Consider the following 115,343-nt stretch of genomic DNA (forward strand, 5'->3'; position numbering starts at 1 on the left):
GCTCAATATAGCCACGTCGATCACTCCGTTCCCCTGCCCGTTGCCGAGCAGGTCAGTGTTCTACGTGGGTCAATATTCGATGCAAATTACTGCCCTGGCCGGGTCAAGTTTCCGTGCAAATCAACAGACGAGGTCAGCTACCTCTTCGGCCCGCGCTCCAGGGCTCATGGTCTCGGTCGGTGAAATCCCCTCCACGGCGATCGCAAATAAATCGTCATTTGGGAAGACCAATTGCAACGCTCGCCTAGCGGCCCATCGCTCATGGAACGTGTGGCCGGCGCGCGATGCGCGAACGTTATCAATGTCTGCGTCAAAATCCGGCATTTTTTTACTTGTGCTCTCTATTTCGGCCGCGCTCATTTCTGGGATCCGCCAATTATATATAAGCACGAGTGCGCCCTAGCGCCATCGCGCCACCACCCAAGAGACACGGTGGCGTTACGAGTCTAGGCGAGGGAACGTGCCCGCTTCAATCCGGAGATGCGCTCCATCTCCCGGTGGGGGCGCCGTATCTTCCTCTGCCTGATCGATTTTGCCGTGAGTTTAGATACGAAAACTTTTTGCTTTCGGTCCGCTTCAGGGCTGGAAGGCTCACCCCCCGCTAACGAGGGCCGACTTTTGCCAGCAGCTGTTTGCAGATGCTGGACATCGGCAGATTGGCGACCGTCCGCGATGGCAGAGGAGCGGCGTCCGTGATTTACGATTGGACGGTCGGTTACGAGGCTGAGCCGACGCCCAACCGTCCGATCATCGCCGACGGTTATGCGATGCGTGTTGGCTCAATTCGGGCCCGCTTCTGCCGGTCGACCCACCTTCCCCTGGATGGGAGTTTCCGGCTTACAACGGCCGTTCGCGTGCCTGACCCGCAGAATCCCCGAGGAGTGTTCTTCAAAATTCGCTTACGTTTAGTACGCTCAGATTGCGCGTGTCGGTGGAGACGCGGTGAGTATGTCGTGCGTGTCATTGCATGTTTTGGATCTGATATGAGACCGCGGGCTCCACGTTTTGTACACCCTTGACATTCTTGAGCGCTGCCTCAGCTGCCTTCGAACCGAGGAGTCCATCCACGTCGACAGCGAACAGATTCTTGTCGATCTTATCGACCTTACCGATCGGGGAGGCGGTCGGCGATAGCAGGTCAACTTTCTTGGCGAGCGTGCGCATCACAGACGGATCTGCACGCACTAAAAACTGCGTCCAAGTGGGTGTCGCTGAATGATCGCCACCCGCGTCGACGCCCTTCAGAATGGGCGCGATGCTGGCGATTTTTTGGCTTGTCACCGGTGTAGCGAGCGCATCGCTGATCGTTAAACCGCCGCCACCCACGCTGGCGATCTTTATATTGTTCGCCGATTGCGCCGCCGTGGGCGCCAGCAAGCTCGCGGTCGATAGCTCGCCTTCCGAGGCGATGCGGTTCTTCAAGGCGTTCTTGTGAGTGGCCGTCGAGACGACGAGGCTGCTGACCTGATCCGGTTTCATATCCGGCCGCGTGGAGAGCAGGAGTGCGACCGCGCCGCTGACGAAAGGCGTGGCGATCGACGTGCCCACCTGCGCCTGATAACCACTCGATACTTTGCCATCGTTACCGACCAGCGGCGTCGCGCTCAATACGCCTTCACCGGGCGCGGCAATCATCACGGACTTCTTGCCCCAATTGGAAAAGCTCGCCAGCACGTCGGTCGTATCTAGCGCCGATACGCCGATGACGTTTGGTAAGCGATAGCTGGCAGGGTAGAACGGCGTCGCGTCGATATCGTAGCCTGCGGGCAGCTTGTCGAGCGACACACGCAAACCATTGCCCGCTGCGGCGCACACCACGATATTCATCGCATCGGCCTGATCGAGCTTCAGCTTGACTTCGTTCGAACCACCTGCATCGCCAAAACTTGCGTTAATAACACGCGCCCCGTGCTTGATCGCATAGTCGATTGCCTTGATCAGGTCCGGACTCGAAATGCGCTGATCGTTGGCAACCGACGACGTCGCGCGAATCGGAAGGATCTTGATGTTGGCGACTGGCGCATGATCGACTGTCCCGCCGCGGATCATCATCGCGACAATGCCCGACGTGGTAGTGCCGTGTGTCTCGATACTACCGTCGGTCAGTTTGACGGCCGCAGCCGAATTCTTGTTGGTAGTCACGTCGACACCGGGCAGCAGCAACCCTGCGAACACTTCATGACTTTCCATCAAGCCAGTATCGATGACGGCAACGACAATCGGATTGCCCGACGCGTGAAAGTTGAGCTCCTGTGACGCTGCCATATTGACGCGCGTCATCGTCTTCTGAATCTGCGCCTTGGTCACCGTAACGTCAGATACCGATTGCGTAAGCCGGTATTCGACGACCGGCTCGACCGCCGCGCCTACGCTCGCGAGGGCAAAAGTGTCCCGCTTCGTCACGGATATCAATTCCCGACCTTTCGGAAACGGCTTTTCGGGGCTGACGCGAATGCGCATCAAATCATCGGTGCCGAGATCCTCGACCAGCTTGACCGGCCGGCCCAATGTTTTCTCAGCACTTAAGAGGGTTTGATCGACAGAGGCGCCGGGATTACGCCTGATCAGGTAATCGCCGGGAACGATTATGGATCTTCCAATCGCGGTTTGCGAATAACCATAAGAAGAAAAAATAACCAGCCACGCAAAAATCAAACCAGCACCAAGAATGCGAGGCAGAAATTTTTTCATTTGCGCGACCCCTTTCGGTTATTTTTACACTAGCATTGTTTCAGCCGGACTTCAAGTTATGACGTGGTTTTAAGTATGAAATTCATACAAACAAAGGGGATTAATATGCATATCAGATCGCTCATCATTCTGGCGTTTTCATTCATATTTACAGCATGCACCGTCGTGCCACAGGCGCAATACAAGCAGATCACCAAACCGGAGGATATGGCCGGAATGAGTGATTCCTTCTATTTGCAGGCATCGTCAATTTCCGTGACGGCAAGCAGTGAGACTCAGAAAGCGGTGGGGCCTCAGGCTAATGAACCGGCAGATAAAGTGTCGATCGTTTCCAAACCCATCGAATACAAAGGGTTCAGAATGGGAATTCAGCCTGTCGATACGTGGAGAAGCACGACCACGATCAACATCACTAAAATGGACAATCTGGATTTATTCTCCAGCGCCGACATTCAAATCACAGACAATACAGTGAAAGTGATCACTGAGGCGGGCGGGGCGCTGGTTGCAATAAGCAAGCTAGCTGCGGGCTTAGCAAACGCCAGTCAGTGCACAACGCCGATCTCGTATGACCTAGATTACAGCGGCGCACCCAATCCTATGAGCGAGGTGTTAAGTGATCCAAATAATTGCGTCAAAGTCACCCTAGGCCCAGTGCCACCTGACGCCATTCCCGCCCCCAAACTTCCCAAGGACACCACACGCAATTTTTATTATTCAGCATGCCGGGATGCTACCGTCGAGGTGAATTTCGGAAAGAAAATCGGCACGGCAAAAGCCATTGTCAAAGTTTCGGATCCACGATATCTGCAGTTCGTCCGCATGCCATTAAAAGGCTCAATTAGCGCCCATGGATCATGCGGCATATCCGTGAAATCGGAAAATGCGGTTACAGACAGCGATGCGGCAATCGTCAATGCCCTCGCCACCGAGACCAAAGCGCTACTCGATGCGGTCACGCCAACCAAAAAATAGAGAGAAACGGCCGGCCAACGTAGCCTGGGCCGGTTTGCTCGCCTGTGCCATGTGCGCTGCAGTGGGTGCTGGACTTAGCGCATTTGCCACGCATTCGATCGTTGGAGCTGCTGTCGTGGCGGTGTTGGCGGGATTCGTATTGGGCAAGGTACGGTCCGCGTCACGCGCCCGCTCGCATTACAGGAACGTACTACTGCAGGCGCTTCAGGTCCGATCGAATGCACACATTCATGGCTTTCCTCTGCCAGTGGACATATTTTTCATGGCAATTGTGTAGCACAAGTGCATTACGCAGTCGCCCGATAAACCACAACAACAATTCCCATCTACAGTACTGGTTATTCAAGCTTGATTGGGCCGATAATCTGAACCGGATCGTGCGCCGACTGTGATAGTGAAGCGGAACCTCGACGCGCTATTGACGCTCGGAGGAAATACAAATTTCTCTTGGCCTAGCTGAGAAGGTTCTTTTTCAACTCGTCGATTTCACGCCGAAGATCTCGATTTTCCCTTTCCAACTCGAGCGCGCGGTCTGCTGCAGACTTTTTACTGCCTCTATACCGGCCAACCCGCCGGCTCACATAAGGTTCCAGCGAGACATAACTCTCCTGGCCCATCAACAATGAAACGGAAGACGCGATGGATTGAACACTTGTGTCTAGACCGAGCTCGACGCGAGCAATTACTTCGCTGTCTATGCGATCATTGGCAAACTTGTGTCGTAGGCAATGATAGGCCGCCCTGACGGCGGGGTTAACTACCCTAAATGCGTCTCCAAATACTTGCGAAGCCGATTGGTCTTGGAGAGGCCTCCCCGTACGCGCAGACAAAAATATGCGGTCCTGAGTAACATTCGCCTCAGCTCGCCGTTCAGAAAGCATCTGACTCCGTTCATTTTCAATGTAGGTGCGTACGCGCATTGCTAGGCGAATGGGAACACGGTACGACTTTTCGTAACCAAATTTTTGGACATCGGGAACGATTTCTAAAAAATCGTCGGCCAACTCAATTATTTCCGTCGCAAATTGTGCACATCGCAACGAGTTCACCGATCCGCGGCGCATGCCCGTTTCCTCGCCTATGTCCATCATCAAAATGTTGCGCCGAGCAATCAATGGTGATGACGATGTCGCCGAAAAATAGGCCCCCAAATTGTCCACGTCGGCGTCAGTTGCACAGTACGCCGATCTATGCCTAGATCCCTCACCAACTCTAGGGATGGTCTTCGGAAAATCTGCGCGTGCGGACGATCGGTGTCGCTCGGGTCGTTGCTGGGCTCGGTCAACAATTGAGAAATTTGACGTCACTCGAGCACCCGTAGCCGCGATCAATCCAGTTTGTGATTTATCGACATCTTGCAACCAACTCAAGAAGCGATAGATACGTCGCAACTTCGCGTTGACGGTGCGCTTGTGTGCGGCCATGCTCCTGGAGCAATTCGCGCTCGCGCCGACCCTCATCTCTTCGTCATCCCGAAATTCCTCAAGCAGCATATCAGTTAGTTCGTCAAGAACTTTACCCCTTGACCAGATATATTCAAGCAGACGCTTCACATACAGCAACTCGTTCTTCACGGTGCTCATGCCGAGCTGTTCGTCGTCCAGCAGATACATGCAGTAATCAATCAACGGAAATACAAGTTCGTTGGTGTCTCCCCTGTAGGCAACGACTGCGCCTCCCTTTATGGTGGCTACCCACGAGAGATAGATGCGTACCGCTACCTGCGAATCGCCGCGGCTCATTTCAACTCCTTCGTCCGGCCGGCATTGCATTGGCTCATCATTCCTGTGTTTTCCGCTCGAGTTCGACCCGAGCAAGCCGAAGCTCAAGTCTTTTGACTGCACGCCGTGCCTCTTGCTTGATGCTGTCCCGCTGTGTTTTCAGGCCATCATTCTCCCGTGCCAATTGCTTATTCTCGCGTTTGAGATGAATGAGCGCCTCTTCAAGCTGAGCTCGCATCAATACTTCGCGTGCCAGGCGCTCCTTCAGCACCGCATGTGTGTCGGGCTGCGCACGCCTGGGTGTCGATTCCTGTTGGTTACGAAGATTTTTGATTACCGCGACGACGCGTTCAAGTATGTCTGATCGCTTACGCAACGTCACGTTTGCATTGACCTTGAACGCTTCGAACGGGCGCAGGGCAGACCTGCTATTTTGGCTGCCGTCCCATCCGTTAAATTGGCGAACAGTGCGCGGGAAGTACTCTGCTCCCTGTCGCCTCTCACCATCAAGGACTGGGCCGACCTCGGCTTGCATAACTGGAATTCCGTTGACAGCCCATGATTCTAAGACGGCCAACTTATTATATAAGTTTTGCGTCGCCGCGAATTCGTTTGAATATGCTACCCGCGGCTTCGCTTTCCAGCACTTCCTCTGATCCTGCCCACGTTGCCGGCGCTTTATGTCCATTACGTCTCCTCGAGCATTCCCATGCGGTACATGTGGAACGAAATCACTTCTTTTACATCACGAATAGTTTTCTCTAGTACAAGTCGTTCGACACCAACAGCGCTTTCCAACATCGTCGTTTGAGATGCGACGTCCATCTTGAGCGCGTCCAGATATCCTTTGTTGAACGAGTGGTATACGCACCTTGAACACATTACAGCGTTGGCCAGTTCTCTTCTGAATCGGCGATCACGTGTTTTTCCACATGCCGCTAGATGTCCGCTCGGACTTCGTCCGGCATTGCACTGACCGTGAGGCATTGGTTGAGGTTTGTGACCACGCGTTCTTAGAATTTGCACAATCTTTTTCGACACTTCTCGCAGATTCTTGTCATCGTAGTGCGCATGCCTTAATAGCATCTGGTGAATGTGTCGTATATAGCGCGAGTATCCGCCGCTGACCGGTTCCCCTCCGAGAATCTCCAAAACAGTGTCGTACAAGAGTTCATCACTGACCTGGTCCAACTCCGTCTGAACGGCCTGGTTTTGAGACCACATACCTCCTTGGATTGTCAATGCGATAGCGTCTTTGATGCGCGCTCCCTCCTGTCGACTCGGTTCATCGCTTACATAGAGCAGTGTAGAAAGCAGGGTTCGGTGCCCCATCTGCTGAGACAGCGCCTGGAGAGTCGCATTTGAATATTGGTAATAATAGACCAACGCATAGAATCGCCGAAACATATGTGGATGCGGCACCAACGGTGCACCGGCCCCAAGGGCTAACTGAGTGAACCATCTACCTACGCCGCGTGTTACGTCAAACTCATACCAACAGAGATCGGCTCCTATTCCTGTGATGCGACTCATCCGACGATAGGAGAACAACGAGCGCTCTCGATGGGGGACATCGTCAGCATACCGACGACCCAGCGCCTGATCGACTCGAAGATAGGTCTCCTGCAGAGCCTCTAGCAACGAACAAGCGTCTACGGTAATCTGATTTACGTAAAATAGCTCGTAATCGAGAAGTGTTTTTTCCACATAAAATTCACCTTGATATAATCCCAGTTCGGCATCTAGTGTAGTAATGAAGCCTTGGTGGATTCCGTACTTTCGATGGATTACTTCGTCCCGTCGACGAGCGTTCATCGTTGCTACTACGATAAAGACAGCCGTTTGTAACAACAGGATCGCACTTCGAACTGTCATAGTTCGGGATTCCGTACGCTTGCTGTCTAACGCTATCACTGGCGCGGGCAAAAGCACATCCAACTCTGCCCGGAGTTCTGAGGTTCTCAGAAACTCATCAAGATTGTGGCCGAGCACCTCCCTGGATTCATTTGAGGACTGTGCCACACAGTCCCCCAGTAGCCGCACCAGATCCACGAGCTTCGGGCCTATCTGATAAATCCACCGAGTGCATTCGGCAAGGAGTTTTCCTGCTTCCGCGATACCAAGATTCCTCGTCCTCGATGGTGCTCGCCCATAGCGCTTGGCCGTAGTTTGAATGTTGGCGAAAGGGTAAACATCGGCGCCCAATCCTAATGGTAGGTCAAAGAGAAAGTTGAGCGCCTTCATGACCTCGCGCAGTGTACTTTGCGAGTACCGAGCGCTGTGCGACATTTCATCTTCTGTATTTGCTACTGCCTGAAATGCTGCCCACTTAGATTCAGCCGTGGCTTCTCTTGGAAGTGCATTGAGCAGCATCGCGTACAAGACAGCCTCTTGCCCGTTTACGTTTGTACCTAGTGCGGGTCCAAACCGTCCAGTCACTATGCTCTTGCCGTTCGCACTGACAAGCTCTCCGGGGTCACCACCTGCCTGCAGCCAATCCGAGAGTCTCTCGTGGATACGCAGAGCCTCCTGCCAACCTCCGCGACCGATGGCGCGGATCAATTCGCGCCAGCTAGCATCACGAAATTCTGATAAAACAAAGATGTCTTGTATCCATAAATACTCAAGAAACTTCGCGAGAATCGCAGCGAGAATCCTACATCTGCCAACAAAGTTTTTTTCCGAGATAGCACGACGAGCGAAAGCGTCCAGAGCTAACACAAGCATAGCCGCAAACGGCGGATAGGCGCTGAGCGGCCTAGCGCTCGGATACACACCGTTTGGTGGCAGCCAGAACGCACGCAGCGCTATCTCACTGACTGGATCTTCGTCATATCGCGTGTCAGCTCTACGGACTTTGATCACCCAACCATCTTCGAGTGAAAGTCGCGAGCCCAGTTGTGACTGTACGGCTGACAACAATCTGGAGGATTCATCTGGTAGAAGTGCTGTCGCCGCGACAACACCGGCCAATTCGAATTTTGGTGTTTTCATTTTACCGTCCTCTCGATGTGATTCAGTACGTGCCCATACGGCCCCTCCTTTACGAAAGCATACAGCGCCAAGTTGAACAGCATTGCAGGAGCATGGAACGTGTTAAACGCATCTGGATTTTCCCGCGCGAGGCGTTGCCACGATCCTTGGTAGTACCGGCGCTTACGTACGAGTTCCTCAAGCCGGAACTCGTCGAGCTCGATTCGCTGGTTCTCGCATCCCTGGCCAATGTGGCAACGGCGACCATCACATATTGCCCCGTAAAGATATTCGGGATCAGGGGGCGCTGCCGGGTCGGTACATGACGTTCCATCGCCAACGGGCGTCATAATATTCAGGTCAACAAGCACCGAGTCATGCCGGAGCTCATATCCGTGCGTTTTCGAAATTTTGAACTTCACGGTATTCTCAAGTCGCCGCTGAAACTCTAGATTGTTAGCCGCATTAAGTCGACGTGCAAATTCTTGATCGAGATACACCCCAGTCGTCGCAATTGTTTTGTGGCCCGCGATTCGGCGGCTTTCCTCCGGATTTTTGACAGAGATCGCCTCTGCAAGAATCACCTGCGCACGAATTTGCTCAAATGAAAAGCGTGGAAAACCATGCTGATCACAAAAATCATAAAGCGCTCGCTGAAATCCGATATATTGTTTTTTATATTCAAAAAATTCGGCACTAGAGTAACAAAACCATAACCCCGTCTCAGATGGGCCGACTCGACCCAATTTCATCAACCCAGCAAGATTCCAAAGAAGGAGATCCAGCACCTCAATACCAAAACGATGAGTTTTGTCTATAAAAATAGAAGGCGTATCGTCATCTGTTTTAGACTTAAATCCCTGTATTTCATACGCTTCACGTGATCGATGGATCCTATCGCTGGTCATCGCGACCAACGAATGCATATTCCAACCCGTGTAAATCATCAACAAAACAAACGCGGCCATTAGCTCCTCTGGGTGCATCCTCTCCGGGAGAAAGATGGCTTTGTATCCTTGATTTGTTTTAAATTTCCCAGGAGCCCCATATATACTCCGAAGCGCTGGAACTGCTCCGATAAAAGTGTAGGTCCCCGCGGCATCGATATGGGCCAAGCCGTATGATTTAGCTCTCTTTACATAACCACCAATCAGTTCGACTGGGCGGAGGCCACAAAGCGCTTTACGCACCCAGCCTGAAACGTGTTTTCCGTTAAGCACCGCCAAATCAAAAGCGCGATTTACGACCTCGAACTCTGAGATGACGCACTCGGATAGCGAATTTAGATCAGCACGAATTCCCGCCCAAAAAGTCAGATCAGCAATGCACGCATCGATTATCCTCTCGAGGTCCAAGAAAATTCTATCCCGGGCCTTGCGCTCCAAGTCCCTGACCGTACTGTGCGATATAGCGTCAATCGGAACCCTCCCTAAAGGACCGCCCACGAGGCCGATTAGGTCGCTAACGATTGGCCGTGGCCGACTCCGCGAGCTATGGGCGCGGAACACGACTGTCTCACGCGAAACGGGGCCGTCAAATTCGTTCTCTTTCCCGTACTCGAGAACCCTTTGGCGAAACGCTGCGCTGGCCCTCTCGCGGTGCTTCTTCGACCCGTGGAATGATGAGGGTTCGGCGCGCTGGACCAATTCAAACAACCTACTTATGTCGTGTCGCGTAACGCAGGCCGCATTGGCAAGAAGTATCGGTCGTGCCAGTTCAATAGACAGAGCATGATTGAGCCCCCTTTTGAACAGCATCATCTCCACATGTCCGTATGCACGAACGTGGGACCGCGCCGCAAGTCTTGCGATGAGGTTCAGAACCCAACTGCCGCACAACGGTTCGCGCTGTAAGTCGTCGAAGTTTACGGCGGAGTTGTATTGGCGCGAATAACGCCTGTAGACGGTTGAAATGCTCAAACTTTTGCCGGTTGGCACTGTGCTCGAGGTAGGCATACGAGCTCCCGCAACACATTGATGTGGCTAGAGGATCTTGCTTTACTCAAATCGTCATACTACATTGACCTCGACCGTCAACCTGGCTCCCGCCGACCTGCCCAAGGAATCGGGGCGCTTCGACTTGCCCGTCGCGCTCGGCATTCTGGCGGCGAGCGGCCAGATTCCTGGGGAATCGCTGGCCGGGCGCGAATTCGCCGGGGAACTCTCGCTTACCGGCGCGCTGAGGCCCATGCGCGGCGCGTTCGCGATGGCATGCGGCACCGCGCGCGGCAGCGCCAATGCCGAGGGCCGGACGCCCGAACTCTACCTGCCTGCGGCAAACGCGGCCGAAGCCGCCCTCGTACCGGGCGTCGCAGTATTCGGAGCCGCGGACCTGCCGTCGCTCTGCGCACACCTGGCTGGAGCGGCCGACGCCCACCTTTCCCCCGTCGATACGCCGATGCTGCCCGATACGCCTTGCCGCGCCGTACCCGACATGGCCGACGTGATCGGCCAGCGGGGCGCGCGACGCGCGCTCGAAGTGGCCGCTGCGGGCGGCCACCATATGTTGATGATCGGGCCGCCCGGGGCCGGCAAATCGATGCTGGCCGCACGCTTGCCGGGACTCCTGCCGCCCATGACGGACGAAGAAGCGCTCAGTTCGGCCGCCCTGATGTCGTCGAGCATGGTCGGCTTCTCACCGCAGCAATGGCGACAGCGCCCGTTTCGCGCACCACATCACTCGTCGAGCGCGGCAGCGCTCGTGGGAGGACGCAATCCACCGCAGCCCGGCGAAATTACGCTCGCGCACCTCGGCGTGCTCTTCCTGGATGAACTGCCCGAATTCGATCGTCACGTGCTGGAGACACTGCGCGAGCCGCTCGAAGCCGGCCGCATCACGATCTCGCGCGCCGCGCTGCAGGCAGATTTCCCCGCCGCCTGTCAGCTCGTGGCGGCCATGAATCCTTGCCCCTGCGGCTGGCGCGGCGATCCCGGCGGCCGGTGCCGCTGCACGCCGGACGGCGCCGCGCGCTACATGCGCAAGCTCTCGGGGCCGCTTCTGGACCGCATCGACATCCAGATCGAGATTCCCGCCCTCAGCGCGGCCGAACTTGCTGGCCGCGCCGCCGCGCCAGGCGAGCCGAGCGGCGCGATTGCCGCGCGCGTCGGCGCTGCACGCGAGCGCCAGTTGGCTCGACAGGGGAAGACCAATCGCGAACTGGCGGGGCGGGAGGTAGACGAGGTGTGCGAAACGGACGCGGACGGCGAAGCGCTGTTGCGGGAAGCGGGCGAGCGCTTTGGCTGGTCGGCGCGGGCGTACTACCGCGTGTTGAAGGTCGCGCGCACGATTGGCGATCTGGCCGGTGCCAATCGGCTTGCTGCCGCGCACGTCGCCGAAGCCATCCAGTATCGGCGCACCGCGCTATCCGTATGAAGGCAAAAAGCGCGTGTCAAGACTTGACTTATGCACAAATATGACTAGTGGCCGACGCGGAACAAGATTTCCGGCAATTCATCGAACGGCGCGACGAAACTCATTGATTCTATTGGATTTTCGTCCACGCCCCGATTTGCTTGCAAACTGACAGAAAGCCCACGGGACGGGCCTTTCAGCGAATTTCGGCCAAGTTCTCAACAGAGTTATCCACATCGAGTCCGGAACACGGAAAAATCCTCGTGAAATCCGTGCATTAGCGTACAAAGCTGCCAAGGAACCTTCATTTAACATATTGGTCTCCGGCATCTTCATACGGACTTCGGCGCCCCGTTTAGTGATCAGTACAGCTTGAACGACCCGAAAAACTGATCGATCTGTTCCGGCGCCGGCTCCTTGCTGGCGATCACCGCCGCCTGGTACACGTGCGTTCCCTTGGCCACCAGCCGTACATGAATCATTCGCGGCTCCTGTTTCGGCCCGGCTTTCCCGCTCAAGGTCATTTCGAAGCCCGGCACGGCGCCGCCTGCTGCAAGCGGAATCTGCACCGCCCGGCCGCTCGGCTGCGCGCCCACGTTGCGGGCCATCCCGTCGCGCAGGAAGTCGAGCACCTTCTGCTGTAGCTGCGGGTCGCCGCTCGGCAAAGTGAGTGTGCCGACCGCGAAGACGACGTGATCGGCCTCGGCGGTCTGCATGTGCATCTGCATGGGCGTACCGTCGATGTCTACGCGACGGTCATCGGTACCCGGTCGGGCCGGCAAGTCCACCGTGTAGCCGCTGTCGTTGTTCATCACCGTGCGCCAGTCGTAGGTGGGCGTGCACGCCAGCAGCGCGGTCGCAGCCAGCCCGCCACACGCCAGCCGCAGGAACTGCTCCAGTGTGGCGCGCGCTGCCAGGCGGAAGTTGCGGCCAGTCGACAACGCGCCGTGTTTCGCGCCGGTCGGACACAATTTCGTTTGCGACAGAGGGAAGCGGGATGAAAACAGCCGGAAAGCAAAGAGAAATACGGTACGGAACATGAGACGCATAAAAGGTACGGGAAGCCGGAATGGCATTATCCGTCGCCGCTCGGCATTCTGCCGCAGTCGCCGATTGCCGCTAGAATAAGCAGGTTAATCGCGTTGAGCGCCGGGTCGCGGCGAACCGAGGTTCCATCCATGAATCAATCATCTGTTTCCACTCGTCGCGCCAGCCCGGTGCGGTACATCGCGGCGGCGGTTGTCGCGGGCGCTATTGCCGTTGCAGGCTATTTCGCCTTCAACGGCCAGCAGCACGCACCCGACGCAACCTTTACGCTGCTGTCCGGCCAGAAGGTCTCCACGTCCGAACTGAAGGGCAAGGTCTATCTCGTGAATTTCTGGGCGACGAGCTGCACGACGTGCATGCACGAAATGCCGCAGATGGTCCAGACGTACAACCGCTTCAAGAGCCAGGGACTGGAATTCGTTGCCGTGGCGATGAACTACGACGCGCCGATGTACGTCGCCAACTACGCCGAAACGCGCAAGCTGCCGTTCAAGGTAGCGCTCGACGACGGCTCCGCCGCCAGGCAGTTCGGTAACGTGCAACTCACACCGACCACGTTCGTAATCGACCGCAACGGCAAGATCCTGAAGCGCTATGTCGGTGAACCGCAGTTCGCGGAACTCGACCAGCTGCTGCAACAAGCGCTGAGTACCTGAGACGCCGAGGCGTCTGCATGCGGCGGCTTGCGACAGAACGCTGCCACTCCATAATCAAAGACGAACAAAACGCTTTAACGAAAGCGCCGGCCCCGCAGGCCGGCGCTTTCGTTTTCCGTCACCCGCCGCGCTCGGTTTCCGCACGAGCCGCCAGCCCGTATCGCTTGATCTTCTCGTAGAGCGTCGCCTTGCCAAGCTGCAAGCGGTCCGCCGCAGCCGCTACCGCGCCGCCGCACTGCGCGAGCGCATCGGCAATCACCGCGCGCTCGAACTGCTCTACTCGCTCCTTGAGCGACAGCGCGTCGGCCTCGCCGCCCGACGCGGCGAATGAATCCTCGCTCACGCCCAGCACGTAGCGCTCCGCGGCGTTGCGCACTTCGCGCACGTTGCCCGGCCAGTCGCGCTGCATCAGCGCGAGACGCTGGCGCTCCGTCAGAATGGGCGCGGGCCGCTCGTAGCGCACGGCGGCTTCCAGCAGGAAGTGCTCGAAGAGCGGCACGATATCTTCGCGACGTTCCGCAAGGGGCGGCAGCGAAATCGTCACCACGTTGAGGCGGTACAGCAGGTCGCGGCGGAAGGTGCCGGCGGCCACCAGCTCCAGCATGTCGCCCTTGGCCGCCGCCACCACCCGCAGATTCACGCGAATCGACTGGTTCGAGCCGAGCCGCTCCAGCACGCCGTCCTGCAACACGCGCAAGAGTTTCACTTGAAGCGAAAGTGGCATGCTCTCGATCTCGTCGAGAAACAGCGTGCCGCCCGATGCGTGCTCGAGCTTGCCGATGCGCCGTTTGGCGGCGCCCGTGAAGGCGCCGGGCTCGTAGCCGAACATCTCCGATTCGAACATCGGCTCGGGCAGCGCGCCGCAATTCACGGCGATGAAGGGCTTGTCCTTGCGCGGCGACATCTCGTGCAGGCTGCGCGCGACGAGTTCCTTGCCCGCACCCGTGTCGCCGTTGATGAGCACGGATGCGTCCGTCGGCGCGACGTTGGCAATGAGCCGGCGCACTTGCTCCATGGCCGGACTGCGACCGATGATGCGCGGCGCCACGGCGTTCTGCCCCGCCAGTTCGCGGCGCAGCGCCAGGTTTTCGAGCATCAGGTTGCGCCGCTCCAGCGCGCGGCGCACCGTCTCGGTCAACCGTTCCGAAGGAAACGGCTTTTCGATGAAGTCGTACGCGCCATCGCGCATCGCCTGCACGGCCATTGAAATGTCGCCGTGACCGGTGACGAGAATCACGGGCACGTCGGGCGCGCGCTCGTGGCAATGGGCGAGCAGGTCGAGCCCGCTTGCTCCGGGTAGCCGGATGTCGCTCACGATCGCGCCGGAAAAATCCGCGCTGATCGCGCCCATCGCCTCTTCCGCGGACGCATAGCCGACCACGTCGAAGCCCGCCAGTTGCAGGCTTTGCATGCCGGCGCGGCGCACGAGCTCGTCGTCCTCGATATAGAGCACCTGCAAACCTTCTTTCACCATGATTCGTTCGCTATCCTGATTCATGAGCTCGCCGTGAGCGCGGGCTTCGGCACGGCGGCGCGCGGCAGCGTGAGCACGAAGAGCGCGCCGCCGGGGCCGTCTGTCGCGTTTTGTGCAGTGAGCGAGCCGCCGGAGTCGCGAGCAATCGACGAAGAAATCGCAAGGCCGAGTCCCAGCCCTTGCCCCATCTCCTTGGTCGTGAAGAACGGCTCGAAGAGGCGCGGCAGCACGTCCTCCGGAATGCCCGGGCCGTTGTCGCGCACGGAGAGCGCGACCGTCTCGGGCTGGCTTGCGTCGATGCATACCTCGATGCGCGGGTGCGGCATGCCCGCCACCGCGTCCAGCGCGTTGCCAATCAGATTGATCAGCACCTGCTCGAGACGCAGGTCGTCGCATTGAGCAACAAGCGAAACGCTTTCGTCGACGCCTTCGGCATTGAGGTCGAACGGGCGGCGAACCGGCGCGGCGGTGCCCGCGCCCGCGTCAGCCTCAGCGTCGGCCTCGGGGGCCTCGATCAGCCTCACGTCCAGCTCCACCTGTTCGAGCCGTTTCTGCAAAACGGACAACGCATTGCGCAGCGCCCTCGCCACCGGCGCCCGCGCGCTGCGCGGCCGCGCCCGCCCGACGAACAGCTTCAGCTGATTCGTGATCTTGCCCATGCGTTCGGTGAGCGACGCGATCGCGAACAGATTCTCGCGAGCCGAACCGTAATCACCGCGTTCGAGCAGCAGGCGCGTGTTGTCCGAGAAAGTGCGCAGCGCCGCGAGCGGCTGGTTGAGTTCGTGCGTGATGCCGGCGGCCATCTGGCCAAGCGCGGCGAGCTTGCTGGCCTGCACGAGTTCGTCGTGCGCGGCACGCAATTCCTGCTCGGCGCGCGTGCGCTCCGAGACTTCTTTCTTGAGCTGTTCGTTGGCCTGCGAGAGGTCGACGGTGCGCTCTGCCACGCGTTCGTTGAGCTCCGCATACGCCTTTTGCAGCAGCGCGCGGCTGCGCATCACCTCGCGCACGCGCGCGCGGCGCATGCGCCAGTAGAACGCGAGCAGGCACAGCGACACATAGCCGAAGCCAGTCACGACGGTGGCATTGCGGGCGTCGGCGTCGACGGCATCGACCGGCGACATCGTGACCAGATGCCAGTCCGGCTCGCCCACGGCCCGGCGCGTGGCGAGGTAGCGGACGGCGCCGCGTCCGCCACCTACGCGCACGATGCGCGCATCGCCTTCGAGCACCTGCTGCACGGTGACCGGCAGCGGCGTGATGTCCTGCTGTGCGTACTGGCGGGTCTGATAGATCGAATCGGCCACGGCGCCGGAGAGCGGCCGCACGGTATGGTATTTCCACGTCGGAACCGAGGACAGGAAGATCACGCCGTGGTCGTCGGTGACGAAGAGTGGCTCGGACACATCCGTGCCCGGAAACCATTCGAGATTCAGCTTGACGACCGCGACGCCCACGATACGGCCATCGCGCAGCACCGGCTGCGAAATGTAGTACCCCGGATCATGCGAGATCGTACCGATGCCGAAGAAACGGCCCACGCCGCCTTTGATTGCATCGATGAAATACGGCCGGAAGCGATATTCCACGCCGGCGAAGCTGTCCGGCTGCTGCCAGTTGCTGGCGGCCACGCAGAGACCATCCGCGCGAATGATGTAGGTGGTGGTGGCCCGCGCGTGGCGGTTCACATCTTCGAGGTAGCGGTTCGCGCGCGCGACGAGCGCGGGTCCGGGGTTCGGCGTGACGAGCGCCTCCTGCACGGCGGGATGGCCGGCCACCAGATACGGCAGCGATTCGTAGCGCTCCAGCGTGCTCTTGAGCGCGCTGGTAAGGCGATCGCCGCGCACGGCAGCGTTGCGCCGCAGGTTGTCGATGCCGTGCTGCCACGCAACCGTCCACGTGAGCGCGCACGCTGCGGCGAGCCCGGCGAGAAGCGCGAAGAGGATCAGCAGGCGGCGCGTCACGGCAGCGGATTCCAGAGGGTGATACCCGCCCATTGTGGCATATCCGGACACGCCGCCCGAGGCGTGCTGCGCGGGCGCCGCGGCCATCCGGCACGGCGCCGCGTCATGCATCGCATCAGGCTCCGGCGGTCTCGCTGACGGCCACTTCGCCCGAGAGGCCGGCACGCAGTTTCGAGCGGTCCAGCTCTTTTTCCCACGCCGACACCACCACCGTCGCCACGCCGTTGCCGATGATGTTCGTCAGCGCGCGGCATTCGCTCATGAAGCGGTCGATGCCGAGAATCAGCACCATGCCCGAAAGCGGAATGGTGGGCACCACGGCGAGCGTCGCGGCGAGCGTGATGAAGCCGGCGCCCGTCACACCGCTTGCGCCCTTGGACGTGAGCATCGTCACAGCGAGCAGCGTGAGCTGTTGCGTGAGCGTGAGATCCGTGTTGGTGGCCTGCGCGATGAAGAGCACGGCCATCGTCATGTAGATGTTGGTGCCATCCAGGTTGAACGAGTAGCCGGTCGGCACGACGAGACCCACCACGGAGCGCGAGCAGCCGAGCTTTTCGAGTTTCTGCATCAGCTGCGGCAGCGCGGCTTCCGACGAGCTCGTGCCCAGCACGATCAACAGTTCTTCCTTGATGTAGCTGACGAAGCGGAAGATGTTGAAGCCGACTGCGCGCGCGATGATGCCGAGCACCACGATCACGAAGACCGCCGCCGTCAGATAGAAGGTACCGATCAGCTTCAGGAGCGGCAGCAGCGAACCCAAGCCGTACTTGCCGATAGTGAAAGCCATCGCGCCGAACGCGCCGATGGGTGCGAGCTTCGTGACGATGCGCACCACGCCGAACAGGATGTTCGAAATGCCTTCGATGAAGTCCGTCACCACACGGCCGCGCTCGCCGAGCGTCGCCAGCACGCTGCCGAACAGCAGCGCGATCAGCAGGATCTGCAGGATTTCACCTTGGGCGAACGCCGAGAAGAACGTGTCGGGAATGATGTGCATCAGGAAGTCGACCGTGCTCTGGCCATGGGCCTTTGCCGCGAAGGAGGCGACTGCCTTGCCGTCCAGCGTCGCCGGATCCACGTTGAAGCCGACGCCCGGCTTGAGCACGTGCGTGGCGATGAGGCCGATGAGAAGCGCGAACGTCGAAACGATCTCGAAGTACAGCAGCGCCTTGCCGCCCACGCGGCCAACCTTCTTCATGTCCTGCATGCCGGCGATGCCGGTCACGACGGTACAGAAGATGATTGGCCCGATCACCATCTTGATGAGTTTGATGAACGCGTCGCCGAGCGGCTTCATGTCGATGGCGAGCGCCGGCGAGTAATGTCCAAGAACGATGCCGATGACGATCGCGGCGATCACCTGGACGTAGAGCACTTTATAAATGGGTTTCTTCACGATGGTTCCTGCTGGTGTTGCTGCACATGGGAGCCGGTGGCCGGCCGCCGCGTCGCGTACGGGCGCATGAGAACCTCGTCGGGATGCAGCGGGCAAGCCGCGACAAGACGACGGGTTCAGAAGTACCGGGAAGGGGTTTTGAGCATCGATTGTCTCCTTGCTTTAGTAATGAGGCCGTTGCGGCCGCGCGTCTTCATTGCAAGGGCGATGCCAGTTGCGTAACGTCCTTATCGCCTTGATTTATTTGAGATTTTTCCAATCCCCCGCCACCGTTCGTCCGGGTTTCCGGAAACCTGGACGCGAGCTGTCCGACTTTCCAGACGTCGCAGCATGTGAGCGCACGGCTGCACACACGCCGGGCGCACAACAGAGGAAACAAGGGGAAGAACAGCGACTTGGCCGCGCGGAAAAACAAGCGGCCAAAAAAATGCCTTCCCGGTGGCGGGAAGGCATGCGAAAGAGAAGTCGGAGACCCTTGCAGGCCTGTGGGCACCGAAAACGGTCAGTTGCGGCACCCACAGATCAATCTTAAGCGCGCAGACGGGCGCCCAAAGTCAACTATTGTCAAAACCCCGTGCAGGACCGGGTAGCGCCTCCGCGTACGCGCTCAAGCCAAGCTTCGGACCCCACAGAACAGACACCGCGGCGATGAATCAGACTACGCCCGCGCCGTGCGCCTGCAGATCTGCGTGATAGCTCGAGCGCACCATCGCGCCCACGGCGGCATGCGTGAAACCCATCTTGTAGGCCTCTTCTTCATACATCTTGAACGTGTCGGGATGCACGTATGCCCGCACCGGCAGGTGGTGCTCCGAAGGCTGCAGATACTGGCCGATCGTCAGCATGTCGACGTCGTGTGCGCGCAGGTCGCGCATCACCTGAAGGATTTCCTCTTCGGTCTCGCCCAGCCCAACCATCAAGCCCGACTTCGTCGCGACGTCCGGATGCAGCGCCTTGAAGTCCTTCAGCAGCTTGAGCGAATGCGCGTAGTCCGAGCCCGGACGCGCTTCCTTGTAGAGACGCGGCACCGTTTCGAGGTTGTGATTCATTACGTCGGGCGGCGCGGCATTGAGGATGGAGAGCGCCCGGTCGAGGCGGCCACGGAAGTCCGGCGTGAGAATCTCGATGCGCGTTTCGGGCGACTGCGCACGCACTTCACGGATGCACTCCACGAAATGGCCAGCGCCGCCGTCCCGCAGATCGTCGCGGTCCACGCTCGTAATCACCACGTACTTGAGCTTGAGCGCCGCGATCGTGCGCGCCAGGTTGGCCGGTTCCTCGGGATCGAGCGGATCGGGACGGCCGTGGCCCACGTCGCAAAACGGGCAGCGGCGCGTGCACTTGTCGCCCATGATCATGAACGTCGCCGTGCCCTTGCCGAAGCACTCGCCAATGTTCGGACAGCTCGCTTCCTCGCACACGGTGTGCAGGTTGTGCTCGCGCAGAATCTGCTTGATCTCGTAGAAGCGCGAACTGCCGGTGGCCGCTTTCACGCGGATCCACTCAGGCTTCTTCAGCTTCTCGATCGGCACGACCTTGATCGGAATGCGCGCGGTCTTCGCCTGCGCCTTCTGTTTCGCAGTGGCGTCGTAGGGCGCGGGAGCGGCAGCGTCGGGAGCCGGCGTGCCAGCGAGGTTCGCGGTAGCGTCAGTCATTCGTTCGATCCAGTCAGGCGGTGGCGGCACCGGCCTGCGGTTGGGCGACGGCCGCGCGCGTGCCGTCGAGGTTTGCAGTGAGACTTCGGGCGAGCGTGGCCGCCACGTCGTTCCAGCTCGCGGCGACGCCGAGCGTCGCCATGTCGACCGTCTCGAGCCCTGCATAGCCACAGGGATTGATGGCGAGAAACGGCCGCAGATCCATGTTCACATTGAGGCTCACGCCGTGATAGCTGCAGCCGTTGCGGATTTTCAGCCCGAGCGCCCCGATCTTGGCGCCGACATGAACGCCGGCTGCGGGGCCGGGCGCAACGTAGATGCCGGGCGCGCCGGCCTTGCGTTCGCCCGCGAGATTATACGACGCGAGTGTATCGATCACGGCCTGCTCGATACGCGTGACGAGGTCGCGCACCATGAGCTTGCGGCGGCGCAGGTCGAGCAGCAAATAGGCGACGACCTGGCCTGGGCCGTGGTAAGTGATCTGCCCGCCGCGGTCGATCTTCACAAGGGGAATGCCGCTGTCGGCAACGAGCAGATGGCTCGGGTTACCGGCCTGGCCCAGGGTAAAGACGGGCGGATGTTCGACGAGCCAGATTTCGTCGGGCGTGCCGGGCGTGCGCGCTTCGGTGAAAGCGCGCATCGCATCGAAGCTCGCCTGGTAGGCTTCCGTGCCACGCCAACGCAGCACGAGGGGAATCGCGTCCGAAGCGCAAGGCGCCGTGGCCGCTTCCGCAGCGGGCGCGCAATCGTCTGAGGGAAAAGGGGACAGGGAAACCGGCGTGGCACACATGATGTGCGCAGTTTACCGAAATCCCGCCCCCACCGCCGGACATCGCCCGGCGGCGCTCACACCGTGCGCCAGCCGTCGCCCACGCGCACGCCGAGCCGTTGCGCGGCACGGGCCGCCCAGTCGATGAGCCGCTCCGACGGCCGCGCCGGAATGGCAAACGCCACGCGTGCGGCCGGCGCCCCTTCCACGCTGAGCCACAGCCGTTCGCCGCGCCGCAACCGCAGCGTATGGCCAGGTTCGAGCCAGTAATCCTCCACGTCGTCGCTGCGCGTGACCCAGACCGGACCGCCATGCACGGTTAGCCGCGTGCTGTTGGCGACCTTCATGGGCACCGTCTCGCCCGCGTGGATTTCGAACGTGATGTTTGAGGAAATTTCTCGCATGATCCGCTCCGCCAAAAATCGTCTTGATGGCTAGAATCGTAGATGCCGCAAGGGATTGGGCAAAACGATCATTTTTCACCGGTATGTGAGAAAAATTGCGATGGACCTGCGCGAGTTACCCGTATTGAACGCGATCAAGGCATTCGAGGCCGCGGCGCGGCACGAGAGCTTCTCCCGCGCCGCCGACGAGTTGTTCGTCACGCACGGCGCCGTGAGCCACCAGATTCGCGCGCTGGAAGCCGACCTCGGCGTCACGCTGTTCGCCCGCGACGGCAAGCGCGTGCGGCTCACCGATACGGGCCGCCGCTACGCGACCCAGGTGCGGGCCGCGCTCGCCGCCCTGCTCGATGCCACGCGCGAGATTCGCGCAGGCGACCGCGAGCGCCGGCTGGTCGTCTCGATGCTGACCTCGTTTGCCGCGCGCTGGGTGACGCCGCGCATCGGCCGCTTCATCGAGGCGCACCCGAAATGGGATCTGGAACTGCTTTCCACGAACGCACTCACCGACTTTGCCCGCGACGACGTGGACGCCGCGATCCGCTTCGGCTACGGCCGCTACCCCGGCCTGCACGCCGAACTGCTGCTGGAGGAGATCTTCTTTCCGGCGTGCTCGCCGCAGTTCAACGGCGGCAAGCTACCCAGGAACCCGCGGGAGATGACGAAGCTCGCGCTGCTGCGCTCCGACGACGAACTCTGGCGCCCATGGTTCGACGCCGCAGGGCTCGACGACGTGCCCGAGCCCAAACGCGGCGTGCTGTACCAGGATTCGTCGAACCTGCTGCAAGCCGCCATGGACGGCCAGGGCATCGCGCTCGTGCGCCGCTCGCTCGCGATGCACGAGATCGCGGCGGGGCGACTGGTGCGACTGTTCGAGATCGATGGCCCCAGCCCCTGGAGCTACTACTTCATCTGCCCGCCGCACATGTTGCAGACCGAGCGTGTGCAGGCATTCCGGAACTGGATTTTCGAAGAGGTGGCGAGCTTCAAGCTGCTGTTCCAGCGCGCATGCGAGGAAAGCTCACAGCGCGCGCGTGAGGCCCTGCCCGCAGACGAGAGGTAGCGGAATCGAAGGAATTTGACTTACAGGACGACCTTCACCATCGGGTGCCCGGTGAGGGCAAGGTAGATGTCGTCCAGGTGCTCGCGGCTCACCGCGCGCACCGTCACGGTGAGGCCCGTGTAGTTGCCGCCGCTCGACGGACGCACTTCCACGCGCGACGCGTCGAACCCGCTGTCGAACTTGCGGATCACGGCAACAATGGTTTCGGCGAATTCCGGGTGTGACTTGCCCATCACCTTGATCGGAAAATCGCAGGGAAATTCGAATAGCGATTCGTTCATCGGACTCATGCGTTACTCCTCGAGCGCCGCGGCGAAGGGCTCATTGTGCGCCTTGTGCGTGTTGTGCGCCTTGCCTCGCGGACGGGCATGCGGCAGAGAGCGCCGCATACCCGCACAGACGGGGGCCACTTCGCAGACGCCGCCGCCGAAGGGGAACCCGCGCCATTGCGCTTACTTCTTGTTGAACATCAGCATCAGCGAATCCCATACGCGGCCGACGACGCCCGCCTGCGGCACCGCCTTCAGCGCGACCACCGGGAATTCGGTGAGCGTCTTGCCGTCCGCGACGAGCTTCGCGGTGCCAACCTTCTGGCCGTCCGCGATCGGCGCGATCAGCGGGCTTGCGATCTCGATCTGCGGCTTCGCCTTGTCGGCCGCGCCCTTCGGCACCGTGATGTACTGATCGGTCTTCACGCCCACCTGCACGGTGTCGGCCGCGCCCTTGTAGACGCGCGGCGTGGCGACGGCCTGATTCGCCTTGTACAGGCGCACCGTGTCATATGCGGTGTAGCCGTAGTTCAGCATCTTCAGGCTGTCCTGCACGCGGTCGTGCTCCTTCTGCTCGCCCATCATCACCGTGACGAGACGGCGCGACGCATCGCTGACGCCGGGCAGCGGACGCTTCGCCGTGGCGATCAGGCAGTAGCCCGCCGCCTGCGTGTGGCCGGTCTTGAGGCCGTCCACGGTCGGGTCGATCCACAGCAGCCGGTTGCGGTTCGGCTGCTTGATCTTGTTGTACGTGAATTCCTTCACCGAAAAGATGCTGTAGTAGTCGGGGAAGTCGCGGATCAGGCGCGTGGAGAGCACGGCGAGGTCGCCTGCCGTCGTGTAATGCTGCGGATCGGGCATGCCGTTCACGTCGGCGAAGTGCGTATGGGTCATACCGAGGCGCTGCGTCTCGGTGTTCATCATGTTGACGAACTGCGACTCGCTGCCGCCCACGAGTTCCGCGAGCGCGATGGCGGCGTCGTTGCCCGACTGCACGATCATGCCGTACACGAGGTCGTGCACCGTCACCGGCTTGTTCGCCTCGATGAACATGCGCGACTCGTCGTTGCGAACGCGGCGCACGGCCTCGCTCGGCATGACGGTCTGCTCCATCGTGATCTTCTTCGTCTGCAATGCTTCGAAGACGAGATAGGCCGTCATCAGCTTCGTGAGCGAAGCCGGCTCCACGCGCTCGTCGGGATTGCCCGACGCGAGCACCTGGTTCGCGGTGGCATCAATGAGCACCCACGAACGCGCGTTCACCGCGGGCGGCGGCACCTGTGCAAAGGCAGCCGATGCCGCAACGAGCGTTGCCGGCAGCAGCACGCCGAGCGCAACTGCGCGGGCAACGGAACGGTGAGCGAAAGACGGGGAAGCAACCAGAGGGGAAGTACCGGAAGTGACGAGACGCATAGGATCGTTTCAGCTTTGATTTGGGCTGTGCGTGCCGTATCGCACGGGCTTCGCGCGATACGGCACGCATTTGGGATGAGCCGGAGGGCGGACGCTGTGCGGCACGCTCTGCTGGCTTCACGTGATGCAAACGGATACGACCGGATGCACACGGAGCAGCGAGACAAGGCGGATGAGGTCGGCTTCGCGGCGCTCGTTGGACTCGCCGTGGCGCGAACGGTTCGCGCGGCGTGCAGCATGTCCGCAAGCGACGCCCGACCCGCAAAACGCACGGCGCAGCGCCCAAAAAAGAGCGCTCATTATACGCGCCGCTTCGTGCGGCACCGCGCCGAGCGGGTGAGGATTTTGCGTTTTACGCGTACCTGTATGAAGGTTTTCGCAAAATGCGTCGCGTGCACGATACCCGCGATGGAGGTTACGCGACGATTACACGCGAGACGCGTAACGCGCCTCGCGGTGCTGCCCTATCGCCACGCGTCCACGATGATGCGCTTGAGAACATGCAGCTTGCGATGCAGAAAATGCTCTGCGCCCGGAATGACGACGATGGGTAGCTCCTGCGGCCGCGCCCATTCGAAGACGGACAGAATCGGCACCGTGTCGTCGAGTTCGCCGTGAATGACGAGCGTGTTTTCCGGCACCGGCGCCACTTCCCAGCGGCTTGCCGCCGTGCCCACGAACACCATCCGCTCGATCGCGCCGCCCGCCTCCGTCACGCGCTTCGCAACATGCGAAAGCACGAACGTGCCGAACGAGAAGCCGGCCAGCACGAGCGGCAGAGCGGCATGGCCTGGCTGCGCGCGCATGTGGTCGAGTACCGCGAGCAGATCGTCCTGTTCGCCGATGCCGTTGTCGTGCTCACCCGCAGTCTGCCCCACGCCGCGAAAATTCGAGCGATACGTGACGTAGCCGAGTTGCACGAGCGTACGCGCAAGCGTCTGCGCGACCTTGTTGTCCATCGTGCCGCCGAAAAGCGGATGCGGATGCGCGACGAGCGCCATGCCACGCGGCGCGGCGCCGTTCTCGCGGGTTTGGTCGGGCAGATCGAGCGCGACTTCGATCTTGCCGACGGGACCGTCGATCAGATACTTCTGCGTGTGAACGTTCATATCTTGAGGCGCTCGACCACCTTGCCGTGCTGAAGATGCGATTCGACGATCTCGTCGATGTCGCTTTCGTCGACGTACGTGTACCAGGTGCCTTCCGGATAGATGACAACGGTGGGCCCTTCCTCGCAGCGATCAAGGCAGCCGGCCTTGTTGATGCGCACCTTGCCGGGTCCAGCGAGCCCCAGTTGCTTCACGCGCTTTTTCGCGTGCTCCTGCATGGCCTGCGCGTTGCAGTTGCCGCAGCTCGGTCGGTCCGCACCGGGCTCGCGCTGATTCAGGCAAAAGAAGACGTGGTACTGGTAGAAGGAATCCATGGCTTATCGTGGAAAGATGGCGGAAAAATTCGCGGAGAAGGCGGCTGGTGTTCGTCGTCGGCCGCACGGCGCGTGCCTTGCCCAGAGGCCCAGAGGCTTGGGCTTAGCGGCACGGCGCGAAGGCTGTTGCAAACGAAGGCGCTTGCCCGGCTGACGGCTGAACCACGACCGGCCGATTATAGCGACCGACCGGACGCCCCACCGGCCTCGGCCGCGCCGCGCGCGCTCACTGGTTTGCGAGCAATGCCTGCACGCCAAGCCACGCCCCGATCTGCGCGACGAGGTCGTCGCTTGCCGCCGCGAGTGCGCGGGCGCCGCCCGATGCGTCCGGTGAACTGGCCGGTGCGCGGGCGATGAAGGTGCGCTGACTCAACACCTTGCCCGCCTGAAAGAGCGTGGCCCGCGCGGTGACCACGCCTGAACTCTCGGTCTGGCTGTCGAAAACCTGCTCGAACTGCTCGAGCTCCACCTTGAGCACGGGCGCACGCACACCATCGCCGCCCGTCAGCACCGTGCCGTGCGACGAGAGCGTGTTGCGCAGCCGTTGCGTGAGAAGCCGCGCGGGCGACATGGTCCAGTGCGTGTCGGCGTAGGCGCCCGTGCGCTGCGCGTTCGCGTAGCTCAAGCGATAAAGCAGGCTGTCGTTGTCGATGGTCGAGGGCGCGCCCACGTCGAGCACCTTCACCGCCGGCAGCGTGCCCGATGCCGGCGCCGCGGGCGCGGGACCGAAGTCGTAGCGGATGTCCGAGAGCACGGCGGAATTGCCGGCGCACGCGGCAAGCAGCAGGCAAAGCATGGCTGCGGTGCCTGCTGCGAGGCCGCCCTTCAGGCTTGCCAGCCGCTTCAGGCCGCCTGGCTTCTGCCGCCCCGTGGCGACCCGTTCGATTGCATGTGACATGTTCTTTCCCTTCGATTGTTGTGCTTGGCTGTCGTGGTGCCAGCGCCGCGCCCTAGCGGTTCGCGTGCGCCGCCGGCCACGCGAAACCCGCTTCGCCGGGACCAGGCGCCGCATGCGGCGCGCCGCCGAACAGCACGCTGCGCGGGTTCGCGTTGAACGTCTCCGCGGCGCTATCCACCGAACGCACGGCCGAGCGCACGTCGTCGGCGAGCGAGTTCACGCGCGGCAGCGTGTCGTACCCCACGCGCGACGAGAGCTCCTGCAGCGAAGCATCCACGGACGTCAGCGCGTCACCCGCCTGCTGCGCCGCCGTGCCCACCTTGTTGAGATTCGTCTCGAACGGCCCGTCGGGACGGTTGATACTCGAAATCAGCTGGTTCGTGGAGGCCAGCGTCGTGTCGAGCGTCGTCAACGTGCCCGAGAGCTTGCCTGCGGCGGGCGCCATCTGCTGCGTGAGCGTCGTGACGCCGTCCGCCGCGTGCTGCAGGCTCGCGGCCGTGGCCATCAGTTGCCGGCGGGTCTCTTCGGAGAGCATGTTGTCCACGTCGGTTGCGACACGTTCGAGCTGACGCATGAGCACGTCGCCGCGTTGCTGCAACTGGTCGAACAGCCCCGGATGCATGGGAATCTGCGCGATCTGCTTCGCCGACGATGCGAGCGGCGCCGGGTTCGCGCCGGTATCGTCGAGTTGCACGAAGGCAATGCCCGTCACGCCCTGCAGGCCCAGGCTGCCGAAGGTGGACTGCGTAATGGGCGCGTTCTTGTCGACGAGAATGCGGATCACGATCTGCCCCGGATGCTGTCGGTCGAAGTGGATGGACTGCACCTTGCCCACGTCGAGGCCGCGATAGCGCACGGCCGCGTCGGTGTAGAGCCCCGTCACGTTGGTGCGCGCGATGAGGTCGTAAGGCACGCGCACGGTTCGATCGACGTTGAAGAAGAACGCCGCCGCGCCGATTGCGAGCAGCAGCGCCACCGTGAAGAGCCCGGCCCAGAAGGCGTGGGATTTGTTTTCCATCGTCAGGTTCCCTCGTTCACACCGGAAATGGCGGCATTCGGGCGCTGAGCCGCCTGCCGTCCTCCCGCGCTCATAGGTGAATTTCGGCCGGCGCCGGCTCGAGCGCCGCCGGCGGCAGCTTCGCGCGCCGGTCGGGCGGCAGCGCCTGTAGTGCGCGGCGTCCGCGCAGGCCCAGAAAATACTCGCGGATAAACGGATGATCGACGCCCGCCGCCTCTTCCACCGGCGCCGCCACCAGCACCTTGCGGTCCGCCAGCACGGCCACGCGCGTGGAAAGCGCGACCATGGTGTCCAGGTCGTGCGTCACCATCACGACGGTGAGGCCGAGCGCCCGATGCAGCGTGCTGATCAGTTCCACGAATTCGTCGGAGGCCTGAGGATCGAGGCCCGCAGTGGGTTCGTCGAGAAACAGCATTTCGGGTTCGAGCGCGATGGCGCGCGCGATCCCCACGCGCTTGACCATGCCGCCCGAAAGCGCCGCAGGCATCTTCGATGCGTGCTTGCACGGCAGCCCCACCATTTCGAGCTTGAGCATCACGATGTCGCGTAGCAGTTCGTCCGGGATCTTGCCGAGCTCGCGCAGCGGCTGCGCGACGTTGTCGAACACGTTGAGCGACGAAAACAGCGCGCCGTGCTGGAACAGCATGCCCATCCGGCTGCGCATCATGAGGGCGGTATTCTCGTCGAGCGTCGACGTATCTTCGCCGAATACCTTGATGGTGCCGGACGACTGCCGCTCGAGCCCGAGAATCTGCCGCACGAGCGTAGTCTTGCCCGACCCGGAGCCGCCCACCACCGCCACGATCTCGCCGCGGCGCACGTCGAAATTCAGATGCTGGTGAACGATGTTGCGCCCATACCGCTTGGTGAGGTCGCGCACCTCGATCACCGTTTCGGCGATGGCAGGCAGCGGTCGGCCGCGCACGGCTTCCTTGAGCGGCGTACTCATCCCAGCCCCACGTTCTGGAACATGATCGCGAACACAGCGTCAGCAAGAATCACGATCGTGATCGAACTCACGACGGACGTCGTCGTGCCTTCGCCCAGGCTCTGCGAGTTCGCCTTGATCCTGAAGCCGAAGTGGCAGCCCACGAGCGCGATCAGCATGCCGAACGCCACGCCTTTGCCAAGGCCGATCCAGAGGTTCGCAATGGGCACCACCCCGGGCAGCGAACGCGCGAAATACGAGAGGTCGATGCCGAGCACGAGCTTCGCGGCAAGCGCCCCACCGAAGAGCGCGATGATGTTCGTCCACATGACGAGCAGCGGCATCGCGATACCAAGCGCCACCACGCGCGGCAGGATCAGGCGCAGCCCGTGCGGAATGCCCATCACGCGCATGGCGTCCAGTTCTTCAGTCACGCGCATCACGCCGATCTGCGCCGTGATCGCGGAACCCGACCGGCCCGCCACGAGAATCGCGGAAAGCACAGGACCCAGCTCGCGAATCACCGAGAGCCCGAGAATGTTCACGATGTACTGGTTCGCACCGAAGATGCGCAGTTGCTGCGCCGAGAGGTACGAAAGCACGATGCCGATCAGGAACGCCACGAGCGCGGTGATGGGCAACGCCCTCGTGCCGGCGTTGTAAACGTTCGCTGATATCTCGGTCCACGGCGTGATCCTCGGATTGCGTGCAATCGAGAACAGATCAAGCACCACGCGGCCCAGCATCACGAGGCCGCCATAGAGATGCTCAAGGAACGTGAAGATGGCGAAGCCGAGGCGCGTGAACGGATCGAACCGCACCACCGGTTCCGGCGGCTCGCGGGCGGCGTCGAGCAGCACGATGCGGTCGAATATTTCGCGCTGCGTATCGGTAAGCGCCACCAGTTCGTGCGGAAAGCGGCGGCCCCAGATATGCCAGAGCGCCTGACCGCCCACGTGGTCCATGTGTTCGATGTGCGACAGATCCCAGTGATCCACCGGCTCGGCGGCCAGCTTGCGCAGCCGCATCGTCACCCCGCCGCGGGCCCGGTCGCGCGCGAGCGCGAGCGCCGTCCATTGCCCGGACAGCCGGACGATCTTGCCTTGGGTGCCGGCCGCGATCTCGAGGCCGGGTGGCGTGTCGTAATTCAAGGGTCGCTGGATCCGCCGGAATGAAGACAGCAGCATTGTAACGAACGCTCCCCGTTTGGCGGCTGCGACATGTACACCCCATGCCGTCGCTACAATACGGGCCATGAACGTTCCCCCTTCTCCCTCCGCAGCCGGTTCGGCCGACGACTGGCGCATCGACCGCGATCGCGCCGTCACGCTGTTCGGCCCCGCCGCGCTCGACTGGCCGCTCGAAATCGTCGAGGAAACCGGCTCCACCAACGCCGACCTCATGGCCCGCCTGAAGGCGCTGCCACGCGACGCGGGCGCGCTCGCGCGGCCCATCGTGCGCGTCGCTTATTTGCAGACAGCCGGCCGCGGCCGCCGTGGCCGGCCCTGGTACGCCGAGCCGGGCAACGCACTGCTGTTTTCCATTGCGTGCGTAATGCCGCGACCGCTCGAAGGGCTCGCGGGCTTGAGCCTCGCCATTGGCGTGGCGCTCGTAGACGGACTTCGCTCGCTGCCCGTTGCCGGTCCCGGGCAGATCGCGCTGAAGTGGCCCAACGACGTGCTGCTCGAAGGCGACAAACTCGCAGGCATCCTGATTGAAACCGCGTGGAGCACGGAGGACGCCAGCGCGGTCGTGATCGGCATCGGCACCAACGTAAAGGGCGCGGACGAACTCGCGGCAAAGGTGGGCGAACTGAACGCCGACGCACCGGCCCAGGTGCGCGGCGCCACGCCGACGGCGCTTGCGCGGGCGCTGCCGAACGCCAATCTCACGGATACGCTCGCCGCCGAACTCAACGCGCTCGAACCGGCGTTGCAGCGCTTTGCCGCAAGCGGATTCGCCCCGTTCCAGCCGCGCTGGAACGCGTGCCACGCCTATGCAGGCCGCGAAGTCATGCTGATCGAACAAGGCGTGGAAGTGGCACGCGGCGTGGCGACGGGCGTGGACGAACGCGGCCAACTGCTGCTCGATACGCCCACCGGACGACGCGCTATCGCGACCGGAGACGTCTCGCTGCGGCTCACGGAGGGCGGCGCATGAGCGGCGCGCCGTTCCTGCTCATCGACGCCGGCAACAGCCGGCTCAAGTGGGCAATGGCCGACGTCGGCGGTGCACACGCGTATGCGGGTTCGTCGTCCGACGAGCCTGACTGGGCAGGCCTACCGCCACCGGCGAGCGCCTGGATTTCAAACGTTGCGGGCGATGCGGTGGCCGAACGCATCGACACATGGCTCGACGCACGATGGCCGGGCTTGCCGCGCACGACGATTCGCGCGACCGCGCACCAGTGCGGCGTGACGAACCGCTACGCTGCGCCCGGCGCGCTGGGCAGCGACCGCTGGGCCGGGCTGATCGGCGCACACGCCGCCTTTCCCGGCGAGCATCTGCTGATCGCGACGTTCGGCACGGCCACCACGCTCGAAGCGCTCCGTGCAGACGGCACGTTTGTGGGCGGATTGATTGCGCCGGGGTGGTCGCTGATGATGCGCTCGCTCGGCGAGCGGACCGCGCACCTGCCCACCATCGAAGCCGGCGAAGCGCGCGACCTGCTGACATCGACGGCCCGGCCCGAACCGTTCTTCGCCACGGACACTCACCGTTCCATCAGCGCAGGCTGCGCGCTCGCGCAGGCCGCGCTGATCGAGCGGATGTGGACCGAACTGCGCGACGAATGGCAGGTGCCGGTGCGGCTCGTGCTGGGCGGCGGAGCGGCCGACGAAGTGACAGCGGCGCTCAAGGTGCCGCATACTCGCCACGACACGCTGGTGCTGGCCGGGCTCGCGTTAATTGCCGCTGAGTGCGGCTGATGGGACAAGGGTGACAGGCGGTGTGCCAGGCCTGGGTGCTTCAAAGTTGCCCCGGATTTGGCTGAGGTCCTGCTTGTGCTCGGTGGGACGTTGCCGGGAAATTGCCAGAAAATCGGCGAATAAGGAACGAAGCCGTCTTTAAGGAGAAACGACGATGCTGCGATGGCTCATCGCCATTCTTTTGCTCGCGAACCTGCTCGCGTTTGCGGCGATCAGCGGGGCATTCGGGCCGACGCCGGCCTCCGGTCCACGCGAGCCCGGTCATCTGAACCGTGAGGTCCATCCCGACTGGCTGAAGGTGCGGCCCATATCGCCGGCGGAATCGGCGGACGCGACGATTGTCGGCGGCCCGGTGCCAATGCCCGCGGTAAAGAGTTCGGAGTTGACGCAGTAGTCGCGCGCGGTTCGTTGGCGCGCACCGGCAACCGAGCGACGCAAGACTCAAGCCGCCGTTTCTACGGCGGCTTCGTCGTCTCATCAGCCGAGGCTGCGCACCTTCTTCAGGAGCTTCGTGGTCGAGCGATCGTGCTCGAAAGGAATGGCAAGCGCCCGCCCGCCCCAGCCACGAACGAGCGCCGATTCGGGCAACACGTCCATGTCGTAATCGCCGCCCTTCACGAGCACATCGGGACGCAACGCTTCGATGAGTGAAACCGGTGTGCGCTCGTCGAAGCGAACCACCCAGTCCACGCTTTCGAGCGCCGCAAGCAGCGCCATGCGGTCGTCTTCGGCGTTGATGGGGCGGTCGTCGCCCTTGCCCAGCATGCGCACCGAGGCGTCGCTGTTCACGCCGACAATCAGGCACGCACCCAACGCCTTCGCGTCGGCGAGATAGGTGACGTGACCGCGATGGAGGATATCGAAGACCCCGTTCGTGAACACGACGGGGCCGGGCAGCGACGCACGGCGCTCAGCGAGCGCCTCACGCGTGACGATCTTGCGTTCGAAGGCAGCGGTCATGGGGCAGCCAGCGTTGCGTAATCGCGTCAGGCCGGCGCGTCAGGCCGGCTGCTGGTGCGCGGACGGATCCTGGCCCGAAGCCTGCAGCCGCACCGTCACTTCCTTGCGATAGCGGTTCAGTTCCTGCGCCGTGTTGAATGTGCGCTCGAAGAGAATCGAGAGGTTGTGCAGGATACGTTCGACAACCTTCTTCTCCCAACCATCGTCGAAGCGAATCTGCTCGTCGAGCCAGCGCTCGAGCCATTCCGGGTCAGGCAGGCGCGACTGCACCGTGTCGCGCGGGAACAGCGACTGATTGACGTGCAGGTTCGTGGGGTGCAGCGGCTTCTCGGTGCGACGCGCCGAAGCCATCAGCACGCCGATCTTCGCGAACGCGGCGCGCGCCACATCGCCGCAGTTGGTGAGCGCCTTCTTCATGTAACGCAGATAGGCGCCGCCGTGGCGGGCTTCGTCGCGCGAGATGGTTTCGTAGATGTGCTTGATGACCGGCTCGGTGTGCCATTCGGCAGCGCGCCGATACCAGTGATTGAGGCGAATTTCGCCGCAGAAGTGCAGCATCAGGGTTTCGAGCGGCGGCGCCGGGTCGAACTCGAAGCGCACCGCGTGCAGTTCTTCCTCGGTCGGCACGAGTTCCGGCTTGAAGCGACGCAGGTATTCCATCAGCACCAGCGAATGCTTCTGCTCCTCGAAGAACCACACGCTCATGAAGGCCGAGAAATCGCTGTCGTGATGGTTATCGCGCAGGAACATCTCCGTTGCCGGCAATGCAGACCACTCGGTGATCGCATTCATCTTGATCGTACGGGCCTGCTCGTCGGTGAGGAGCGATGCGTCGAACTTGTCCCACGGAATGTCCTTCTCCATGTCCCATCGGACCGATTCGAGCGATTTGTAAAGTTCCGGATAAAGCATCGTGTTCATAGTCCCGCCCCTGTTCAGCGCTTGACGACTTTTGACTTCGTGCCGCGCCCGCGCACCTCTGCGCTGTCGAGCGAAGCATTTAATTTTACGCGGTAATCGGGCACCCAGAATCTCCGTCGGGCGACGAAGTGCCCGCGGTTCTCCGTGTGCGTGCGATTACCGGAATGTTGTGCGGCATGACGGCCGTGGGTAGGGACGGGCCCGTTCCTTCAATCCGTGCCGCGAGCGGTGCCAGTGCACCGCGTTGCCGGGCGGACGCTGCCACCCGGACCGGCCCTTGCGCCGGCCACCGGAACAGCCGTTCCGGCTTGCGCCAGCGGGCCGCAAAGCGTTCGGCATGATAGCACGCCGGCCCCTCCCAGCCCTTCCGGCCCGAAAAACGCGCACTACTATGAGCCGGGCGCTGCATTTCCGCACATATACGCAGATAAACCTTGACGTATCTCAATAACGCATCAAGTAAACGTCGATGACCACGCGTGAGCAAACGGCGCGCCCGTTCGGGCACCGCGCAACGTGTTGCCCGACCCACGCGGCATGGCGGACGACGCCCCGCCCGCCGCACGGCGAACATCGGCAAACGTCATTCCGGCTTGTTCGACGACGACTTCTTCGCTGTGCGCCCTGCGCCGGCAGCGGTCGAACCCTTCGTCTGCGACGGCCGTTTCGTGGCTGTGTGCTTCGCCCCCGGCTCGGCGCCAGCCGCAGCGCTACCGGGGCCGCCGTCGCTCCCGCTCGCCGCGCCCGCTCCAGCCGGTTGCGCCACGGCGAACTGCGCGAGCTGGTTGAACTGGGACTGCAGCAGATTCCACCAGGCAGTGGGGTCGAATGTAGGCGGCGCGGCTTGCTGGGCGTCTCCCGACCCTTCAGCGCTTTCTGCGTCTTCGGACGCGACGCCCGCTTCGCGCGGCGGTGCGTCGCCTGCTGCGGCGCGGCCGCGCGGTCCCTCGTCCGTGGGCTTGGGACTGGCGGGCTCGGTCATCTGCGACTGCGCAAATGCGCCGAACGCACGCAACGTAGCGAGTGTCGCGCGCTGCACTTCGAGCGCCTGGATGGCCGATTGCAGCATGTTGAGGTTCAGCTTCAGCCACTGCTCGACGGCGCGCATGTCGGTGATGCGCTTGTCGAGTTCTTCGACGCTCGTGAGCGGCGCAAGCATGTCGGACATCATCGAGAGCGAGGGTCCCAACCCTTGCGCGGCACCGGGCTGCATGCCCGGGAAAGCGCTACCGAAGGGCGTGAGACGCATCATGTCCCACATCCGGTCGAGCATCTCCGCCGGAGGAAAGCCGGGGAAACCCGGGAAGGGCGGGATGGAACCTGGCTGGTCGGTCATGCGTGTCTCCTCACGTGGGGGTTGAACGCGGCGGATCTCATGTAGCGTGCGGCGTGTCGATATTGCTCCGATCATACAGCGCCGTCCCGCGCCGCAACGAACGGGGTTAGCCCTGAGCACCGCCGTGAGCGACCCGCGTGCAACGTCAGAACACGGTCACGCGAGGCTCGGTCAGAACGGATCGCCGCCCGGGAAATCCGGCGAACGCCGCTCGCGCAACGACTGAACGCCTTCGCGCACGTCGGGCCCGGAGAAGCCCATGAACTCGAGCGCGAGCGACGTATCGAATGCCGGCCCCGCTGAGCGCAGCCAGTTATTGAGCGCGTACTTCGTCCAGCGGATGGCGGTCTGTGACCCATCCGCAAGGCGCCTTGCCACCTCGAACGCCTTCGGCACAAGGTCGTTCTCGTCCACGGCGAGCGACACGAGCCCGATGCGCTCCGCTTCCTCGCCGCTCACCGGTTCGCAGAGCAGCAGGTAGTACTTCGCCTTCGCCATACCGCACAAAAGCGGCCAGACGATGGCCGCATGGTCGCCTGCCGCCACGCCGAGCCGGGTGTGTCCGTCGATGATGCGTGCCGTCTTCGACGCAATCGAAATATCGGCGAGCAGCCCGGCCACCAGACCGGCACCGACTGCCGGCCCATGCATGGCCGACACGACGGGCTTGCTGCAATTAATCACGTTGTAGACGAGGTCACGAGCCTCGCGCCACACGCGCGCCCGCACGTCGAAGTGCGTGGCCATGTCTTCCACGAGTTGCAGGTCGCCGCCCGCCGAAAAGCCCTTGCCTTCGCCGCGAATCAGCGCAACGCGCGCATCGGGATCGCGGTCGATGTCGCGCCAGATGTCGGCGAGTTCGCGGTGCATCTGCGCGTCTGCAGTGGCGAGCGCGCTGCGGTTCGCTCCCGCGCCGCTCATCACGACTTCGACGATGCCATGCGCGTGGCGCCTCACCTGCAGCGCGTGATAGTTGGCGTAGAACGGATCGTTCATGGCTGTCTCCTCGCTGGTTTTATCCGTGTGTCGCACCGTGAGCATCCACACGGCACACATCTATGCCGAAACCGCGGCGCGCCGCGCGCCGGCAACGCTCAGGCCGCGCCGTCGAGCGGCGCCACGGCCTGATCGATCGCGCCGAAAATCGACTTGCCCGCTTCGTCGAACATTTCGATCTTCACGCTGTCGCCGAACTTCATGAATTCGGTGCTGGGCGCGCCGTGCTCGATGGTTTCCAGGCACCGCTTCTCGGCGATGCAGCAGTAGCCGCGCTTCGCGTCCTTGTTCGATACCGTGCCCGAGCCGACGATGGACCCGGCGCGCACGTTGCGCGTCTTCGCCGCGTGTGCGATCAGTTGCCCGAAATGAAACACCATGTCGGTGCCGGCGTCGGGCTGCCCCACCTTGCGGCCGTTCCAGTGGACGATCATCGGCCGATGCAGGCGCCCCTCGCGCCAGTGCTCGCCCAGTTCGTCAGGCGTGACGGCGAGAGGCGCAAACGCCGTGGCAGGCTTGCTCTGGAAAAAGCCGAAGCCCTTCGCGAGTTCGGCGGGAATCAGGTTGCGCAGCGACACGTCGTTGGCAAGCGTAACGAGCCGCACGCCCTTGAGCGCCTGCTCGGGCGTCGCGCCCATTGGCACGTCGGACGTGATCACCGCGACCTCGGCTTCGAAGTCGATGCCATAGGACTCCGATGCGCACACGATGTCGTCAGTGGGGCCGATGAAATCGTCGCTGCCGCCCTGGTACATTAGCGGATCGGTCCAGAACTCCGGCGGCATTTCGGCGCCGCGCGCACGGCGTACGAGTTCGACGTGATTCACGTAGGCCGAACCGTCTGCCCACTGGAAGGCGCGCGGCAGCGGCGCCATGCAGTCTTTCGCGTTGAACGCGAAGGAATGGCGCGCGCGGCCATGGTTGAGCTGGTCGTACAGGTCACGCAGCTGCGGCGCGTAGAAGGCCCAGTCGTCGAGCGCGCGCTGCAGCGTGGGCGCAATCGCGTCGGCAATCGCGGCGGTTTGCAGGTCGCGAGAGACGACGATCAGCTGGCCGTCGCGGGTGCCGTCCTTCAGCGTGGCGAGTTTCATAGGCGGGCAATTGGGATGACGATAGAAGGAATGTATTCTACGATGGTGAACCGGTCCGCCCCACCTGGCCTCGCGGCCTATTCCATCAAGCTAGATGACATCACCTGCCCGCTCCGGCAAGCTTCGCATGTCTGCCGTATCTCCTGACGACACTGCCCGCGACGAGTCTGCTCACGAACTGGACGCCGCGGACCTCGCCGGCGAAGAGAGCGCCGAGCCCGGCGAAGAAAAGCTGCGCTCCGGCATTCAGTCCATCGAAGTCGGCTTCCGCCTGCTCGACGTGCTCACGCGCGAACCGCGCGCCATGATGCTGCGCGACCTCGCGCAGCGCGCGGGCATGAGCCCGGCCAAGGCGCATCGCTACCTCGTGAGCTTTCAGCGTCTGGGCGTGGTAGCGCAGGACCCACTCTCCGGACGCTACGAGCTGGGCGGCTTCGCGCTGCAACTGGGACTCGCGAGGCTCGCGCGCGTGGACGGCGTGAAGCTTGCGCGACTCGCCCTCGCCGAACTGCGGGACGCGCTGGACATCACGGTGGGCATCGCAGTGTGGGGCAACCAGGGGCCGACCGTCGTGCACTGGATGGAGTCGACCCATCCGGCCAAAGCGGCGCTCAAGCTCGGCGACGTGATGCCGTTGCTCAGCTCCGCCACCGGTCTGCTGTTCGCCGCGTATCTGCCGCGCAGCAAGACCGAGGCGATGATCGCGCGCGAACTGGCCGACGCGCGGCATTCGTCGCATGCCGGCGCGCCGCGCACGCCGGAAGACGTCGAACGGGTGCTCGCCGAAGTACGCGCACATAAAGGCGCGCGAGTGGAAGGCATGCTGCTGCCGACCATCCACGCGTTCTGCACGCCCGTGTTCGACTCGGCCGGCGACCTTGCGCTCGGGCTGATCGCGCTGGGCCACGAAGGGTCGTTCGACATCGGCTGGAACGGTGCGGTGTACACGGCGCTGCGCGAGTGCGCACAGAAGATTTCGTACGAGCTCGGATATAGTCCGACGGCGAGAGCGTAGCGTGAGCGGCACGAGGGCCCGATGTGACGAATAGCCAGCTGTAGCGGCCGCGGTACAGGATTCGGCTCACATGCGGCGGCATCGTCCGGGGGAACACGGCTCGCGGCGTCGCGGTCGAACGGTTTTCCGCCGGACGGGATCACTACCCCGGGAATTCCCTCGTGGATCGGCAAGCCAGACCAAACCGTATCCGCGAGGCGCAGCCGCCCATCGCGCCGGTACGTTGCGCCGCGGCTCGCTCATTGCCACACCGTCCACCTGCAGCAAGTTCGCCACTTTTACGTTTTTCGCACCCGCAGCCACAGACCGTTTCGATGTCGTCCCCATCCGTCGCTCAAGGCGCCGCCTCTCTCACTGCCACCGCCCGCGCCCGCGCGCGTCGTCCGTGGCGCTGGCTGGCGGCGCTTGCCGTTGTGAGCGCGCTGCACTGGATCGCCGCGCAATGGGTGGAACGTAACCGCGATACGTTCATTGCGCCGGAAACGCAGCGCGTACCGGTGCAGGTGCAACTGCTCAAACCCGAGCGCGTGGAGCAGACTCCGGCGGGCTCCACGGCGAAGGGAGCAGCACCCGCCGCGCCGGCGAAGGCCCAGGCAACGCAGCATCGACGAAGCGAGCATGTGCTTACCGCCGTCCGCCCACAGAGTGCACAGCCGGCGCGGCGAACGGCCCCGGCCGCGGAGAAGGCGCCAGAAACAGCCACAGCGCCCGAAGCCGCATCGTCTCCCGCTGCGGCATCCGCGTCCGCGGCAGGCGCCGGCATAAACGCGGACGCCGCATCCGGTGCGGCAGCCAACGGCGCGCAGGGCTCCGGCGCGGCGGCATCGGGCGGCGTGAAGTTCTCTGTGCCGCCCTCGGGCGACCTTCAGTACGACACCTTCTACAACGGCGTGCGCAACCAGACCGGCACCTTGCACTGGACGAGCGACGGCCAACACTACGAAATGGTGATTGCCGTGCCGCTGCCGTTCGTCGGCACGTTTCGCTGGACGAGCCACGGCCACGTGGACGCGTTCGGACTCGCGCCGGACCAATACATCGAACAGCGCGGCCGCCGGCCCGAAGACGTCACCGTCTTCAACCGCGAGCAGAAGCAGATCGTCTTTACTCGCACGCCCAACTCGCTGGCGTTGCCGGACGGCGCGCAGGACCGCTTCAGCATGGTGATGCAGCTGGCAAGCCTCGTGCGCGGTGACCCCGACGCCTACAAGCCCGGTGTCACCCGCGAGTTCTACGTCGCCGACAACGACAGCGGCGAAACCTGGCCTATCGAAACAATCGGAGACGAGACCATCCGCACGGCGCAGGGCTTCGTGACCGCGCGGCACTTCATGCGCCTGCCGCGCCATGAGGGTGATCGGCGGCGAATCGACGTGTGGCTTGCGCCGTCGCTGGGCTGGCTGCCCGCGCGGCTCATGCAGACCGAGCCAAACGGCAGCGAAATCGAGTTGGTGTGGCATGGCAACGCGAAGGCGCCGTCCGTGGATGCAACACCAACGGGCGGGGCAGGCAGCGCGGCCGATACACCGGCAGGAGCGTCGGCACAACCGGACGACGAGGGCACGTCGCCCGGCGCAACCTCCAGCCAGTCCCAGCCCGACGCTGGGCAGCCGGCAGCGGCACAGAACGCGTTGCCGCCTGACCCCACTCAAGCCACGCAGCCTGCGCCGACCGCTCCGCCGTCGCCCATATCGCCAGCCACCACGAATAGCAGCGCAAAACCCTGAGCGACACACTCGCGCAACCAGCATCCTCAACGCGCACTGTCACCCGCCTCTTCCGCCCGCTCAACGCAACGCGCCGCGAGTCATGTGCCAGACCGAGCAATCCCTCGAACGCGCGAGGAACCTTCTCGCGCCAGAACCCCTCGCACCACACTGAAGCCCGGCGGGCGGAGCATCGGAGCGGCCCAGCACGCTTCACGCGTCGCCACGATAATGGCGTTCACAGGCGGTTCCTTTCATCGTTCATACGTGACGGAGCAAAGCATGCAAGTGACGATCAACGGCATAGAAACGCGCTACGTGCTGGACAACGAAGGCGGCGGCCCGTGGCTCACGTTCGTGCATCAACTGGGCGGCGACCTCTCGGTGTGGGATCAACTCGCCGGCTATTTTCGCGACGACTACACCGTGCTGCGCTACGACCTGCGCGGGCACGGCGCATCGGCGGTGCCAGACGAGCCCTTCAGCGTCGCGGATCTCGCCGCCGACCTGGCCGCGCTGCTCGATGCGCTCGGCGCCCCGTCCACGCACCTGGTCGGCCTCTCGCTGGGCGGCATGACGGCTCAGCACTTCGCGCTCGATTACCCGTCGAAGGTCGAAACACTGACGCTTGCGGACACGCTAAGCCGCACCCCGCCCGAAAACCGCGCGCTGTGGGACGAACGCGCCGCCACGGTGCGCCGCGAAGGCGTCGCGGGGCTCGTGCCCGCGACGCTCGAACGGTGGCTCACGGCGGACTTCCGGCGGGCGCACCCGGAAGTCGTCGAGCAGATACGCGAGGTCATGACGCAAACGTCTGCGCAAAGCTACGCCTTCGCCTGCGAAGCGTTGCGCGACTTCGACGTGCACGCGCGACTGGGCGACATCCGCATCCCGACGCTCGCTGTGGCGGGCCGCTATGACCCGGGCACGCCGCCTGCGGCAACGCAAGCCATGGCAGGCGCGATCCCGGGCGCACGTTTCGAGGTGCTGGAAGCGGCCCATCTCGCGCCCATCGAGCAATCCCACCGATTTGCAGCCTTGCTGGAAACGTTTCTTGAGACAAGGGTCTAAGATTCAGAAGTGGAAATTTTTACGCGGCAGTCTGGGCCTCCCCTTGAATTGCACAGCGGGCGCTCCACTTACGGGGTGAGGCAAAAACGCCAGGAGCACAGAAAGAGGAGTGTCGCCATGCAAATGATCTACAACAGCCCTAACTATTGCGTCGTCGAGTTTCCGCCGCAGGACGGTCACCTCGCCATGAAGGCAGGCGGCTATGAGATCGTCGACAAGAACGCGCGGCGCGAAATCTTCATCGACGGCGAAATGGCGGCACAGTTTCGCGAGCACGTGCAGAAGCTGATTGAAGGCGAACCGTCGCTGGACGAAGTCGACGAATTCCTCGGCCAGTTCGACAGCCTGATGCTGCAGCCCGTCATCCTCCACTGACAAGGCATCGCACGCGCCGGCACGGCGTGCGACCGCCCCGGAAACCCCCATCCGCCTGTGCGCGGATGGGGGTTTCCTTTTTCCAGCGCTTGCAGGGCCTTGGCCGCCGCTGTGCGGCAAGCCGCCGCGGCTGCCGCTACAATCTCTAGTTTCCCGAAGTTCGCGCGCAATGTCCGCGCGAAAATGCGCCTTCGAACGCCCGATTCCGACTCCGAGTCCGCCATGAACCAGCCCGCTTCTGCCGCTTCGAATGCAGCCACGAACGCCGCAACCCGCCCTGCCGCCGTGGCCCGCCAGGACGCACCGTACACGCGCGGCGCGGCCCTGCCCGCCCTGCTCGCGTCGCGCATCCTGATTCTCGATGGCGCGATGGGCACCATGATCCAGCGCTACAAGCTCGACGAAGCAGCCTATCGCGGCGAACGCTTCAAAGACTATCCGCGCGACATCAAGGGCAACAACGAACTGCTGTCGATCACGCAGCCGGCCATCATCAGCGAGATTCACGAGCAGTATCTGGCCGCGGGCGCGGACATCATCGAAACCAATACGTTTGGCGCAACGAAGGTCGCCCAGGCCGATTACGGCATGGAAGACCTCGCCGCCGAAATGAACCTCGCGTCGGCGAAACTGGCGCGCGCGGCCTGCGACAAGTACTCGACGCCCGACAAGCCGCGCTTCGTCGCGGGCGCAATCGGACCGACGCCGAAGACAGCGAGCATCTCGCCCGACGTCAACGACCCCGGCGCGCGCAACGTCACCTTCGAAGAACTGCGCACCGCGTACTACGAGCAGGCGCAGGCGCTGCTGGACGGCGGCGTCGATCTGTTCCTCGTGGAAACGATCTTCGACACGCTGAACGCCAAAGCCGCGCTCTTCGCACTCGACCAGCTGTTCGACGACACCGGCGAGCGCCTGCCCATCATGATCTCGGGCACCGTCACAGACGCCTCGGGCCGCATCCTCTCCGGCCAGACGGTGGAAGCCTTCTGGAACTCGCTGCGTCACGCGCGGCCGCTCACGTTCGGCCTCAACTGCGCGCTGGGCGCGGCGCTGATGCGTCCGTATATCGCCGAACTCTCGAAGCTCTGCGACACCTACGTGTCGTGCTACCCGAACGCGGGCCTGCCCAATCCGATGAGCGATACGGGCTTCGACGAAACGCCGGCCGACACGTCGGGGCTCCTCAAGGAATTCGCGCAGGCGGGCCTCGTCAACATCGCGGGCGGCTGCTGCGGCACGACCCCCGAGCACATCGCCGCCATCGCCAAGGCGCTCGCCGACGTGAAGCCGCGCCGCTGGCCGGGCCAATATCGCGACGCGGCGTGATTCCACGCGCTACCTGACAAGACGCCACCCACGAGACACCTTCACGCCATGACCGATCACACCCTGCGCCTCTCCGGCCTCGAGCCGTTCAACGTCACGTCCGGCACGCTGTTCATCAACGTGGGCGAGCGCACCAACGTGACGGGCTCCAAAGCCTTCGCCCGCATGATCCTGAACGGCCAGTTCGATGAAGCGCTCGCGGTGGCGCGCCAGCAGGTCGAAAACGGCGCGCAGGTCATCGACATCAACATGGACGAAGCGATGCTCGATTCGAAAGCGGCCATGGTGCGCTTTCTGAACCTCATCGCGTCGGAGCCCGACATCGCGCGGGTGCCCATCATGATCGACTCGTCGAAGTGGGACGTGATCGAAGCGGGTTTGCAATGCGTGCAGGGCAAGGCCATCGTGAATTCGATCTCGCTGAAGGAAGGCGAGGAGGCGTTCCGCCATCACGCGAAGCTGATTCGCCGCTACGGCGCAGCGGCCGTGGTGATGGCCTTCGACGAAAAAGGCCAGGCCGACACGTTCGAGCGCAAGACGCAGATCTGCCGCCGCTCGTACGAAGTGCTCGTGAACGAAGTGGGCTTTCCGCCCGAAGACATCATCTTCGACCCGAACATCTTCGCCATCGCCACGGGCATTGAAGAGCACAACAACTACGCCGTGGATTTCATCGAAGCCACGCGCTGGATCAAGCAGAACCTGCCGTACGCGAAGGTGAGCGGCGGCGTGTCGAACGTGTCGTTCTCGTTCCGCGGCAACGACCCCGTGCGCGAAGCCATTCACACCGTGTTCCTCTACTACGCCATCAAGGCCGGCATGGACATGGGCATCGTCAACGCGGGCCAGCTCGGCGTGTACGAAGACCTCGACACCGAGTTGCGCGAGCGCGTGGAAGACGTCGTGCTGAACCGCCGGCCCGATGCGACCGACCGCCTGCTCGAAATCGCCGACCGCTTCAAGGCCGGCGCCGCGAAGAAGGAAGAGAACCTCGAGTGGCGCAACCAGCCGGTCGAGAAGCGCCTCGCGCACGCGCTCGTGCTCGGCATCACGAATTTCATCGTGGAAGACACCGAGGAAGCGCGCGTGAAGATCGCCGAGGCGGGCGGGCGACCGATCAACGTGATCGAAGGCCCGCTCATGGACGGCATGAACATCGTGGGCGACCTCTTCGGGCAGGGCAAGATGTTCCTGCCGCAGGTGGTGAAGTCGGCGCGCGTGATGAAGCAGGCGGTGGCGCACCTGATCCCGTTCATCGAGGAAGAAAAGAAGAAGCTTGCCGAAGCGGGCGGCGACGTGCGCGCGAAAGGCAAGATCGTGATCGCCACGGTGAAGGGCGACGTGCACGACATCGGCAAGAACATCGTCTCCGTCGTGCTCCAGTGCAACAACTTCGAGGTGGTCAACATGGGCGTGATGGTGCCCTGCAACGAGATCCTCGCGAAGGCGAAGGTGGAAGGTGCGGACATCGTCGGACTCTCGGGGCTCATCACGCCGAGCCTCGAGGAAATGGCCTACGTCGCTTCGGAAATGCAGCGCGACGACTATTTCCGCGTGAAGAAGATTCCGCTGCTGATCGGCGGTGCCACGACTTCGCGCGTGCATACCGCCGTGAAGATCGCGCCCAACTACGAAGGGCCCGTGGTGTACGTGCCGGACGCGTCGCGCTCGGTGTCGGTCGCGTCGAACCTGCTTTCGGACGAAGGCGCCGCGAAGTACCTCGACGATCTGAAGGCTGACTACGAACGCATCCGCACCCAGCACGCGAACAAGAAGGCGCAGCCGCTCGTCACGCTCGCCGAGGCGCGCGCGAACAAGACGAAGATCGACTGGGCGCATTACCAGCCGGTGAAGCCGAAGTTCCTCGGCCGGCGCGTGTTCCGCAACTACGACCTCAACGAGCTGGCCCAGTACATCGACTGGGGGCCGTTCTTCCAGACCTGGGATCTCGCGGGCCGCTATCCGGACATCCTGAATGACGAGATCGTGGGCGAGTCGGCGCGCAAGGTGTTCTCGGACGCGAAGTCGATGCTCGCGCGGCTGATCCAGGGACGCTGGCTTACGGCGAACGGCGTAATCGCGCTGCTGCCGGCGAACACGGTGAACGACGACGACATCGAGATCTACACCGACGAGTCGCGCTCCGAAGTTGCCCTCACGTGGCGCAACCTGCGCCAGCAGAGCGTGCGGCCCGTGGTGGACGGCGTACAGCGCCCGAACCGGTCGCTCGCGGACTTCATCGCGCCCAAAGACTCCGGCGTGGCCGACTACATCGGACTCTTTGCCGTGACAGCCGGCATCGGTGTCGACAAGAAGGAAGCGCAGTTCGTCGCCGATCACGACGACTACAGCGCCATCATGCTAAAGGCGCTCGCGGACCGCTTCGCCGAAGCCTTCGCCGAAGCGATGCACGCCCGCGTGCGGCGCGACTTGTGGGGCTACGCCGCGGACGAGTCGCTTGCGAATGACGACCTGGTCGCCGAAAAGTACCGCGGCATCCGCCCCGCGCCGGGCTACCCCGCTTGCCCGGACCACCTCGTGAAGCGCGACATGTTCGCGCTCCTTCAGGCGGAAGAAGTGGGCATGAGCGTGACCGAGTCGCTCGCGATGCTGCCTGCGGCCAGCGTGTCGGGCTTCTATCTCGCGCATCCGGACAGCACGTACTTCTCGGTGGGCAAGATCGGCGAAGACCAGCTCGAGGACTACGCCCGGCGCATGTCGCTTTCGAAGCAAGACGCAAGCCGCGCGCTGGCGCCGCTACTGTAGGTCTGTTGACGTGAAGCGCGCGGGCTCCGCATATCGCTCACGAAAGCCTGAATATTTGCGGTCGCAAAAATTTCGGCTTTGTAGACTGGTTGCGCAGTACGTCTTCGCCGCGCGCTCAGGACACAACGGACCGCCAACGCGTCGGCCATCCATGCAACCGTCAACGGAGAAAAATCGTATGAAGAAGCTGACGCTGATGTTGACTGCGCTTGCGCTTGCAGGCGGGAGCTTGCCGGCCTTCGCCCAGCAGGCGACGCCGGGCGAAGCGAGCGCGGTGAGCAGCTATTCGCCACCGCGCCAGAAACATGTGAAGAAGCCGAAGAAGAAAAAGATGAAGCATGGTGCTTCGGCTGCCGCGACCGCGGAACCCGCTGCGCCTGCCGCCAGCCAGTAACGGATGAGCCCGCACAGCCTGAAGCCGCACAACGTAACGCTAGTGTCATAACGTCACATTGCAAAAGAGCCCGCTCCATGGAGCGGGCTCTTTTCATGTGGGCTGCGTCAGATGCCCCACACGATATCGGACTGTTCCTTGTGCGCGGCTCGCAGCATATCGAGGAACGGATACGCACGCTGCGCAAGCCCGATGGGAATCTCGTGCGGCTCGTGACCGTCTTCGCCCTCGTGGAAATGTCCGTCGTGCTCGGCACGCTCGCGCTTGTCCGTGGCGATTGCCGCTTCAAGCTTCGTGATGGCCGGTTCGAGCTGATCGTGCGTGATCACGCCTTGCTTGTCGAGCCGTTTGCCGATAATGCCGAGCAGGTACTGCGCCAGATTTTCCAGCATCGTGACATCCGGCGACGCATGGCATTTGAAAGTAATCAGCATGACTGCTCCCCTTCTCATTTTGTTGAACCTCGTGCGGCCCGCGCAAGCGGCATCGGCCGGTATCATGCAACGGCGAGATGCCCCTCTGCGGCTCGTCGCGGGCGTCGTATTGGACATATTAGCACCTGCTAAAATCCCTCTGAACGGAAAACCGAACGGCCGCCGTGCAGCACGCAAGCGTTGCCGGACGCCCGGAGCATAGGCGGCATACGGCTCACCCTCGTCGGCACGCAGGTCTGCATGCTGCACGGCAAGTCGGCCTGAAGCGCCTTCGCTCGCAGGGCTCATGCAACCGCTCGGGCGATCGCTCAGGCAGTTGCCTGGACAGCCAGCCGCTCAGACAACGGCGCGCAGTTGTCCGCGTCCCGCGCGAGCGCCGCAGCGCCCGCTTTCCACCCATTCGTGACGGCCCGGCCACGCAACGCCGGCCGCAGCCGATTACCCGCATAGGACCTGCAACAAGCATGCTGCCCGCACAAAAACAGACTCTCGAAACGCTGTTCGCCGACGCGGTCAAGAAAGTGGCCGACGCAACCCAAGGCGCGGCAGACGCCGCGTTCGTCGCCCCCGCCATCGCCCTTGAACGCCCGAAGGTGGCTGCCCACGGCGACGTGGCCTGCAATGTCGCCATGCAACTGGCCAAGCCGCTGCGCGCGAATCCGCGACAACTTGCCCAGCAGATCGTCGATGCCATCGTGGCAAGCGCCGCCGCGAAGGGTCTTGTCGAACACGCCGAAGTGGCAGGCCCTGGCTTCATCAACCTGCGTCTCACCGCGGATGCGAAGCGCGCCGTGATCGGCGCGGTGTTCACCGAACGCGACGCCTACGGCCGCGCGCAGCGCGAAGCCGGCAAGCGCGTGCTGGTCGAGTTCGTGTCGGCGAACCCCACGGGTCCGCTGCACGTGGGACACGGTCGCCAGGCCGCGCTAGGCGACGCTATTTCGAACGTGCTGGCCTCGCAGGGCTACGCCGTGCATCGCGAGTTCTACTACAACGATGCCGGCGTGCAGATCCAGAATCTCGCCGTCTCCACGCAAGCGCGCGCCCGCGGCCTGAAACCGGGCGACGCGGGCTGGCCCGAAGCGGCCTACAACGGCGAGTACATCGCAGAGATCGCGCGCGACTTCATGGCGGGCGAAACCGTCTCGGCCAAGGACGGCGAGCCGGTTAAGGGCACAGGCGACGTCGAAGACCTCGACGCGATCCGCCGCTTCGCCGTGGCCTATCTGCGCCACGAGCAGGACATGGACCTCCAGGCGTTCGGCGTGAAGTTCGACCAGTACTACCTGGAGTCGTCGCTCTACACCGAAGGTCGCGTGGAAAAGACCGTCGAGGCGCTGATCAAGACCGGCGAGACCTACGAGCAGGACGGCGCGCTGTGGCTGCGCACCACCGACTACGGCGACGACAAGGACCGCGTGATGCGCAAGTCCGACGGCACCTACACCTACTTCGTGCCCGACGTCGCCTATCACGTGACCAAGTGGGAACGCGGCTTCACGAAGGTCATCAACATTCAGGGCTCGGACCATCACGGCACCATCGCGCGCGTGCGCGCGGGCCTGCAGGGGCTCGGCGTCGGCATTCCGAAGGGCTACCCCGACTACGTGCTGCACAAGATGGTCACCGTCATGCGCGACGGTCAGGAAGTGAAGATTTCGAAGCGCGCGGGCAGCTACGTGACCGTGCGCGATCTGATCGAATGGTCGGGCGGCGCGACACCGGGCTCGGAAACGGCGCCCGATCTGCTCGACGAGGCCACCATCCGCCGCGGCCGCGACGCCGTGCGCTTCTTCCTGATCTCGCGCAAGGCCGACACGGAATTCGTGTTCGACATCGACCTCGCGCTGAAGCAGAACGACGAGAACCCGGTCTATTACGTGCAGTACGCGCACGCGCGGATCTCGTCGGTGCTCAACGAGTGGAAGTCGCGCCATAACGGCGACGAGTCGGCGCTGCCGAATATCGACCTCACGCCGCTCGCGAGCGAACGCGCGCTCGCGCTCGTGGCCAAACTCGCCGAGTATCCCGACATGCTCACGCACGCCGCCGACGAACTCGCGCCGCACGCGGTGGCCTTCTACCTGCGCGAACTCGCCGCGGAGTTTCACTCGTTCTACAATGCCGAACGCGTTCTCGTCGACGACGCGCAGGAGCGCGATGCGCGCATCGCCCTGCTCGCGGCCACACGCCAGGTGCTTGCCAACGGCCTTGCCATGATCGGCGTATCGGCACCCGAGCGCATGTAAGTTCCCGACGTCACACAAGTGGCAACACGTGGCCGCCGCGACGAACGGCGGCCCTCCCAGGATTCTTTTGTTCGCAGGTGATTCAAACGATGGCCAAACCACGCCGCACTACAAGTCAGTCGAAACAGACCGGGGGAACGTTTCTCGGTATCGTGCTGGGCCTGATTGTCGGCCTCGCGATCGCGGTGGTGGTGGCGCTCTACATCACGCGCGCGCCCTCGCCGTTCGTCGCGAAGGTGGCGCCGCCGGCGGCTTCCGATACGGGCGCAAGCGGCGCACAGCAGTACGATCCGAACCGCTCGCTGCAGGGCAAGACCCCCGGCCAGCCGGTGCCGCAGGCCGCACAACCCGCGCCGCCCAACACGGCGCCGGGCCAGAGCACGAGCCAGTCGCAGTCCGGCATGCTGGAGGAACCGCAGATCGTCGAAGTGCCGCCGTCCAGCGCGCCGGCTGCCGCCAACAACGGCGTCGCCGTGCCGCCGAAGCCCGCCACGGACAACAACGCCGCCCAGCCCGCACAGAAACCGGCCGGCAACACCGCACAGCTGGCGAACAATCCGCCGCCCAAGGCTCCCGCGGTAATGCCGAAGCCCGCTCCGGCCTCGCCCGCCCAGCAGGGCGCCGCGCCCGCCGCAGGGGACGCGAACACCGGCTATTTCCTCCAGGTGGGCGCCTACAAGACTGCCGCCGACGCCGAGCAGCAGCGCGCGCGCCTCGCGTTCCAGGGTTTCGAATCGAAGGTCACGCAGCGCGACGCGGGCGGCATCACGTATTACCGGGTGCGCATCGGGCCGTTTTCGAAGTTCGACGACATGAACACCACGCGCCAGCGGTTGTCCGACGCGGGAATCGACACGGCCGTCATCCGTTTCACGAAACAGTAACGCTTTCGATGCGCCGGCCGCTGAACCCGGCGCGGTCGGCACCGGTCTGAGTACTGCACGGGCGGCGCGCAGCGAACGCACCCTGAGCGCCCCCTGAGCACTAACGCGTGCCAACACATGCCAACGTGGGTCACAAGGAAATGAAAAAACTCTTTAGCGCACTGTTTCTTTCTCTTTCGATCGTCGCCGTCGGCGCGCAGGCAAGCCCCGCCGCGCCGGTGGCCGGCACGGACTACAGCGTCCTGAAGACGCCGCAGCCGGTGGACGTACCGGCCGGCAAGATCGAGGTCACCGAATTCTTCTGGTACGGCTGCCCGCACTGCAACGAGTTCGAGCCGTATCTGGAAGCGTGGGTCAAGAAGCAGGGCCCGGACGTGGTATTCAAGCGTGTGCCGGTGGCGTTCCGCGACGACTTCCTGCCGCACTCGAAGCTCTATCACGCGCTGGACGCGCTGGGCGTCGAACCGCAACTCACGCCGAAGGTCTTCAACGAGATCCACGTGAACCGCGACTACCTGCTCAAGCCCGAAGACCAGGCGAAGTTCCTCGCGAAGAACGGTGTGGATCCGAAGAAGTTCATGGATGCCTACAACTCGTTCTCCACGCAAAGCGCTCTGCAACGCGACAAGAAGATGATCGCGGACTACAACATCGACGGCGTGCCGACGCTTGCCGTGCAAGGCAAGTACGAGACCGGCCCCGCGATGACGAACAGCCTGCCCGGCACGCTCCAGGTGCTGGACTACCTGATCGGCCAGATTCGCGCCAAGAAGATGTAAGCGCCGAAGCGCCGGCATGAGCTCACCTCTCAAGGTCTTCATCACCGGCGCTTCGAGCGGCATTGGCCTCGCGCTTGCCGCCGAATATGCGCGGCGCGGCGCGACTCTCGGCCTTGTCGCCCGCCGTGGCGACGCACTCGCCAGCTTCCGCCAGGCGCACCCGTCCCACCCCATCGCCATTTACGCCGTCGACGTGCGCGACGAGGCTGCGCTCGCCAGCGCCGCGCAGCGGTTCATGGCCGACTACGGCTGTCCCGACGTGGTCATCGCCAACGCAGGCGTGAGCCGCGGCGCGATCACCGGCCACGGCGACCTCAAGACGTTCCGCGACGTCATGGACGTCAACTACTACGGCATGGTCGCCACCTTCGAGCCATTCGCGGCCGCCATGGTGGCCGCGAGGCACGGTACGCTGGTCGGCATTGCCAGCGTGGCAGGCGTACGCGGCTTGCCTGGCTCGGGGGCCTACAGCGCGTCCAAGGCGGCGGCGCTCAAATACCTCGAAGCGCTGCGCGTGGAGATGCGCCCGCATGGCGTGGCCGTCGTCACCATTGCGCCCGGCTACATCCGCACGCCGATGACGGCGCACAACCCCTATCGCATGCCGTTCCTCATGGACGTGGACCGTTTCGCGGCGAAGGTCGCGGACGCCGTCGCCCGCAAAACGCGCTTCGCCGTGTTCCCGTGGCAGATGCGCGTGGCGGCCGCGCTGCTGCACGGGCTGCCGCGCGCGATCTACGATCGCGTCTTCGAAAAGGCGCCGCGCAAACCACGCGCGGGCGACGCGGGCCAATAGGCGCATGGGCTCGCCAGCAACGGCCGGCCCTCCTGTGTCGGCGCTCGCGGCTAGCATGCAGGCCGGCGTCAACGGTGCCACGGTTGACGCAGCCGGTGCCGAACACAGCCGCGCCGGCCCCGGTGCCCGCATCGTCTCCCTCGTTCCCAGCATCACCGAATTGCTGTTTGCGCTTTCGCTCGACGCACAGATCGTCGGACGCACGGGCTTCTGCATTCACCCGCGCGAGCGCGTGCACCGCGTGCCGAAGGTCGGCGGCACGAAAGCCGTCAAGATCGACGCCGTTCGCGCGTTGCGGCCCACGCACGTCATCGTCAACATCGACGAAAACGAAGCGCACACGGTGGATGAACTGCGCCGCTTCGTGCCGCACGTCGTCGTCACGCATCCGCTCGCGCCGCACGACAATCTCACGCTGTACCGGTTGCTTGGCGCCATCTTCGATCGCGAGCGAGAAGCCGAAACGCTCTGCGCGGCGCTGCAGGCACGGCTCGATGCAGTGGCGGCACGCGCATGGCCGGAACAGCACGTGCTCTACGTCATCTGGCGCGAGCCGTGGATGACCGTAGCGCGCGACACCTACATCGCCGCCATGCTCGGGCTCGTGAACTGGCAGACACAGCCCGTGAGGTATGGCGGCGCCGCTGGTGCCGCACGCTATCCGACCTTCGATTTCGACGCGCCCTGGCTCGCAGACGTAGACCGCGTGCTGCTGTCGAGCGAGCCCTACCGCTTCACCCTGGCCCACGCAGATGCCTTGCGCCACGACCCAAGGCTCGCCGGCAAGCGTGTTGGGTTGATCGATGGCGAGTTCGTCTCGTGGTACGGCTCGCGGGCAATCGCGGGCATCGAGTATCTGATGAACTTCGCCTCGGCCTGACACAAGCTCGCTTCCTCACGTTCGGTGGGCCCGCGCGCCGCTGGGCTTTGCTTGCCTCAAACCCTCGCGCAGTTCGTAGCTTGTGCCCGACCGCCGCGCATAACCATATGCCGATTGGACGGGTTGTCGCCGCAATATCCCTTCGATAAGCTTGCCGGGCTGGAATCGCTTGAATCCGCAGACAGGCTGCTGCGCCAGCCAGGCGCTGCATCGCAGGCTGCCCCCGCAGGCGTGGCCGGCCCGAACGTGCGATGCTTCGCTTGCACCATGAACCAGACGAACTGCCTGACCACGACTGTTATGGGAGAACCTATGCGCCTCAGACTGCCCGCCGCCTTGCTGCCCCTGCTCGTGGCTGTGCCAGCGCTAGTACTGGCCAAACCGCTCACGGTGTGCACGGAGTCGAGCCCGGACGGTTTCGACGTCGTCCAGTTCAACTCGCTCGTTACGACGAACGCCTCGGCCGACGTGATCTTCAACCCGCTCGTCTCATACGACGAGGCCGCGAAGAAGGTCGTGCCGGCGCTCGCCGACAAGTGGGAAGTCAGCGACGACGGCCTCACCTACACGTTCCATCTGCGCCCGAACGTGCAGTTCCAGACCACGGACTACTTCAAGCCCAACCGTCCGCTCAATGCCGACGACGTCGTCTTCACGTTCACCCGCATGCTCGACGACAGCAACCCGTGGCACAAGGTGACGGGGCCGAGCGGTTTTCCGCACGCACAGTCGATGGGCCTCACGAAGCTGATCAAGTCGGTATCCAAGGTGGACGACAGCACCGTGAAGTTCGAACTCAACGAGCCGAACGCCACGTTCCTGCCCATCCTGACAATGGGCTTCGCGTCGATCTATTCGGCCGAGTATGCCGACCAGCTGCTCAAGGCCGGCAAGCAGACGGACCTCAACGCGAAGCCGATCGGCACCGGGCCGTTCGTGCTGAAGAGCTACACGAAAGACGCGCTGATCCGCTATGAGGTGAACCCCACGTACTGGGGGCCGAAGCCGAAGATCGACCGCCTGATTTACGCCATCACGCCTGACGCCGCGGTGCGCGCGCAGAAGGTCAAGGCCGGCGAATGCCAGATCGCACTCTCCCCGAAGCCTCAGGACGTTGCCGACGCGAAGAACGAGAAGTCACTGAAGGTCGTGCAGACGCCCGCCTTCATGACCGCCTTCGTCGCGCTGAACACAGAGAAGAAGCCGCTCGACAACCAGAAGGTTCGCCAGGCGCTGAACCTCGCCTTCGATCGCGCCACTTATCTCAAAGTCGTCTTCGACAACACCGCGATACCTGCCGCGAACCCGTGGCCGCCCAACACGTGGAGCTACGACAAGGGCATCCAGCCGTATCCGCACGACATCGCCAAAGCCAAACAGCTGCTCGCGGAGGCCGGTCTGCCGAACGGTTTCTCGACCACGATCTGGGTCCGGCCAACCGGTAGCGTGCTGAACCCGAATCCGAAAGCCGGCGCGGAACTGCTGCAGGCCGACTTCGCGAAGATCGGCGTGAAAGCGGACGTGAAAGTGATCGAATGGGGCGAGCTGATCAAGGAAGCGAAGCAGGGGCAGCACGACACCCTCTTCATGGGCTGGGCCGGCGATAACGGCGACCCCGACAACTATCTGTCGCCGCTCTTCAGCTGCAATGCCGTGAAGTCGGGCATCAACTTCGCGCGTTACTGCGACCCGCAACTCGACAAGCTGATCGCCGAAGGCAAGACGACAGCTGACCTCGGCAAGCGGACCAAGGCCTACGAGGCCGCGCAAAAGATCATCCACGACGAGGCGTTGTGGATTCCGCTCGGCTATCCCACGGCTGCGGCGATTACGCGGGCGAACGTCAGCGGCTATCAGGTCAGCCCGTTCGGGCGGCAGAACTTCGGGAACGTGGTGGTGCAGTAACGCTCACACGGCCCTGGCAGCGTCGGGACGGAGTTGCCAGGGCTGGGTCGGGATGGAGCTGCCCGGCCCGGGCCAGCGTCAGCCTCAAGCCCGATACAAGCTGGACCCAAGCGGAATCCAGGCTGACTTCAAGCCGCGAAGCGGATCACCCCGTCGTCGCCCTGCTCGCGCTTGAGTTCGCCCGCCAGCCACAGCAGATGCAAGTGCGCGAGCGCTTCGCCCATCGCGAAGGTCATCTGGTGAATGTCCAGCTCGCGCTTGAACATCAGCGGGACGATGTCGGCCGCGCTGCACGGCGCCTTTTCACAGGCCTCGCGCACTTCGGCAAGCCGCGCGTCGTGGTGCGCCCGCAATTGGCCAATACGCGTGTGCAGTCCGCGGAACGGCTTGCCGTGCGAGGGCAGCACGAGCGTGTCCGCCGGCATGGGCTCGTAACGGCCCAGCGACTCGAGATACAGCGCGAGCGGGTTGCCTTCGGGCTCGATGTCGAACACCGAAACGTTGGTGGAAATGCGCGGCAGCACCATGTCGCCGGAAATCAGCACGCCCGCCTCTTCACAATGCAGCGCGCAATGCTCGGGCGAATGGCCGAAGCCCGTCACCACGCGCCAGCTACGTCCGCCAATGCGCACTTTGTCGGCCTCGCGCAGCCGCCGATATTGGCTCGGAATAGCCGGCACGAGGCTCGAGTAGTAGCTGCGACGGCTGCGCAGTTTTTCCAGCGATGCTTCGTCGGCGAGGCCATGGCGCGCGAAGTGCCGCGCGGCGCCCTCGCCGCCCGCATTCGAGCCGTCCCCTGCGCCCATCACGCGGCCCAGCATGTATTCGCCCAAGGTGATCCACAGCCGCACGTTCCAGCGCTCGCGCTCGCCGCCGTTGCACAGCCAGTGTGCGAGCCCGAGATGGTCCGGGTGGCAGTGCGTGACGAGCACGCGCAACAGCGGCAAACCCTCCAGCACGCTATCGAACACGCTTTCCCAGTGCGCCTTGATCGTGTCCGACGCGATGCCGCAGTCGATCACCGTCCAGCCACGCTGTCCGTCGATTTCATCGCGCAACAGCCAAAGATTGATGTGATCGAGCGCGAACGGCAGCGGCATGCGCAGCCAGAACACGCCCGGCGCGACTTCGAACACACTGCCGGGCTCGGGCAGCGTGTCCGCAAAGGGATAGTTGAGCTGGTGTTCGAGTGCATTCATCGCGGGTCTCTTCTCCTTTCTCCTGCCTGGCTGCGTCGATCGGCCTGGTTGCCGGCTTGCCTGCCGGCTCATTCCGCCGCCTCGCGCCAGGTTGCGCAAGTCTCAAGTTGACGATAACGTAAACGTCGATTCTATCGTTCATTTGGACCCACGTGCCGGCCGCTACCCGGCCGTTACCCGGCGGCTACCCAGTCCTACCCAGCCGCCCAACGTGCCGCGCCGGTCCGACGACTTCCGAGCCATGACCACCCAGTACACGATCACCGAGCTTGCCCGCGAATTCGACGTCACACCCCGCGCCATCCGGTTCTACGAGGACCAGGGCCTGCTCTCGCCCAGTCGCGAGGGGGCGAGCGGCCTGCGGCGCGTCTATTCGGGACGCGATCGCACGCGCCTCAAGCTGACGCTGCGCGGCAAGCGACTTGGTTTCACGCTCTCGGAAATTCGCGATCTGCTCGACCTGTACGAATCGCCGACCGACACCCTTCCCCAGCTCCAGGCGTTTCTCGCCACGGTGGTGCGCCACCGCGAGGTGCTCGAACGGCAACGCGAAGACCTGAACGCGACGCTCGAAGACCTCGCGCAGTACGAAGCGCAGGCGCGGACGCTGCTGGAAGGCAACCGGCACAAAGGCGAACGCGGCACGGAAGCCGCCACGTCCTCGGGCGAGACCCGCTGAACCCGCTGACCCAGGAACGAACCCGAACTGGAAAACCGCGCGCCTGCGAGCGCAAGGCACCGACAGGAGATAGCAGCAAACCAACAGGCACCCAAGGCCCGCCACCAGGGAACAAGACGAGGAAACAGCGGCAAGCAGACGGGCGGGCGGCGCACCTCGGCACAGGCCCCAGCCCACGCCGCCGCGAGCGCTCGGTTACAGGGTAGTCAGCACTGGCGCGTGCCGCGCCGTTCGCGCACGATGCCATCAAGATGGCGCGCGATGGCCGAAAGAAGCCGCCACGGCCGGCCAGGTGCGCGCAGAACGAAGCGCGCAAAAGCAGCCAAAACAAAAGGCCGCGAATAGCCCGGACACTCGCGGACGATACAATCCCGTGTGTCCTCACGACATGGAACATGCACGGTCGACATGAATCATTTTCCCAAACTGCTGTCGTCGCAGATCGGTTTCGACCTCGCGCAAACCATGCTCGAAGGCTTCGATCGGCACTACCGGATCTTCCGCGACGCAGCCATCCGTGCAAAAGAGCTGTTCGAAGCCGGCGACTGGCATGGCCTGCAGCGTCTCGCGCGCGAGCGCATCACATCGTATGACGAGCGCGTGGAAGAATGCGTCGAGTTGCTCGAAGACGAATACGACGCCGAGAACATCGACGACGAAGTCTGGCAGCAGATCAAGCTCCACTACATCGGCCTGCTCACGCGCCACCAGCAGCCGGAGTGCGCCGAGACGTTCTTCAATTCGGTCTGCTGCAAGATCCTGCACCGCTCGTATTTCAACAACGACTTCATTTTCGTGCGGCCCGCCATCTCGACGGAGTACATCGAGAACGACGAGCCCGCCGCGAAGCCCACCTACCGCGCCTACTATCCCGGCAAGGACGGGCTCGCCGCCACGCTCGAGCGCGTCGTCACGAACTTCCAGCTGGAGCCGCCGTTCGAAGACCTCACGCGCGACGTCGGCTGCCTGATGCAGGCCATTCACGACGCGTTCGGCGAATTCGAAGAAGCCGCGAACTTCCAGATTCACGTGCTTTCGTCGCTGTTCTTCCGCAACAAGGCGGCTTACATCATCGGGCGCATCATCAACGGCGAAGTCATGCTGCCGTTCGCCGTGCCCATCCGCCATGCGAAGCCCGGCATGCTCACGCTCGATACCGTGCTGCTCAAGCGTGAGCAGCTGCTCATCATCTTCAGCTTCTCGCACTCGTACTTCCTCGTGGACATGGAAGTGCCCTCGGCCTACGTCGAGTTCCTGCGCACCATCATGCCGGGCAAACCGAAGGCGGAAATCTATACGTCGGTGGGTCTGCAGAAGCAGGGCAAGAACCTGTTCTACCGCGACCTGCTGCATCACCTCTCGCATTCGAGCGACCAGTTCATCGTCGCGCCCGGCATCAAGGGCCTCGTGATGCTGGTGTTCACGCTGCCGTCGTTCCCTTACGTGTTCAAGCTCATCAAGGACGCGTTCCCGCCGCCCAAAGAGACCACGCGCGAGCAGATCGTCGCGAAGTACCAGCTGGTGAAGCGGCACGACCGGCTGGGCCGCATGGCCGACACGCTCGAATATTCGAGCGTCGCGCTGCCGGTGTCGCGCCTCGACGACGCGCTCATCAAGGAACTGGAAACCTACGCGCCCTCGATGATCGAGTACGAGGGCGACAACCTCGTGATCCGCCACGTCTACATCGAGCGCCGCATGGTGCCGCTCAATATCTACCTGCAAAACGGCACCGACGAGCAGGTGGAACACGCGGTGAAGGAATACGGCGACGCGGTGAAAGAGCTGATGCAGGCGAACATCTTCCCGGGCGACATGCTCTACAAGAACTTCGGCGTGACGCGCCACGGCCGCGTGGTGTTCTACGACTACGACGAGATCGAGTACCTCACCGACTGCAACGTGCGCGCCGTGCCCGCGCCGCGCAACGAGGAAGACGAACTCTCCGGCGAGCCGTGGTACGCCGTCGGCCCGCACGACATCTTCCCGGAAACCTACGGCACGTTCCTGCTGGGCGACACGCGCGTGCGGCAATACTTCCTCGCGCACCACGCCGACTTCTTCACGCCCGAACTCTGGCAAAGGCACAAGGACCATCTGCTGAAGGGCGAGTTGCCCGACTTTTTCCCGTACGACCAGAGCATCCGCTTCTGCGTACGTTATCCCGAGCGCTTCGTCGGCGCCGGGGGCCACGTGGGTCAGGCATCGAACCTGCCCACGCAGCCCGCAGCGGCCACGGCCAATACAGCCGACGAAGCCGCCGTGAAGGTGGCATGACCGCCATGCGCGCGCTCTACGCCACCTTCTTTCAGCCTCAACCGGTGGGCCGCCCCCGCGGCCCCGAAACACCAATCGAGTCATCATGAGCACGACTTCTCCAGACCATCCGCTCTCACATCTGTTCGACAACAACCGGAAGTGGGTTGCCTCGAAGCTCGCCGCCGACCCGCAATACTTCTCGCGCCTCGCCGACCAGCAGGCGCCCGAGTATCTGTGGATCGGCTGTTCCGATTCGCGGGTGCCCGCCAACCAGATCATCGGCCTGCCGCCGGGCGAGGTGTTCGTCCACCGCAACATCGCCAACGTGGTGGTGCACTCGGACCTCAACTGTCTTTCGGTGATCCAGTTCGCCGTCGACCTGCTGAAGGTCAAGCACATCATGGTGGTGGGCCACTACGGCTGCTCGGGCGTGGGCGCGGCGCTGCACGGCCGGCGCGTGGGTCTCGCGGACAACTGGCTGCATCACGTGCAGGACGTGCGCGCCAAGCACGCGGCCCTGCTCGAAGAATGGCCCATCGGCGAAGCGCGCCACCGGCGGCTCGTGGAACTCAACACCATCGAGCAGGTGCTCAACGTCTGCCGCACCACCATCGTCAACGACGCGTGGGCGCGCGGCCAGTCGCTCACCGTTCACGGCTGGGCCTACGGCGTGCATGACGGCCGCGTGCGCAACCTCGGCATGACCATTTCGTCGGCCGATCAGCTCGACGAGACGTATCAGCGCTGCGTGAGCGGCGCCACGACCAGCCACGCCCACGAAACCGACAACGACGTGGTGGCCGCCGATGCCGCGAAGCTCGGCGACGTACCCGCCGTCGTACAAGGCGTTATCAAGGAGCTCAAACATGAGTGAAATGAACGGGACAACACGCGATCCGGTCGTCATCGTGGCGGCCGCGCGCACGCCGATGGCGGCGTTCCAGGGCGAGTTCGCCACGCTCACGGCGCCGCAGCTTGGGTCCGCGGCAATTGCGGCAGCCGTCGAGCGCGCGGGCCTTACGCCCGAGCACGTCGACGAGGTCATCATGGGCTGCGTGCTGCCCGCGGGCCAAGGCCAGGCGCCGGCGCGCCAGGCGTCGCTGGGCGCCGGACTGCCGCTGTCGGCGGGCTGCACGACGGTCAACAAGATGTGCGGCTCGGGCATGCGCGCGGCCATGTTCGCGCACGACATGCTGCTCGCCGAATCGGCGCAGGTGATCGTGGCAGGCGGCATGGAGAGCATGACCAACGCGCCGTACCTGCTGCCGAAGGCGCGCGCCGGCATGCGCATGGGCCACGGTCAGGTGATCGATCACATGTTCTACGACGGCCTTGAAGACGCATACGAGAAAGGCCGCCTGATGGGCACGTTCGCCGAGGAATGCGCGGCGTCGTTCGACTTTTCGCGCGAGCAGCAGGACGCGTTCGCCATCGAATCGTTGAAGCGCGCGAAGCGTGCGAACGAAGACGGCTCCTTCGCGTGGGAGATCGCGCCGGTCACGGTGGAAAGCCGCAAGGGCGAAGTGCGGGTGGAACGCGACGAACAGCCGTTCAAGGCCAACATCGAGAAGATTGCGAGCCTCAAGCCCGCGTTCAGCAAGACCGGCACGGTGACGGCGGCGAATTCGTCGTCCATTTCGGACGGTGCAGCCGCGCTCGTCATGATGCGGGCGTCGACGGCCGCGCGCCTCGGTCTCTCGCCGCTCGCACGCGTGGTGGGCCACACGACCTTCGCGCAGGAACCCGCGAAGTTCACCACGGCGCCGGTGGGCGCCATCCGGCGTCTCTTCGACAAAAACGGCTGGCACGCGGGCGACGTCGATCTCTACGAGATCAACGAGGCCTTCGCCGTGGTCACGATGGCCGCCATGAAGGAGCACGGGCTGCCGCACGACAAGGTGAACATCAACGGCGGCGCGTGTGCGCTGGGGCATCCTATCGGCGCATCGGGTGCGCGCATCGTCGTTACGCTGATCGGCGCGTTGCGTCAGCATGGATTGAAGCGCGGGGTGGCAAGCCTGTGCATCGGCGGTGGCGAGGCCACGGCCATGGGCATCGAACTCGTGTGAGTGCAAGCGAACCCGTACGCAGACACGGAGGTGACAGCATGAGGACAGCGCTCGTGGTTGGCGCATCGCGCGGCATTGGCCGCGAGTTAGTGCGGCAGTACCGCAAGTCTGGCTGGCGCGTGCTGGCCACGGCGCGCGACGAAGCGTCCCTCGCCGAACTCGGCGCGATGGGCGCGCAGACCTTCCCGCTCGACATCACCGAGCCCGAGCAGATCGCGGCGCTCGGCTGGAAGCTCGACGGCGAACGGCTCGACGTCGCGTTGATCGTCTCCGGCGTGTACGGGCCGCGCACCGAAGGCGTCGAGACCTTCACGGCGGAAGACTTCGACTACGTGATGGCCACCAACGTCCGCGGCCCAATGCAGTTAATGCCGATTCTGCTGCCGCTCGTCGAAGAGGCGCACGGCGTGCTCGCGGTGCTCTCGAGCCGCATGGGCAGCATTGCGGGCGCAGGCGGCACGACGGGCTGGCTCTATCGCGCGAGCAAGGCGGCCGTGAACGACGCCCTCAAGGTGGCGTCGCTGCAGACCCGCCGCGCAACGTGCGTGGCGCTGCATCCGGGCTGGGTGCGCACGGACATGGGCGGCACCGAAGCCGCCATCGACGTGCAGCACAGCGTGAACGGCCTGCGCGAAGTGCTGGCCGAAGCCGCCGTGGAGCGCGACGTCTTCAACGGACGCTTCTTCCAGTACGACGGCACGGAACTGGACTGGTAGCGCGCACAGGACCCATCGCAAAAACTTCACCAAAAACGGAGACACCCCGACATGCTGCTCGACGAGGATCATCTGATGGTCCGCGACGCGGTGCGCGCCTTCGTGCGCGAGGAAGTGGCGCCACACGCGGCCGCGTGGGACCGCGAGCGCGTCTTTCCCGCGCAGGTGCATCGCCAGCTGGCCCAACTGGGCGCCTACGGCGTGATGGTGCCGCCCGCCTACGGCGGCGCCGGCCTCGACGCATTGGCGCTCGCCGTCATGCTCGAGGAAATCGCGGCCGGCGACGGCGGCACGTCCACGGCCATTTCGGTCAACAACTGCCCCGTATGCAGCATCCTGCTCGCCTACGGCAACGACGACCAGAAGCGCGACTGGCTCACGCCGCTCGCGCGCGGCGACATGCTGGGCGCGTTCTGCCTGACCGAGCCGCAGGCGGGCTCGGACGCCTCCGCGCTGCGCACCACCGCCACGCGCGACGGCGACAGCTACGTGGTGAACGGCGTGAAGCAGTTCATCACGAGCGGCAAGAACGGCCAGGTTGCGATCGTGATGGCGGTCACCGACAAATCCGCCGGCAAGCGCGGCATCAGCGCGTTCATCGTGCCCACCGACACGCCCGGCTACGTCGTAGCGCGGCTTGAAGACAAGCTGGGCCAGCATTCGTCGGACACGGCGCAGATCGTTTTCGACGACTGCCGCGTACCGGCGGTGAATTTGATCGGCGCCGAAGGCGAGGGCTATCGCATCGCGCTTTCGGGGCTGGAAGGCGGACGCATCGGCATCGCGGCGCAGAGTGTGGGCATGGCCCGCGCGGCGTTCGAGGCGGCGCTCGCTTACGCGAAGGAGCGCGAGAGCTTCGGCGAGCCGCTTTTCGCGCACCAGGCCGTGCAGTTCCGGCTCTCGGACATGGCCACGCAGCTCGAAGCGGCCCGGCAGCTCGTCTGGCACGCCGCGGCGTTGAAGGACGCCGGCCAGCCGTGTCTCACGGAAGCGGCGATGGCGAAGCTGTTCGCCTCCGAAGCCGCGGAGCGCATCTGCTCGGCGGCCTTGCAGATTCACGGCGGCTACGGCTACCTCAGCGATTTTCCGGTGGAGCGCATCTACCGCGACGTGCGCGTGTGCCAGATTTACGAGGGCACGAGCGACATCCAGAAGATCCTGATCGCACGCGGGCTTGCCTGACTCGCGATTCCCTCCTGCCACGCCTCATCCGATGACTTCAGCACCCCACGCCAGCGCCCGTCCGACGGACTGCCCCTGCGGCGGCGCCGCGCCCGACCAGAAAAGCGGCGCCCGGCCGCCGCGTTACGCGGACTGCTGCGGCCGCTTCATCGACGGCGCCACCGTGGCGCCCCGCGCGCTGGAACTCATGCGCTCGCGGTACACGGCGTACGTGCTGGGCGAGTCGGCGTATCTGCGCGACACATGGGCGCAAGAGACCTGCCCCGCCGCCCTCGACGTCGACCCGAACGCGCCGGACGCCCCGCGCTGGCTGGGCCTTGCCATCAAGCGCCATACGCCCATCGACGAAACCCATGCCGAGGTCGAATTCGTCGCCCGCTACAAAGTGAGCGGCCGCGCCCACCGGCTGCACGAGACGAGCCGCTTCCTGCGCGGCGCCGATGGACGGTGGCGGTATGTGGACGGAGACGTACGGGAGGGGTGAGGTGGACGGCTGATTGAAACAGCCCTGTCGCACTTTGCATACGGCGCTTATTACCGCCCCTCACGCATTTTTTCCCGAGTCTCTTACCGATTTCGAGCGCCCGGCCAGTAAAACACGGCCCGGCGCGGTTCTGCGCCGCAGCCCCATTTTCCGCAAGCCTTGTCGCCACGCGTGCGCGGGTTACCCCCGAATTGCACAAAGGTAATTTGTCGTGCGAGGATCATTTCCAGGTTCCGCGGGGTTGTGGGGTCGGTTCAAGCGTCTCCCAACTATCGGATTTCATTCGTAAAGCTGACGTTTTGGTTCTGTTGGCTTGCCCCGGTCGGCGCTCCAGCGAGCGCGTCGGCGGCCGGTGGCGAATGAAGGTCTGGGCGTGTGCCTGTTGAGCGGCATTTCGGCGTGGTTTCGGGAAGATCCATGAAGAAATGCCCGGCCGTTTTTCTCCCCTTGGCGGGTTCGGCTGCCGTGTGTGCGAAAGCGCACATGCGCGGGAATCTCGCTGTGTCCGCAAAACGGACGGTGGGCGGCCTCAAGGGCTTAAAAGCAGAGCTTAAAAGCGGGTTCGGGTAGCTGAATGCAGCGGATGGATTTCAAAAAGATTCTCGCCGGATGGGCAGCGGTCTGCGCCGTGGGCACGGTATCGAACGTGCACGCGGGCACGTTTGACGCGCCCGTCTCTGTCGCGAACTCCGCCAACTCCGCTGCCACCCTCGCGCCCGGCCCGCTCGCCAGCGCCCGCGTGCCCAGCCTCAGTTTCGACTACGGCAGCGAGCCGCGCGTCGGCGCGCGCCTCAACGAGCAGATCATCCGCATTCCGGCCGACGCAACGGGCAGCGTGACGCTCGAAACCACGATCTATCGTCCCGACGGTCTCGGCCCGTTCCCGATGATCGTCTTCAACCACGGCAAGATTCCCGGCGACCCGCGCGGCCAGGCTCGCAGCGAGCCGATGTCGCTCGCGCGCGAATTCGTGCGCCGCGGCTACGTGGTGGTAGCGCCGAATCGTCGCGGCTTTGCGGGCTCGGGCGGCACCTACGAGCAGGACGGCTGCGACGTGGAACGCAATGGCCTCGGCCAGGCTGCGGACGTGGCCGCGACCATCGACTACATGACGAAGCAGCCGTACGTGGACGCCCAGCACATCGTCGTGGCGGGCACCTCGCACGGCGGGCTCGCCACCATCGCCTACGGCACCGAAGCGAAAGCCGGCGTGCGCGGCCTCATCAACTTCTCGGGCGGCCTGCGTCAGGACGCCTGCACCGGCTGGCAGGACAACCTCACGCACGCGTTCGGCGCGTACGGCGCGAAGACCCAGGTGCCTTCGCTGTGGCTCTACGGCGACAACGATTCGGTGTGGCCCGCCACGCTCGTCACGCGCATGTACAGCGCGTACACGCAGGCGCAGACGGGCGGCGCGACCAGGCCGGACGTCGAAGCCCGGCTCATCGATTTCGGCTCTTACAAGAACGACGCCCATCGCCTCGTAGGCGACCGCGACGGCGTGCATGTCTGGTGGCCGGCCGTCGATACGTTCCTGCGGCGCATCGGCATGCCCACGGCGGTGGAATATCGCGTGTCCGATCCGGCGCAGCCCAAGCCGACTGACTTCGCGGCCCTCGACGCCGTGAACGCCGTGCCGTTCCTCGACGAAACAGGCCGCGCGGGGTATCGCAACTTCCTCAAGCAGTATCCGAGCCGCGCGTTTGCGGTCTCCGAGAACGGCGCCTGGTCGTGGGCCGAAGGCGGCGACAACCCGATGGCCGTGGCCATCGCGAACTGCCAGAAGGAAGGCGCGGGCGCGTGCCGCCTCTACGCGGTCAACGACTCGGTGGTGTGGAAGGACGACGGCCATGCCACGGCGCAAGCGTCCGCGGACACCGAGGATGCCGGCCAGCGTGACGATCGCAGCGTCACGGCGCGCGATACCGCGGTCACCGCGGGCGAAACGCCGGCCATCGCGAGCCGCTGATCCTTCGGCGGGCCTTTCTCTCGCGGGCCTTCTCTCGCGGGCCTTCTCTCACGGTTCTCTCTCACGGCGGCGCCGGCCGTCGGCTCGCACGAGCCTTCTTCGCTGATTGCGTTGCGTCTCTCGTGCCGTACAGCGCGATCTGCGCTTGCTGCGTTCCCAGCGCCCTGCCGCTTCCGACCTCCACTCGCCTCCCTTCCCCACGCGCTTCCGGTCGTTGCGGCTCGTCGCCCGCGTAGCGCGCTCCGCGCGTCGCATTTCGCGAAAAGCCCTGGACGGTCCCACCGAAAACCCGCATTTCGTCCACGCTCCACACGATTTTTTGCACAAGGGGTAGCTCACTTTGCCGTCGTCATCTACGGCGATTTCGAGCCTTCTGTCCCGAACCGTTCCGTGCTGCCCCGAACTGCCTCGAACGCCCGCCCAGCAAGGCTTCCGGGCCTATTTTCGCGGTAGTGCATTGCGGCTCGTTACGCGCTAATCTCGACGCCGCTGCCGTCCTGGCGAGCCGCATGGCGACGCTGCGAAACGTGCCTTCGATGCACTTCGCGCCAACCCATGCGCGCCGCACCGCACATGGCCGGCAGCCTTCGCGCGACGCGAACGCACAAGCGCCACGCGATCCGATCCGAAGTCCCGAAACATTCGCATGACGACGCAGCGTGCCGCGCTTCGCGCACCGTCCGCTGCGTCCATGCGCCGGAGTAGCGAGTCTTGAACAACCTGGCAACCGAAGACTGGGTGGCCCGCAGCCTGCGCGCCGTGTGGCACCCGTGTACGCAGATGAAGCATCACGAGCGGCTGCCGCTCGTCGCCGTCTCGCACGCGAAGGGCGCGTGGCTCTACGACCGCGACGGCCACCGCTATCTCGACGCCATCAGCTCCTGGTGGGTCAACCTGTTCGGCCACGCGAACCCGCGCATCAACGCGGCCCTGAAGGCGCAGCTCGATACGCTCGAACACGTCATGCTCGCGGGCTGCACGCACGAGCCCGCCGTGGAGCTGGCCGAGCGCCTCGCCGCGCTCACGCACCACACGCTGGGCCACGCGTTCTTCGCGTCGGACGGCGCATCCGCTGTCGAGATCGCGTTGAAGATGAGCTTCCATGCCTGGCGCAATCGCGGCTTCAGCAACAAGCGCGAGTTCGTCTGCGTGGCGAACGGCTATCACGGCGAGACCATCGGCGCGCTCGGCGTGACGGACGTGTCGCTCTTCAAGGACGCCTACGATCCGCTCATTCGCCACGCGCACGTCGTGGCGTCACCGGACGCGCGGCTCGCACGCGAAGGCGAAAGCGCCGCCGACGTCGCGCGCCGCGCCCTTGCAGACGTGCGCGCACTGTTCGAAGCGAAGAGCGCACAGATCGCGGCGTTGATCGTCGAACCACTCGTGCAGTGCGCGGCCGGCATGGCGATGCACGACGTCTCGTATCTCGCCGGCCTGCGCGCGCTGTGCGACCAGTACGGCGTTCACCTGATCGCCGACGAAATCGCCGTTGGATGCGGACGCACCGGCACCTTCTTCGCCTGCGAGCAGGCGGGCATCTGGCCGGACTTTCTGTGTCTTTCGAAGGGCATCAGCGGCGGGTATCTGCCGCTCTCGCTCGTGCTGTCGCGCGACGACATCTACGCCGCGTTCTACGACGACGACACGGCGCGCGGCTTCCTGCACTCGCATTCGTACACGGGCAATCCGCTCGCGTGCCGCGCGGCGCTCGCCACGCTGGATCTCTTCGCAAGCGACGACGTGCTCGCCACGAACGCGCGCAAGTCAGCGCATCTGCGCGAGGCGCTTGCGCCGCTGGCCGCGCATGCGCGCGTGCGCCACTTCCGTCAGTGCGGCACGCTCTTCGCGTTCGATGCCGTCATCGATGACGCGCAGCACGCGAAGACCTTCTCGCGCCGCTTCTTCCAGCACGCGTTGCAGCGCGAACTGCTGCTGCGCCCCATCGGCACGACGGTGTACCTGATGCCGCCCTACGTGCTCGACGCAAACGAACAGGCGCTGCTCGCCGAACGCACGCTCGATACTTTCGACGCCACGCTGAAGGAGGCGCACTGATGCAGTTGCTCGACTCGCTCGAACAGGCTCTCGCCGACCTCGCCGCACGCGGCCTCACGCGCCGCCGCCGCACCATCGACTCGCCGTGCGCCGCGCACATGATCGTGGACGGCCGCGACATGATCGGCTTCGCGAGCAACGATTACCTCGGGCTCGCAGCGCATCCGCAACTCGTGGCCGCCATTGCCGAAGGCGCGCAGCGCTACGGCGCGGGCAGCGGCGGCTCGCATCTGCTGGGCGGCCATTCGCGCGCGCATGCGCAACTCGAAGACGACCTGGCGGCATTCGCGGGCCGCTTCGTCGACGCACCACGCGCGCTCTACTTCAGCACCGGCTACATGGCGAACCTCGCCGTGCTCACCGCGCTCGCGGGCCGCGGCACGACGCTCTTTTCGGACGCACTGAATCACGCGTCGCTCATCGACGGCGCCCGGCTCTCTCGTGCCGACGTGCAAATCTATCCGCACGCCGACGTCGAAGCGCTGAGCGCGATGCTCGACGCTTCGGATGCCCAAACGAAGCTCATCGTCACCGACTCGGTGTTCAGCATGGACGGCGACGTAGCGCCGCTCGCGCCGCTGCTCGCGCTGGCTGAGCGTCACGGCGCATGGCTCGTCGTGGACGACGCCCACGGCTTCGGCGTGCTCGGCCCGCAAGGACGCGGCGCCGTCGCGCAGGCCGCGTTGCGCTCGCCGCATCTGGTTTGCGTCGGCACCCTTGGCAAGGCGGCCGGCGTGTCCGGCGCGTTCGTCGCCGCGCACACAACGGTGATCGAATGGCTCGTGCAACGCGCGCGGCCCTACATCTTCACGACGGCGTCCGCGCCTGCCGTGGCGTACGCGGTGTCGGCGAGCCTCAAGATCATCGCGGGCGACGAAGGCGACGAACGGCGCGCGCATCTGCACGCACTGATCGAACGCACGCGTGCGCTGCTCAAAGAAACCTGCTGGCTGCCTGTGGATTCGCACACCGCCGTTCAGCCGCTCATCATCGGCGCGAACGACGCCACGCTCGACATGGCCGCGGCCCTCGACCGCGAAGGGCTCTGGGTGCCCGCCATCCGGCCGCCCACCGTGCCGGCCGGCACGTCGCGTTTGCGCATCTCGCTTTCGGCAGGCCATTCGCATGGCGACCTGGACCGGCTCGAGGCCGCGCTGCTTCGCCTCAGCAAGGCGGAGGCCGCATCATGAACACGACGCCTTCGAACATCACGCAACCGCGCTCGCTTTTTGTAACCGGCACGGATACGGAAATCGGCAAGACGCTGGTTTCTGCCGCTTTGCTGCGCGGCTTCTCGCGCGCGGGTCTGCGCGCCGCGGCGATGAAGCCCATCGCGGCCGGCGCATTCGAGCGTGACGGCGTCTGGCACAACGAAGACGCCGATCAACTCGACGCCGCCGCGAGTGTGCTTTTGCCGCCCGACATTCGCACGCCGTATCTGCTGAAAGAGCCGGCCGCGCCGCACATCGCGGCCGCGCTCGAACATGTGACGCTGGACCCGGCGCGCATCGTGGCCTGCCATGCCGACGCCATGCAGCGCGCCGACGTCGTGGTGGTGGAAGGCGTGGGCGGTTTTCGCGTGCCGCTCACGGACACCTGCGACACCGCCGACCTCGCCCGCATGCTCGGCTTGCCCGTGCTGCTCGTGGTGGGCATGCGGCTGGGCTGCATCAGTCACGCGCTGCTCACTGCGGAAGCCATCGCCGCCCGCGGGTTGCGTCTCGCGGGCTGGGTGGCCAATCGCGTCGACCCCGCCATGACGTTCGCCGACGAAAACATCGCCGCGCTGCGCGAACGGCTGGGCCGCGAGCACGACGCGCCGCTCGTCGGCGTGGTGCCGCATCTCGCGAGTCCGTCCGCCGATGCCGCGGCGGATTGCCTCGACACGGCATCGCTGCTGCAAACGCTGCACGCGCTCGACATATCGCGTCGCTCGCCGCTCAACACGCAATAGAACACGCTCAAGACAACCCTGGACACGAAGGACTCACGACATGCCCTCCACTTCCATCGAAACCTCAAACGTGCAAACAGCGGCCACCGTGCAGGCCACCACGACGAACGCCACCAGCGCGCGCTGGAAAGTCGCCGACGTGGTCGCGCTCTACGATCTGCCGTTCAACGACCTGCTGTTCCGCGCGCAGCAAGTGCATCGCGAGCACTTCGACGCGAATGCCGTGCAACTCTCCACGCTGCTCTCCATCAAGACGGGCGGCTGCGAGGAGGACTGCGCGTACTGCCCGCAGTCGGCGCACTACGAAACGGGCGTCAAGGCCGAGAAGTTGATGGAAGTGGATGCCGTGCTGGCCGCCGCGCGCGTGGCGAAGGAAAACGGCGCCACGCGTTTTTGCATGGGCGCCGCGTGGCGCAGTCCGAAAGACCGGCATCTGGAGCCGATCAAAGACATGATTCGCGGCGTGAAGGCGATGGGGCTTGAAACGTGCGTGACGCTCGGCATGCTCGAAGCGCATCAGGCGCAGTCGCTGCGCGATGCGGGGCTCGACTACTACAACCACAACCTCGACACCTCGCCGGAGTTCTACGGACAAATCATCTCCACACGTACCTACGAAGACCGGCTCGCCACGCTTGAACGCGTGCGCGACGCGGGCATCAACGTGTGCTGCGGCGGCATCGTGGGCATGGGCGAATCGCGGCGTGAACGCGCGGGGCTCATCGCGCAGCTCGCGAACATGGACCCGTATCCGGAATCGGTGCCCATCAACAATCTCGTGCAGGTGGACGGCACGCCGCTCACGGGCACGGAAGCACTGGACCCGTTCGAATTCGTGCGCACCATTGCCGTGGCGCGCATCACGATGCCGCGCGCGATGGTGCGCCTCTCGGCGGGCCGCGAGCAGATGGACGACGCGTTGCAAGCGCTGTGCTTCCTCGCGGGCGCGAACTCGATTTTCTACGGTGATCAGTTGCTCACCACCGGCAACCCGCAGGCCGAAGCGGACCGCAAGCTGCTCGCGCGGCTCGGCATTCGTGCGCAGACAGCGAACGCGCTGCCCGCGGACGAGTACAAGCACGCGCATGAGCACGAAGGTTGCCGCCACGGCTGATCGAACGCATACGTTGATGCTTTGAGGACAGCGGCGCCGCTACACGAACGCGTGCGCATCCTCCGTCACCGGGTCTTCACCCGCGCTTTCAGCCGTGTTTTCACCCGCCCCTTCGCGAAACCGGCGCGGGGCCGCGCAGTGAATCAGCGTATCGACGAAGTGCTTTGCACGCGGCCACGGCCCGAAGCCCGCGGCCGTGTTGATGTGCCCCGCGTCGCCCAGGTTCACGAATGCGCTGCCCAGGTGTTGCGCAAGCGCGAGGGCACCGGCGGCGGGCATCCACGGGTCCGTCTCGCTGCCGATCAGGATGGACGGCACCGGCAGCCGCCGCGGCTCGAAGGCGCCCGCAAAACGAAATTTCTCCGGACTCGCGGGCGCGACGAGCAGCACGCCCGCCACATCCGCGGCGCAACTGCCCTGCAGCAACGCGTGAGCGGTCGCGAGGCAGCCGAAGCTGTGCGCGGCCAGCACGAACGGCCCGCGCTCACGTGCCAGCAGCGCGCGTAGCGCCTCGCCCCACGCTGCGAGATTGGGCGCATCCCAGTCCGCCTGCTCCACGCGCAACGCGCGCGGAAATTGGCGTTCGAGCCAGGTCTGCCAGTGCGCGCCCTCGCTGCCATGAAGGCCCGGCACCGTCACGAGTCGCGGCGGCCACACCGATTTGCTGCACGAAAGCATGATTTTTCCTCGCTTCCGGAATCTGTGAACGGATTGTGGCCTGCACCGTCGCCGCGCCGAACCAATTTTTTTTGCTTTGTTTTTTCCATCGCGCCGCTTCGGCGTGAACGTCTTGCTGCGCGTGGGCGCAACGTCGGTCGAAAAAGTAGAATGGACGCTTCCGCATGGCCGCCGCCGCTTACATGCAGGCGTTCTGCCCGCCCGCTCCTGCCTTCCTGAGCCTTCTAAAGCCCACGCGCATTCGATGAAGATCCTGTTCTATCAGCCGCACTCGAACCACGACACCTCGGACAACGACGCCTGGCTGCGCGGTCTGCAACAGGCGCTGCCGCAAGCGGAGTTGCGCGAGTGGCAGCCCGGCGACCAGGCGAGCGCCGACTATGCCGTGGTGTGGCGTCCGCCGCGCGAGCTTTTCGCGGGGCGCCACGACTTGCGCGCCATCTTCAACCTGGGCGCGGGCGTGGACGCGATACTCGGGCTCGAACGCGAATTCCCCGGCACGCTGCCGCGCGAGGCGCTGCTCGTGCGGCTGGAAGACACGGGCATGGGCCAGCAGATGGTCGAGTACATCGCGCATGCCGTGCTGCGCTACCTGCGCCGCTTCGACGAGTACGAACAGCTTCAGCAGGCGCGCCGCTGGAAGGTGCTGGAACCGCATCCGCGCGCCACGTTCACGGTGGGCGTGATGGGACTCGGCGTGCTGGGCACCCAGGTGGCGCAGGCGCTGGCCGCGCTCGGCCTGCCGGTGCGCGGCTTCAGCCGCAACGCGAAACGGATCGAGGGTATTGCGTGCTCGTCGGGCGAAATGCATGGCGCGGCGTTCGACGCGTTTCTCGATGGCGTGAAGGTACTCGTGAATCTGCTGCCGCACACGCCGGACACCGCCGACGTCATGAACGCGCGCACGTTTTCGAAGCTCGCGCGCGGCGCGTATCTCGTGAACGTGGCGCGCGGCGGACATCTGGTTGAACACGATCTGATCGATGCGCTCGCGCACGGCCAGATCGCGGCGGCCACGCTCGACGTATTTCGCGAAGAGCCGTTGCCCGCCGATCATCCGTTCTGGCGCGAGCCGCGCATCACCATCACGCCGCACAGCGCGGCGCAGACGCTGCGCGACGAAAGCATCGAACAGGTGGCGCACAAGATCGCGTCGCTCGCGCGCGGGGAGCCGATCAGCGGCATCGTGGAGCGCGAGCGCGGCTATTGAGGCCGGCCGCCAGAGACACCACACCGGCAGCAGAACAACCGCAGGAGACACACATGGCATTGCCAGCAGCAGTGAAGATCGTTGAGGTGGGGCCGCGCGACGGCTTGCAGAACGAGAAGGACTTCGTGCCCACCGCGATCAAGATCGAACTCATCAACCGGCTTTCGGCGGCGGGCTTTCCGAACATCGAGGCCGCGTCGTTCGTCTCGCCGAAATGGGTGCCGCAGATGGCCGACGGCGCGGAAGTGATGGCCGGCATCGAGCGCCGCGCGGGCGCGATCTATTCGGTACTCACGCCGAACATGCGCGGCTTCGAAGGCGCACAGGTCGCGAACGCCGACGAGATCGTCATCTTCGGCGCCGCGAGCGAAGCGTTCTCGCAGAAGAACATCAACTGCAGCATTGCCGAGAGCATCGAGCGCTTCGCGCCGGTTGCGCACGCCGCCAAGGCGCACGGCATGCGGCTGCGCGGCAGCGTGTCGTGCGCGCTCGGTTGCCCGTATCAGGGCGAGGTGCCGGTGGCCTCCGTGGTGGACGTAGTGGAGCGCTTCGCGGCATTGGGCTGCGACGAGATCGATATCGCGGACACCATCGGCGTCGGCACGCCGAAGCGCACGCGCGAGGTCTATGACGCCGTGACGAAGGTGTTTGCGCGCGAACGTCTGTCGGGCCACTTTCACGATACGTATGGCCAGGCGCTCGCCAACATCTACGCGGCGCTGCTGGAAGGCATCGAGATCTTTCACGCGTCCGTGGCGGGTCTGGGCGGCTGCCCGTACGCGAAGGGCGCCACGGGGAATGTCGCGACCGAAGACGTGCTGTACCTCATGAACGGCCTCGGCATTCGCACCGGCATCGACCTCGATCAGGTGGTGGCCGCGGGCGATTTCATCTCGACGGCCATTGGCCGCGCGAACGTTTCGCGCGCCGGCAAGGCGCTGCTCGCGAAAGCGCGCGACGCTGCGGCCCGTTGCGTGTAACCGCGAAGCTCGCCCGAAGACCGCTGTACATGAACACGAACGGAAACACCGACATGACGGAAAACATCGCACCCGATACCCAAGAGAACCAGGGCACCCAAAACAACCTCGACGCCCTGCCCGACTCCGCGCGGCGCGTCGCGCTGCTGCTGCGCGAGCGCGGTCACGCGAAGCCCGTGGTCATGCTGCCCGAGACCGGCAAGACCTCGGCGGAAGCGGCGGCGGGACTCGGCTGCTCGGTCGCGCAGATCGCGAAGTCGATCCTGTTTCGCCGCGTGGAAGACGACGCGCCGGTGCTCGTCATCGCGAGCGGTGCGAATCGCGTGGACGAAAAGAAGGTGGCGGCGCACGTGGGCGCCGTGGGTCGTGCGGACGCGAAGTTCGTACGCGAGAAAACGGGCTACGCGATTGGCGGCGTCTGTCCGATCGGGCACGCCGTGCCGCCCGTCACGCTGATCGACGCGGACCTGCTCGAACTCGCAAGCCTGTGGGCCGCCGCGGGGCATCCGCACGCGGTGTTCAACCTCTCGCCCGACGAACTGATCGCGTTGACCGGCGCGCCCGTCGTGGACGTCGCGCTGCGCGACGCAGTCTGATGAGCGCGTCGCAAGACCACACGCTGCCGCTGCGTGCGCAGGACCGCACGCCCGTGCCGTCGCCGTGCATCAACGTCTGCAAGATGAGCGCGGCCACCGGATGGTGCGAAGGGTGCCTGCGCACCATCGACGAAATCGCCGGCTGGTCGTCGCTCGACGATGCCGCGAAACGCGCCGTGTGGGACGCCATCGAGCGGCGCCACGCGCAACTCGTCGGCTCGCCATGAACGCGCCGCCGCGTGTCGTGACCATTGGCGAAACGTGCATGTGCACGCTCGCGCTCAGCGCGGAGTCGATCAAGTCGTTCGCCACGCTCGTGGACGACCGCAACCCGTTGCATCACGACGACGCGTACGCCGCGCAAAGCCGCTTCGGCGGGCTCATCGCATCGGGCACGCAGCCCACGGCGCACTTCATGGCGCTGCTCGCGACGCACTTCTCGCAGTACGCACAGCCGCTCGGCCTCGAGTTCGACGTCAAGCTCAAGCGCGCCGCGCATGCAGGCGACACGCTCGTCATGACGTGGCGCGTGCGCGACGCCTGGTGGAAGCCCAGCCTCAACGGCGACCTCGTGCAACTGGAAGGCAGCGTCGCGAACCAGCGCGGCGAAACGGTCGTCGTGGGCAAGGCGACGATTCTCGTGATGCCGAAGCTCGCAGCCTCGGCTTCTACCGCCACCGCTGCGTGAGGCGCTCTTGAACACCATCACGCCGCGCCTGCCCGCTTCCATGCGCGTCTTCGAACGCGGCTGGCTCTCGTCCAACAATGTGCTGTTCGTGGACGACGCGCGCACCGCCATCGTCGATACGGGTTACGCGACGCATGCGGCACAGACCGTCGAACTCGTGCGGCACGCGCTGGGTGCGCGTCCGCTCGATCTCATCGTGAACACGCATCTGCATTCGGACCATTGCGGCGGCAACGCGCGGCTGCAAGCCGAATGGACCTGCGACACGCTGATTCCCACCGCCGAAGCCGAAGCAGTCAGTGCCTGGGACGAACACCGTCTGACCTTCCGCGGCACCGCGCAGACCTGCGAGCGCTTCGCTTTCACGGGCACCCTCGCGCCCGGTACAGCGCTCGTGCTGGGCGGCCTGCGGTGGGAGGTGCTCGGCGCGCCGGGTCACGATCCGCATTCGGTCATGCTTTACTGCGCGAGCGAACGCGTACTGATCAGCGCAGACGCGCTATGGGAGAACGGCTTCGGCGTGATTTTTCCGGCGCTGGGTGGTGAAACCCATGAGCACGGCGAAAGCGACGAAGGCTTTGCCGAGCAGCAGGCCGTGCTCGAAGCCATTGCGAAGCTGGACGTTGCCGTGGTGGTGCCGGGACACGGCGCGCCGTTCGCGAACGTGCACGAGGCGCTGGACCGCGCGTTTTCGCGTCTGGCGTGGCTGCGGGCCGATCCCACGCGCAACGCAAAAAACGCACTGAAAGTGCTGACCGTGTTCAAGCTGCTCGAACTGCGGGAAACGACGTTTGCGGCACTGCTCGAGATGCTCGACGACGCGCAGATCATCGCCGCAGCGGCCGCCATGCTCGCACCGCGCAACGCGTGGCCCGTGCTCATGCGCAACGTGCTCGAAGATCTCGCGAAAAGCGGTGCGCTGGTGGTGGAGGGCGAACGCATCACGGCACCGCACGCGTCGGTATGAAGCCTCAACGCGCGCAATCAGGCAGGCCGGAAGGGGGGAGTGAAGCGAGAAAAAGCGGGAACGGTGAGAGCGGCCATCGAAACCATCTAGCCGCCGCATCAAAAAGAAAGCCGCTCGCAAGCCCTAAAGTGAACACTTTCAGCGGACAGCGAACGGCGCAATTTTCGACGTGATCAGCGTCCCACGCATCATACCGGCGCCCCTTGGGCCCCGCATCGGTGATTTCCCTACAGAATTTTGACGCAGGCTTAACGGCGGCCTACAGACGCATTGCAGGCAGCAGACTCCGCTTCACGCCGACGCCCGCGCCGCTGCGGCACCACGCGCCAGCCCAGATTCACACCCGCCGCCGCGAGCAGAATCAGCACCGCGCCTACCAGTTGAATCCATGCGAGGCGCTGCCCGAACGCCACGCGGTCCACCACGATGGCGACCACGGGATAGATGAACGACAACGCACCCGTCATCGCCGTGGGCAGCTTCTGGATGGCGCCGTAGAGCAGCACGTACATCACGCCGGTGTTCACCACACCGAGCGTGACGAGCTGCGCCCAATGCACTGCCGTCACCGGCATCGCGTCGAAGCGCGCGAGCGGCGCCAGCGCCACCGCGCCGAACGCGAGTTGCACGAGTGCGATGAGATGCGGCGGCGTGCCCTTCAAGTGCTTCGTGATGATCGACGACACCGCGTAGAGGAACGCTGCGCCCACCGCGAGCGCAACGCCTTGCAGGTATTGCCCCGGCACGGCGAGCACAGCGGGTTCCACCTTCACGACGAAGACGAGACCCACGAACGCCACCAGCAGCCACACTACTGTGGACGTGGTAATGCGTTCACGAAACACGACCGCGCCGAGCGCCACGAGCATGAACGGCTGCGTGTTGTAGACGGCCGTGGCCATCGAGATCGACGCACGCGAATACGCGGCGAACAGCAGCACCCAGTTGAGCACGATGGCGATGGCGCCAAGCATCGCGAGCCCGACGACGCGCCATGACAGCAGCGAGCGTTTCAACAGCCCCAGCGCGGCGCAAATCAATGCGAGTGTGGCGCTGCCGAACACGCAGCGTAGAAACACGACGTTGAGCGCGGATTGCTGCGACGACACCACGAGCCAGCCGATCGATCCCGACATCAGCATCGCAACGGTCATCTCGGCGGCGCCGCGGCGGATTTCGCTTGAAGCCATGCCAGTCACTCTCCTTTGTCGACAACACGAAGTTGCGATTCAGTGTAGAGATTCGGGCTCGCGATAGATATGCTGAAATTGAGGCTTGAATGCCCGTTCGCCTATGAATCGAAGGCCATCATGAATAAACGCCTTGCATCGCCTGCCGCACGTCCGGCGCCCGTCACGCTGGACGAAACGGATCGCACACTCATCGCCGCCCTCGCCGAGGACGCGCGTCAGCCCGTGAGCGAACTCGCGCGCCGCATCGGACTTTCGGCGCCGAGCACCACCGAACGTCTGCGGCGGCTCGAAGCGCAGGGCGTGATCGAAGGCTTCACGGTGAGCCTCAATCCGCGCGCGCTGGGCTACACCTTGCAGGCCATCGTGCGCGTGAAGCCGCTGCCGGGGCAGCTGCACCTGGTGGAAGAAGTGATCCGGCGGATTCCCGAGTTCGTGGAATGCGACAAGGTCACCGGCGACGACTGCTTCATCGCGCGGCTCTATTTGCACTCCATCGATCAGCTCGACGAGATTCTCGCGAAGGTGACCGAGCGCGCCGAAACGAGCACGGCCATCGTGAAGTCCACACCCGTGGCAAGGCGGCTGCCGCCGTTGCCGTGATTCAGCAACGCGCGTGACGTAGGTGAGCGCCAGGGCCTGTTCACGCTAATGCCAGGCCCCCGGCCCCCCCAAGGACGCGTCAGCGGTCCAGCGCCTCGAAGAAGGAAAGCATCTCGTCGACCAGCGGCTCCGCCGCCTCTTCTGGAATGTAGTGACCGCATGGCAGCGCGCGGCCGCTCACGTCGCGGGCCACCTTGCGCCATTCTTCGAGTGGATCGAAGCAGCGGCCCACCACGCCCTTCTCGCCCCACAGCACGCGCAGCGGACACGCCACCTTGTTGCCGCGTTCGATGTCGGCGCGATCGTGTTCCAGGTCGATGGTCGCGGAGGCGCGGTAGTCCTCGCACATCGCATGCACGGCGCCGGGCTGGCGCAGCGCGCTGCGGTACGCGTCCAGCGCCTGCGGCGCGAACGGCGCGAGACCCGCATGGCGGCCACCCATCACGCGCTCCACGTAGACATCGGGATTCGCGCCGATGAGCGTCTCCGGCAACGGCTCGGGCTGGATCAGGAAGAACCAGTGGAAGTAGAGCGTGGCGAAGGTGCGGTCGGTGGCCTCGTACATGGCGAGCGTGGGCGCGATGTCGAGCAGCATCAGCCGCTCCACGGCGCCGGGATGATCGAGCGCCATGCGGTGCGCCACCCGTGCGCCGCGGTCGTGGGCGCAGACGAGAAAACGCTCGAAGCCGAAGTGACGCATCACCTCGACCTGGTCGGCGGCCATCGCGCGTTTCGAGTACGGCGTGTGCCGCTCATCGCTCGCGGGCTTGGCCGACGCGCCATAGCCGCGCAGATCGGTGGCAATCACCGTGAAGTGCCGCGCCAGCGCAGCTACGCACCGATGCCAGATCATGTGCGTTTGCGGATGGCCGTGAAGCAGCAGCAAGGGCGGACCTGCCCCGCCCTTCACCCCGAAAATATCGACACCGCTTGTCGCAGTCGTCACGTGAAAGGGTGTGAACGCCTCGAAGGACATAGTCGTCTCTTGTCGTTGTTGGTCTGGTTCGCGAATTGTAGAACGCGGATGGGTACCTTCGAGGTGGGATGGCGCACGCAATCCGTAGAACCCGAACACTCCTTCCAGTACGAGGCCCGTCGTGCAAGGCAGATGCATCGCCTATAATCGAACGATCGTTCTCTAAAACGACCCACATGATGGGACGCGCGGTGCACCCTGCACCGCTCTGCTTCACCGCTACACTCATATCGCCGAGCCGCTTGCCACTCTCACGCGGCCGTCACTCAGGAGACTCTCGCCATGGCCTTGCCCGCCGTCCTGCAAAACCTTGCGCTGCCTGTCGTCGCTTCGCCGATGTTCATCGTCAGCTATCCCGAACTCGTGCTCGCGCAATGCAAGGCTGGCATCGTCGGTTCGTTTCCCGCGCTCAATGCGCGGCCCGCGGAATTGCTCGACGAATGGCTCACGCAGATCCAGCAGCAGCTCGCAGCGCACAAGGCCGCGCACCCCGACGCCGTGATCGGTCCCGTTGCCGTGAACCAGATCGTGCATCAGTCGAATGTGCGGCTCGAGCAGGACATTCGCGTGTGCGTGGAGCACAAGGTGCCCATCTTCATTACGAGCCTGCGGGCGCCGGCCAAGGAAATCGTGGACGCCGTGCACAGCTACGGCGGCATCGTGCTGCACGACGTGATCAACATGCGGCACGCGAGCAAAGCGCTCGAAGCCGGCGTGGACGGTCTCATTCTGGTTGCCGCGGGTGCCGGCGGGCATGCGGGCACGATGTCGCCGTTCGCGCTCGTAGGTGAAGTGCGCCGCGTGTTCGACGGGCCCATCGTGCTTTCGGGCGCCATCGCGAACGGCGGGTCGATTCTCGCGGCGCAGGCGATGGGTGCGGACCTCGCCTACATGGGCACGCGCTTCATCGCGACGCAGGAAGCGCACGCCGTGGACGACTACAAGCGCGCCATCATCAAGGCGAATGCTGCGGACATCATCTACACGAACCTCTTCACGGGCGTGCACGGCAACTACATCCGCGAAAGCATCGTGAACGCCGGGCTCGATCCCGACGCGCTGCCCGAGTCGGACAAGTCGCGCATGAACTTCGGCAGCGACAAGGCGAAGGCGTGGAAAGACATCTGGGGCGCAGGCCAGGGCGTGGGCCTGATGGACGACGTTCCCACGGTGGCCGAACTCGTCGCACGACTCAAGAAGGAATACGACGAGACGAAGGCGCGGCTGGGCATTGCGCGCTGAGGTTACGTTGACACTGACACTGGCGCTAACGCTGCCTGTCAGCGTCGCCCGCTCATAACCGGGCGCGTTCGCACAGTCGTTCGCGTCCTCACATATTCCGCCGATACTGCCCGCCCACCTCGAATAGCGCGTGCGTGATCTGCCCGAGCGAGCAGACGCGCACCGCGTCCATCAGTACCTCGAATACGTTCGCGTCGTCCATGACAGCCTGCTTGAGGCGCGCCAGCGCGGGCGGTGCGTCGTCGCGATGACGTGCCTGAAAATCGCGCAGGCGCGCAAGCTGGCTGCGCTTCTCGTCTTCCGTCGAGCGCGCGAGTGTGAGCGTGGCCGGCGCCTCGTGCGCATGCGGATTCACGAACGTGTTCACGCCCACAATCGGATACGACCCGTCGTGCTTGCGATGCTCGTAAAGCAACGACTCGTCCTGAATGCGTCCGCGCTGATAACCGGTCTCCATGGCGCCCAGCACGCCGCCGCGCTCGGTGAGGCGGTCGAACTCCGCGAGCACCGCGGCCTCCACGAGGTCCGTCAGTTCCTCGATCACGAAGCTGCCCTGGTTCGGGTTCTGGCTCTTCGCGAGCCCCCATTCGCGATTGATGATGAGCTGGATGGCGAGCGCGCGCCGCACAGACTCTTCCGTGGGCGTGGTGATGGCTTCGTCGAACGCGTTCGTGTGCAGCGAGTTGCAGTTGTCGTAGATCGCGATGAGCGCCTGCAGCGTGGTGCGAATGTCGTTGAAGTCGATTTCCTGCGCGTGCAGGCTGCGCCCCGAGGTCTGCACGTGATACTTGAGCTTCTGGCTGCGCTCGTTGGCACCGTAACGCTCGCGCATCGCGAGCGCCCAGATGCGGCGTGCCACGCGGCCGAGCACGGTGTACTCGGGGTCCATGCCGTTCGAGAAGAAGAACGAGAGATTCGGCGCGAAGGCATCGATGTGCATGCCGCGCGCCAGATACGCCTCCACGTAGGTGAAGCCGTTTGCCAGCGTGTAGGCGAGTTGCGAGATGGGGTTCGCGCCGGCCTCGGCGATGTGATACCCGGAGATCGAGACCGAATAGAAGTTGCGCACGCCTTGATCGACGAACCAGGCCTGGATGTCGCCCATCACCTTGAGGCTGAATTCCGTCGAGAAGATGCAGGTGTTCTGCCCCTGGTCTTCCTTGAGGATGTCGGCTTGCACGGTGCCGCGCACGTTGTGCAACGCGTGCCGCCGTGCTGCGTCGATTTCCTCGGCCGTCGGTTCGCGGCCTTCGGTTGCTGTGCGCGCACGCAGCCGTTCGATCTGCTGGTCGATGGCCACGTTGAAAAACATGGCGAGAATGGCGGGCGCGGGTCCGTTGATGGTCATCGAAACCGATGTGTCCGGGGCGCACAGGTCGAAGCCGTCGTAGAGCGCCTGCATGTCGTCGAGCGTCGCCACCGAGACGCCCGAGTTGCCGATCTTGCCGTAGATGTCGGGCCGCTCGTCGGGCTCTTCGCCATAGAGCGTGACGGAGTCGAACGCGGTGGACAGACGCTTCGCGGGCATGCCCTCGGCGAGCAGCTTGAAGCGGCGGTTCGTGCGCATCGGGTCGCCCTCGCCCGCGAACATGCGCGTGGGGTCTTCGTTTTCGCGCTTGAACGCAAACACGCCGCCCGTGAATGGAAAATGGCCGGGCAGGTTTTCGAGCATCAACCAACGCAGCGTCTCGCCAGGGTCCCCGAATTTCGGCAGCGAAATCTTGCGCATCGTCGTGCCGGAGAGCGTCGTGACGGTGAGCGCCGTGCGGATCTCGCGGTCGCGTACTTTCACGACGTGTTCCTCGCCCGAGTACGCCGCCACGGTTTGCGGCCACGCGTCGAGCAGCGCCTTTTCGCGCTCGCCGAGTTGTGCTTCGCGTTCGGCGATAAGCGCATCGATTCGTTCGCCTGGCGTGGCGGTCGCATTTGCATCCGCCGCGTTCGTGACGTTGGCCTCGTCGCTTACGCTCGACGCCAACATGCGGCGCGTCTCCGTCAGCTGCCAGCGTTCACGCGCCAGTTGCGACTGCGCGACGACGCGCAGCCGATACACGCGCACCGTCTCGGCAATTTCGCTCAGATACCGCACGCGCGCGGGCGGCACGATGGCGTGCAGGCCGCTCGAATGACGCTGGCCGTCGAGCGCCGGCAGCGTGCCGCCGCCCTCGCGCAGTCCGTGTTCACGCAGTGCGCGCGCGATGTGCTGATAGAGCGCCGTCACGCCGTCGTCGTTGAAACGCGACGCCACTGTGCCGAACACGGGCATCGCATCGGGCGCCGCCGTGAAGCCGCGGTTGCGCTGCACCTGCTTGGCGACGTCGCGCAGCGCGTCGGCCGCGCCGCGGCGGTCGAACTTGTTGATGGCGACCACGTCGGCGAAGTCGAGCATGTCGATCTTTTCAAGCTGGCTCGCCGCGCCGAATTCGGGCGTCATGACGTAGAGCGACTGATCGGCGAGCGGCACGATGGCCGCGTCGCCCTGGCCAATGCCGGAGGTCTCCACGACGACCAGATCGAAGCCCGCGGCCTTGCAGGCAGCGATGGCGTCGGGCAGCGCATCCGAAATTTCGCTCGACGCTTCGCGCGTGGCGAGCGAGCGCATGAACACGCGCGCACCGTGCCCCCAGTTGCCGATCGCGTTCATGCGGATGCGGTCGCCCAGCAGCGCGCCGCCGGACTTGCGGCGCGACGGGTCCACGGCGAGCAAGGCAATGGCGAGCGCGTCATCGAAGTCGAGGCGGAAGCGCCGCACGATTTCGTCCGTGAGCGACGATTTGCCCGCGCCACCCGTGCCCGTCACGCCGAGCACGGGCACGCGCCGCGCGGCCGCGCGCGCAGCCAGTTCGGCACGCAGCGGCACGCCGGCCTGGCCGGTTTCGAGCGCGGAAATGAGCACGGCGAGTTGACGGAAAACCGGCGTGGGGTCGGCCGGTAAAGCGAGGGTGTCGGCCCGTAGGCTCTGCGCGTCGCCGTGCGGGCTCGCGGCATCGTCGCGTGAGTCCGCAGCAGGATCATCGCGCGACATCGCGGCCTCACTGCAGCGCGCAATCATGTCGTCGATCATGCCTTGCAGGCCCAGCCGCTGGCCGTCCTGCGGCGAGTAGATGCGCGCCACGCCGTAGCGCTCCAGCGCCGCGATTTCCTCGGGCACGATCACGCCGCCCCCGCCGCCGAACACCTTGATGCGTTCGCCGCCGCGTTCACGCAGCAGGTCGACGAGATAGCGAAAGTATTCGACGTGCCCGCCCTGGTAGCTCGACACGGCCACGGCGTCGGCGTCTTCTTCGAGCGCGGCGGTAGCGACTTCGTCCACCGAACGGTTATGGCCGAGGTGAATGACCTCGACGCCGCTCGCCTGAAGGATGCGGCGCATGATGTTGATGGACGCGTCGTGGCCGTCGAACAGCGCGGCGGCCGTCACGAAGCGCAAACGGCGAACCGGAAGCGGCGAGCGCAGCGGCTTGTGGCCGCCGGCGCGCTGCGGCGTGGAAAGGTCGGTCATGTCTCCCCCGGGTCGTTCTACGGGTTCGGGTTGTCTGCCCAGTATAGACAAACGACATGGTCAGCCTTGGCGTTGCGATCCGGCTTTTCCGGCTGGCTTTCCCGCTTCCGGCGGCCCCGTTGCCAGCCCTCTGCCGGGCTCCTTTGCCGGCCCCCCCTTTGCCGGCCCCTTTGCCGGTCGCCCCTCTGCCGGTCGCCCCTCTGCCGGTCGCCCCTTTGCCGGGCTGCTTGGCCGCTGCCTTCGCGAAAACGGATGCGCTTTCGCCGCCCCTTCTCAACTCGCCGCGGCGGCGCGAATCTGTTCGAGCGTCGGCCACAGCCCTTGCCCGGCGAAGCGCTGGGCCATGAAATCGACGAAGGAGCGCACCTTCGCCGACAGATAGCGGCGGCTCGCATACACCACGTGGATGGGCAACTCGCGCGGCGGCGCCACATCGACCAGAATCGGCACGAGACGGCCGGCGGCGATGTCGTCGCCGATCACCTCGGTGCCCAGCAGCGCGACGCCCGCACCGTGCAGCGTCACCACGCGCTGCGCTTCCAGATGATTGACCACCATGTTGCCCGCCAGCCGCACGCGCGAGCCGCCCGCCATGGACGAGAGCGTGAGTTCCTGCGCCGACACGTCCGCGTAGTGGATGAAGTTGTGGCGCGTGAGGTCGTCGAGCGTCTTCGGCGTGCCGCGCCGCGCCAGATAGTCGGGCGACGCACAGAGCAGGATGTGTGCGGTCGCAATCTGCCGCGCGATCAGCGAAGACGACTTCAGGCCGGATGGCGATGCCCGCACGGCCACGTCGAAACCTTCGTCGATCAGCTCGACGACGCGGTCCGACAACTGGATATCCACGGTGACCTTCGGGTACTGCGCGGCGTAGTCGGCGGCTGCGCTCATGATGTGGCGCAGGCCGAACGCCGAGAGACACGTCACACGCAGTCGTCCTTGCGGCACCACGCTCGCGGCGCTGACCGCCTGCGCCGCTTCCTCGATTTCACCGAGCGCTTGCGAGAGCCGCTCGTAATACTCGCGTCCCGCTTCGGTGGGCGCAACGCGCCGCGTGGTGCGATTCAGGAGCCGCGCGCCGAGCTGCTGCTCCAGATGCATGACGTGCTTGCTCGCCATCGCGGGCGACATCTCGGCCCGCGCGGCCGCGCCGACGAAGCTGCCCGTCTCCACGACGTGGCGGAACACTTTCATGCTGACGAGGGTATCCATCGCAATCACTCACCGGAAGAATCAATCGGCGCCATTGTGCGCGTTTTATCAAATGGAAGTGAGCAAAGGGTAAGGCGGGGCGCTCATGTTGAGCGGCATAGGCAGACGCGCGAGGAGCGCCGACGTCGGCGGAAAGGCGCAACGTGCAGGAGCAGCGTGGTGAAAGAAGAAGTCCCCATGCACGCGAACCGCGATGGGCCGCGCGAATGGGTAGCGCGAATTGGGGGCGAACTTCGTAGTAGCGGACGTGGGAGTTGGCTGCGCGAGCGCGAAACCGTCGCGCAGCGCATAGAGCGGCAGGCGCTGCGTCGACCCGCCGGGTTGTCCTGCCGTCCGGCCCGTCCGGCCCGGCCGACGCGTCGCCCCCGCCTGCCGCCGCGGTCAGAACTTCGCGCGCATGCCGACGCCGAAGGTATCCCCCGACGACTGGTTGCTGATGTGGTCGTACATGTAGGCCGCGTACACGTCGGTGCGCTTCGACAGCGGATAGTCGTAGCCTACGGCCCACGTCTGGCGCGTCTGGTCGAGGCCGCCGCCGTCGCGCGAGTACGCGTACGACGCCATGGCCGTGCCCGTGCCGAGCGGCGCGCTCACGCCGCCCTGCGCCGTGTTCACGTGCCAGCTGCCGACGTTCTGGTCGTTCTTCGTGTACATGTACTGGCCGAACAGCTTCACGTACTTGAGGTCGTACGACAGGCCGAGCTGCGCCACGCTCTGGCTTTTCAGGCCGGTGACGAGGCTGTTCAGGTCGGTGGGGCTGTCGTTGAAATTCACGTACTGATAGACCGCGGTCGCAGCGAACGGACCGTGGAAGTAAAGCACCTGGCCGCTCCATTTCTTCGAACCGTTGTGGTCGGCGCTGTTGCCGAGCGCGTACATGGCGGCGCCCGAAAGACCGTTGAAGTCCGGCGTCGCGTACTGCACGGCGTTGTTCCAGCCGGAGTCGCCTATTACGCCCTGGTCCGTCGTGTAGGTGGGGAACGTGCCGAGGCCGAGGAACACGTGATACACCATCGGCGAGAAGGTGTACGAGTCGATGAACGGGTTGAACAGAATCGTCGAAACGAACAGGTGCGTCGTGAGACGGCCCGCCGTGACGGTGCCGTAAGGCGACTCGATGCCGACGTACGAGTTACGGGCGAAGAACGTGTCGCCCTGGAAGCGGCCGTACTGGCCGTTCTGCGCGCGGAAGAAGCTTTCCAGCGTGAAGATCGCCTTGTAACCGCCACCCAGGTCCTCAGCGCCCTTCAGGCCCCAGTAGGACGTCGACATGCCGCCGCCGGACACATTCCAGGCGCGCTGACTGCCGGGAAATTTCGTGGCGCCGACCCATTCGTCGACCTGGCCGTAAAGCTGCACGCTCGATTGCGCGAATGCCGACGATGCGCAGGCCAGCAACGCGGCGACGGCGCTCGTCTTGAGCGTAGTGTTCAGCGCACGGCTGACGGTTGTCTTCATAGAATCTCCTGTCTTTGTCAAAGGGCCTGAAAGGCCGAAAGGCTGTACGGCCGGGCGGCGTGTTGCTCGCGCAAGCCGTTTGTTGTGGGTCCGTTTGAGGCGTCGGGCCAGATGCGGGCGGGACCATCTTTGCGGACCATTTTTGTGGACAAAAATATCGGGGCTTATTGCCGGTATACGTGCTTGATTAGTTTTGGTGTGTCCCTTGCTGCTAGACCGTTGACGGTTGTGACTACGCGGCAATGCGCGATGTATGGGTGACCGCGAGAATCCTTGCCAGGCAAGGCGCGGCGAAGGGCAGCACATGCTCACTGGCGACGGATACGACCGCACCACATCCGGCGCCGAATTGTCAGGGATTGGATTGCGCCAGACATTCCGGCGCAGGGAATTTTCAAAAAAGTGTGGTAAGGACGCGTCAGGTCCCGCGCGACCTGGACAAGCGCGGGGAGAACGGCGAAGAACGGCAGGGGAACGGCAGCTAACGACGAAAGTTCGCTAGTTGCGATAGGGCGAGGGCATCGGCTGACGCAGCCCTTCTTCTGCCTGGCGAGGAAGCGGCCGGTACGTGCTGCGCTCCTCGTTGTAACGGGCGACGTCTTCGCGGATAGAGCCCGCGCGCACGGGGGAATTGGCGGGCGGGTGAGGCACGGGTCGAGCTTCGGTGCTGATCGGCGTGATGGCGCCGGGGTACGGGGCGTTGCCGCCATTGCCCGGCCGGTAGACATCGGGCCCGGCGGCGACGCGCAACGGCGTGCCGCCCGGATTGCCATAGCGGCCGGCGTGCGCCCGCGCCGCGTGACCCTGGCGACCGCCGCCGTGGGGTGCGGCGGCAATGCGGGCACTGAAGCCGCCGCCTTGGAACCCGTGCGAACCGTGCGGCGGGCCGCCGCCTTCGGGCCTGGCGTGCGCGAACGCGACCGCGGCGGCGAGCAGCGCGCCTGCCATCCATCGTCCCGTTCTTGCCAGCCCTGCGTACATGTGTTGCCTGCCCTGCCCGACCATCCTTCCCGCGGCCGCGTACCGGGTGCGTCGGACCTGTTCGAGGCGCTATGCACGGTGAGTAACTGTTTCCGCCGGGCGCGCCTCGCGACCTTTGAGCAGTAATTTATGGGTCGGGCGTAAGAGGTGTCGAGCCAAAAAGTGTTATGCCCCGGGCAGGGTTGTAACCACGTGTTACTGCACGGTTTTTGCGCCTTCCGCGCCCTTTTTGCGCGTGATTTGACGCCCTCTCGCGAATCCCGGACTTACGCCAAAGTGCCGCCGACAGTTGCAAAAACACGTCACGTTTCACGCCCTCCCATGACGTCGACACGGGCACGTTCCATGCATCAACTTCATTAATGAATTCGTCAAATGAATTTGCTTTTTTAATCGAAACGCACCGACAATAGATACTTCCATTTCGATATTGCATTGCCGCAATGCGCGCCCGCGGCAGCCGTTGCTACGCTCTCGCGCCCTGAGATTCCCGATGGCCCGTCCAAAATTCCTCCCCGACAACTTCACGCTGTGCCTCGTCGGCACGGTGATTCTTGCGAGTCTTCTGCCCGTGCACGGCGAAGCCTCGGTGCCGTTCAACTGGCTCACCAACATCGCCGTGGGACTGCTGTTTTTCCTGCACGGCGCCAAGCTATCGCGCGAAGCGATCGTGGCGGGTGCCACGCACTGGCGCCTGCATCTGCTCGTACTCGCGAGCACTTTCGTCCTGTTCCCGCTCCTCGGCGTCGCGCTTAAGCCGCTCCTTTCGCCACTTGTCACGCCTGCGCTGTATGCCGGCGTCCTGTTTCTCTGCACGCTGCCGTCCACCGTCCAGTCTTCCATTGCGTTCACGTCGATTGCCAAAGGCAACGTGCCGGCCGCCGTGTGCAGCGCCTCGGCTTCCAGCCTGATCGGCATCTTCGTTACCCCGGCGCTGGTGAGCCTGCTCGTCACCAACCAGGCGGCGGGCGGTACTTCGGCGTGGCACACAGTGGGTAACATCGTGCTGCAACTGCTGGTGCCGTTTCTGGCCGGGCAAGTGCTGCGGCCTGTGATTGGCGACTGGATCGAGCGCAACCGCGGCGTGCTCAAGTTCGTCGATCAAGGCTCGATCCTGCTCGTGGTGTACGGCGCCTTCAGCGAGGCAGTGAACGAAGGCCTTTGGCACCACCTTTCGGTGGGCGCGCTGGCCGGCCTCGTGGTGGTGAACGCGGTGCTGCTCGCCCTTGCACTCGCCATCACGATGTTCACGAGCAAGCGGCTTGGCTTCTCGCGACCGGACCAGATCACGATCATCTTTTGCGGGTCGAAGAAGAGCCTCGCGGCCGGGGTGCCAATGGCGAAGGTGATCTTCGCCTCCAACGCCGTGGGGGCGGTGGTGCTGCCGCTCATGTTGTTCCACCAGATCCAGCTGATGGTGTGCGCGGCGCTCGCGCAGCGCTGGGGCGCGCGCCGGATGGAAACCCAAGCGGGCGACGAATCGCGTGCCGTTCCCCGGCCTGCGCGCGATCCCGCGACGATGGGCCGTCGCGAAGCGACTTCCAGCAGCAAATAAGGCATTCATGGCGTTCCTTGACGTGATTCCGGGGTAAGTCCCGGGCGGGCCCCCTTGGCTGTGGGTGACCGCCGGCCGCCCTGCACGGCTTCCCGCTATTCCACGCAAAATGCCGCCGCGCGTCTGCCTGGCCGGATGGCCAGGCACCGCGTCATGCGAGCCGCCACCGGAACCACACGGCCCCGCCGCAAAAAAAAACGGCAGACCCGCAATGCGTTGCGCATAAAGGCGGCGGCGCTACCCGGCACCACCCCGGTGCAGTGCGTCACTAAAAATTCATTCAATTCCCGCCCCTGGCAGCCGTTAAGGCGACCATCGCTAGCCCCGGCTGTCCGTCCATGTCACCTCGCGCGCCATCGCAACCCGTTGCACCGTGCATCGAAGACCTGATCGCGCGGCGCGAGCTGTCCGCCGTGTTCCAGCCGATCATCGACTTCGACGGCGGCTCCATCGTCGGATATGAAGGTTTGATTCGCGGGCCGGCCGGCACGCCGCTGGAATCGCCGTTCCGGCTCTTCGCGCAGGCCGCCGCGGAGGGCCGCACGATGGCGCTCGAGCAGGCCGCCGCCCTCACCTGCATCGAGGCCTTCGCGCAGTTCGCCTGCGAAGGCAAGCTGTTCCTCAACTTCAGCGCGGGCGCCATCCGTCAGTTGATGGAAACCGGCGAGCCGGCCTTTGCGCTGCTGCGTCAGCGAGGGCTCGATACGAACCGCGTCGTGATCGAACTCACGGAACAGAGCGCGATTGCCGACCTGAGCGACTTCCTGCCCGTGGTGGCGTCGCTGCGCGCCATGGGCGCGCAGTTCGCGCTGGACGACTACGGCACCGCGAACGCGAGCATGAACCTGTGGGTGCGCCTGCAGCCGGACGTGGTGAAGATCGACCGCTTCTTCATCCACGAAATTGCGAGCGATCCGCTCAAGTTCGAAGCCGTGCGCGCCATGCAGCACTTCGCGAACGCGAGCGGGGCGCGCCTCGTGGCCGAAGGCATCGAAAACGAAGCGGATCTGATCGTGCTGCGCGACATGGGCATTGGCTGCGGCCAGGGCTATTTCTTCGGCCGCCCGGCCACGCGACCGGCGCTGGCGGTGGCCGAAGAGGCGCGCAATGCGATCGGCGCCGGGCATATCGCGGTGTTTCCCGAGACCACGCGCAACGCGCCGGCGTCGCCCTCGGGCAGCATGGCCTCGGCGCGGATGCTGGTGCAGGCGCCCGCCGTGCCGCGCCAGGCCACCAACAACGACGTGCTCGAACTCTTCAACCGCCTGCCCGACCTGCACGCCGTGGCCGTGGTGGAACACGACGTGCCCATCGCGCTCATCAACCGCCGCGCCTTCATGGACCGCTACGCGCTGCCGTATCACCGCGAGCTGTTCGGCAAGAAGCCGTGCCTGCAGTTTGCGAACGCGTCGCCGGTGGTGATCGAAAAGTCGATGACGGTCGAGCAGATGGCCAAGCTCCTCGCAAGCGACGACCAGCGCTACCTGGCAGACGGCTTCGTGATCACCGACAACGGCCGCTACGCGGGCCTCGGCACCGGCGAAAACCTCGTGCGCGCGGTCACGGAGGTGCGCATCGAAGCGGCGCGCTACGCGAATCCGCTCACCTTCCTGCCTGGCAACATTCCCATCAGTTCGCACATCGAGCGGCTGTTGAGCCACGACGCGGGCTTCTACGCGTGCTACGTCGACCTGAACCACTTCAAGCCGTTCAACGACCAGTACGGCTACTGGCAGGGCGACGAGGTGCTGAAGTTCGCCGCCGCCGTGCTGGCGGACGTGTGCGACCCAACGCGCGACTTCCTCGGCCACGTGGGCGGCGACGACTTCCTGATCCTGTTCCAGAGCGACGACTGGCACGACCGCGCAATGCGCGCCATCCGCCTCTTCAACGAAGGCGCGCAACGCTTCTACGCGCCGGCCGACCGCCTGGCGGGCGGCATCCACGGCGAGGACCGGCGCGGCAACCCGACCTTCTTCGGCTTCGTCACGATGGCGATTGGCGGCGTGCGCATCGAGTCAGGCGGCGGCGCGAAGTACAGCAGCGACGAGATCGCGTCGGTGGCCGCGCTCGCGAAACGCCGGGCGAAGCATGAGTCCTCGGGCTTCGTGCTGGTGGATGCGGGCGAGAGCGCGGCACAGCTGCGCGGACGTCCCGAGACGCCGCATGCTGCCGAAGGCGGCGGACGGGGCAAGGCGGAGACGGGGAGTTCGCACGCCGCATCGCGCAGCACCGCGCGGGCGTCTTGCGCCGATTCGACGGCGCGGTGAAGGAGGCGGGCGGTTCGCGCAACGCTCCTGGTGTCGGCGCCCGCCGCGTGGCGCGCGCCGCCCGTAAGCCGTCAAGCCCGCCTGCCCGCTTGGCCGCCATGTGAGCCGGCCGGATACGCCGACGCTGCGGCGCGCGGCTGAGCGGGGTCCTCAAGCTAAAGGTCGTCATGCCGCGGCGACACGAGCAGCAGAGGGTCTGCCCATCCAAGCCGGTCTGGTCAAGACCGGCACGCCTTCCTGGCTAAACGCCTTCCTGCCTAAACGACTCCCCGCCTAAGCGCCCTCCTCCAGCCTCATCACGCCCCACCTGACCAGCCCGGTCAGCCCGGTTGGGGCTGCTCGTCGCTGAACCGTCGGTGCCTTCACCTCCCCGCCCGCGTCGCCCCTGTTTAGTGATTTTTACTAAACAAAAATAAACAGCTTTCATCCCTTTTTCTACGGGTATTTACGCGTATCTCACACGGCTAAACAAGGCTTCTCAGGCGGGCTTTTACTATACAATCGTCCGAACTCAAAACGCCCGCGGTCAAGCCTCTCGCGCTGCCGCCACGAACCCATGGGGACAACCATCCGCGATGTCGCTCGCGCGGCCAGCGTGTCGATCGGCACCGTTTCGCGAGCGCTGAAGAACCAGCCCGGCCTCTCCGACGCCACGCGCACCCGCGTGATCGAGGCCGCGCGCAGTCTCGGCTACGACGCTGCGCAGTTGCGTCCACGCATTCGCCGGCTCACCTTTCTGCTGCATCGTCAGCACAACAACTTCGCTGCGAGCCCGTTCTTCTCGCACGTGCTGCACGGCGTGGAAGACGCGTGCCGCGAGCGCGGCATCGTGCCGTCGCTGCTCACCGCCGGCCCCACCGAAGACGTCGTGCAGCAACTCCGTCTGCACGCGCCGGACGCCATCGCGGTAGCCGGTTTCGTTGAACCCGAAACGCTCGCCACCCTCACCGCCATGCAACGCCCGCTCGTGTTGATCGATCTCTGGGCGCCCGGGCTGCGCTCGGTGAATCTCGACAACGCCGCGGGCGCCGGGCTCGCCATGCGCCATCTGTTCCAGCAGGGCCACAAGCGCATTGCGTTCATCGGCGGGTCGCTCGCGCACTTCAGCATCGCGCAGCGCGCGCTCGGCTACCGGCGCGCGTTCTTCGAGGCGGGGCTGCTGTTCGATCCGTCGCTTGAAGTGAACATCGACGCCGGGCTCGACCCCGACGCCGGCGCCGCGCTCGCCATGCGTCGGCTGCTCGACGCACCGGCGTCCGCGCGGCCCGACGCCGTGTTCGCCTACAACGACGCCGCTGCGCTCGCCGCCATGCGCGTGTGCCTCGCCAACGGACTGCGGGTGCCTGAGGACATCGCCATCGTCGGCTTCGACGACATTCCGGGCGCCGCGCACGCCAGCCCGCCGCTCACCACAGTGGCCGTAGACAAGGAAGCGCTCGGGCGCCGCGGCGTGGCACTGCTGCTCGAAGACACCCCCGGCGAGACCGAAATCCGCCTGCCCGTTCAACTGATAACCCGCGCCAGCACCTCGGGGAGACAGCCATGACGCAACCACGATCGCCCGGCACGGGCGCCACGAAGCGGGCCGCCGCCGCTCGCGCGCCGCACGCACCGCTCGCCCCCGCAGCGGCGGCCACGGCAGCCGCAACCACGCCGGCCGGCGTGCCGCCCGTCGAAAGCTTTCGCGACCGCCGCTTCCTGCTCTCGCACGTCGAAGACACGCTGCGCTTCTACGCGCCGAACGTGTTCGACGAAAGCGGCGGCTTCTTCCACTATTTCCGCGACGACGGCTCGGTCTACAACGCGAGCTCGCGGCACCTCGTGAGCAGTTGCCGCTTCGTCTTCAACTACGCGATGGCGTACCGCCAGTTCGGCGACCCGCTCTACCTCGACTACGCGCGCCACGGCCTGCACTTTCTGCGCGACGCGCATTGGGACGCGCAGCACGAAGGCTACGACTGGGAAATCGAGTGGCGCGACGGCCGGCGGCGCACGCTGGACGGCACACGCCACTGTTATGGCCTCGCCTTCGTGCTGCTCGCGTGCGCGCACGCGGCGATGGCGGGTATCGAAGAAGCGCGGCCGATGATCGGCGCCACCTTCGAGCTCATGGAGCGCCGCTTCTGGGACGGCGCGGCCGGCCTCTACGCCGACGAAGCCACGCCCGACTGGCGCGTGTCGAGCTACCGCGGCCAGAACGCGAACATGCACACCACCGAGGCGCTGCTCACCGCGTACGAAGCCACCGGCCACCTCGTCTATCTGGATCGCGCCGAACGCGTGGCGTCGAACATCACGCTGCGTCAGGCCAAGCTTTCGCACGGGCTCGTGTGGGAGCACTTTCACGCGGACTGGTCCGTGGACTGGCATTACAACGAGGAAGACAGTTCGAACATCTTCCGCCCCTGGGGCTTCCAGCCGGGGCACCAAACCGAGTGGGCGAAGCTGCTGCTGATTCTCGAGCGGCACCGTCCGCTGCCGTGGCTCGCGCCGCGTGCCATCGAACTCTTCGACGCCGCCATGGCGCACGCCTGGGACGACAACCACGGCGGCCTCTATTACGGCTTCGGCCCGGACGGCACGGTCTGCGATCACGACAAGTATTTCTGGGTGCAGGCGGAGACCTTCGCGGCCGCCGCGCTGCTCGCGAAGCGCACGGGCAACGAACGCTTCTGGGACTGGTACGACGAGATCTGGCGCTATAGCTGGACGCACTTCGTCGACCATCGCTATGGCGCGTGGTACCGCATCCTCACCTGCGACAACCGCAAGTACAGCGACGAGAAGAGCCCGGCCGGCAAGACCGACTATCACACGATGGGCGCGTGCTACGAGGTGCTGAACGCGCTGATGGACGGCACAGCCATGGCGGCGGACGCGGCAGGCGGCGCGAACGAGGCCAACGGCCGTGCGCGCCCCGCCACGGGCAAAGGCGCAGCCGCAGGTAACGGAAAGCGCAACGGCAAACATGGCGGCAAGAGCGCCTCCGCACTGCGCGCCAAGCCGCAACGGACTTCGGGCAGCACCTCGAAAGTCGGCTCGAAACCAGGTACCCACGTCGCTTCGGAAAACCTGGCCCGCAGCAAAGCGAAGAAAGACGAAACCCCGCGCGCAAACAAGAACGGCGCCAGCCGCGCAGCGGCCCGCACGCGCGCGGCGCACCCGGCGCCCCGTCGCACAGGATCAGCACGATGAACACTCCGGCACCCACCCACGCGCCGCAAGGCACCGCAGCGGGCCTGCCCGTCTTCGTATCCGCGGGCGACATCCTCACCGACCTCGTGCGCACCGGCGAAGACCACGAATCGCACTGGCTCTCGCGTCCCGGCGGCGCGGGCTGGAACGTGGCGCGCGCCGTCGCGCGGCTCGGCCTGCCCACGGCGTGCGCGGGCTCGCTCGGCACCGACTGCTTCTCTGACGAACTCTGGAACGCGAGCGTCGTCGCGGGTCTCGACATGCGTTTCATGCAGCGCGTGGAGCGGCCGCCGCTGCTCGCCATCGTGCATCGCACGCATCCGCCCGCGTACTTCTTCATGGGCGAGAACAGCGCCGACCTCGCCTTCGACCCCGAGCGTCTGCCCGAGGGCTGGATGGCGCAGGTGAAGTGGGCGCACTTCGGCTGCATCAGCCTCGTGCGTCAGCCGCTCGGCGAAACGCTCGCCACGCTCGCGGCGCAACTGCACGCACGCGGCGTGAAGATCAGCTTCGACCCGAACTACCGCAACCTCATGGAGCACGGCTACGAGCCGACGCTGCGCAGAATGGCCGCGCTCGCGGACCTCATCAAGGTGTCGGACGAAGACCTGCGGCTGCTCTTCAAGACCGACGACGAAGCCGCCGCCATCGCGACGCTGCGAGAGATGAACCCCGCGGCCACGCTGCTCGTCACGCGTGGAGCAGAGAAGGCGACGCTGTTCGTGCCCGGCGCGCAAGGCACCGAAGGCACAGCAGCCGGCACGACGTTCGAAGCCACCCCGCCGCGCGTCGAAGTGGCGGATACGGTAGGCGCGGGCGATGCCTCTATCGGCGGCCTGCTGTTCAGCCTCATGACGGCTCCGCAACGTTCGTGGCCCGAGCACCTCGCGTTCGCCCTCGCGGCGGGCGCGGCCGCGTGCCGGCACAAGGGCGCGCATTCGCCGTCGCTCGATGAAGTGGTGTCGCTGCTGGAGCGCTGAAACCGGCGCTGCGGCCCGACGGCAGCGCTCAGGAAGGATGCCAGGCACGCCGCCTGCGAGGCGTCGCCACGCGTGCACGCTGGCGGTAAGCCTCGAATCGGCGTGCTAGGATAAAAGTTCCTTCCAGCCGGAGCCGCATCATGGAAGACGTCACCTACACCAAAGGGATCTACACGGCCACGGCCACCGTCCGTCCCGCGAACAGCGGGCACTACCAGGGCGTGGTCTCGCTCGCGCGCGACGACGGCGAGGAACCGGAAAACGTGCTCTACGAAGTCGAGACAACTTCCGCCACGGCCAACGAGGCGCTGGAAGAAGCCAAGGCGCTCGCGCATCGCATTCTCGGCGAGCTCGAACTGTAGGGCCGCTCGTGGGCCCGGGTCGGGTGCCTGATTCAGGTGTCCAACCCGGGTGCCGACTCAGGTACCCGCTCGCGTACCGACTCAGGTGCCGAACCCGGGGCCTACCCAGGCGACCCAGGCAGGCATTCAACCGCTGGAGGCGATCATGGCCGATCAGCTCTTTCTCTATGGCGTCTACGCCATCCACGTCCGTCCCATCGAACTGCAAGGCGCGCGCTGGGACGCGGAGTACGAAATCCGCCATCAGGACAAGGCCGTGCAGCCGTGGACCACGGTGGGCGGCGACAACGGCTATGCCGACGCGGGCGAGGCGGTCGAATTCGCGCATCGCCAGGCGGTGGCCGACATCGAGCACGGCGCCGGCATTCCGAAACCGCGCGTGTTTCCTTGACGCGATGACGTTTCATCGAGGCCGGGCCGCCGGACCGGAGGCCCGGCGCGACCACGCCGCCGGCACACGATCCGGGTAGCACGGGCCGCCGCCGTGCTACGCTCATCCGCGTTTTCATCCCTCAGCGAACGCAATGGCAGACGACACGTGCGGCGAGGCCCGTCCCGACGAGAGCGGCAACCATAGCGGCAACAGCGGCCGCAGTGGCAACGGCAGCAACAACGGCCGCAGCAAAATCCGCAGCGAAGCGGACAACGAGCCCTGCCCCGTCACGCCCGGTGAAGAGGACGCCCACGCCGCCAGCACGCGCCCCGCGAAGCGCTGGCGCGACGGCCGGCGCGTGGCGTTCGGCTCGCGCGTGATCATTGCGCACGGCATGCCGCTGCCCTTCTGGCAGGACCTCTATCACAGCGCGCTCACCGTCAGTTGGCCGATGTTCTTCGGCGCGCTCGCGGCGCTCTTCCTGCTGCTCAACACCGGTTTCGCCGTGCTCTATGAGTTGAACGGTGTGGGCATTGCGAACCAGAATCCTGCAGGGTTCGCCGGTGCGTTTTTCTTCAGCGTGGAAACACTCGCCACCGTGGGCTACGGCGACATGCATCCGGCGACGGTCTACGCGCACGTCGTCGCCACGCTGGAAATCTTCTGTGGCATGTCGGGCATCGCGCTCGCCACGGGACTCGTGTTCGCGCGCTTTTCGCGGCCGCGCGCGAAGATCATGTTCACGCGCTACGCCATCGTGCGGCAGCTGGAAGGCCGCACCACGCTCATGGTGCGCGCCGCCAACGCACGCCAGAACGTGATCGCCGAAGCCAGCGCAAAGCTGCGGCTCATGCGCCGCGAAACCATGCCCGAGGGCTACACGCTGCGGCGCATCCACGATCTCAAGCTGGTCCGCGACCAGCATCCCATCTTCCTGCTGGGCTGGAACCTGATGCACGTGATCGACGAAGCGAGCCCGCTCTACGGCGAAACCGCCGAATCGCTCGTGCGCCAGAGCGCATCGCTGCTCATCATGATCGAGGGCTCGGACGAGTCCACCTCCCAGACCATGCAGGCGCGTCATTCGTGGGAAGCCCGCGATATTCGCTGGGACCATCGCTATGTGGACCTGATAACGGAAGTGGATGGCGTCAGCCATATCGACTACTCGCGATTCCACGACGTCGTGCCGCTCGGGGCGCACGAACTGGCGCCTGCCGACCAGGCTTGATCAACGGTAACGGCAGCAGCGCCGAACGGGTCACCGAACCGGCCACCAAATTGGCCACCGACCGCAGCACCGCCGACAACACCCGGCGCAGCACCTGACAGCATCACCACCGCCCTGCGGCAAATCCCTCTCAAATCGCGGCGCAATCGTCCGACTCGTTGCGACATTGCGCGCACAGCCCGCCGAGATAGCAAAAACATTCCTCAATCGGCGCGAAAAAATAAGGTCTCTTCTCCCGCGGTGCGGCCATTGGTCACAGCGCGCGACTCGCATAACAAGGAGACGCTTCATGACCGCCCGTCTGCCCGACGAGAGCCTGCCGCCGAAGTCGCCGGAGCCGCCCACGCCGCTTGCCGACTACCGCCTGACCGACAACCTCGCCGCCACGCGCGGCCGCATCTTCCTCACCGGCACGCAGGCGCTCGTGCGGCTCGCGCTCATGCAGGCGGCGCTGGACCGCGCCGCAGGCCTGAACACTGCGGGCTTCATCAGCGGCTATCGCGGCTCGCCGCTCGGCATGGTGGACCAGCAGCTGTGGAAGGCAAAGAAGCTGCTCGACGGCGCAGGCGTGCGCTTTTTGCCCGCCATCAACGAGGAACTGGGCGGCACCGCTGTGCTCGGCACGCAGCGTGTGGAAGGCGACCCGGAGCGCAACGTCGATGGCGTGTTTGCCATGTGGTACGGCAAGGGCCCCGGCGTAGACCGCGCGGGCGACGCGCTCAAGCACGGCAACGCCTACGGTTCGTCGCCGCACGGCGGCGTGCTCGTGGTGGCGGGCGACGATCACGGCTGTGTGTCGTCGTCCATGCCGCATCAAAGCGACTTCGCGATGATGGCGTGGCACATGCCCGTCGTGAATCCGTCGAACATCGCGGACATGCTCGAATTCGGCCTGTACGGCTGGGCGCTCTCGCGCTTCTCGGGCGCGTGGGTGGGCTTCAAGGCGATCTCGGAGACGGTCGAATCGGGCTCCACGGTGGACCTGGACGCGCTACACACGCACTGGCCCGCGCCCGCCGGCTTCGAGCCTCCCGCAGGCGGCCTGCACAACCGCTGGCCCGACCTGCCGAGCCTCGCTATCGAAGCGCGGCTCGCCGCGAAGCTCGACGCCGTGCGCCACTTCGCGCGCACGAACAGCATCGACCGCTGGATCGCGCCCAGCCCGCAGGCGAACGTGGGCATCGTGACCTGCGGCAAGGCGCATCTCGATCTCATGGAAGCGCTGCGCCGGCTCGACCTCACGGTGGGCGACCTCGACGCGGCGGGCGTGCGCATCTACAAGGTGGGCCTTTCGTTCCCGCTCGAACTCTCGCGCATCGACGCGTTCGTGTCGGGTCTGACCGACGTGCTCGTGATCGAAGAAAAAGGCCCCGTGGTCGAGCAGCAGATCAAGGACTATCTCTACAACCGCGACGCCGGCGCACGCCCGCGCGTGCTCGGCAAGCACGCTGCCGACAGCGCGCCACTGCTTTCGGCGCTGGGCGAGTTGCGTCCCTCGCGCATCCTGCCCGTGTTCGCGGACTGGCTCGCGCGGCACAAACCGGCGCTGGACCGGCGCGACCGCGTGGTGGATCTTGTCGCGCCGCAGATTCTCTCCAACGAAGCCGACGGCGTGAAGCGCACGCCGTACTTCTGCTCGGGCTGCCCGCACAACACGTCGACGAAGGTGCCCGAGGGATCGGTGGCGCAGGCCGGCATCGGCTGCCACTTCATGGCCTCGTGGATGAACCGCGGCACCACGGGCTTGATCCAGATGGGCGGCGAAGGCGTGGACTGGGCCTCGCATTCCATGTTCACGAACACGCGCCACGTGTTTCAGAACCTGGGCGACGGCACCTACTTCCATTCGGGCATTCTCGCGATTCGCCAGGCCGTGGCGGCGAAGGCGAACATCACCTACAAGATTCTCTACAACGACGCCGTGGCCATGACGGGCGGTCAGCCCGTGGACGGCAGCATCTCCGTGCCGCAGATCGCGCGCCAGGTGGAAGCCGAAGGCGTGTCGCGCTTCGTCGTGGTGAGCGACGAGCCCGAGAAGTACGACGGCCATCACGGCCTCTTTCCGAAAGGCACGACGTTCCACCATCGCAGCGAAATGGACGCCGTGCAGCGCGAATTGCGCGACACGAGCGGCGTGACAGTGCTGATCTACGACCAGACCTGCGCCGCCGAAAAACGGCGCCGCCGCAAGAAGGGCGAATTCCCCGATCCCGACCGGCGCCTTTTCATCAACGAAGAAGTCTGCGAAGGCTGCGGCGATTGCGGCGTGCAGTCGAACTGCCTTTCCGTGGAGCCGGTGGAAACGGTGCTGGGCCGCAAGCGCCGCATCGATCAGTCGTCGTGCAACAAAGACTATTCCTGCGTGAACGGCTTTTGCCCGAGCTTCGTGACGATCGAAGGCGGCAAGCTGAAGAAGGCCGCGGGCGTCGCGTTCGACGTGGAGGCGCTCGCCGCCCGCGTGAACGCGCTGCCGCTGCCCGCAACGAAGCTCGACGCCGCGCCCTACGACATCCTCGTAACCGGTGTGGGCGGCACGGGCGTGGTGACGGTGGGCGCGCTCATCAGCATGGCCGCGCATCTGGAGGGCAAGAGTGCCTCCGTGCTCGACTTCATGGGCTTTGCGCAGAAAGGCGGCTCGGTGCTCTCGTTCGTGCGCTTCGCCGCGCGCGACGAGTGGCTGAACCAGGTGCGCATCGACACGCAGCAGGCCGACGTGCTGCTCGCCTGCGACATGGTAGTGGGCGCAAGCGCCGACGCATTGCAGACGGTGCGCCACGACCGCACGCGCATCGTCGTCAACACGCACGCCATTCCGAATGCGTCGTTCGTGCAAAACCCGGACGCGAACCTGCACGCCGACGCGCTGCTCGCGAAGATGCGTCACGCGGCAGGCAACGGCCGGCTCGACGCTTGCGACGCGCAGGCACTCGCGAGCCGCTTTCTCGGCGACACCATCGGCGCAAACATTCTGATGCTGGGCTTCGCCTGGCAGTTGGGGCTCGTGCCGGTTTCGTTCGCGGCGCTCATGCGGGCCATCGAACTCAACAACGTCGCCGTGCAGGCGAACCAGTTGGCGTTCTCGATTGGCCGTCTCGCCGCCGTGGACCCGGCTGCGCTCGAAGCGCTCTGGCAGGCGCGTCACGCCGTGAAGGCGGAGTCGCGCGTGGAAACGCTCGACGAAATCGTGGCGGACCGCGAAGCGCGCCTCGCAGCCTACGGCGGCACGCGGTACGTTCAGCGTTATCGCGCGCTCGTGGATGCCGCACGCGCAGCGGACCGCACGACGGATCAGGCCGTGAGCCGCGCGGTGGCCACCACGTTCTACCGGCTGCTCGCGGTGAAGGACGAATACGAGGTCGCGCGCCTGCACACGCAGCCGGCGTTTCGCGAAGCATTGGAAGCGCAGTTCGAAGGCGCGGCGGGCCGCGACTTTCGCGTGAAGTTCAACCTGGCGCCGCCGGTTCTCACTCATGGAAAGCAAGCCGGCCATGAAACCGCACCGCGCAAGATGCAGTTCGGCGCGTGGCTGTGGCCGGTGCTCGGGCTGCTCGCGAAGGGTCGCCGGTTGCGCGGCACCGCGCTCGATCCGTTCGGCCGCACGCTGGAGCGCCGCATGGAACGCGAACTCGCCGACGATTACGAAGCCACGATGCAGCGCGCGCTCGCGAAGCTGGCCGCGAGCAACGCCAACGTCAGTTCAGAGGACATCGCAAAACTCGCGGCCCTGCACGCACGCGTGCGCGGCTACGGGCACGTGAAGCTCGCCAACCTCGCGGGCGCGAAGCGCAGCGAACGCGAACTGGCGGCGCGCCTCGGCATCGAAGCGGCAACAGGCGCGCACGTAAAACAGGCACTCGATCAGGCGAAGGGCGCGGGCACGTTGCGCGGCATTCCGGTCGTGGTGGCGAAGTGACCTGAAGCGCCAACGTCAATCGCCGGGCTGCGGGCTGCGGGCTGCGGGCTGCGGGCTGCGGGCTGCGGGCTGCGGGCTGCGGGCTGCGGGCTGCGGGCTGCGGGCTGCGGGCTGCGGGCTGCGGGCTGCGGGCTGCGGGCTGCGGGCTGCGGCTAGAGCGTATCGTCTTTCCAGTCGATGTCGCCGCACAGCACGCCCAGACGTTCACCCACCTGCACGGCCACGGAAAGCGTCACGCACGGAATGGCCTCGTTGATCGAGAGATACGGCTTCGTCACGTGCACGCGGCCCGGCTCGCTGATCGCCGCGCGGAAGTAAGGGCGGCGCAGCCAGTTGGCGCCCTGCGCGTCGGAGAGCGGCAAGAAACGCGTCTCGTGCTGCGCGCGGTCCACGCGCAACACCACGTTGCTGCCGGCCTGGCGTCCGTGCGAGTCGAGCAGGAAGCAGCGCGCCGCGTCGTCGAGTGCGAGAAAGTTCCAGCACACTTCTTCCAGCGGCTCGCCCGCGCCCAGCCGCTCCGCTGCCCGTTCGAACGCACGCAGGTACGGCGCGAGCCGGCTTGCCGTGCGCCGCTCGCGCGCTTCGGTCTGCAGGCGGTAGCGCTCCGTCACGTCGCCGATCACCGTGGCCGCGAGCGATGCATCGGCAAGCCCCGGATGCGGCCGCGCGAAGAAGAAGCCCTGCACGAAGTCGGCCTCGCAGGCGAGCGCCAGTTGCGCCTCGTGCTCCGTCTCCACACCTTCGATCAGCACGAGCTTGCCCGCCTCGTGCAGCAGCGAGACAAGCCCATGCAGGATGGCCGCCATGTCTCGCCGCAGCGACGCATGCAGCAGCATGATGCGGTCGATCTTCACGAGGTCCGGGTTCAACTGCCACACGCGTTCCAGGTTCGAATGACCGGCGCCGAAGTCGTCGAGCGCGATCAAAAAGCCGCGCTCGCGAAACTCCTGCACGGACTCGGCGAGGCGTTCGATGTCGTCCGTGCTTTGCTCGAGCACTTCGAGCACGATGCGGCGCGGCGGAATGTCGAGCCGCCGCAGGTTGGCGAGCAGCGCCGCGGCGTGATACGGCTCCGTGAGCGTGCCCGGATGCACGTTGAGGAACAGCCACTCGCGCTGCGCGCCGAGCAGCCTGAAGTTCTCCAGATGCAGCGCCTGGGCGAGCCGGTCCACCTGCAACACCTCGCCCAGGCGCGCGGCGGCCCCGAATACGTCCACGGGCGCCACGGGCCGGTCAAGGCCGTCGTGGGCGCGCAGCAAGCCTTCGTAGCCCACCGCCCGCATGTGCGAGAGGCTGAATACGGGTTGAAATACGCTCGTCAACGTCCAGTCGCCGTGCTGCGCGGCATAGCGCTGCATGCCGGATGCCATGCTCAGCTCAAAGCCGTGCGGCACGGCGAAGGTTCGTTCCTGTTGCTCGATGGTCATGCGTTCCTCTCGTGCGAGCCTCGTCGCCGGTGCGGGCGCGGCTTTCGCGCCGACGATGGCGTGCGGTCTCGCGGTGTACGTCGTCAGGTACGAGTAAAGCAAGGTCCATGCGCACTGCGGCCCGTGTTCCGATGAACGCCGCATAGCCGGCTGCACCGGGGGCACGGCGCGTGCGTCGCGAGCGGGCACGCGTGCACGCGGCTGGTGCATCGACAAGTGCGCTCCATGTTTCGTTTCGAGCGGCATTTCAAGCGTTATTTGCTGCACGCGAGGCGTGGCGCGCTGACGCGTCCGCCCACGGGGCGAGGCGTCACGGCCCCAGGCTACACTTCAGCCTCGTTGACTCATGCTGCGCACAAGAACAACGGCACTTCGGTGTCCTCGCGCACACAAACGATGGAAACCGTCTTTGTCGTCCTGATTCTTCTACTCGCGGTCGCGCTCTCCGGCGCCCTCGTCCGCGTGTTGCCTCTCAAGCTTCCCCTGCCGCTCGTGCAGATCGCTCTCGGCGCCGTACTCGCGTGGCCCCGGTTGCATGTGGACGTCACCTTCGACCCCGAAATCTTCATGCTGCTGTTCGTGCCGCCGCTGCTGTTCGGCGACGGCTGGCGCATTCCGAAGCGCGAATTCTTCATGCAGCGGCGCGCGATTCTCATGCTCGCGCTCGGGCTCGTGTTCGCCACGGTGCTCGCGGTCGGGTATTTCATTCACGCACTGGTGCCGGCCATTTCGTTGCCGGTCGCGTTCGCACTCGCCGCCGTGCTCTCGCCAACGGACGCGGTCGCGCTCTCGGCCATCGCCGGCAAGGGCCGCATTCCCGCGCAGCTCATGCACATTCTGGAAGGCGAGGCGTTGATGAACGACGCGTCGGGCCTCGTCGCGCTGAAGTTTGCAGTAGCGGCCGCGCTCACGGGCGTGTTCTCGCTGCACGAGGCTTCGCTGAGCTTTCTCGTGATCGCGGCGGGCGGGCTTGCCGTGGGCATCGCCATCGGCTGGGTCTTCGCGTTCGCGTTTGCGCGCTTCTTCGCGTTGTCCGCGGACGGCGACCCCGCGCCCGGCGTCATCATGACCATGCTCGTGCCGTTCGCCTCCTATCTGCTCGCGGAGCACTTCGGGTGGTCCGGCGTGCTCGCCGCCGTATCGGCCGGCATGACGATGAATTCCACGGACTTCGCCCACCGCGGCCCCGTCTCGGCGCGCGTGCGCGGCGCGAGCACGTGGACGATGCTCGAATTCGTGTTCAACGGCATGGTGTTCACGCTGCTCGGGCTCGAGTTCCCGCTCATCATCGGCAAGGCGCTCGTGGACGCGCATCACGCGGGCCGCGCGCAGTTCTGGCAATTGATCGGCTACGTGGCCGCGGTGCTCGCCGCGCTCTACGCGATCCGTTTCGTGTGGGTCTGGCTGCTGCGCTGGTTCGCAAGCCGCGGCGCGGCGAAGCACGGCGTGACAAACGCCGTGCCGGGGCTGCGCACCGTGGCGATCACCACCTTTGCCGGCGTGCGCGGCGCGATCACGCTGGCGGGGGCGCTTTCCCTGCCCGTCGCGCTATCCAGCGGGCAGCCCTTGCCGGGGCGCGATACGGCGATCTTCATCGCATCGGGCGTGATTCTCGTGTCGCTGATCGTCGCCGTGGTGGCGTTGCCGCTGCTGTTGCGCGGCGTGACGTTGCGCGGCCGCGACCCGCACGCCGCTGAAGAACGCGCAGCGCGCACGCTCGCCGCACAGGCCGCCATTCGCGCGGTGGACCAGCAGCACGAAAAGGTCTGCGCCGATCTGGACGAAGCTGAGGCCGCCTCCGCCACCGATGTCGCCGCCCGCGTGATGGATATTTATCGACGGCGCCTTGCGACACTCGGCGACGACGACGTAGGCAAGCGCGCCGAAGCGCGGCGCGCGGAGGCGCTGGAATTGCAGATGCGGCTTGCCGCGATGCGCGCCGAACGCGCGGCGCTGCTCGCGCAGCGCAACGAACAGAAGATCAACGACGAGACGCTCAACAAGCTGATGCGCGAAGTCGACTGGTCCGAGACGGCGCTGACTTCGCGGGGACGCGGGCACGAGTGAGAACGGCGGACGTGCCCGTTGCCGGATGAAGGCTCATTGAAGAGATTCGTGCGGCGCCCGTGCCGCACGAATCCGGAAAGAACGGTTTAATTCAGCGCCTTAAACCCAGAGAACCTTAGGCCCAACGCCTTAAACCGCCGCCTGCTGCGCGGGCTTCCTGCGCAGCAGCGCGTAGAGAATGATGGCGCCGAACGTCGCGGTGCCAATGCCGCCCAGGCCGAAGTTGCCGAGCTTCAAAGAGAAGTCCCCCGCGCCCAGCACGAGCGTTACGGCCGCGACGATCAGATTGCGGTTGTCCGAGAAGTCCACCTTGTTGACCACCCAGATGCGCGCGCCTGTCACCGCGATCAGCCCGAACACGACGATCGAGACGCCGCCCAGCACCGGGCCCGGAATGGTCTGGATCACGGCGCCGAACTTCGGCGAAAAGCCGAGCACGAGCGCGATCACGGCGGCCACCACGAACACGAGCGTCGAATAGATCTTCGTCACCGCCATCACGCCGATGTTTTCGGCGTAGGTGGTCACGCCCGTGCCGCCCGCGAAGCCCGACACCACGGTAGCCAGTCCGTCGCCGATGAACGCGCGGCCGATGTAGCGGTCCAGGTTCTGCCCCGTCATCGCGCTCACGGCCTTGATGTGGCCCAGGTTCTCGGCCACCAGGATCACGGCGATGGGCGCAAGCAGCGTGATGGCGTGCGCGTCGAACACGGGCGCCGCGAAGTGCGGCATGCCGAACCAGGCGGCGTTGGCCACCACGGCGAAGTCGATCGGCTTGCCCATGCCCAAGCCGTTCGTGACGACGGCATAGATCACGTAAGCGATGATCAGCCCCACCAGAATCAGCAGCCGTTGCAGCATGCCGCGCGCAAACACGGCCACGCCGCCCACGCACAGCACGGTGACAAGCGCCATCCACGAATCGAACGACGAACCGCTCACGCCCTTCACCGCAATGGGCGCGAGGTTGAGCCCGATCACGGCGACGATCGCGCCCGTCACCACAGGCGGCATCAGCGTCTCGATCCATTTCGTGCCCACCACGGAAACGATGAGCCCGATCACCGCGTACACCACGCCGCACGCCACGATGCCGCCTAGCGCGAGCGGAATGTTCGGGTTCGGTCCGTGGCCGCTATAGCCCGTCACGGCAATCACGAGACCGATGAACGCGAAGCTCGACCCGAGATAGCTCGGCACCCGCCCGCCCACGATCACGAAGAAAATCAGCGTGCCGATGCCCGACATGAAGATGCAGAGGTTCGGATCGAAGCCCATCAGCAGCGGCGCGAGCACCGTGGCGCCGAACATGGCGACCACGTGCTGCACGCCCATGGCGAGCATCTGCGGCCAGGGCAGCCGTTCGTCGGTGGCGACCACACGGTGCGCGGCGCCGGGCTGGGTGCGCCAGCGCGGGAAGTAGGAATCGGACATCGCGATGGTTCTCCTCTTGGGGCGTTATGGTTGGACGTGGAGGGTCTTGCTCTTGCCGCGGCTTCGCTTCACGACGTGCGCCGCGCAAACGTGAGGCGCCCCGCGTGGGCCGCCCCGCGTGGGCGCGCCCGAGGCAAATTACGCGCGAGTGTACGAAGAGGGAATAGTGCTGGCAAGGCAATCACTCGAACGCCGGGGCGGCGAGCGTTGCGGCGTAGTCGCGCACGTCGGCGGGCCAGTCGGCCAGGAGGGCGTTGAAGCGGGCGGCGTCGCTCGCGTAAAGCGCGCGGGTGGCTTCCTCGTAGCCCGCCAGGTCGCCGGCCAGCGCGGTCATGAAGCGCCAGGCCGCCTCCTGCGCGGCGCGGACACGGTCTTTGTTGCCGTTCGCGGCGCGGGCGGCCTCCACGAGGCGGCGCAGCGCCACCGACGCGCCGCCCGGCTGGCCATTGAGCCATTCCCAATGACGCGGCAACAGTGTGACCTCGCGAGCGATCACGCCGAGCTTTGGCCGGCCACGGCCACGCGGGGCGGTGCTGGCGGGTGAGGTGTCGGCTTGCGGGGTGTCGGATTGGGCGGATCGGGCCGCGCCTGCGCTGGGCGGAGCTTCGTCTGCCCGCGCCGCACGGCCGGACGCCGCGCTCTGCGCGTCGAACCGTGCTTCGACCTCGGCCACTGTGCCACGCAGGTCGAACTCCACCTGTCGCCCGGAACTGTCGTCGAAGATCAGCAGCGGCGAGCGGCTGTCGGCGTGCGCCGCGTCCGCCCCCGTGCTGTCTAGCCATTGCCGGACCGCCGCCGCAACCTTTCGGGGCGCGCCGCCCGCAATGCGCCGGGTGCCTTCGAACGCCGTACAACTCGCCGTGCTGCTCATGCCGAAGCTCCTTGAGGGGTAGTCATCAGCGGCAAATTATATCCGGGTATAAATTAACTTTGCAATATCACCCGGGTTAAATTTTGATGTGCGGCGAAGCGTGCGCGGTACGACGTGATACGGCGTCAAAACCCGCGGCTAAGACAGCGACTCCACGTGCAGGTCGCGCTGGTCCTTGCTCACCGCTCTTGCTGCCTCTCTTGCGTTTGCCACCGCGACCCGGGGCGCCCCTTCAGCCGCTCCGTCAGTTCCCCCTTCCGGCGCCTCAGGCGAGCGCACGCAGTTGCGCCCTTCCGCCTTGGCTCGATACAACGCCGCGTCGGCCGCTTCCAGGAGTTCGGGCAGGGTGCCGAATGCGTGCTCGTCGGTGCCTGCCACGCCGATGCTCACCGTCAGCACGCCAAGCGGGTTGCTGGCGTGGCGCAGCTTGAGCGCCTCCACGGCTGCGCGAATCTGCTGCGCGAGCCGCATGGCGTCGCGTTCGTGCGTCTCCGCGAGCAGCACCGCGAATTCCTCGCCGCCATAGCGCGCCGCGCAGTCGCCGGGACGCCGCGCGTACGACGCAAGACAGCCGGCCACCGCAGTGAGCGCGTCGTCGCCCGCCGCGTGGCCGTAGCGGTCGTTGTAGGTCTTGAAGTAATCGATGTCGAAGATCAGCGCCGAAAGCGGCCGGCCGCTGCGTTTCGCGCGCCGCCACTCGCTGTTCGCGCGCTCGTCGAAGGCACGGCGGTTGTTGATGCCGGTGAGCCCGTCGGTGCGAACCAGCACGCGCAGCCGGTCTTCCATCGCGATGCGCCGGCGCAGTTGCTGCGAGAACAGCACGGCGAGCGCCACGATCGCCACGTCGAGCAAGACGGTCAAGAAGCCGATGATCCATGCGCGCCGCCGCCATTCGGCGTCGATGTCCGCCGTGGACTGCCCCACGCTCAGAATCAGCGGAAAGCCGTTGATGCGGCGATAGACGTACCAGCGCTCCACGCCGTCCACGGCCGATGGCGCAAAGAACCGGCCTTCCGGCGCGGCCTGGAAAGCGTTGAAGTTGTCCGAACCGGACAGGTTGACGCCCACCATCCAGGCCCGCAGCGGACGGCGCATGAGCACGGTGCCGTCCGTAAGCATCAGCGTGATGGAGCCGCGCTCGCCCAGGTTCGTGCCTTCGAAAAGCCGCCGGAAATAGGAGAGCCGCATCGTGCCCACCACGATGCCCGCAAAGCTGCCGTCCGGATTCGAGAGGCGGCGGCTCAACGCGATGCTCATGTCGCCCGCGGTGAGCCGCGGCTTGAACGGCCGGCTCACGTAGAGCCCCACGTTCGGCGAATCGCGGTGCACCTTGAAATAGTCGCGATCCGCAATGTTCACGCGGCGCGGCGGCACGGCGCGCGAATCTGCCACCACGTTGCCGTGCACGTCGATCACGAACAGCGAGCCCATGTCCTGCGCCATCGCAGAGCTGTCGAACAGCACGAGCTGACGCATCCGCGGCGCGAGCTTCATCACGCCGGGCGCGTGAAGGCCGTCGATAACGGCCTTCAGCGACAGGTCGTAGAGCTCGAGGTTGCGCGCGGTGTCGCGCTCGATCAGCAGCGAGACGTTCTGCGCCGTCTCGTTTGCGCGGCGCATTGCGTCGTGCTGCATCTCCACGGCCGCCCAGACCGCGACCGCGCTGATCGTCGTGGCGAGCACGAGACTCACCCAGACAACGGAGGCGGGATGGCGCAACAGGCGGATCAGACGTTTCAGCATGAGGGACGGCGCAAGGTACGTACGGAGCGGGACAGGGTTCGGCGCGGCCGGATGTCGAGCAGGCGCACGCCGCGAGCACGCCCAGAGAGAGCCTACCCGCTTGCCGGCGAATTCAATCTGGTGAACTGAGGAAGGTCTCCGGGGTTGTCTGCACGTTTGGGCGCGCCGGGGCACGCTTCAACATGCTTCAACCCGCTTCGGCCCGCCCGGGCACGTGCTCTGCCGCGCGGATCTGCCGCCGCCCGGCTAGCGCGCCCTGTCGCCGATCCAGGCCCGCTCCGGTGCGGACGCACTCGCCGCGAGAGCCGCCGCCCGGCATTGCTCCACGAGCGCACGGAACGTCGTTGCCTCGTGCAGCGCGTCGGTGGACTCGGTCGTCTCGACGCCCGCCGCGTCGTCCGGCTGTTTGCCGAAGCCCACCACGATGGCCGCGGGCGCCTGCTGGCTACGCAGGCGCCGCAGCAGGTTGCGCAGGTACGGCGGCCAGTCGGCGGCATCGAGCGACACGATGCAGACCACCGGCGCGACCTTGATCTCCGGCGCGTCGGCGCGCGGATAGCGGAACTGCTCGTAGCGCGCCGCCGTGCAGGGAATCTTGAGCCGCGCGAGCAGTTGCATCGTGATGGCGGCGGCCACCTCGTCGAAGGCGCCGCGTCCGGAGATGCAGAGCACCGAGACGCCTTCTGCAAGTTGTGTGGTGTTGGCGTCTGCATTGGCGTCTGTGTGGTCGGCCTGGCCCGTCTGGCTTGCCGCCGCGGCCGGTTCTCGCTCGCGTCCCTCCGCCACCGGGGCACGGCCGTTCTGCCCCGAGGTGAGCGGGTCCGGCGCGCCCTCCACCGTTTCGAGGTTCTCCACGATGTCGATCAGCGTTTCGTTCACGCGCGCCAATTGCTCAGACGTGAGCACGCCGCGCAGCGCGTCGTTGCGCGCGAGTTGCAGACCTTCCAGCGCCACCTGGTCGTAATAGTCCACCACGGACATCTCGTGCAGCAGCCGCCCGGCCTGCACGATGGCGTCGTGCGCTTCGTCTGCGAGCAGCCGTTGATAGAAGCTCTGCGCCGGCGTGAGCGCGGGCTGGTCGCCCAGCAAAACGGTCAGGAAATTGAGGCGGTGCGTGTAGCGGCCCAGCGTGACGATGCACAGCGTGAGCGGCGTGGAAAGCACGAGGCCGATCGGGCCCCAGAGCCAGCTCCAGAAAATCGCAGCCACGACCACCGCGAGCGGCGAGAGGCCGGAGCCGCGGCTGTAGAGCAGCGGCTCGGCCACCTGGCCCGCAACGACGTCCACGACGATGAAGAGGATCAGCGTCCAGACCGCCATCGTCCATTGCGGCTGGATGGCGGCGGCGAGGCACGTGGCGAGCGCCGCGGCAATCCAGATGCCGATGTACGGCACGAAGCGCAGGAACGCGGCGATCACGCCGAACAGCAGCGCACCCGGCACGCCGATGGCCGCAAGGCCGATGGTGAGCACCGCACCCACGCTGAGGTTGAGCCCCAATTGCGTGACGAAATAGCGGCTCAGGCGGCGCGCGGCGTCGTCGATGGCGGTGGTGGTGCGATGCAGGTCGCGCGAACCGAACAGGCTGATGAGGCGGTCGCGCAGATCCTCACGCTGCAACAGGATGAAGATCGTCACCACGAGCACGATGAACGTGGTTTCCAGCGGCGCCACCACGGGCGAAAACGCGCGCCGCACGAGCTGCATGGGCGTGGGCACCGGCTCGTGGACCTCGACCGGAATCGGGTTGCCCGACGCTGTCCTCGCCACGCGGTTGCCGAAGCCCTGCGGCGGGCTGGGCCGCGACGGCGCGAGGCGTTGCAGCGTGGACGCGGCCTTGCTCGCGAGCACGTCCGCGCGGCGCACCGTTTTCTCCTGCACGGTTTCAATCTTGCGTTCGATGGCAACCTGGTACTGCGGCAGATCTGCCGCGAGCTGAACCACCTGAGCGCCGATCAGCGTGCCCACGCCGAGCAGCGCCGCGAGGGCAAAGAACACGGCCACCAGAATCGACGCGAACTGCCCCAGCCGCACACGCCGCAGCATGTTGACGAGCGGCGCGAGCAGGAAGCTGAGCAGCACCGAGAGCGTGATCGGAATGAGCACGGCCCGGCCCAGATAGAGACCGGAGACGACAGCGGCGCCGGCCAGCACCGAAACGGGCCCATAGAGGCCCGGCGGCGCGCCGCGAGGGTAGACGCGATTCGGCTGCCCTTGAGGCGGCAAGGGGAATTTCATGGGATGACGATCCGGTTGCGCGGCGCCTTCGGGGCGGCGCCGTTTGCTGAGCCAAGAGGATACAACCGGATGAAGACTCAGGCGCCCGTCACGGCGCCTTGGCGAAAAACCAGACCCTGGGGCTCAGGCAGCCGCGGCTTGCGGCTTGCCCCCGTTCTGCGGCGCCCGCTTCAACAGGCCCACCGCGAGCGCCGTCACGAGCGTGCCCGCGACGATCGCCAACGCGTAGACGCCGAGGTGCGTCACGGCGTTCGGAATGGGCAGCACGAACACGCCGCCGTGCGGCACCTTGAGTTCGACACCGGCTGCCATCGAAATCGCGCCCGCCACGGCGGAGCCCGCGATGCACGAAGGAATCACGCGCATCGGGTCGCGCGCCGCGAACGGAATCGCGCCTTCCGTGATGAACGCGATGCCGAGCACGGCCGCCGCCTTGCCCGCTTCGCGCTCTTCCTCGCCGAAGCGGCTGCGGAACAGCCACGTGGCGAGCGCAATGCCGAGCGGCGGCGTCATACCGGCCGCCATCGTCGCGGCCATCGGCGTGTAGACGTGGCTCGCGATCAGTCCGGCGCTGAACGCGTAGGCCGCCTTGTTCACGGGGCCGCCCATGTCCACGGCCATCATGCCGCCCAGAATCAGGCCGAGCACCACGGCGCTGCCGGCCTGCATGGAACGCAGCCAGCCTTCCAGCGCGTGCAGCGCGGCGGCCACCGGCGAGCCCACCACGTAGATCATCAGCAGTCCGACGATCAGCGTGGAAAACAACGGAATGATGAGCACCGGCTTGAGCCCTTCCAGGTTGCGGTGCAGCTTCAGGTGCCGGTTGATGAGCAGCGCCGTGTAGCCCGCAAGGAAGCCCGACACGATGCCGCCGAGGAACCCCGCGCTGAGGCTTGCCGCCAGCATGCCGCCCACCATGCCGGGCGCCACGCCCGGCCGGTCCGCGATGGAGTACGCGATGTAGCCCGAGAGCACGGGCACGATGAGCGCGAAGGCCGACTTCGCGCCGATCTGGAACAGCGACCACGCGAGCGTGCCTTTGTGCGCGTCATCGAACGCGTAGATGCCGCCCAGCGCGAACGACAGCGCGATCAGCAGCCCGCCCGCCACGACGAACGGCAGCATGTACGAAACGCCCGTCATGAGGTGCCGATAGGGACCGGACGCCTTCGCCGAACGCGCCTGCTTGGCCGCTGCGACCTGATCGGCGAGCGCCGCGCCGCTTGCTGGGGAATGGCCCGCCGAGCCGCCGCCTTCGACACGCGCCTGCGCGATCGCGCTTTCGATCAGCGCAGCGCCCTTGCCGATGGCGCCCTTCGTGCCTGTTTCATAGAGCCGCTTGCCCTTGAAGCGGCTCTTGTCGACCTGGGTGTCGGCGGCGATCACGACGAGATCGGCTTCGGCAATCTGCGCGTCGGTGAGCTTGTTCTGCGCGCCGACCGAGCCCTGCGTCTCGACGTGGATGGTGTGACCGAGCGCCTTCGCGCCTTGCGCGAGGCCCTCGGCGGCCATGAAGGTGTGAGCGATGCCCGTGGGACACGAGGTAATGGCGACGATTTTCAAAGGCCGCACGCCGGTGGATTCAGCGACCGGTTTTGCGGCGTCGTCTGCCTGGCGCGGCGCAAGCGACGACGCGGCCCGCGATGCACCGGCAGCCGCGCGCGCGATCACCGCTTGCGCGTCGCGAATCGCTTCGTCGATCGTCACGCGTTCGATGGTCTTGCCGGCGAACGGCGTTTCGTCCACGGCGGCGTGGTCGTCTGCTGCGATCAGCACGCCGCTCGCGGCACGAATCGTTTCCGCGGACAGCGGCGTCTGCACGCCGAGCGCGCTGCGCGTTTCGACGGCGAGCGTCACGCCGCGAGCTTCAGCCGCGCGGCTCAGCGCCTGCGCGGCGAACGTGGGTGCAGCGCTCTGTCCGGGCGCCGCCACGAGTCCGATGATTTTTTCCATTGCAGTGTCTCCGGCCTCGCGGCTCATGGCTGAACGACGCCGTCCGCAGCGGACAGCGTGAATGTTTTGACTTCGACGCGCGCGGCGAGCGTGGCCAGCGTCGCGTGATCGGGCAGATGCGGCCCCACGCGCGCGAGCTTCGCGGCGGCAAACGCCGTGGCCTGGCGGCCGGCGTCGTCCCAGGTGCGCGCTTCGATCAGGCTCGCGATAAGTCCGGCGACGAACGCGTCGCCCGCGCCCACGGTGGTCGCGACAGGAACACGCGGCGGTGTCGCGCGGAAGATCTGGAAAACGGGCGGCGCGGCGCGCGATGCCACGTCCGTTGCGCCCGATTGCGGCGGCGCGACACGCGACACAACACGCGATACAGCAGGCAGCCCAGCCGACGGCTGGCTCGCCATCACGCCAATCGCCCCGCGGCCACCCAGCGACACCACCACGTAACGGATGCCGCGCGCCACGAGTTCGCAGGCGGCGGCAATGATGGCTTCGTCGTCATCGAGCGCGCGGCCCAGCAGCGCTTCGAGTTCCGCCTGGTTCGGCTTCACGAGGTCGGGCAGATCGCGCGTGTCAGTGGCGGCGAGGGCTTCAGTAAGCGGTGCGCCGCTCGTGTCCAGCGCCACGTGGACGCCCGCATCGTGCAGCACGCGCGTCATGCGACGGTAGAACGATGGATCGACGCCAGGCGGCAGGCTCCCAGCGAGCACGCACCACCGGCCCGGCCGCGCGAGTTCGGCGATGCGCCTCTCGAGCGCTTCGACGCAGGCCGGCGCGGGCGGCGTGGTGGCGAGGTTGATGTCGGTGGTCTCGTGGCGCGCGGTATCCACGAGCTTCACGTTGATGCGCGTGCGGCCCGGCACGCGCACGAAGCGGTCGTCGATGCGCTTGGCGGCAAAGAGCGTGTCGAACGCGGCGCTGTCTTCCGTGCCGAGCAGGCCCGTGACGATGGTCGCCACGCCGTAGTCAGCGAGACAGCCCGCCACGTTCACGCCCTTGCCGCCCGCGTTGAATTCGAGCGACTCCGCGCGGTTCACGTCGCCCGGCGTCAGGTTCGCGACGCGCACGGTCTGGTCGAGCGCCGGGTTCAGCGTGACCGTGATGACGGTGTTCATGCCGCGACCCTCACGTCGGCCGCATCGAGCGCGCGTACGGCATCGACGTCGCCGCATTCCAGCGCGCGCTCTGCAAGCGCCTGCATCGAATCGAGCCGCTCGCCGCGCACACGCGCCTTCACGGCAGCGATGTCGCGCGGGCTCATCGAGAGCTCGTCCACGCCGAGGCCCGCGAGAATCGCCGCGCCGAGCGGGTCGCCCGCGAGTCCGCCGCACACGCCCACCCACTTGCGATGACGCCGCGCGCCCTCCACCGTCTGCCGGATCATGCGCAGCACGGCGGGATGCAGGCTCTCGGCATTGCGCGCCAGTTCGGGATGCTCACGATCGATGGCGAGCACGTATTGCGTGAGATCGTTGGTGCCGATCGAAAAGAAATCGACGGCCTGCGCGAAGTGGTCCGCGAGCGCAGCGGCCGATGGAGTCTCCACCATGATGCCGAGCGGCACCTTCGGCGCATCGAGTTCGGCGCGCACGGTCTCGGCGAGCGCAATCGCGGCGTGCGCCTCGTCGAGCGTGGAGACCATCGGGAACATGATCCACAGCGGACCTTCCTTCGCTGCGCGGTAGAGCGCGCGCAACTGCGGCACGAAGAGATCGGGCCGGCGCAGACACAGACGCACACCGCGCACGCCGAGGAACGGGTTCGTCTCGTGCGGCAGGTTCAGATACGGCACCTGCTTGTCGCCGCCGATGTCCAGCGTGCGGATGATGAGCCGCCGTCCGCCGCTTGCCTGCACCATCTGGCGATAGCACGCGTACTGCTCGTCTTCGCTCGGCGCGTCGTGGCGTTCGAGGAACAGGAACTCCGTGCGCATCAGGCCGATGCCGTCCGCGCCATGGGCGAGCGCGTCGGCCACCTGGCTCGGGCGCGTAATGTTGGCGCCGATCTCGAAGGCGTGGCCGTCGAGCGTCGTGGCCGGCAGCGCGCGATTGGCCGCCGTGCGGACGCGCTCTTCGGCAAGACGCAGCGCGGTTTGCCGGGCGCGCTCGGCGTCGCGCGCCGACACACCGACGTACAGCCGGCCCGCGTTGCCGTCGAGCACAGCGTGTGCGCCGTCGGCGATGTCGAGCAGCTTCGCGCCGCACGCCACCGCCGCCGGCACGCCGAGCGTGCGGGCCAGGATCGCCGTGTGCGAGGTTGGGCCGCCGCTCACCGTGCAAAAGCCAAGCGTGACGGCGGGGTCGAGCTGCGCGGTGTCCGAGGGCGTGAGGTCTTCGGCAATGAGGATGGCGGGTGTTGCTGCTACGTTCGTTGCTGCGTGTAGATTCGCCGTGTTTTCGTCCAGATGCTTGAGCACGCGACGCGCGACGTCGCGCAAGTCGGTTGCGCGCGCCGCGAGTAGCGGGTCGGGAAGCGCAGCGAGTTGCGCCGCGCGCGAGTCCGCCGCGCGATGCCATGACCACTCGACGCCGTGGCCCTCGACGGTAAGGCGTGCGGCATCGCCGAGCAGATCGGCGTCGTTCAGCAGTTCGCGCTGGGCCGCGAAGATCTCGCCTTCGGCTGCGCCGAGCCGCGTGGTCGTTTCGCGCGCGAGCGCATCGAGTTCGGCGGCCGTGTCGGTCAGCGCTTTTTCGAGACGACGCGAGGCGTCGAGCACATCGCCCGGACGATCTTCAATGTCGAGCCGCGCGTGGCGCACTACCCGCACCGGACCCGCGACGAAGCCAGGGCCCGCGCCCACGCCTTCGATCACCGTTGCCGGATCTTCGGGGGTAAACAAAGCCGGCTGCGCGGCCTCGCGACGCGAGCGGGCAGCCGCGGCGCGCTCGTGCTCTTCCGCGGCCAGTGACTCGATGGTGCGCTTGAGCGCGGCGAGCGCTTCGGCGGCGTCGCCACCCTGCGCCGAGAGCACCAATCGCGCCTGCGCCGTGGCGCCCAGTTGCAGCAGGCTCACGAGGTTTTTCGGGTCGGCGGCCACGCTGCCGTTGCGCACACGAAGCGCGGACTGATAGCGCTTCGCCGTGGCGACCCACGCGCTCGCGGGGCGGGCATGCAGACCGTGCGGGTAGTCGAGGATCAGGTCGAGGTGGTGGTCGTAGTCGGCTGGCGTTGTTGCTGCGGGCGTTGCGCTGCCGCTCGTTGCAGTGAGCGAAACGCCGTTCAACGCATCGACCACGATCTGGGGATCGCGCGCCGTCAGCAGCCGCTCCAGTTGCGCCGGGTCGCCGATCAGCCGCGTGAGACGTTGCAGCAGCGCAATGTGCTCGTCGGACTGCGCCGCAATCGCGACGATGAGCCGCGCACGCTCGCCGCCCTGCCATTCGACGCCCTCCGGCACCTGGAGGACCGCGACGCCCGTGCGGCGAATCAGATGGCGGTCTTCCTGGAGGCCGTGCGGAATTGCGACGCCGCTGCCGAGGTACGTGTTCGATACCTGCTCGCGCCCTTGCAGACTATCGACGTAGCCCGGCTCGATGACGCCCGCCGCGACGAGCAGCGCGCCCGCCTCACGGATCGCATCGTGTTTCGAACCCGGCCCGGCACCTAGCCGGACGAGCTCCGCAGTAAGCAGCGGGGACATCGCGTCTCCTGGTTGGTCGTGGAATGTGCGCTATTGGAATCGATACCACTTTCCGCGTCAAGACGGCGCGTAGTCGCTGGCAAAGATGAAAGTTGCGCGGAGGCCCGATAGAATAGGCGCGCGTCGCCCGTCCCAGCGGGGCGCGGCACTGCAAGATGCGCGAACGGATACCGCGAGACCAGGGTATACGCCGATTCATCAAGAAATCGATTTCATTCCATGGCGCCAAGAATCAAGGATGTGGCGGAGGCAGCGGGCGTGTCGGTGACGACCGTCTCGCGCGTGCTTTCGAACAACGGCCCGGTGCGCGACAGCGTGCGCCGGCGCGTGCTCGAGGTCATCGAGCAGCTCGACTATCGGCCCAACGCCGCCGCACAGCGCCTGCGCTCGGGCGACACCGCGACGATCGGCCTCATCGTCTCCGACGTGCGCAACCCGTTTTTCACCGAAGTGAGCCGCGCGGTGGAAGACGCCGCGTACGCGCAGGGCATGCGCGTGATTCTCTGCAACACCGACGAGAACCCGGAAAAGGAGGCCATGTATCTGCGGCTCATGGAAAGCGAGCGCGTGACGGGCGTGATCTACTCCCCGACCTACGAGGCGGCACGCCGGTTCGACGCGCGCGCGTACGCGTTCCCGGTAGTGATGATCGACCGCGCAGGCCCGGCGGGCGTAACCGACGCCGTGACGCTCGACAACCGCGACGCCGCGACGCGACTCGCCGAACACCTGGTGGAGCGCGGCTATAAGCGCTGCGCGGGCCTGTTCGGCAACGCGAGCACGACGGGACGCGAGCGGCACGCGGGGTTCGTCGAGGCACTGCAGCGGCATGGCCTTTGGGCTGCGGCCGAATTCGTCGACCCGCATCCCGAGGCGGCGCACGCGCGGGTGACGGCGTGGCTTGCGGCAGAGTCAGGCGAGCGACCGGATGCGATCGTGGCGAGCAACGGGCTGTTGCTGCTGGGGGCTTACCGGGCGCTGCGCGAGCACGGGGCGCGCGTGCCGGACGACGTGGCGCTCGCGGGGTTTGATAACGATGCGTGGACCGACCTCGTGACGCCTGGTGTCACCGTTATCGCGCAGCCGGTGTACGAGATTGGGAAGAACGCGATGCAGCTGTTGACGCAGCGGTTAGCAGAACCCGAGATGTCAGCGCGGACGTTGGTGTTGCCGGGGGAATTGGTGGTGAGAGGGTCGACGGGGGGGAGGGTGTAAGGGGGTAGGTTGTTTGT

The 115,343-nt window shown here is 65.3% G+C and carries 94 protein-coding genes; 51 read left to right on the plus strand and 43 right to left on the minus strand.

All coding sequences use genetic code 11. From position 1 onward, the window contains the following. Nucleotides 1–120: 120 nt before the first annotated feature. Nucleotides 121–360: a hypothetical protein gene (locus PKKP23_RS27170; RefSeq protein WP_126879189.1), complete on the minus strand. Its 240-nt coding sequence runs from the start codon at nucleotides 358–360 to the stop codon at nucleotides 121–123. 600 nt (nucleotides 361–960) lie between these two features. Then, the gene (locus PKKP23_RS27175; protein ID WP_126879190.1) at nucleotides 961–2,691 is read right to left on the minus strand and encodes a S8 family serine peptidase; all 1,731 of its coding nucleotides are present in this window, start codon (nucleotides 2,689–2,691) and stop codon (nucleotides 961–963) included. Between the two features lie 75 nt (nucleotides 2,692–2,766). Here PKKP23_RS27175 and PKKP23_RS27180 point away from each other — a divergent pair, with 75 nt between their 5' ends. After that, nucleotides 2,767–3,666 (plus strand): hypothetical protein, encoded by a 900-nt coding sequence (locus PKKP23_RS27180; RefSeq protein ID WP_126879191.1) that lies wholly within the window; start codon nucleotides 2,767–2,769, stop codon nucleotides 3,664–3,666. Between the two features lie 452 nt (nucleotides 3,667–4,118). Here the strand turns inward: PKKP23_RS27180 and PKKP23_RS27185 are convergent, their stop codons facing one another. The 4 genes from PKKP23_RS27185 to PKKP23_RS27200 all read right to left on the minus strand — a co-directional run bounded on the left by PKKP23_RS27185 (nucleotide 4,119) and on the right by PKKP23_RS27200 (nucleotide 9,715). Then, nucleotides 4,119–5,408 (minus strand): site-specific integrase, encoded by a 1,290-nt coding sequence (locus PKKP23_RS27185; RefSeq protein WP_126879192.1) that lies wholly within the window; start codon nucleotides 5,406–5,408, stop codon nucleotides 4,119–4,121. A 37-nt stretch (nucleotides 5,409–5,445) separates the two neighbouring features. Then, nucleotides 5,446–5,922: a hypothetical protein gene (locus PKKP23_RS27190; RefSeq protein ID WP_126879193.1), complete on the minus strand. Its 477-nt coding sequence runs from the start codon at nucleotides 5,920–5,922 to the stop codon at nucleotides 5,446–5,448. Between the two features lie 152 nt (nucleotides 5,923–6,074). Beyond that, nucleotides 6,075–8,381, minus strand: coding sequence for a site-specific integrase (locus PKKP23_RS27195; RefSeq protein ID WP_126879194.1), 2,307 nt, complete (start codon nucleotides 8,379–8,381; stop codon nucleotides 6,075–6,077). Beyond that, nucleotides 8,378–9,715, minus strand: a complete 1,338-nt coding sequence (locus tag PKKP23_RS27200; RefSeq protein WP_126879195.1) for a hypothetical protein — start codon at nucleotides 9,713–9,715, stop codon at nucleotides 8,378–8,380. Before PKKP23_RS27200 ends, PKKP23_RS27195 begins: the two co-directional genes overlap by 4 nt. A 664-nt stretch (nucleotides 9,716–10,379) precedes the next feature. On the opposite strand from PKKP23_RS27200, the gene PKKP23_RS27205 reads away from it, so the two are divergent. Then, nucleotides 10,380–11,732 carry a YifB family Mg chelatase-like AAA ATPase gene (locus PKKP23_RS27205; protein ID WP_240659158.1) on the plus strand — a complete coding sequence of 451 codons (1,353 nt, stop codon included), beginning with the start codon at nucleotides 10,380–10,382 and terminating at the stop codon, nucleotides 11,730–11,732. Nucleotides 11,733–12,073: 341 nt separating this feature from the next. Here PKKP23_RS27205 and PKKP23_RS27210 read toward each other — a convergent pair whose 3' ends face one another. Further along, nucleotides 12,074–12,751, minus strand: coding sequence for a hypothetical protein (locus PKKP23_RS27210; RefSeq protein ID WP_420873255.1), 678 nt, complete (start codon nucleotides 12,749–12,751; stop codon nucleotides 12,074–12,076). 138 nt (nucleotides 12,752–12,889) lie between these two features. Here PKKP23_RS27210 and PKKP23_RS27215 point away from each other — a divergent pair, with 138 nt between their 5' ends. Next, entirely contained in the window at nucleotides 12,890–13,414 is a 525-nt protein-coding gene (locus PKKP23_RS27215) for a TlpA disulfide reductase family protein (protein ID WP_126879197.1), read from the plus strand. A gap of 118 nt (nucleotides 13,415–13,532) precedes the next feature. Here PKKP23_RS27215 and PKKP23_RS27220 read toward each other — a convergent pair whose 3' ends face one another. From PKKP23_RS27220 to PKKP23_RS27245, 6 genes are all read right to left on the minus strand, one after another. Beyond that, complete coding sequence (locus PKKP23_RS27220; protein ID WP_026120998.1) at nucleotides 13,533–14,888, minus strand: sigma-54-dependent transcriptional regulator; 1,356 nt, start codon at nucleotides 14,886–14,888, stop codon at nucleotides 13,533–13,535. Nucleotides 14,889–14,908: 20 nt separating this feature from the next. Further along, nucleotides 14,909–16,960, minus strand: coding sequence for a sensor histidine kinase (locus PKKP23_RS27225; protein ID WP_126879198.1), 2,052 nt, complete (start codon nucleotides 16,958–16,960; stop codon nucleotides 14,909–14,911). A 4-nt stretch (nucleotides 16,961–16,964) separates the two neighbouring features. Further along, a complete protein-coding gene (locus tag PKKP23_RS27230; protein ID WP_026120997.1) occupies nucleotides 16,965–18,248 on the minus strand; it encodes a dicarboxylate/amino acid:cation symporter in 1,284 nt (427 codons plus the stop codon). Between the two features lie 650 nt (nucleotides 18,249–18,898). Then, the gene (gene lipA, locus PKKP23_RS27235; RefSeq protein ID WP_017772575.1) at nucleotides 18,899–19,900 is read right to left on the minus strand and encodes a lipoyl synthase; all 1,002 of its coding nucleotides are present in this window, start codon (nucleotides 19,898–19,900) and stop codon (nucleotides 18,899–18,901) included. Nucleotides 19,901–19,913: 13 nt separating this feature from the next. Further along, nucleotides 19,914–20,690, minus strand: a complete 777-nt coding sequence (gene lipB / locus PKKP23_RS27240) for a lipoyl(octanoyl) transferase LipB (RefSeq protein WP_026120996.1) — start codon at nucleotides 20,688–20,690, stop codon at nucleotides 19,914–19,916. Nucleotides 20,691–20,746: 56 nt separating this feature from the next. Next, on the minus strand, nucleotides 20,747–21,073 hold the full coding sequence (locus PKKP23_RS27245; RefSeq protein WP_017772573.1) for a DUF2917 domain-containing protein: 327 nt from the start codon (nucleotides 21,071–21,073) through the stop codon (nucleotides 20,747–20,749). Nucleotides 21,074–21,173: 100 nt separating this feature from the next. Here PKKP23_RS27245 and PKKP23_RS27250 point away from each other — a divergent pair, with 100 nt between their 5' ends. Continuing rightward, nucleotides 21,174–22,133, plus strand: a complete 960-nt coding sequence (locus tag PKKP23_RS27250; protein ID WP_017772572.1) for a transcriptional regulator GcvA — start codon at nucleotides 21,174–21,176, stop codon at nucleotides 22,131–22,133. Between the two features lie 20 nt (nucleotides 22,134–22,153). Here PKKP23_RS27250 and PKKP23_RS27255 read toward each other — a convergent pair whose 3' ends face one another. The 8 genes from PKKP23_RS27255 to PKKP23_RS27290 form a co-directional block, all read right to left on the minus strand. Continuing rightward, nucleotides 22,154–22,423 carry a DUF493 family protein gene (locus tag PKKP23_RS27255; RefSeq protein WP_026120995.1) on the minus strand — a complete coding sequence of 90 codons (270 nt, stop codon included), beginning with the start codon at nucleotides 22,421–22,423 and terminating at the stop codon, nucleotides 22,154–22,156. A 162-nt stretch (nucleotides 22,424–22,585) separates the two neighbouring features. After that, nucleotides 22,586–23,815 carry a D-alanyl-D-alanine carboxypeptidase family protein gene (locus tag PKKP23_RS27260; protein ID WP_126879199.1) on the minus strand — a complete coding sequence of 410 codons (1,230 nt, stop codon included), beginning with the start codon at nucleotides 23,813–23,815 and terminating at the stop codon, nucleotides 22,586–22,588. Between the two features lie 464 nt (nucleotides 23,816–24,279). Beyond that, nucleotides 24,280–24,924, minus strand: a complete 645-nt coding sequence (locus tag PKKP23_RS27265; protein WP_126879200.1) for an alpha/beta hydrolase — start codon at nucleotides 24,922–24,924, stop codon at nucleotides 24,280–24,282. After that, the gene (locus PKKP23_RS27270; protein WP_017772568.1) at nucleotides 24,921–25,238 is read right to left on the minus strand and encodes a (2Fe-2S) ferredoxin domain-containing protein; all 318 of its coding nucleotides are present in this window, start codon (nucleotides 25,236–25,238) and stop codon (nucleotides 24,921–24,923) included. Before PKKP23_RS27270 ends, PKKP23_RS27265 begins: the two co-directional genes overlap by 4 nt. 226 nt (nucleotides 25,239–25,464) lie before the next feature. Then, nucleotides 25,465–26,136, minus strand: coding sequence for an ABC-type transport auxiliary lipoprotein family protein (locus tag PKKP23_RS27275; protein ID WP_126879201.1), 672 nt, complete (start codon nucleotides 26,134–26,136; stop codon nucleotides 25,465–25,467). Nucleotides 26,137–26,188: 52 nt separating this feature from the next. Continuing rightward, nucleotides 26,189–27,154 (minus strand): MlaD family protein, encoded by a 966-nt coding sequence (locus PKKP23_RS27280; RefSeq protein ID WP_126879202.1) that lies wholly within the window; start codon nucleotides 27,152–27,154, stop codon nucleotides 26,189–26,191. A 70-nt stretch (nucleotides 27,155–27,224) separates the two neighbouring features. After that, nucleotides 27,225–28,103 (minus strand): ABC transporter ATP-binding protein, encoded by an 879-nt coding sequence (locus PKKP23_RS27285; protein ID WP_126879203.1) that lies wholly within the window; start codon nucleotides 28,101–28,103, stop codon nucleotides 27,225–27,227. Next, nucleotides 28,100–29,233 carry an MlaE family ABC transporter permease gene (locus tag PKKP23_RS27290; protein WP_126879204.1) on the minus strand — a complete coding sequence of 378 codons (1,134 nt, stop codon included), beginning with the start codon at nucleotides 29,231–29,233 and terminating at the stop codon, nucleotides 28,100–28,102. Before PKKP23_RS27290 ends, PKKP23_RS27285 begins: the two co-directional genes overlap by 4 nt. 103 nt (nucleotides 29,234–29,336) lie before the next feature. Here PKKP23_RS27290 and PKKP23_RS27295 point away from each other — a divergent pair, with 103 nt between their 5' ends. The 3 genes from PKKP23_RS27295 (at nucleotide 29,337) to PKKP23_RS27305 (ending at nucleotide 31,403) form a co-directional block, all read left to right on the plus strand. Continuing rightward, complete coding sequence (locus PKKP23_RS27295) at nucleotides 29,337–30,242, plus strand: biotin--[acetyl-CoA-carboxylase] ligase (RefSeq protein ID WP_126879205.1); 906 nt, start codon at nucleotides 29,337–29,339, stop codon at nucleotides 30,240–30,242. After that, complete coding sequence (locus PKKP23_RS27300; protein WP_017772562.1) at nucleotides 30,239–31,009, plus strand: type III pantothenate kinase; 771 nt, start codon at nucleotides 30,239–30,241, stop codon at nucleotides 31,007–31,009. The genes PKKP23_RS27295 and PKKP23_RS27300 overlap by 4 nt, the downstream gene beginning before the upstream one ends. A 154-nt stretch (nucleotides 31,010–31,163) precedes the next feature. Next, complete coding sequence (locus PKKP23_RS27305; protein WP_017772561.1) at nucleotides 31,164–31,403, plus strand: hypothetical protein; 240 nt, start codon at nucleotides 31,164–31,166, stop codon at nucleotides 31,401–31,403. 83 nt (nucleotides 31,404–31,486) lie between these two features. Here PKKP23_RS27305 and rfaE2 read toward each other — a convergent pair whose 3' ends face one another. The 5 genes from rfaE2 to PKKP23_RS27330 all read right to left on the minus strand — a co-directional run bounded on the left by rfaE2 (nucleotide 31,487) and on the right by PKKP23_RS27330 (nucleotide 36,313). Next, entirely contained in the window at nucleotides 31,487–31,969 is a 483-nt protein-coding gene (gene rfaE2, locus PKKP23_RS27310) for a D-glycero-beta-D-manno-heptose 1-phosphate adenylyltransferase (RefSeq protein WP_017772560.1), read from the minus strand. 39 nt (nucleotides 31,970–32,008) lie between these two features. Then, on the minus strand, nucleotides 32,009–32,890 hold the full coding sequence (locus PKKP23_RS27315; protein ID WP_126879206.1) for a ferritin family protein: 882 nt from the start codon (nucleotides 32,888–32,890) through the stop codon (nucleotides 32,009–32,011). A 583-nt stretch (nucleotides 32,891–33,473) separates the two neighbouring features. Beyond that, nucleotides 33,474–34,226, minus strand: coding sequence for a PhaM family polyhydroxyalkanoate granule multifunctional regulatory protein (locus tag PKKP23_RS27320; protein WP_126879207.1), 753 nt, complete (start codon nucleotides 34,224–34,226; stop codon nucleotides 33,474–33,476). 171 nt (nucleotides 34,227–34,397) lie between these two features. Continuing rightward, nucleotides 34,398–35,222, minus strand: a complete 825-nt coding sequence (locus PKKP23_RS27325) for an enoyl-CoA hydratase/isomerase family protein (RefSeq protein ID WP_017772557.1) — start codon at nucleotides 35,220–35,222, stop codon at nucleotides 34,398–34,400. Between the two features lie 98 nt (nucleotides 35,223–35,320). After that, nucleotides 35,321–36,313, minus strand: a complete 993-nt coding sequence (locus PKKP23_RS27330; RefSeq protein WP_126879208.1) for a fumarylacetoacetate hydrolase family protein — start codon at nucleotides 36,311–36,313, stop codon at nucleotides 35,321–35,323. Nucleotides 36,314–36,407: 94 nt separating this feature from the next. Here PKKP23_RS27330 and PKKP23_RS27335 point away from each other — a divergent pair, with 94 nt between their 5' ends. The 7 genes from PKKP23_RS27335 (at nucleotide 36,408) to PKKP23_RS27365 (ending at nucleotide 44,969) form a co-directional block, all read left to right on the plus strand. After that, nucleotides 36,408–37,328, plus strand: a complete 921-nt coding sequence (locus tag PKKP23_RS27335; protein WP_126879209.1) for an IclR family transcriptional regulator — start codon at nucleotides 36,408–36,410, stop codon at nucleotides 37,326–37,328. 314 nt (nucleotides 37,329–37,642) lie between these two features. Then, nucleotides 37,643–39,055 carry a DUF3108 domain-containing protein gene (locus PKKP23_RS27340; protein ID WP_240659159.1) on the plus strand — a complete coding sequence of 471 codons (1,413 nt, stop codon included), beginning with the start codon at nucleotides 37,643–37,645 and terminating at the stop codon, nucleotides 39,053–39,055. Nucleotides 39,056–39,316: 261 nt separating this feature from the next. Continuing rightward, complete coding sequence (gene pcaD, locus PKKP23_RS27345) at nucleotides 39,317–40,105, plus strand: 3-oxoadipate enol-lactonase (RefSeq protein ID WP_126879210.1); 789 nt, start codon at nucleotides 39,317–39,319, stop codon at nucleotides 40,103–40,105. Between the two features lie 117 nt (nucleotides 40,106–40,222). Beyond that, nucleotides 40,223–40,480, plus strand: coding sequence for a BTH_I0359 family protein (locus tag PKKP23_RS27350; protein WP_017772551.1), 258 nt, complete (start codon nucleotides 40,223–40,225; stop codon nucleotides 40,478–40,480). 222 nt (nucleotides 40,481–40,702) lie between these two features. Then, entirely contained in the window at nucleotides 40,703–41,809 is a 1,107-nt protein-coding gene (locus PKKP23_RS27355; protein ID WP_017772550.1) for a homocysteine S-methyltransferase family protein, read from the plus strand. A 48-nt stretch (nucleotides 41,810–41,857) separates the two neighbouring features. Beyond that, nucleotides 41,858–44,575, plus strand: a complete 2,718-nt coding sequence (gene metH, locus PKKP23_RS27360) for a methionine synthase (protein ID WP_161978154.1) — start codon at nucleotides 41,858–41,860, stop codon at nucleotides 44,573–44,575. Nucleotides 44,576–44,753: 178 nt separating this feature from the next. Continuing rightward, complete coding sequence (locus PKKP23_RS27365) at nucleotides 44,754–44,969, plus strand: hypothetical protein (RefSeq protein ID WP_017772548.1); 216 nt, start codon at nucleotides 44,754–44,756, stop codon at nucleotides 44,967–44,969. A gap of 107 nt (nucleotides 44,970–45,076) precedes the next feature. On the opposite strand, the gene PKKP23_RS27370 is transcribed toward PKKP23_RS27365, so the two are convergent. Further along, entirely contained in the window at nucleotides 45,077–45,403 is a 327-nt protein-coding gene (locus PKKP23_RS27370) for a DUF1840 domain-containing protein (RefSeq protein WP_017772547.1), read from the minus strand. Nucleotides 45,404–45,867: 464 nt separating this feature from the next. Between PKKP23_RS27370 and argS the strand changes: the two genes are divergently transcribed. The 6 genes from argS to PKKP23_RS27400 all read left to right on the plus strand — a co-directional run bounded on the left by argS (nucleotide 45,868) and on the right by PKKP23_RS27400 (nucleotide 52,896). Then, a complete protein-coding gene (argS, locus tag PKKP23_RS27375; RefSeq protein WP_126879211.1) occupies nucleotides 45,868–47,652 on the plus strand; it encodes an arginine--tRNA ligase in 1,785 nt (594 codons plus the stop codon). Between the two features lie 89 nt (nucleotides 47,653–47,741). Then, complete coding sequence (locus PKKP23_RS27380) at nucleotides 47,742–48,536, plus strand: SPOR domain-containing protein (RefSeq protein WP_126879212.1); 795 nt, start codon at nucleotides 47,742–47,744, stop codon at nucleotides 48,534–48,536. A 140-nt stretch (nucleotides 48,537–48,676) separates the two neighbouring features. Then, nucleotides 48,677–49,315 carry a thiol:disulfide interchange protein DsbA/DsbL gene (locus PKKP23_RS27385; RefSeq protein ID WP_017772544.1) on the plus strand — a complete coding sequence of 213 codons (639 nt, stop codon included), beginning with the start codon at nucleotides 48,677–48,679 and terminating at the stop codon, nucleotides 49,313–49,315. 16 nt (nucleotides 49,316–49,331) lie between these two features. Beyond that, nucleotides 49,332–50,111 (plus strand): SDR family oxidoreductase, encoded by a 780-nt coding sequence (locus tag PKKP23_RS27390; RefSeq protein ID WP_126879213.1) that lies wholly within the window; start codon nucleotides 49,332–49,334, stop codon nucleotides 50,109–50,111. Between the two features lie 55 nt (nucleotides 50,112–50,166). Beyond that, nucleotides 50,167–50,991: a helical backbone metal receptor gene (locus PKKP23_RS27395; protein WP_126879214.1), complete on the plus strand. Its 825-nt coding sequence runs from the start codon at nucleotides 50,167–50,169 to the stop codon at nucleotides 50,989–50,991. Nucleotides 50,992–51,303: 312 nt separating this feature from the next. Continuing rightward, complete coding sequence (locus tag PKKP23_RS27400) at nucleotides 51,304–52,896, plus strand: ABC transporter substrate-binding protein (RefSeq protein ID WP_017772541.1); 1,593 nt, start codon at nucleotides 51,304–51,306, stop codon at nucleotides 52,894–52,896. A gap of 128 nt (nucleotides 52,897–53,024) precedes the next feature. Here PKKP23_RS27400 and PKKP23_RS27405 read toward each other — a convergent pair whose 3' ends face one another. Further along, entirely contained in the window at nucleotides 53,025–54,095 is a 1,071-nt protein-coding gene (locus PKKP23_RS27405) for an MBL fold metallo-hydrolase (protein WP_126879215.1), read from the minus strand. Nucleotides 54,096–54,336: 241 nt separating this feature from the next. On the opposite strand from PKKP23_RS27405, the gene PKKP23_RS27410 reads away from it, so the two are divergent. From PKKP23_RS27410 to bioB, 12 genes are all read left to right on the plus strand, one after another. After that, nucleotides 54,337–54,774, plus strand: a complete 438-nt coding sequence (locus PKKP23_RS27410) for a MerR family transcriptional regulator (RefSeq protein ID WP_017772539.1) — start codon at nucleotides 54,337–54,339, stop codon at nucleotides 54,772–54,774. Nucleotides 54,775–55,182: 408 nt separating this feature from the next. Continuing rightward, nucleotides 55,183–57,051, plus strand: coding sequence for a bifunctional isocitrate dehydrogenase kinase/phosphatase (aceK, locus tag PKKP23_RS27415; protein WP_126879216.1), 1,869 nt, complete (start codon nucleotides 55,183–55,185; stop codon nucleotides 57,049–57,051). A gap of 85 nt (nucleotides 57,052–57,136) precedes the next feature. Next, nucleotides 57,137–57,907: a carbonate dehydratase gene (gene can, locus PKKP23_RS27420; protein ID WP_017772536.1), complete on the plus strand. Its 771-nt coding sequence runs from the start codon at nucleotides 57,137–57,139 to the stop codon at nucleotides 57,905–57,907. After that, nucleotides 57,900–59,102, plus strand: a complete 1,203-nt coding sequence (locus tag PKKP23_RS27425) for an acetyl-CoA C-acetyltransferase (RefSeq protein ID WP_126879217.1) — start codon at nucleotides 57,900–57,902, stop codon at nucleotides 59,100–59,102. The genes can and PKKP23_RS27425 overlap by 8 nt, the downstream gene beginning before the upstream one ends. Before the next feature lie 38 nt (nucleotides 59,103–59,140). Then, nucleotides 59,141–59,818 carry an SDR family oxidoreductase gene (locus tag PKKP23_RS27430; RefSeq protein WP_126879218.1) on the plus strand — a complete coding sequence of 226 codons (678 nt, stop codon included), beginning with the start codon at nucleotides 59,141–59,143 and terminating at the stop codon, nucleotides 59,816–59,818. A 51-nt stretch (nucleotides 59,819–59,869) separates the two neighbouring features. Then, nucleotides 59,870–61,000, plus strand: a complete 1,131-nt coding sequence (locus PKKP23_RS27435) for an acyl-CoA dehydrogenase family protein (protein ID WP_126879219.1) — start codon at nucleotides 59,870–59,872, stop codon at nucleotides 60,998–61,000. A 31-nt stretch (nucleotides 61,001–61,031) separates the two neighbouring features. After that, the gene (locus PKKP23_RS27440; RefSeq protein ID WP_126879220.1) at nucleotides 61,032–61,484 is read left to right on the plus strand and encodes a YchJ family protein; all 453 of its coding nucleotides are present in this window, start codon (nucleotides 61,032–61,034) and stop codon (nucleotides 61,482–61,484) included. Between the two features lie 583 nt (nucleotides 61,485–62,067). Then, complete coding sequence (locus PKKP23_RS27445; RefSeq protein WP_126879221.1) at nucleotides 62,068–63,453, plus strand: dienelactone hydrolase family protein; 1,386 nt, start codon at nucleotides 62,068–62,070, stop codon at nucleotides 63,451–63,453. Between the two features lie 711 nt (nucleotides 63,454–64,164). Then, complete coding sequence (gene bioA / locus PKKP23_RS27450; protein WP_126879222.1) at nucleotides 64,165–65,511, plus strand: adenosylmethionine--8-amino-7-oxononanoate transaminase; 1,347 nt, start codon at nucleotides 64,165–64,167, stop codon at nucleotides 65,509–65,511. Continuing rightward, nucleotides 65,511–66,701: an 8-amino-7-oxononanoate synthase gene (bioF, locus tag PKKP23_RS27455; RefSeq protein ID WP_126879223.1), complete on the plus strand. Its 1,191-nt coding sequence runs from the start codon at nucleotides 65,511–65,513 to the stop codon at nucleotides 66,699–66,701. Before bioA ends, bioF begins: the two co-directional genes overlap by 1 nt. 17 nt (nucleotides 66,702–66,718) lie before the next feature. Continuing rightward, the gene (bioD, locus tag PKKP23_RS27460) at nucleotides 66,719–67,465 is read left to right on the plus strand and encodes a dethiobiotin synthase (RefSeq protein WP_126879254.1); all 747 of its coding nucleotides are present in this window, start codon (nucleotides 66,719–66,721) and stop codon (nucleotides 67,463–67,465) included. Nucleotides 67,466–67,505: 40 nt separating this feature from the next. Continuing rightward, the gene (bioB, locus tag PKKP23_RS27465; protein WP_240659160.1) at nucleotides 67,506–68,579 is read left to right on the plus strand and encodes a biotin synthase BioB; all 1,074 of its coding nucleotides are present in this window, start codon (nucleotides 67,506–67,508) and stop codon (nucleotides 68,577–68,579) included. Between the two features lie 39 nt (nucleotides 68,580–68,618). Here the strand turns inward: bioB and PKKP23_RS27470 are convergent, their stop codons facing one another. Next, nucleotides 68,619–69,257, minus strand: a complete 639-nt coding sequence (locus PKKP23_RS27470; protein ID WP_017772526.1) for an RBBP9/YdeN family alpha/beta hydrolase — start codon at nucleotides 69,255–69,257, stop codon at nucleotides 68,619–68,621. A 244-nt stretch (nucleotides 69,258–69,501) separates the two neighbouring features. Between PKKP23_RS27470 and PKKP23_RS27475 the strand changes: the two genes are divergently transcribed. The 6 genes from PKKP23_RS27475 to PKKP23_RS27500 are packed head-to-tail and all read left to right on the plus strand — an operon-like array spanning nucleotide 69,502 to nucleotide 73,698. Then, entirely contained in the window at nucleotides 69,502–70,467 is a 966-nt protein-coding gene (locus PKKP23_RS27475; RefSeq protein WP_126879224.1) for a 2-hydroxyacid dehydrogenase, read from the plus strand. 53 nt (nucleotides 70,468–70,520) lie between these two features. Next, nucleotides 70,521–71,447, plus strand: a complete 927-nt coding sequence (locus PKKP23_RS27480) for a hydroxymethylglutaryl-CoA lyase (RefSeq protein ID WP_126879225.1) — start codon at nucleotides 70,521–70,523, stop codon at nucleotides 71,445–71,447. Nucleotides 71,448–71,500: 53 nt separating this feature from the next. Continuing rightward, a complete protein-coding gene (locus tag PKKP23_RS27485) occupies nucleotides 71,501–72,043 on the plus strand; it encodes a YbaK/EbsC family protein (RefSeq protein WP_126879256.1) in 543 nt (180 codons plus the stop codon). Next, on the plus strand, nucleotides 72,043–72,270 hold the full coding sequence (locus PKKP23_RS27490) for a DUF1289 domain-containing protein (RefSeq protein ID WP_126879226.1): 228 nt from the start codon (nucleotides 72,043–72,045) through the stop codon (nucleotides 72,268–72,270). The genes PKKP23_RS27485 and PKKP23_RS27490 overlap by 1 nt, the downstream gene beginning before the upstream one ends. Further along, nucleotides 72,267–72,731, plus strand: coding sequence for a MaoC family dehydratase (locus tag PKKP23_RS27495; protein WP_126879227.1), 465 nt, complete (start codon nucleotides 72,267–72,269; stop codon nucleotides 72,729–72,731). Before PKKP23_RS27490 ends, PKKP23_RS27495 begins: the two co-directional genes overlap by 4 nt. 40 nt (nucleotides 72,732–72,771) lie before the next feature. Beyond that, nucleotides 72,772–73,698 (plus strand): MBL fold metallo-hydrolase, encoded by a 927-nt coding sequence (locus PKKP23_RS27500; protein ID WP_126879257.1) that lies wholly within the window; start codon nucleotides 72,772–72,774, stop codon nucleotides 73,696–73,698. A 248-nt stretch (nucleotides 73,699–73,946) separates the two neighbouring features. Here PKKP23_RS27500 and PKKP23_RS27505 read toward each other — a convergent pair whose 3' ends face one another. Beyond that, entirely contained in the window at nucleotides 73,947–74,888 is a 942-nt protein-coding gene (locus tag PKKP23_RS27505; protein WP_126879228.1) for a DMT family transporter, read from the minus strand. Between the two features lie 120 nt (nucleotides 74,889–75,008). Between PKKP23_RS27505 and PKKP23_RS27510 the strand changes: the two genes are divergently transcribed. Beyond that, nucleotides 75,009–75,491, plus strand: a complete 483-nt coding sequence (locus PKKP23_RS27510) for an Lrp/AsnC family transcriptional regulator (protein WP_126879229.1) — start codon at nucleotides 75,009–75,011, stop codon at nucleotides 75,489–75,491. Nucleotides 75,492–75,570: 79 nt separating this feature from the next. Here PKKP23_RS27510 and PKKP23_RS27515 read toward each other — a convergent pair whose 3' ends face one another. Beyond that, nucleotides 75,571–76,467: an alpha/beta fold hydrolase gene (locus PKKP23_RS27515; RefSeq protein ID WP_017772517.1), complete on the minus strand. Its 897-nt coding sequence runs from the start codon at nucleotides 76,465–76,467 to the stop codon at nucleotides 75,571–75,573. Nucleotides 76,468–76,749: 282 nt separating this feature from the next. On the opposite strand from PKKP23_RS27515, the gene PKKP23_RS27520 reads away from it, so the two are divergent. Further along, on the plus strand, nucleotides 76,750–77,709 hold the full coding sequence (locus tag PKKP23_RS27520; protein ID WP_017772516.1) for an NAD(P)H-dependent flavin oxidoreductase: 960 nt from the start codon (nucleotides 76,750–76,752) through the stop codon (nucleotides 77,707–77,709). Between the two features lie 88 nt (nucleotides 77,710–77,797). On the opposite strand, the gene icmF is transcribed toward PKKP23_RS27520, so the two are convergent. From icmF to PKKP23_RS27540, 4 genes are all read right to left on the minus strand, one after another. Next, nucleotides 77,798–81,211, minus strand: coding sequence for a fused isobutyryl-CoA mutase/GTPase IcmF (gene icmF, locus PKKP23_RS27525; RefSeq protein ID WP_126879230.1), 3,414 nt, complete (start codon nucleotides 81,209–81,211; stop codon nucleotides 77,798–77,800). Nucleotides 81,212–81,484: 273 nt separating this feature from the next. Further along, nucleotides 81,485–82,423, minus strand: a complete 939-nt coding sequence (locus PKKP23_RS27530) for a LysR family transcriptional regulator (protein WP_126879231.1) — start codon at nucleotides 82,421–82,423, stop codon at nucleotides 81,485–81,487. A 381-nt stretch (nucleotides 82,424–82,804) separates the two neighbouring features. Next, nucleotides 82,805–83,881, minus strand: coding sequence for a porin (locus tag PKKP23_RS27535; protein ID WP_126879232.1), 1,077 nt, complete (start codon nucleotides 83,879–83,881; stop codon nucleotides 82,805–82,807). Between the two features lie 498 nt (nucleotides 83,882–84,379). Further along, nucleotides 84,380–84,829: a hypothetical protein gene (locus tag PKKP23_RS27540; RefSeq protein ID WP_240659161.1), complete on the minus strand. Its 450-nt coding sequence runs from the start codon at nucleotides 84,827–84,829 to the stop codon at nucleotides 84,380–84,382. Nucleotides 84,830–85,355: 526 nt separating this feature from the next. Between PKKP23_RS27540 and PKKP23_RS27545 the strand changes: the two genes are divergently transcribed. The 9 genes from PKKP23_RS27545 to PKKP23_RS27585 all read left to right on the plus strand — a co-directional run bounded on the left by PKKP23_RS27545 (nucleotide 85,356) and on the right by PKKP23_RS27585 (nucleotide 98,741). Further along, nucleotides 85,356–86,417: a bile acid:sodium symporter family protein gene (locus PKKP23_RS27545; RefSeq protein WP_126879234.1), complete on the plus strand. Its 1,062-nt coding sequence runs from the start codon at nucleotides 85,356–85,358 to the stop codon at nucleotides 86,415–86,417. Nucleotides 86,418–86,755: 338 nt separating this feature from the next. Continuing rightward, entirely contained in the window at nucleotides 86,756–88,687 is a 1,932-nt protein-coding gene (locus tag PKKP23_RS27550) for a GGDEF domain-containing protein (RefSeq protein WP_126879235.1), read from the plus strand. A 556-nt stretch (nucleotides 88,688–89,243) separates the two neighbouring features. After that, the gene (locus PKKP23_RS27555) at nucleotides 89,244–90,233 is read left to right on the plus strand and encodes a LacI family DNA-binding transcriptional regulator (protein ID WP_126879236.1); all 990 of its coding nucleotides are present in this window, start codon (nucleotides 89,244–89,246) and stop codon (nucleotides 90,231–90,233) included. Further along, nucleotides 90,230–91,882 carry an AGE family epimerase/isomerase gene (locus tag PKKP23_RS27560; protein ID WP_126879237.1) on the plus strand — a complete coding sequence of 551 codons (1,653 nt, stop codon included), beginning with the start codon at nucleotides 90,230–90,232 and terminating at the stop codon, nucleotides 91,880–91,882. Before PKKP23_RS27555 ends, PKKP23_RS27560 begins: the two co-directional genes overlap by 4 nt. Continuing rightward, a complete protein-coding gene (locus PKKP23_RS27565) occupies nucleotides 91,879–92,862 on the plus strand; it encodes a carbohydrate kinase family protein (protein WP_126879238.1) in 984 nt (327 codons plus the stop codon). The genes PKKP23_RS27560 and PKKP23_RS27565 overlap by 4 nt, the downstream gene beginning before the upstream one ends. A gap of 140 nt (nucleotides 92,863–93,002) precedes the next feature. Beyond that, nucleotides 93,003–93,224, plus strand: coding sequence for a hypothetical protein (locus PKKP23_RS27570; protein WP_017772506.1), 222 nt, complete (start codon nucleotides 93,003–93,005; stop codon nucleotides 93,222–93,224). A 145-nt stretch (nucleotides 93,225–93,369) separates the two neighbouring features. Continuing rightward, complete coding sequence (locus tag PKKP23_RS27575) at nucleotides 93,370–93,615, plus strand: hypothetical protein (protein ID WP_017772505.1); 246 nt, start codon at nucleotides 93,370–93,372, stop codon at nucleotides 93,613–93,615. A gap of 133 nt (nucleotides 93,616–93,748) precedes the next feature. Next, the gene (locus PKKP23_RS27580) at nucleotides 93,749–94,828 is read left to right on the plus strand and encodes an ion channel (RefSeq protein WP_126879239.1); all 1,080 of its coding nucleotides are present in this window, start codon (nucleotides 93,749–93,751) and stop codon (nucleotides 94,826–94,828) included. Between the two features lie 289 nt (nucleotides 94,829–95,117). Beyond that, the gene (locus PKKP23_RS27585; RefSeq protein WP_126879240.1) at nucleotides 95,118–98,741 is read left to right on the plus strand and encodes an indolepyruvate ferredoxin oxidoreductase family protein; all 3,624 of its coding nucleotides are present in this window, start codon (nucleotides 95,118–95,120) and stop codon (nucleotides 98,739–98,741) included. A gap of 152 nt (nucleotides 98,742–98,893) precedes the next feature. Here the strand turns inward: PKKP23_RS27585 and PKKP23_RS27590 are convergent, their stop codons facing one another. Continuing rightward, nucleotides 98,894–100,168 (minus strand): sensor domain-containing phosphodiesterase, encoded by a 1,275-nt coding sequence (locus tag PKKP23_RS27590; RefSeq protein ID WP_026120982.1) that lies wholly within the window; start codon nucleotides 100,166–100,168, stop codon nucleotides 98,894–98,896. Between the two features lie 396 nt (nucleotides 100,169–100,564). Between PKKP23_RS27590 and PKKP23_RS27595 the strand changes: the two genes are divergently transcribed. Next, entirely contained in the window at nucleotides 100,565–102,235 is a 1,671-nt protein-coding gene (locus tag PKKP23_RS27595; RefSeq protein ID WP_026120981.1) for a Na+/H+ antiporter, read from the plus strand. 129 nt (nucleotides 102,236–102,364) lie between these two features. On the opposite strand, the gene PKKP23_RS27600 is transcribed toward PKKP23_RS27595, so the two are convergent. The 7 genes from PKKP23_RS27600 to ptsP all read right to left on the minus strand — a co-directional run bounded on the left by PKKP23_RS27600 (nucleotide 102,365) and on the right by ptsP (nucleotide 114,111). Then, nucleotides 102,365–103,669: a solute carrier family 23 protein gene (locus PKKP23_RS27600; RefSeq protein WP_017772500.1), complete on the minus strand. Its 1,305-nt coding sequence runs from the start codon at nucleotides 103,667–103,669 to the stop codon at nucleotides 102,365–102,367. Nucleotides 103,670–103,850: 181 nt separating this feature from the next. Beyond that, a complete protein-coding gene (locus PKKP23_RS27605; RefSeq protein ID WP_126879241.1) occupies nucleotides 103,851–104,540 on the minus strand; it encodes a DUF2239 family protein in 690 nt (229 codons plus the stop codon). Nucleotides 104,541–104,678: 138 nt separating this feature from the next. Continuing rightward, nucleotides 104,679–106,283: a sensor domain-containing diguanylate cyclase gene (locus PKKP23_RS27610; RefSeq protein WP_126879242.1), complete on the minus strand. Its 1,605-nt coding sequence runs from the start codon at nucleotides 106,281–106,283 to the stop codon at nucleotides 104,679–104,681. Between the two features lie 246 nt (nucleotides 106,284–106,529). Then, nucleotides 106,530–108,521, minus strand: coding sequence for an AI-2E family transporter (locus PKKP23_RS27615; protein WP_126879243.1), 1,992 nt, complete (start codon nucleotides 108,519–108,521; stop codon nucleotides 106,530–106,532). A gap of 123 nt (nucleotides 108,522–108,644) precedes the next feature. Continuing rightward, entirely contained in the window at nucleotides 108,645–110,474 is a 1,830-nt protein-coding gene (locus tag PKKP23_RS27620) for a PTS fructose-like transporter subunit IIB (protein WP_126879244.1), read from the minus strand. Nucleotides 110,475–110,497: 23 nt separating this feature from the next. Further along, on the minus strand, nucleotides 110,498–111,586 hold the full coding sequence (locus PKKP23_RS27625; protein WP_126879245.1) for a 1-phosphofructokinase family hexose kinase: 1,089 nt from the start codon (nucleotides 111,584–111,586) through the stop codon (nucleotides 110,498–110,500). Continuing rightward, complete coding sequence (gene ptsP, locus PKKP23_RS27630) at nucleotides 111,583–114,111, minus strand: phosphoenolpyruvate--protein phosphotransferase (RefSeq protein ID WP_126879246.1); 2,529 nt, start codon at nucleotides 114,109–114,111, stop codon at nucleotides 111,583–111,585. The genes PKKP23_RS27625 and ptsP overlap by 4 nt, the downstream gene beginning before the upstream one ends. Nucleotides 114,112–114,330: 219 nt before the next feature. Between ptsP and PKKP23_RS27635 the strand changes: the two genes are divergently transcribed. Further along, entirely contained in the window at nucleotides 114,331–115,326 is a 996-nt protein-coding gene (locus PKKP23_RS27635) for a LacI family DNA-binding transcriptional regulator (protein ID WP_126879247.1), read from the plus strand. Nucleotides 115,327–115,343: the final 17 nt, after the last annotated feature.

This window comes from Paraburkholderia kururiensis JCM 10599 = LMG 19447 (genome assembly GCF_003986935.1).
GTDB lineage: Bacteria > Pseudomonadota > Gammaproteobacteria > Burkholderiales > Burkholderiaceae > Paraburkholderia > Paraburkholderia kururiensis.

What these genes read in the sequence shown, in the direction of transcription:
- PKKP23_RS27170 (WP_126879189.1), bottom strand. Translation starts at nt 360, where the DNA reads ATGAGCGCGGCCGAAATAGAGAGCACAAGTAAAAAAATGCCGGATTTT.
- PKKP23_RS27175 (WP_126879190.1), bottom strand. Translation starts at nt 2,691, where the DNA reads ATGAAAAAATTTCTGCCTCGCATTCTTGGTGCTGGTTTGATTTTTGCG.
- PKKP23_RS27180 (WP_126879191.1), top strand. Translation starts at nt 2,767, where the DNA reads ATGAAATTCATACAAACAAAGGGGATTAATATGCATATCAGATCGCTC.
- PKKP23_RS27185 (WP_126879192.1), bottom strand. Translation starts at nt 5,408, where the DNA reads ATGAGCCGCGGCGATTCGCAGGTAGCGGTACGCATCTATCTCTCGTGG.
- PKKP23_RS27190 (WP_126879193.1), bottom strand. Translation starts at nt 5,922, where the DNA reads ATGCAAGCCGAGGTCGGCCCAGTCCTTGATGGTGAGAGGCGACAGGGA.
- PKKP23_RS27195 (WP_126879194.1), bottom strand. Translation starts at nt 8,381, where the DNA reads ATGAAAACACCAAAATTCGAATTGGCCGGTGTTGTCGCGGCGACAGCA.
- PKKP23_RS27210 (WP_420873255.1), bottom strand. Translation starts at nt 12,751, where the DNA reads ATGTTCCGTACCGTATTTCTCTTTGCTTTCCGGCTGTTTTCATCCCGC.
- PKKP23_RS27215 (WP_126879197.1), top strand. Translation starts at nt 12,890, where the DNA reads ATGAATCAATCATCTGTTTCCACTCGTCGCGCCAGCCCGGTGCGGTAC.
- PKKP23_RS27220 (WP_026120998.1), bottom strand. Translation starts at nt 14,888, where the DNA reads ATGGTGAAAGAAGGTTTGCAGGTGCTCTATATCGAGGACGACGAGCTC.
- PKKP23_RS27225 (WP_126879198.1), bottom strand. Translation starts at nt 16,960, where the DNA reads ATGCATGACGCGGCGCCGTGCCGGATGGCCGCGGCGCCCGCGCAGCAC.
- lipA (WP_017772575.1), bottom strand. Translation starts at nt 19,900, where the DNA reads ATGACTGACGCTACCGCGAACCTCGCTGGCACGCCGGCTCCCGACGCT.
- lipB (WP_026120996.1), bottom strand. Translation starts at nt 20,690, where the DNA reads ATGTGTGCCACGCCGGTTTCCCTGTCCCCTTTTCCCTCAGACGATTGC.
- PKKP23_RS27245 (WP_017772573.1), bottom strand. Translation starts at nt 21,073, where the DNA reads ATGCGAGAAATTTCCTCAAACATCACGTTCGAAATCCACGCGGGCGAG.
- PKKP23_RS27250 (WP_017772572.1), top strand. Translation starts at nt 21,174, where the DNA reads ATGGACCTGCGCGAGTTACCCGTATTGAACGCGATCAAGGCATTCGAG.
- PKKP23_RS27255 (WP_026120995.1), bottom strand. Translation starts at nt 22,423, where the DNA reads ATGAGTCCGATGAACGAATCGCTATTCGAATTTCCCTGCGATTTTCCG.
- PKKP23_RS27260 (WP_126879199.1), bottom strand. Translation starts at nt 23,815, where the DNA reads ATGCGTCTCGTCACTTCCGGTACTTCCCCTCTGGTTGCTTCCCCGTCT.
- PKKP23_RS27265 (WP_126879200.1), bottom strand. Translation starts at nt 24,924, where the DNA reads ATGAACGTTCACACGCAGAAGTATCTGATCGACGGTCCCGTCGGCAAG.
- PKKP23_RS27270 (WP_017772568.1), bottom strand. Translation starts at nt 25,238, where the DNA reads ATGGATTCCTTCTACCAGTACCACGTCTTCTTTTGCCTGAATCAGCGC.
- PKKP23_RS27275 (WP_126879201.1), bottom strand. Translation starts at nt 26,136, where the DNA reads ATGTCACATGCAATCGAACGGGTCGCCACGGGGCGGCAGAAGCCAGGC.
- PKKP23_RS27280 (WP_126879202.1), bottom strand. Translation starts at nt 27,154, where the DNA reads ATGGAAAACAAATCCCACGCCTTCTGGGCCGGGCTCTTCACGGTGGCG.
- PKKP23_RS27285 (WP_126879203.1), bottom strand. Translation starts at nt 28,103, where the DNA reads ATGAGTACGCCGCTCAAGGAAGCCGTGCGCGGCCGACCGCTGCCTGCC.
- PKKP23_RS27295 (WP_126879205.1), top strand. Translation starts at nt 29,337, where the DNA reads ATGAACGTTCCCCCTTCTCCCTCCGCAGCCGGTTCGGCCGACGACTGG.
- PKKP23_RS27300 (WP_017772562.1), top strand. Translation starts at nt 30,239, where the DNA reads ATGAGCGGCGCGCCGTTCCTGCTCATCGACGCCGGCAACAGCCGGCTC.
- PKKP23_RS27305 (WP_017772561.1), top strand. Translation starts at nt 31,164, where the DNA reads ATGCTGCGATGGCTCATCGCCATTCTTTTGCTCGCGAACCTGCTCGCG.
- rfaE2 (WP_017772560.1), bottom strand. Translation starts at nt 31,969, where the DNA reads ATGACCGCTGCCTTCGAACGCAAGATCGTCACGCGTGAGGCGCTCGCT.
- PKKP23_RS27315 (WP_126879206.1), bottom strand. Translation starts at nt 32,890, where the DNA reads ATGAACACGATGCTTTATCCGGAACTTTACAAATCGCTCGAATCGGTC.
- PKKP23_RS27320 (WP_126879207.1), bottom strand. Translation starts at nt 34,226, where the DNA reads ATGACCGACCAGCCAGGTTCCATCCCGCCCTTCCCGGGTTTCCCCGGC.
- PKKP23_RS27325 (WP_017772557.1), bottom strand. Translation starts at nt 35,222, where the DNA reads ATGAACGATCCGTTCTACGCCAACTATCACGCGCTGCAGGTGAGGCGC.
- PKKP23_RS27330 (WP_126879208.1), bottom strand. Translation starts at nt 36,313, where the DNA reads ATGAAACTCGCCACGCTGAAGGACGGCACCCGCGACGGCCAGCTGATC.
- PKKP23_RS27335 (WP_126879209.1), top strand. Translation starts at nt 36,408, where the DNA reads ATGACATCACCTGCCCGCTCCGGCAAGCTTCGCATGTCTGCCGTATCT.
- PKKP23_RS27340 (WP_240659159.1), top strand. Translation starts at nt 37,643, where the DNA reads ATGTCGTCCCCATCCGTCGCTCAAGGCGCCGCCTCTCTCACTGCCACC.
- pcaD (WP_126879210.1), top strand. Translation starts at nt 39,317, where the DNA reads ATGCAAGTGACGATCAACGGCATAGAAACGCGCTACGTGCTGGACAAC.
- PKKP23_RS27350 (WP_017772551.1), top strand. Translation starts at nt 40,223, where the DNA reads ATGCAAATGATCTACAACAGCCCTAACTATTGCGTCGTCGAGTTTCCG.
- PKKP23_RS27355 (WP_017772550.1), top strand. Translation starts at nt 40,703, where the DNA reads ATGAACCAGCCCGCTTCTGCCGCTTCGAATGCAGCCACGAACGCCGCA.
- metH (WP_161978154.1), top strand. Translation starts at nt 41,858, where the DNA reads ATGACCGATCACACCCTGCGCCTCTCCGGCCTCGAGCCGTTCAACGTC.
- PKKP23_RS27365 (WP_017772548.1), top strand. Translation starts at nt 44,754, where the DNA reads ATGAAGAAGCTGACGCTGATGTTGACTGCGCTTGCGCTTGCAGGCGGG.
- PKKP23_RS27370 (WP_017772547.1), bottom strand. Translation starts at nt 45,403, where the DNA reads ATGCTGATTACTTTCAAATGCCATGCGTCGCCGGATGTCACGATGCTG.
- argS (WP_126879211.1), top strand. Translation starts at nt 45,868, where the DNA reads ATGCTGCCCGCACAAAAACAGACTCTCGAAACGCTGTTCGCCGACGCG.
- PKKP23_RS27380 (WP_126879212.1), top strand. Translation starts at nt 47,742, where the DNA reads ATGGCCAAACCACGCCGCACTACAAGTCAGTCGAAACAGACCGGGGGA.
- PKKP23_RS27385 (WP_017772544.1), top strand. Translation starts at nt 48,677, where the DNA reads ATGAAAAAACTCTTTAGCGCACTGTTTCTTTCTCTTTCGATCGTCGCC.
- PKKP23_RS27390 (WP_126879213.1), top strand. Translation starts at nt 49,332, where the DNA reads ATGAGCTCACCTCTCAAGGTCTTCATCACCGGCGCTTCGAGCGGCATT.
- PKKP23_RS27395 (WP_126879214.1), top strand. Translation starts at nt 50,167, where the DNA reads ATGCAGGCCGGCGTCAACGGTGCCACGGTTGACGCAGCCGGTGCCGAA.
- PKKP23_RS27400 (WP_017772541.1), top strand. Translation starts at nt 51,304, where the DNA reads ATGCGCCTCAGACTGCCCGCCGCCTTGCTGCCCCTGCTCGTGGCTGTG.
- PKKP23_RS27405 (WP_126879215.1), bottom strand. Translation starts at nt 54,095, where the DNA reads ATGAATGCACTCGAACACCAGCTCAACTATCCCTTTGCGGACACGCTG.
- PKKP23_RS27410 (WP_017772539.1), top strand. Translation starts at nt 54,337, where the DNA reads ATGACCACCCAGTACACGATCACCGAGCTTGCCCGCGAATTCGACGTC.
- aceK (WP_126879216.1), top strand. Translation starts at nt 55,183, where the DNA reads ATGAATCATTTTCCCAAACTGCTGTCGTCGCAGATCGGTTTCGACCTC.
- can (WP_017772536.1), top strand. Translation starts at nt 57,137, where the DNA reads ATGAGCACGACTTCTCCAGACCATCCGCTCTCACATCTGTTCGACAAC.
- PKKP23_RS27425 (WP_126879217.1), top strand. Translation starts at nt 57,900, where the DNA reads ATGAGTGAAATGAACGGGACAACACGCGATCCGGTCGTCATCGTGGCG.
- PKKP23_RS27430 (WP_126879218.1), top strand. Translation starts at nt 59,141, where the DNA reads ATGAGGACAGCGCTCGTGGTTGGCGCATCGCGCGGCATTGGCCGCGAG.
- PKKP23_RS27435 (WP_126879219.1), top strand. Translation starts at nt 59,870, where the DNA reads ATGCTGCTCGACGAGGATCATCTGATGGTCCGCGACGCGGTGCGCGCC.
- PKKP23_RS27440 (WP_126879220.1), top strand. Translation starts at nt 61,032, where the DNA reads ATGACTTCAGCACCCCACGCCAGCGCCCGTCCGACGGACTGCCCCTGC.
- PKKP23_RS27445 (WP_126879221.1), top strand. Translation starts at nt 62,068, where the DNA reads ATGGATTTCAAAAAGATTCTCGCCGGATGGGCAGCGGTCTGCGCCGTG.
- bioF (WP_126879223.1), top strand. Translation starts at nt 65,511, where the DNA reads ATGCAGTTGCTCGACTCGCTCGAACAGGCTCTCGCCGACCTCGCCGCA.
- bioB (WP_240659160.1), top strand. Translation starts at nt 67,506, where the DNA reads ATGCCCTCCACTTCCATCGAAACCTCAAACGTGCAAACAGCGGCCACC.
- PKKP23_RS27470 (WP_017772526.1), bottom strand. Translation starts at nt 69,257, where the DNA reads ATGCTTTCGTGCAGCAAATCGGTGTGGCCGCCGCGACTCGTGACGGTG.
- PKKP23_RS27475 (WP_126879224.1), top strand. Translation starts at nt 69,502, where the DNA reads ATGAAGATCCTGTTCTATCAGCCGCACTCGAACCACGACACCTCGGAC.
- PKKP23_RS27480 (WP_126879225.1), top strand. Translation starts at nt 70,521, where the DNA reads ATGGCATTGCCAGCAGCAGTGAAGATCGTTGAGGTGGGGCCGCGCGAC.
- PKKP23_RS27485 (WP_126879256.1), top strand. Translation starts at nt 71,501, where the DNA reads ATGACGGAAAACATCGCACCCGATACCCAAGAGAACCAGGGCACCCAA.
- PKKP23_RS27490 (WP_126879226.1), top strand. Translation starts at nt 72,043, where the DNA reads ATGAGCGCGTCGCAAGACCACACGCTGCCGCTGCGTGCGCAGGACCGC.
- PKKP23_RS27495 (WP_126879227.1), top strand. Translation starts at nt 72,267, where the DNA reads ATGAACGCGCCGCCGCGTGTCGTGACCATTGGCGAAACGTGCATGTGC.
- PKKP23_RS27500 (WP_126879257.1), top strand. Translation starts at nt 72,772, where the DNA reads ATGCGCGTCTTCGAACGCGGCTGGCTCTCGTCCAACAATGTGCTGTTC.
- PKKP23_RS27505 (WP_126879228.1), bottom strand. Translation starts at nt 74,888, where the DNA reads ATGGCTTCAAGCGAAATCCGCCGCGGCGCCGCCGAGATGACCGTTGCG.
- PKKP23_RS27510 (WP_126879229.1), top strand. Translation starts at nt 75,009, where the DNA reads ATGAATAAACGCCTTGCATCGCCTGCCGCACGTCCGGCGCCCGTCACG.
- PKKP23_RS27515 (WP_017772517.1), bottom strand. Translation starts at nt 76,467, where the DNA reads ATGTCCTTCGAGGCGTTCACACCCTTTCACGTGACGACTGCGACAAGC.
- PKKP23_RS27520 (WP_017772516.1), top strand. Translation starts at nt 76,750, where the DNA reads ATGGCCTTGCCCGCCGTCCTGCAAAACCTTGCGCTGCCTGTCGTCGCT.
- icmF (WP_126879230.1), bottom strand. Translation starts at nt 81,211, where the DNA reads ATGACCGACCTTTCCACGCCGCAGCGCGCCGGCGGCCACAAGCCGCTG.
- PKKP23_RS27530 (WP_126879231.1), bottom strand. Translation starts at nt 82,423, where the DNA reads ATGGATACCCTCGTCAGCATGAAAGTGTTCCGCCACGTCGTGGAGACG.
- PKKP23_RS27535 (WP_126879232.1), bottom strand. Translation starts at nt 83,881, where the DNA reads ATGAAGACAACCGTCAGCCGTGCGCTGAACACTACGCTCAAGACGAGC.
- PKKP23_RS27540 (WP_240659161.1), bottom strand. Translation starts at nt 84,829, where the DNA reads ATGGCAGGCGCGCTGCTCGCCGCCGCGGTCGCGTTCGCGCACGCCAGG.
- PKKP23_RS27545 (WP_126879234.1), top strand. Translation starts at nt 85,356, where the DNA reads ATGGCCCGTCCAAAATTCCTCCCCGACAACTTCACGCTGTGCCTCGTC.
- PKKP23_RS27550 (WP_126879235.1), top strand. Translation starts at nt 86,756, where the DNA reads ATGTCACCTCGCGCGCCATCGCAACCCGTTGCACCGTGCATCGAAGAC.
- PKKP23_RS27555 (WP_126879236.1), top strand. Translation starts at nt 89,244, where the DNA reads ATGGGGACAACCATCCGCGATGTCGCTCGCGCGGCCAGCGTGTCGATC.
- PKKP23_RS27560 (WP_126879237.1), top strand. Translation starts at nt 90,230, where the DNA reads ATGACGCAACCACGATCGCCCGGCACGGGCGCCACGAAGCGGGCCGCC.
- PKKP23_RS27565 (WP_126879238.1), top strand. Translation starts at nt 91,879, where the DNA reads ATGAACACTCCGGCACCCACCCACGCGCCGCAAGGCACCGCAGCGGGC.
- PKKP23_RS27570 (WP_017772506.1), top strand. Translation starts at nt 93,003, where the DNA reads ATGGAAGACGTCACCTACACCAAAGGGATCTACACGGCCACGGCCACC.
- PKKP23_RS27575 (WP_017772505.1), top strand. Translation starts at nt 93,370, where the DNA reads ATGGCCGATCAGCTCTTTCTCTATGGCGTCTACGCCATCCACGTCCGT.
- PKKP23_RS27580 (WP_126879239.1), top strand. Translation starts at nt 93,749, where the DNA reads ATGGCAGACGACACGTGCGGCGAGGCCCGTCCCGACGAGAGCGGCAAC.
- PKKP23_RS27585 (WP_126879240.1), top strand. Translation starts at nt 95,118, where the DNA reads ATGACCGCCCGTCTGCCCGACGAGAGCCTGCCGCCGAAGTCGCCGGAG.
- PKKP23_RS27590 (WP_026120982.1), bottom strand. Translation starts at nt 100,168, where the DNA reads ATGACCATCGAGCAACAGGAACGAACCTTCGCCGTGCCGCACGGCTTT.
- PKKP23_RS27595 (WP_026120981.1), top strand. Translation starts at nt 100,565, where the DNA reads ATGGAAACCGTCTTTGTCGTCCTGATTCTTCTACTCGCGGTCGCGCTC.
- PKKP23_RS27600 (WP_017772500.1), bottom strand. Translation starts at nt 103,669, where the DNA reads ATGTCCGATTCCTACTTCCCGCGCTGGCGCACCCAGCCCGGCGCCGCG.
- PKKP23_RS27605 (WP_126879241.1), bottom strand. Translation starts at nt 104,540, where the DNA reads ATGAGCAGCACGGCGAGTTGTACGGCGTTCGAAGGCACCCGGCGCATT.
- PKKP23_RS27610 (WP_126879242.1), bottom strand. Translation starts at nt 106,283, where the DNA reads ATGCTGAAACGTCTGATCCGCCTGTTGCGCCATCCCGCCTCCGTTGTC.
- PKKP23_RS27615 (WP_126879243.1), bottom strand. Translation starts at nt 108,521, where the DNA reads ATGAAATTCCCCTTGCCGCCTCAAGGGCAGCCGAATCGCGTCTACCCT.
- PKKP23_RS27620 (WP_126879244.1), bottom strand. Translation starts at nt 110,474, where the DNA reads ATGGAAAAAATCATCGGACTCGTGGCGGCGCCCGGACAGAGCGCTGCA.
- PKKP23_RS27625 (WP_126879245.1), bottom strand. Translation starts at nt 111,586, where the DNA reads ATGAACACCGTCATCACGGTCACGCTGAACCCGGCGCTCGACCAGACC.
- ptsP (WP_126879246.1), bottom strand. Translation starts at nt 114,111, where the DNA reads ATGTCCCCGCTGCTTACTGCGGAGCTCGTCCGGCTAGGTGCCGGGCCG.
- PKKP23_RS27635 (WP_126879247.1), top strand. Translation starts at nt 114,331, where the DNA reads ATGGCGCCAAGAATCAAGGATGTGGCGGAGGCAGCGGGCGTGTCGGTG.